Raw genomic sequence first — 115343 nt, 5'->3', positions numbered from 1 at the left:
TGCTGGAACAGGGCGGCGTCGACGGCAAGATCGTGCTTGTGCCGTAGCGAAACGCGTGGACACACTCGTCGTTCGCACGGCGCCCGCAGCGCGATGATGGGACCATGACGACGTCCGAGCCCGCCAACCCCGGCTTCGCCACCCGGCAGGTGCAGTCCGGCTTCACCACGGCGATCGCGCAGAACACCGCGGTCGCCCCGATCTACCAGACCACCGCGTACGAGTTCGCCTCGCTCGCCGACGCTCGCGACCTGTTCGCGCTGCGCAAAGCCGGCAACCTCTACAGCCGCAACGCCAGCCCGACCCAGCTCGTGCTCGAGGAGCGCGTCGCCGCGCTCGAGGGCGGACGCGCCGCCGCGGCGGTCGCCAGCGGCCAGGCCGCCGTCGCCGTGACCCTTCTCGCGCTCGCCAAGAAGGGCGAGCACGTCGTCGCGGCGCGCCAGCTCTACGGCGGCACGGTCGACCTGCTGCAAGAGACCTTCGCCGACTGGGGCATCGAGGTGACCTTCGTCGACCAGGACGACCTCGACGCCTGGCGCGCGGCGGTGCGCCCCGAGACCCGCGCACTGTTCGCGGAGTCGATCACGAATCCCATCGCGCAGGTGCTCGACATCCGCGCCGTCGCCGACATCGCGCACAACGCCGGCGTGCCGCTCATCATCGACAACACGGTCGCCACCCCCGCCCTCGTGCGTCCGGGCGAGCACGGCGCCGACATCGTCGTGCACTCGGCGACGAAATACCTCGGCGGCCACGGCACCTCGATGGGCGGCATCGTCGTCGACCTCGGCACGTTCGACTTCGGCGCCGAGCCCGACCGCTGGCCGCAGCTCACCAAGCCGTACGCGCGCGTGGGCGACATCGTGCTGTGGGACCGCTTCGGCCCCAACGGCTTCGCGCTGGTCGCTCTCATCAAATCGAAGTACGTGCACGATCTCGGCCCGTCGATCTCGCCCTTCAACGCGTTCCAGATCCTGCAGGGCGTCGAGACCCTCGACCTGCGCATGGCGCGGCACAGCGCGTCCTCGCTCGAGATCGCCCGGTTCCTCGACGCCCACCCCGCCGTCGCCCGCGTGCACCACCCGCTGCTCGAGACCTCGCCCTGGAACGCCCTGGCCCGTCGGTACCTGCCGCGGGGCGCGGCATCCGTCTTCGCCTTCGATCTGGTTCCCACCCCAAACGCCCGAGCCGATTGGGATCTCGTGCAGCGGGTCGTCGACGGCCTCGACGTGGTGAAACTCGTCGCCAACATCGGCGACGCCCGCAGCCTCGTCGCGCACCCGGCGTCGATGACCCACAGCCACCTCTCGCCCGCGCAGTTGGCCGAGTCGCTCATCACCCCGACGACGATCCGCCTCTCGATCGGCCTGGAAGACCCCGCCGACATCGTCGCCGACCTCGCCCGGGCGCTCGACGCCGCCGGCTGACCCGTTGCCGGCGCCGGTCGCGCCGAGGGGCCGGTGAACGGATGCCCCGCCCGCGCGCCCCGCCGGATCGCTACGCTCGGGAAGCATGACGACCCCTGAAAAAGGCCTGCGCTGGGGCATCCTCGCCGCGGGCGGCATCGCCTCGCTCTTCACGAAAGACCTGCGCACCGCCGGCCTCGACGTCGCCGCCGTCGGCGCTCGCCGCCCGGGGGCGGCCGCCGAGTTCGCGGCACGGTTCGGCATCCCGCACGCGCACGAGTCGTACGAGGCGCTCGCAGAAGATCCCGACGTCGACATCGTGTACGTCGCCACGCCGCATCCGCAGCACGCCGCGAACGCGATCCTCGCGCTCGAGCACGGCAAGCACGTGCTGGTCGAGAAGCCCTTCACGCTCAACGCGGCCGAGGCCGCCCGCGTGCGCGACGTCGCCCGCGAGCGCGGGCTGCTGGCGATGGAGGCGATGTGGACGCGGTACCTGCCGCATATGGTCCGCATCCGCGAAATCCTCGCCGCCGGCACGCTCGGCGACGTGCGGGCGGTGTTCGCCGACCACACCCAGCGCATCTCGTCCGATCCGCTCCATCGCATCAACGCGCTCGAACTCGGCGGCGGGGCCCTGCTCGATCTCGGGATCTACCCGATCTCGTTCGCGTGGGACGTGCTCGGCGCGCCCCTCACCATCGCCTCGGCCGCGCACCTGGGCCAGACGGGCGCCGACAACGAGGTCGCCACCATCTTCACGCACGCAGGCGGCGCGATCTCGACGTCGATCTCGGCGTCTGGCTCGGCGGGACCGAACACCGCTCACATCGTCGGCGTCGACGCGCGCATCGACATCGACCGGGTCTGGTACAACGCGACCTCGTTCCGCGTCACCGCTGCAGGCGGCACGGTGCTCGAAGACTACGTGTCCGAGGTCGAGGGGCGCGGCATGCAGTACCAGGCGATCGCGGCCGAGGGCATCATCGCGGCGGGACGCACCGACAGCGACCTGCTGCCGATCGACGAGACCGTCGCGATCATGGGCACCCTCGACGAGGTCAGGCGCCAGATCGGGCTGCGCTACCCGTCGGAGGCGAACTGATGGCCGAGGGCACGCCGCGCGTGGCAGTCTACCTCGACTTCGACAACATCGTGATGTCGTGGTACGACCGCGTGCACGGGCGCAACGCCTACTCGCGCGATCGGCAGCGCATCGCCGGGGCCCCGACCGACCCCGAGGTCGCCGACCGCCTCGCCCGAGCGACCGTCGACGTCGGCGCGATCATCGACTACGCGGCATCCTTCGGCACCCTCGTGCTCACCCGCGCGTACGCCGACTGGTCGGCACCGGTCAACTCCGAGTACCGGTCGCAGCTGGTCGCGCGCGCCGTGGACCTCGTGCAGCTGTTCCCCGCGGCCGCGTACGCCAAGAACGGCGCCGACATCCGGCTCGCCGTCGATGCCGTCGAGGACATGTTCCGCCTGCCCGACCTCACGCACGTCGTGATCGTCGCGGGCGACAGCGACTACGTGCCGCTCGCCCAGCGCTGCAAGCGCCTCGGGCGCTTCGTGGTCGGGGTGGGGGTCGCCGGCTCCACCGCCAAGTCGCTCGCGGCCGCGTGCGACCAGTTCGACTCCTACGACGCGCTGCCAGGGGTGGCGCCGGCCCCGCAACAGGCGCAGGAGGCAGAGAAGAAGGATGCCTCGGCCCCGCGCCGCCGCACGAAGAAGCCGTCGACCGACCCGACCGAGGACCTGCTCGAGCGCGCCCTGCGGCTTGAGAGCGACAAGGAGGGCTCGGACTGGCAGCACGCCTCGGCTGTGAAGAGCCTCATCAAGCGCCTCGATCCGTCCTTCAGCGAAAAGGCGCTCGGGCACAAGAGCTTCTCGGAGTTCGTCAAGGCCCATCCCTCCGTCGCCGAGGTCGACGAGTCCGGCAACATCGTGCAGATCCGCCTCGTGGCCGACCGGCGCTGACCGTCCGCGCGGCCGGGAAGGGGCATCCGTCGCCTTTCTCCCCGTGGATTCCCACGAGCCTCGAATATGCGCCTTCGGGTACAGTGGCGATGTGGTAGGCCGGAACACTCCCCCCGGCTCGCAATCCTCACTGAGAGAGGCGAACCGGGCGCGCATCGTCGACTCGCTCAAGCGCAGCGGGCGGTTGACGCAGATCGAGCTGGCCGGCAGCACGGGCCTGTCGCCTGCCACGGTGTCGAACATCGTCAAGGAGCTGACGGCGTCCGGCATCCTGCACACCTCGTTCACGTCGCGCAGCGGCCGCCGCGCGACCCTCGTCTCGCTCGCCCGCGAGGTCGGCCTCGTCGCGGGCGTGCACTTCTCGACCCGGCAGCTGCGCATCGCGATCGCCGATGCCACCCGCACGACGGTCGCCGAGACGGTGATCCCGCTCGCCCCCGGGCATCGCCACGACGCCGAACTCGACCGGCTGAGCATCCTGCTGTCCGAGATGCTCGAGTCGCTCGGCCGCTCGCTGGGCGACCTGCTCGCCGTCGGCGTGGCACTTCCCGCCCCGATCGACCCGCGCACCGGCATGGTGTCGACCCCCGGGCTGCTGCCCGGGTGGCAGGGCGTCGACGTCGCCGAGAGCCTCAGCGCCCGCATCGGGCGCCCCGCGTACGTCGACAGCGAAGCGAACCTGGGCGGACTCTCCGAAGCCCGCGAAGGAAGCGGGCGCCTCGCCTCGTCGTCGGTGTACATCCGCGTCGGGCACACCATCAGCGCGGGGCTCCTCGTCAACGGCGACCTCTTCCGCGGCGTGAGCGGCAAGACGGGACAGATCGGGCACATGACGATCGACGAGAACGGCCCGATCTGCCGCTGCGGCAACCGCGGGTGCCTGGAGACGTACGCCGGCGGCCCGGCGCTGCTCGCGCTGTTCCCCGAGAGCGAGGGCATGCAGCGGCTGGGCGACCTGCTCGCCGCAGCCGACGCGGGCGTGGGCAGCGCGCTGCGGGTGATCGCCGACGCCGGCCGGCACATCGGCATCGCCGCGGCGAGCCTGTCCAACCTCTTCGACCCCGAACTGATCGTCGTCGGCGGCGAGCTCGCCCAGGCGGGCGAGATCCTGATGGCCCCGATGCGGCACGCGCTGGAGCGGTCGGCGCTGGCCGCGGTGAGCGGTCTGCCCGAGATCGTGGGCGCGTCGTTCGGCGAGTGGGCCGAGACCCGCGGAGCCATCGCGATCGCGCTCGACCACGTGAGCGTCGACGCCGACGTGATCGCCTTCACGGCGTAGAGCGCCCCCGAGCTGCTGAGCCTGCCGTGAGAAGACCCTTCGCCATCGCCATCGTCGCCGCCCTCCTGCTGGGCGTGCTCACCGCGTGCGTGCCCGGGTCGGGCTCGAGCGCGGGGTCGATCGGGCTGCTGCTGCCCGACAAGAAGACCGCCCGCTACGAGACGTTCGACCGCCCCGTCTTCGAGCAGCGCGTCGCCGAGCTGGGCGACTACGACGTGCTCTACGCCAACGCCGACCAGGACGCCGCGAAACAGCAGCAGCAAGCCGAGTCGATGCTCACCGCGGGCGTCGACGTGCTCGTGCTCGACCCGGTCGACGCCAAAGCGGCCGTCACGATCGTGAACGCCGCGAACGCCGAGAGCGTGCCGGTGATCGCCTACGACCGCCTGATCGCCGGCGGTGAGCTGGCCTACTACGTGTCGTTCGACAACCGACGCGTCGGCCAGCTGCAGGCGACCGCCCTGGTCGATGCGCTCGAGGAGCGCGGCACGCCGGATGGCGGCATCCTGATGGTCAACGGCTCCCCCACCGACAGCAACGCCGCGCATTTCCACGAGGGCGCCATGAGCGTGATCGCGCACAGCGGGCTGCGAGTGCTCGCGCAGTACGAGACGCCCGACTGGAGCCCCGACAAGGCGCAGGCATGGGTGGCCGGGCAGATCTCGCAGTTCGGCGACGACATCGCCGGCGTCTACGCGGCCAACGACGGCACCGCCAGCGGTGCGGTCGCGGCCCTGCGCGCCGCGAACGTGTCGCCCTTCCCGATCGTGACCGGGCAGGATGCCGAGCTCACGGCGCTGCAGCGGATCGTGAGCGGCGACCAGTACATGACCGTGTACAAGGCACTCAAGCCGCAGGCCACGCGCGCGGCCGAGGTCGCCGTCGATCTGCTGAACGGGCGCACCGTCACGGGCGAACTCGACGTGGACGGCACGCCCGCGACCCTGCTGGATCCGGTGGCCGTCACCGTGGACGACATTCTCGACACCGTCGTGGCCGACGGCTTCTGGAGCATCTCCGATATCTGCACCCCCGAGTACGAAGCCGCGTGCCGGGCTGCGGGCATTCTGTGACCGCGTCTGTGAGGATGGTCGCGTGAGTACCGCAGGTCCCTCGCGCGCGGGCCGCGCCCGCGAGCGCGTGCTGACGATGCGCGGCATCGGCAAGCACTTCGGCGCGGTCAAGGCCCTCACCGACGTCGACTTCTGGGTCAACGAGGGCGAGGTCGTGGCCCTCGTCGGCGACAACGGCGCGGGCAAGTCGACGCTCGTGAAGGTGCTGGCGGGAGTTCACACGCAGGATGCCGGCACCGTCGAGTTCGACGGCGACGAGGTGACCATCGCCAGCCCCGCCGACTCGCAGGAGCTCGGCATCGCCACCGTCTTCCAGGACCTCGCGCTGTGCGACAACCTCGACGTCGTGGCGAACCTGTGGCTCGGGCGCGAGGTGACCCGCGACGGACGCCTCGACGAGGTCGACATGGAGCAGCGCACCTGGACGCTGCTGCGCGAGCTCGCCGCGAAGATCCCCTCGGTGCGCATCCCGGTGGCGTCGCTGTCGGGCGGCCAGCGCCAGACCGTCGCGATCGCGCGGTCGCTGATCGGCGAGCCGCGCGTGGTGATCCTCGACGAGCCGACCGCCGCGCTCGGCGTCGCCCAGACCGCCGAGGTGCTCAACCTCATCGAGCGCCTGCGCGAGCGCGGGCACGGCGTGGTGCTGATCAGCCACAATATGGCCGAGGTCATGGCGGTGGCCGACCGCATCGTGGTGCTGCGCCTGGGCCGCAACAACGGCGAGTACAACGCCGCCGACGTCACCAGCGAGACGCTCATCGCCGCGATCACCGGCGCGATCGACAACACCGGCGCCCGCCGCCCGCACGCCGCGACGGCCGCTGCCTCGCCCGATCCGGATCCCGAGCCCGAGTCCGCAGCGACGGTGATCCCGCTCACGCCGCGGGACCGCCGGCGCCCGCGCCGCCGGAGCGACTCGTGAGCGGCGACGAGGCTCAGGCGGAGGGACTGCGCGGCTCGGCGCAGCGGCTGTGGGCGCGCATCCGCGGGGGCGACCTCGGCCCCCTCCCGGTGATCGTGGGCCTCGCGGTGATCTGGACCGCGTTCCAGGTGCTCAACCCCGTCTTCCTCTCCAGTCGCAACCTCGTCGACCTCACGATGCAGTGCGCGTCGATCGGCACGATCTCGCTCGGCGTGGTGCTCGTGCTGCTGCTGGGCGAGATCGACCTGTCGGTCGGCTCGGTGTCGGGGCTTTCGGCGGCGATCCTGGCGGTGGGCTTCGTGCAGCTGCAGTGGCCGCTGATCGTCGCGCTGGTGGCCGCTGTGGCGGTCGGATGCCTCGTGGGCCTGCTGTACGGCTTCCTCCACGCCCGCTTCGGCCTGCCGAGCTTCGTGGTCACGCTGGCGGGTCTTCTCGGGTTCCTGGGGCTGCAGCTGTGGGTGCTGGGCGAGACGGGCTCGATCAACATCCCGTTCGACTCGTGGATCGTCCAGTTCGCGCAGCAGTGGTTCCTGCCGCCGTGGGCGTCGTACGCCGTCGCGACGCTCGCCGTCGGGGCGTACACCTGGTCGCTCGTGCGCCGTGCGCGCCGCCGCGCGCGGGCGAACCTCGAGAGCCAGAGCTACCGCGAGATCTCGGTGCGCGCGGGGGTGCTGCTGGCCTGTCTGCTGCTGGCGTCGTGGTACCTGAATCTCTCGCGCGGCGTCGGGGTCATGTTCCTGTTCTTCGTCGTGCTGGTCGTGACCACCCACCTCGTGCTCACCCGCACGAGGTGGGGTCGCGCCGTGTACGCGGTCGGCGGCTCGGTCGAGGCGGCGCGGCGCGCCGGCATCCGTGTCGATCGCATCTACCTCTCGGTCTTCGCGCTGTGCTCGAGCCTGGCGGCCGTGGGCGGCATCATGGCCGCCGCGCGCCTGGCCGCGGCCAATCAGAGCTCGGGCGGCGGCGACACGAACCTCAACGCGATCGCCGCGGCCATCATCGGCGGTGCGTCGCTGTTCGGCGGGCGCGGAACGGCGTTCGCGGCCCTGCTCGGAGTGTTCGTCATCCAGTCGATCTCGTCGGGGCTGACCCTGCTCAACCTGAACTCGTCGGTGCAGTTCATGGTGACCGGCGCGGTGCTCGCGCTGGCCGTGATCGTGGACTCGATCTCGCGTCGCACGCGCGCCGCGACGGGTCGGGCCTGATCGAATCGTTTCGTTCCTGAATTCAGGCCGCGAACGCCCATCGGCGGAGACCAAAGCGTTATGTTCAAGACTTGACGCCAACGTCATCCGACGTTGAAGATCGTCATGACGCGACATGCACCATGTCTCGCGATCGCGATTCGACGACGAAAGGCGAATGATGAAGAAGTCATCACTGCTCGCTGTGGCCGCACTCAGCGGCACGGCGGCGCTCCTGCTAGCCGGCTGTGCCGGCAACGGCGGCGGCGACTCCACCGACGGCGGCGACGCCGCCAGCACCCGCGCGTGCGTGATCCTGCCCGACGCGGCCTCGTCGCCGCGCTGGGAGAACTTCGACCGCAAGTACCTCGAAGACGGCCTGACCGCAGCGGGCTTCGAGGTCGACATCCAGAACGCCCAGGGCGACGTCAACAAGTTCTCGACCATCGCCGACCAGCAGCTCACGCAGGGCTGCGGCGTGATGCTGCTCGTGGACTACCAGGGGGCCGCCGAGGCCGTCGCCGCCAAGGCGTCCGCCGAGGGCATCCCGGTCATCGCCTACGACCGTCCGTTCGCGGGCGCCGACTACTACGTGTCGTTCGACAACGTCGAGGTCGGTCGTCTGCAGGGCCAGACCGTGCTCGACGGCCTCGAGGCCAAGGGCGTCGCCCCGGCCGACGCGGTCGTCGTCTACATCGGCGGCGACCCGACCGACGGCAACGCCGCGATGTTCCACGACGGAGCGGTCGAGGTCATGGAAGCCGCCGGCATCACGCCTGCGGCCGAGCCTCCGGGGGCGTGGGACCAGGCGAAGTCGCAGACGAACTTCGAGCAGGCGCTGACCTCGCTCAACGGCAAGGTCGACGGCGTGTGGGCGGCCAACGACACCAACGCCGCGGGCGTCATCAAGGTGCTGCAGGACAACAACCTCGGAGGAGTCGCTGTCTCCGGCCAGGACGCCAACGTCGCGGGCCTGCAGAACATCCTCGGCGGCTGGCAGACCGCGACGGTCTACAAGCCGGTGAAGCTCGAGGCCGAGGCCGCCGTCAAGGTGGCAGTCGCCCTCCTCAGCGGTGAGGACGTCCAGACCGACGCCACACTCGACGACGGCACGCCCTATGTGCAGGTCACGCCGGTCCTGGTCGGACCCGACGAGGTCAACGACGTCGTCAGCGCCGGAGACGCGCCGTTCGACGAGGTCTGCACCGGGACCATCCCCGACCTGACCAACCCCGACACGCAGGTCGAGCTCGCCACGCTGTGCGAGGCGCACGGCGTCGTCGAGCCGTAGGAACGCATCGACGAGGGAGCGCCGCGTCAGTCTTGACGCGGCGCTCCCGCACGATCCGCCGCGTGATGCGGCAGGCCGGGTCCGCCGCTCGTCGGGTCCGGTTGGCCGCCGGTCTGCGATGCGGGTCTTCGTCAACGATCGCAAGGAAGCGAGCATGTCAGACACACTCACTGCAAGTGCAACGGAGCCGATCATCGAGTTGATCGGCGTGAAGAAGTCCTTCGGCCCGGTGAGCGTCCTCAAGGGCGTCGACCTCAAGGTCTACCCGGGCAAGGTCACCGCCCTGGTGGGCGACAACGGCGCCGGCAAGTCCACCCTCATCAAGGGCCTCGCCGGGGTGCAGCCCTACGACGAGGGCGAGGTGCGCATCGACGGTGAGCACCGCGACCTCCACGCGCCGCGCGACGCGTCGAGCCTGGGCATCGAGGTCGTGTACCAGGATCTCGCCCTCTGCGACAACCTCGACATCGTCCAGAACATGTTCCTCGGTCGTGAAGAGCTCTCAGCCGGCACGTTCGACGAAGGCCGCATGGAGAAGGACGCCTCCGACACGCTGCGCTCCCTCTCGGTGCGCACGGTGCGATCGGTGAGGCAGAAGGTGTCGAGCCTGTCCGGCGGTCAGCGCCAGACCGTCGCGATCGCCCGCGCCGTCCTCAAGAAGGCGCGCGTGGTCATCCTCGACGAGCCCACCGCCGCCCTCGGCGTCGCCCAGACCGAGCAGGTGCTGAACCTGGTCGAGCGTCTGGCCGCACAGGGCGTCGCGGTCATCCTCATCAGCCACAACCTCGCCGACGTGTTCGCCGTCGCCGACGACATCGCCGTGCTCTATCTCGGACAGTTGGTCGCGCAGATCCCCGTGGCCGAGACCACGCGCGACGACGTGGTGGGTTACATCACCGGCACCAAGACCATGGGGGTCGACATCATCGAGACGTCCACGCTTCGCACCGAGGGAGGGCCGCAATGAGCACCGCCACGACCAAGGCCAGCCCCGACCCCATCGCCGGCGACCTCATCGGCAGCGGGGTCGAAGGCGGCCTCCTCGACCAGGTCCAGGCCTGGTGGCAGCGCGTCCGCTCGGGCGACATGGGAGCCCTCCCCGCCATCGGCGGACTCGTCGTGCTCGGCGTGCTGTTCTCGATCCTGAGCCCGTTCTTCCTCACCGAGCGCAACTTCGCGAACCTGCTCAACCAGGCCGCGACCCTCGTCGTGCTCGGCATGGCCCTCGTATTCGTGCTGCTGCTGGGCGAGATCGACCTGTCAGCGGGCGTCACCGGCGGCGTCGGCATGGCGCTGTTCGTCGTGCTGAACAGCGCCTGGGGCATCCCGTGGCCTCTCGCGCTGCTGATCGGCTTCGGCTTCGGGTTCCTCACCGGCGCTTTGATCGGCTTCTTCGTCGCGAGGGTCGGCATCCCATCGTTCGTCGTGACACTGGGTCTGTTCCTGGGATTCCAGGGTCTGGCCCTCGTGATCATCGGCCCCGGCGGCCTCTACCGCCTGCAGGTGCCCGAGCTCATCGCGATCCAGAACGGCAACCTGCCCCCGTGGGCGGGCTGGGTGATGCTCGCCATCATGATCGTCGTGTCGGCCGCCACCTCGTTCTGGGACCGCGCGCGCCGCACCCGTGCGGGCGTGCCCAACCGTGCGATCTCGCTCGTGTTCATCAAGCTCGCCGTCATCGCGGTGCTCGGCGGCGTGGTCGTGTACGTCCTCAACCAGAACCGCGGCCAGTCCGTGGTCGAGGTCGCGGGCGTGCCGATCATCGTGCCCGTCGTGCTCGTCATCCTGTGGATCGGCACCTTCGTGCTCGACCGCACGAAGTTCGGCCGCTACATCTACGCGATCGGCGGCAACGCCGAGGCCGCACGTCGTTCGGGCGTGAAGGTCCGCTGGATCAAGTGGTGGGCGTTCGTGATCTGCTCGAGCCTTGCCGTCTTCTCGGCGCTGCTCAGCGTGGCGCGCGTCGGCTCGGTCGATGCGACCGTCGGGCGTGACATCGTGCTGTCGGGTGTGGCCGCGGCCGTCGTCGGCGGCGTCAGCCTGTTCGGCGGCAAGGGCCGGCTCATGCACGCGGCCATCGGCGCCCTCGTGATCGCCACGATCACCAACGGCCTCGGTCTGCTGAACCTGCCCGCCGGAATCAACCTGCTCGTGACCGGCGGCGTGCTGATCCTCGCCGCGACGGTCGACGCGCTGTCGCGACTGCGGTCGGGCGGCACAAGGGCGTAGCGAAGGGGAATCGCGCGGAGGCGCCGGGTGTGGAATGCCACGCTCGGCGCCTCGTCCTATCCCGCCGCGGGGCCAGTGGCGCTCAGGTGAGCACCGTCTCCACCCAGGCGGGCACCACCTCGGTCGCGAGCCCCGCGCGGACGACGTCGAACGGGACGGCGCCCGAGGTCGGCTCGAGGTTGAGCTCGACCGTCCGGGCGCCGAAGGCAGAGGCGAGCGCGACGTACCCGGCGGCCGGATAGACGTTGCCCGAGGTTCCGATCGACACGAACACCTCGCATCCGGTGACCGCGCGTTCGATGCGGTCGAGCTCATACGGCAGCTCGCCGAACCAGACCACATCGGGTCGCAGCATCCGCTCCCCGCATGCGGGGCAGGCCGGGGCGTCGACGAGATCCGCGAGCCATCGCGGCCGCGCCCCGCACGAGGTGCACAGCGCGCGGTTCAGTTCGCCGTGCATGTGCACGAGGTTGCGCGTGCCGGCACGCTCGTGCAGATCGTCGACGTTCTGCGTCACGACGAGCACATCGTCGCCGAGCACCTGTTCGAGGCGGGCGAGCGCATGGTGGGCCGCGTTCGGAACGACGGATGCCGTCGCCCGCCGCCGCGCGTCGTAGAAGCGCTGCACCGTGTCGGGGTCGCGCACGAAGGCTTCGGGGGTCGCGACATCCTCGACGCGGCGCCCCTCCCACAGCCCGCCCGCGTCGCGGAACGTCGCAACCCCGCTCTCGGCGGAGATCCCCGCTCCGGTGAGCACGACGATGCGCATGCCCTCCATTCTCCCGCCCGCAGCGCCCTCGGCGCGCTCGTGGGATTCGTGGCGTTCGAGGGTTGCCCAGATCAGGACACGCGGCCCGACACAGGATGATCCGTCGCGAAGCATCCTGCTTCCGGCCACATCCCCTGCTCTCGGCACGCGCCCCCGCACGGATGCCACCGCCGACGACCCCTCCGCGCCAGCAGGCCCCCACCCAGATCAGGACATGCGGCCCCGCACAGGACGATCCGCGGCGAAACGTCCTGCATTCGCGACATCCTCCTGATTTCGACGCGCACAGCACGGAGCACCGCGCACAGCACGGAGGGTCGCGCGCACCGACGGGCGAAGGGCACGAAGCGGCGAAGCCGCCGGCGACGGATGCCGCAGCTCAGCGCAGCAGCGCGCGCAGCGTCTGGATCATGTCGGCGTCGGCGGGAGACTTGTCGGGTCGGTAACCCTTGACCCGCGCAAAGCGCAGGGCGACGCCGCCGGGGTAGCGCGTCGAGCGCTGCACGCCGTCGATCGCGATCTCGACGACGGTCTCGGGCCGCACGTGCACGGCATACGCCGAGCGGTGGGTCTGGATCGTCGGAAAGAAGTCGGTCTGCCACCGCAGCAGTTCGTCGGTGAGGCCCTTGAACGTCTTGCCGACCATCACGAAGCCGCCCGGCTCGCCGAACTCGCCGGCCGCGTCGAGCGCGCCCAGGTGCAGGTTCGACAACTGCCCCGTGCGGCGACCCGACCCCCATTCGACGGCGAGCACGACGAGGTCGTAGGTGAGCACGGGCTTGACCTTGATCCAGCTCTTGCCCCGCCGGCCCGCGGCGTAGGGCGAGTCGATCCCTTTGACCACGACGCCTTCGTGCCCGGCGGCGAGCGCCTCGCGCGACAGTCGCTCGGCGGCGCCGGCGTCGGCCGTCACGATGCCGGGCACGCGCCACGGCCCCGCGACGGCCTCGAGCACGGCCTGCCGCGCGCAGAGCGGCTCGTCGATGAGGTCGCGCCCGTCGGCGTGCAGCACGTCGAAGAACCACGGCCGCAGCACGAACTGCGGTGCCGTCTCGGACCCGAAGCGCGCCATCGTGTCTTGGAACAGCCGCGGACCGCCGTCTTCGTCGAGCGACAGCGTCTCGCCGTCGAGAATGAGCCGCTCAGCCGGAAGCCCCCGCACGATCTCGACGATCTCGGGCACGCGAGCTGTGATGTCGGCGAGGTTGCGCGTATAGACGCGCACGCTGTCGCCGTCGCGATGCACCTGGATGCGGGCGCCGTCGAGCTTGTATTCGACGGATGATCTCGAGACACCTGCCTCGCGAGCACTCGATCCGGCGGCCTCGCCCGCGGTCGCGATCGCCGCGGCCACGGTCGCCGCGGTCGACGCCAGCATCGGCAGCACGGGCCGCCCGACCTCCAGCCCGACGGCGTCGAGCGCACCGGCGGGTTCGGCCAGGGCGATGCGGGCGGTGGCGCCGAGGTCGCCGGCGAGCATCGCGGCGCGGCGGACGGCGGCGGCACCCTGCCCCGACGCCTGCGCGATGGCATCGAGCAGCACGCCCTCGAGCGCTCCGGTGCGCAGTTCGCCGAGGATGACGCGTGCCACGAAGTCCCACTCGCGGGTGGTCGCGCGCGAGGCGAGCGCCTCGAGCGCTCCGCGGCGGGCGGCGACCGAGCCGGCACCGCCCGCGGCCGCGAGTTCGTCGAGCGCCGCGTCGACATCGAGCACCGTCAGCGACGGCACGTCGGCGTGGCGGGTGTCGAGCGCCGACAGGCTGCGCCAGCCCACACCGATGCGCCCCTGCCGCGGGCTCGCGGTCAAAAACCCGACCGCCGGCACGATCTCATCCGGCGCGAGCCGCGACAGCAGCCCCGCGAGGGCCTCGGTCTTGGCGAGGCGCGAACGCGTGCCCGCGACCACGTCGACGGTGCCGACCACCTCCGAGAGCAGCATCCTCGGATTCTCGCACCGACCTCCGACATGCGGGGCGGTGCGAGCGCAGGCGCGGTCACCGTCGACGGATGCCGCGCCACACGTTCCGCAGGGCAGGCTCGAGCGACGGCCATGCGAAGTCGTACCCGGCGCCGGTCAGCACGCCCGGCAGCACCCAGCGGCTCTTGAGCACGAGTTCGGGCTCGGTGCGCAGCGCCCACATCGCGGGTTCGAGCATGACCCGCCACGCGGGGAGCCCGACCGGCATGCCCACGACACGGCGAAGCGTGGCCATGAGCGTGCGGTTGTCGCTCGGCGCGGGCGCTGCGAGGTTGACGGGCCCCTCGATGCCGGGATGGTCGCGCACGAATCGCACGGCGCCGACGACGTCGTCCAGGTGGATCCAGCTGAACCGCTGGCCGCCCTTCGAGCGGTGCCACGGCGCACGCCCGTCGCCGGTCGGCCTGGGGCCGATGCCGCGGTAGCGCCGATGCGAAAACCACCACCCGTCGTACTGCGGGCCGCCGAGCCCGAGTCGGGCGAGCCGGAACAGCATGCCCGTCGCGGGGCCGTCGCCGAGCACGATCGCCATGCGCAGCGCCACGCGTCGCGTCTGCGGCAGCTCACCGGCGAAGAACTCGTCCTCCCACGCGCGGGCGACATCAACCGAGAAGCCGGTGCCGAACTCACCGCCCGTCTCGGTCTGCGGCCGGTCGAGGGCGTAGCGGTAGATCGTCGCCGTGCTCGCGTTCAGCCACAAGGACGGCGGGGACGAGGCATCCGCCACCGCCTCGCGCAGCGCGCGTGTCGTGGCCAGGCGAGATCGCAGGATCTCGTCGCGGTTCGCGTCGGTGTAGCGGCAGTCGACGCTCTTGCCGGCGAGGTTCACGAGCAGATCGGCGCCGTCGACGGCCCGGCGCACCGCGTCGGGGGCGTCCCATCGGGCGTCGGTGCCGTCGCGGCCGATGAGCCGCAGCTCGTAGCCGTCGTCGGCGAGGGCGCGCCGCAAGGCAGTGCCCACGAAGCCGGATGCCCCGGCCAGCGCCGCCACCGGCATCAGCGCTCCCCGCCTCGGAGCACCGGCTCGGCGAGCGGTGCCGCAGCACGGCTCATGCGGCGTTCACCAGGCGCATGTCCTCGGCGAGCGCCGACTGGCAGAAGCAGTCCCCCCAGAACCACACCTCGGCAGCCCCCGCCGCCTCGACGGCCGCGGAACGACTCGGGCCGATTCGGGGAGGGGCTGACGATGTCGCCGACGCAGGTCACCCTCCCACCCTGCCCCAAGGTGTCCGACATCGCGCGCGCATGACGCAGGAGATCCGGCCGAGACACGCCGTCGAGCGAGACTTGAGGCGGCGTGCCGCGGCGATCTTCCTGCGTTGTGCGCGCCGTTGTGCGCGCCGGTGTGCGCCGGTGTGCGGGCCGGTGTGGGCCGGTGCGGCCTGGAACCCTGTCAGCCCAACCGCGCCGCGGCCGCCTCGACGAAGCCGGCGTAGTCGTCGCCTGCGACGATCGCCCGCAGCACGACCTCGTCGACGGCGGCACGATACCGACGGATGCCTGGGCCGAACCCTTCCGGTCGCAGCACGGTGTCGCCGGGGCGGATGCCCAGGCGCGCGAAGTTCGCCGCATAGGAGGGGTAGCCGCCGTACCTGTCTGCCTCCGCCTCCAGGGCGGAAACGGCGGCGGGGTCGACGGCCGTGCGCACGTACAGTGCGACGTGGGCGTCGGGTGAGAGCTCGTGGGCGGTCGCGGACTGGGCGGCCGCGGCATCCGGCGTCAGCCAGCTCAGAAGCGGGCCATCGGCGTCTGTCGCCGCCAACGCGCGCATCTTCGGGCCCAGTGCGCCCACCAGCACGCGCACCCGCGTCTGGTCGCGCAGCACCCCGACGGCCTCGCGCACGCGCGCGAGCGCACCCACGCCGCCCGAGCCCGAGCCGATGCCGAGCACCGTGCGCTCCTGCGGCAGCGCGCGCACCGCGTCGACGAGCGAGCGCGCCGGCCGCCGATCGACCGGCACGACGCCCGTCGCCAGCACCAGCGTGTCGGTCACAGCGGCCGCGGCCGCCAGCGCGGCGAGCGAGTCGCCGCCAGGGGCGTCGTTCACCCAGAGGGCGTGGAAGCCGGCGGATTCGACGACGGCGGCGATGTGGGCGATGGCGGCCGGGCCGAGGGCCCCGGCGACGCCGATCGAGACGAGGGCTTCAGGCATGCATCGAGCATGCCCGGTGCACGGCGAGGGCCGCCACCCGACACGGTGACGGCCCTCGAGAAGGTCGGTCAGGCGGCGTGCGTCAGCACGGCCTTCGACATCACGGTGAGGTCGCCTGCCGAGGCATCCACCGTCACCGCTCCCCCATCGACGAGCGCACCCGTGACGAACAGGTCGGCGATGCGGTCGTCGACCTCGCGCTGGATCAGCCGGCGCAGCGGCCGGGCGCCGTACTCGGGCTCGTAGCCGTGCTCGGCGAGCCACTCGGTCGCGGCATCCGTCACCTCGATGGTCACCTCGCGACGCGCCAGACGCGCCGCCGTGGCGCCCAGCATGAGCCGCACGATCTCGCGCAGCTGCTCGCGGTCGAGCTTGCGGAACAGCACGATCTCGTCGATGCGGTTGAGAAACTCCGGACGCATCGCCTCGCGCAGCTTGCCGAAGACGCGGTCGCGGAGGTCCTTCTCGCTGCCGAACCCGGTCGACCCGCCGCCGTCGGCGATGAAGCCGATCGCTCCGGCGCGCGAGGCCAGGAACTCGCTGCCGAGGTTCGAGGTCATGACGACCACGGTGTTGCGGAAGTCGACCGTGCGACCCTGCCCATCGGTGAGTCGTCCGTCGTCGAGCACCTGCAGCAGCAGGTTGAAGACGTCGGGGTGGGCCTTCTCGATCTCGTCGAACAGCACGATCGAGTACGGGTTGCGCCGCACGCGCTCGGTGAGCTGGCCGGCCTCGTCGTAGCCGACGTATCCCGGAGGGGCGCCCACCAGGCGCGACACGGTGTGACGCTCGCCGAACTCGCTCATGTCGAAGCGGATGACGGCGGTGTCGTCGTCGAAGAGGCTCGCCGCGAGGGCCTTCGCCAGTTCGGTCTTGCCCACGCCCGTGGGGCCGAGGAACAGGAACGACCCGACCGGCCGGCGCGCGTCGCCCATGCCGGTGCGGTTGCGTCGCACGGCCTTCGCGACGGCGGCCACCGCGTCGTCCTGCCCGATCACGCGATCGTGCAGCTCGGATTCGAGGGTGGCGAGCCGCTCGCGCTCAGTCTCGGTGAGGCGGTTGACCGGGATGCCGGTGGCGCGGCTGATCACGGCAGCGATCTCGGGCTCGCCGACCACCGCGTCGCCACGGGTCGCCGCGCCGGCGGCGGTGGCCTCGTCGAGCCCTGCCTGCACGGCCGCGATCTCGTCGCGGATGCGGGATGCCTCCTCGTAGTGCTCGGCTGAGACGGCGGCGTTCTTGTCGGCCTCGAGGGTCGCCAGGCGCTCGATGAGCGCCGACACGTCGACCGTGACACCGAGCTTCAGCCGCAGACGCGCGCCGGCCTGGTCGATCAGGTCGATCGCCTTGTCGGGCAGCACGCGCTCGGTGAGGTATCGGTCGCTGAGCTCGACGGCGGCGCGCAGGGCCGCGTCGGTGTAGGTCACCGCGTGGTGGTCGGCGTAGGCAGGCGCGAGTCCGCGCAGGATCAGCACGGCGTCTTCGATCGACGGCTCGCCCACCTTGACCGGCTGGAACCGGCGCTCGAGGGCCGGGTCCTTCTCGATCGTGCGGTATTCCTTGAGCGTCGTGGCGCCCACCAGGTGCAGGTCTCCGCGCGCGAGGCGGGGCTTGAGGATGTTGCCCGCGTCCATCGCACCGTCGCCGCCGGCACCGGCGCCCACGACCGTGTGCACCTCGTCGACGAACACGATCAGCTCGCCCTTGAGCGATGCGATCTCGTCCATCGTCTTGGTGAGGCGCTCCTCGAAGTCGCCGCGGTAGCGCGTGCCCGCGAGCATCGCGGCAAGGTCCAGCGCGACGACGCGCTTGCCGCGCAGCTGCTCGGGCACGGCATCGGCCACGATCGCCGCGGCCAGGCCCTCGACGATCGCGGTCTTGCCGACGCCCGCCTCGCCGATGAGCACGGGGTTGTTCTTGGTGCGGCGGCTGAGGATCTCGATGGTCTGCTCGATCTCATCGCCGCGGCCGATGACCGGGTCGAGCTGGCCCGCCTTCGCGAGGGCCGTGAGGTCGGTGCCGAACTTCTCGAGCATGGGGGTGTCGGATGCCGCGTCCGCGGTGTCGTCGACGGGTGCGGCGCTGGGCGCCACAGTCTCGCGCACGCCCTGCGTGAGCGCCTCGGCGGTGACTCCCGCCTCGGCGAGCACGCGACCGGCGGGGGTGTCCTGGGCGAGCACGAGCGCGAAGAAGAGGTGCTCGGGGTCGATGTAGGTCGAGCCGGACGACCGGGCGACCTGGAAGGCGTGAAACAGCGCCCGCTGCACGGAGGCGGTGACGACGGCCCCGTCGACGTCGGCGGCGGGACCGGTCGCGGGCAGCCCCTCGTCGGCGCTGCGCGCGATCGCGCCCGGATCGGCGCCGATCCGGGCGACGGCTTCGCGCACGGGGGCTTCTCCCACGATCACGCGCAGCACGTGCAGGGCGTCGAGCTCCTGCTGGCCGCGGCCCAGTGCGAACTGGCCGGCGCGGCGCAGCAGCTCCTGCGTGCGCGCGCTCAGGAAGCGGCTGAGGTCGATCGAGCGCTGCGCGCGCGCCCGCTCGCCGGCGAGGTACCGCGCCAGGAACTCGTCGAACGAGCCGCCGGTGGGAGTCGTGTCTTCAGGCATCGATGGCCTCCTGCTGAACTTGAGTCAAGGTCTGTCAAGTCTATGAACTTGAGCGACCACGTATCAACTTAAACGGCGAGAGACCGAGGGTATTCCCAGGCACGACGACGGATGTCGCAGCCCCGGCGTAGCTTCGGCGGTGCGACGCGGATCCGGCCCGCCGCACAAGCGATCAGGAGGCAGAGCGATGGACTGGAAGATCGAGCTCATCTACGTCCCGGTGACCGATGTCGATCGGGCCAAGGACTTCTACGTGAAGATCGGCTTTCACGCCGACCACGACCACACGCCGTTCGACGGCCTGCGGTTCGTGCAGCTGACTCCCCCGGGTTCGGCGTGCTCGATCGCCTTCGGCACCGGTCTCGGCGTCGACCTCGAGCCGGGCAGGCAGAACACGATCCAGGTCGTCGTGCCCGACGCCGACGAGGCGCTCGCGCATCTGCGCGGCCTGGGCGTCGAGGCAGACGGCGTCGACGAGCAGGCGTGGGGCCGGTTTGTGAGCTTTCCCGACCCCGACGGCAACCGCTGGACGCTGCAGCAGCTGCCGCCGCGCGACTGAGCGGCAGTTCGTGCTCGCCGCCCGGAAAGGCGAAGGGCCCCCGAGACCGGCTCGTCGTGGGGCCCTTGCGAAGCAGCGGAGCCGCGCCGTTCAGGCCGCGGACCACCCGCCGTCGCTTGCCAGGACGACGCCGTTGACGTTCACGCCGTCGTCCGAGAGCAGAAAGGTGATGGATGCCGCGAGAGCCTCGGCCTCGGCGGCGTCCGGCAGGATCGCCATCGCCTGACGCACGCGCTGGGCGCCGAGCGGCGAGGCGAAGGTCGCCTCGATGTTGGTGATGGTGGCACCGGGAGCGACGGCGTTCACGCGGATGCCGCTCGGGCCGTACATGAACGCGGTCGACTTGGTGATGCCGACCACGGCGTGCTTCGACGCGGTGTAGGCCACCCCCGCGGCCGAGCCGCGCAGCGCCGCCTCGGAGGCCGTGTTGACGATCGAGCCCGCCCCGCGCGCGAGCATCGCGGGGATGACGGCGCGCGAGAGCTTCATCGTGCCTTCGACGTTGACCGAGAACACGCGGTTCCAGACGGCGTCGGTGACCTCGCCGAGCGGGGTCATGTCGTCCATGATGCCCGCGACGTTCGCGAGCGCGTCGATGCGGCCCCCCGCGGCGGCGACGATCTCGGCGATCTTGGCGTCGTCGGTGATGTCGGCGACCATCGTGACGATGTCGGCCTGCGGGTGCTCGGCGGCGAACTCGTCCAGCCGCGCGGCCGACACGTCGACGGCGATGACCCGGCCACCCTCGCGGGCGACGCGGGAGGCCGTCGCGCGACCGATGCCCGAGCCGGCGCCGGTGACGATCACGGTCTTGCCGGTGAACCGGCCCCGGTCGATGCGCTCGACCCACTCGACTGCGGCAACGGCGGGCGCGTCGCCTTCGCCGTCTGCCTCGCCTGCGCCGTCTGCGTCGTCGGCGGCGGGAGCCGCGGGCGCATCGGCCGGAACATCGCCTGCGGCGGCGCGCGCGACGAGCTCGTCGAGCAGCTCCTGCGAGAACTGGCCCTTGCTGAGCTTGACCAGGCGTTTGATGGCCAAGCGGCCGACGGGCTTGAGCACATCGGCGCTCTGGCCGGACTTGGCCAGCAGCTCACGCAGGATGGGGCCACCGGCGGGGTGTGCGAGCCAGGTTTTGATGGAGTCGTCGCCGGTGAGAAGGGGCGTGCTCATGTGTGGGTGTACTCCTTGCTTTCTCATTCTTTTGGAACGTCGAGAAGTCTCTACCGGACATCTTTGTCCGGTTACTACGATAGCACTCATGGCACCGGACGAGATGGTCGAGCCGCCTTCGAAGAAGCCGAATCGCGGGCGCAGCGCAGGACCTGAGAACCGTCGGGCGCTGATCGCGGCCGCCCGCGACGTGTTCGCCGCCGACGGTCTGCACGCCCCGCTCAGCTCGATCGCCAAGCGCGCCGGCGTCGGGCAGGGCAGCCTCTACCGGCACTTTCCCGACCGGCTGTCGCTGGCGATCGCCGTGTTCGACGAGAACCTGGAACAGGTCGCGGCCATCGCGGCGGACGAGGCCACCTCGCTGGACGACCTGTTCGGCATCATCGCCGAACAGGCAGTCGTCTCCACTCCCCTCATCGATCTGATCTGGCAGAGCCAGGGCGACCAGCGCGTCGCCCACGTCGGCGCGACCCTCGCCGACGCCGCGGGCACGGTGCTGGCACGCGATCGCCGCCGCGGCGTCGTCGGCGCACACGTCGACCTCGACGATGTGCTCCTGGCTGTGACGATGCTCGCCGACGCCGTCTCGCGCACCGGCAGCGACGCGCGCACCGCGACGGCGCGGCGCGTCCGCGCGATCCTGCACGCGGCGTTCTCGCCCCGCACCGACAGCGCTCAGCCCTGACGCGACCGTGCGCGACGCCACGGCACGAGTGGCCGCGGCGCACTACCGTGGCCTGGTGACGTTCTCTCTCGACGCGCTGCGCCGGTGGCCCGACCTCGAGGGGCCGGGCCTGCTCGCCTCGGACGCCGCCGACCGCCTGCTGCTCGATGAGTCGGCCGAGGCGCGGGCGGGGCTCTCGCACGGTGACATCGCCGTGATCGGCGACGCGTACGGCGCCCTCACGCTGACCGCGGCGCACGAGACGGCGGCGATCTGCACACCCGCTCCACACAGCGCCGACGCTCGGCGTGGCGCCTCTGGGGGCGCAGGCCCCGCCGCGGCCGCTCGCATCCGGGTGCACCAAGATGCGCTCACCGGCGAGCGGGCGCTGCGTGCCAACGCCGAACGCCTCGGCCTCGACGCCTTCGTTTCGCTGCCGCTCACACCAGAGTCCGTCGCCGGCGCTCGCCTCGTGCTGCTGCGGCTCCCGCGGTCGCTCGACGCCCTGCGCGACATCGCGGGGCTGATCGCCGCGCACGCGGCACCCGAGGTGGTCGTCTTCGCGGGCGGGCGCATCAAGCACATGACCGTCGCGATGAACGACGTGCTGCGCGAGCGCTTCACCACCGTCGACGTCACGCACGCGCGCCAGAAGTCGCGGGTGCTCGTCGCGCGCGGACCGCACGACGGCGCCGATCCGGTGCCCGCGCGGACGACCGTGGACGGCATCGTCGTGTGCGCCTTCGGCGGCGCGTTCGCGGGCGCGGCGATCGACATCGGCACGCGCTTCCTGCTCGCGCACCTGCCGCACGAGATCCCCGAGACGGATGCCGCGATCGACCTCGCGTGCGGAACCGGTGTCGTCGCGGCGGCGCTCGCGCTGCGGCATCCGTCACTGCGCGTCTACGCGACCGACCAGTCGGCCGCAGCTGTCGCGTCCGCCCGCGCGACCGCAGACGCGAACGGGGTCGCAGATCGCGTGGAGGTCGCGCGCGACGACCTGCTCGCGGCCCGCCCCGACGCGAGCGCGTCGTTCATCGCGCTCAACCCGCCGTTCCACGTCGGCGCCGCCGTAGACGACCGCATCGCGCCGCGCCTGTTCGCCGACGCGGCGCGCGTGCTGCGGCCCGGCGGAGAGCTGTGGACGGTGTGGAACTCGCCCCTCGCCTACCGGCCCGCCCTGGAACGCATCGTCGGTCCCACGCGCCAGGTCGCGCGCAACGCCAAGTTCACCGTGACGGTGTCGGTCAGAGGCCACTGAGCCTCGACGGCGACCGCGCGCGTCAGACCCCTGCGACGCGGACCCCGGCGGTCTCACCGGGTTCCTCGAAGCGATCGAGGCGACCTGGCCGGAACCGCCCCGATGCCGATCCGCTCGACACGGCGTTGTGCCGCCATGCCATGATTCTGTCATGGAGACAAACGTCGATCCACTTCGCTACCAGTTGGCGATCGAGTACGTACGTGGCCTGATCCGAGATGGACTCCCGCGGGGCACCCGTCTGCCGACGGAACGCGACCTCGCCGGACGGCTGGCGATCAGCCGCGTCAGCGTGCGGCGCGCCCTCGATGAGCTCGAGGAATCGGGAGAGATCCGCCGCGTGCAGGGGTCGGGAACCTTTGTGGACGGTCCGGCGATCGAGAAGGGGCGCGGCATCGAGTCCTTCACGGCGGAGATGACCGCGATGGGGAGCGTCGCTGGTGCGATCGTGCATTCCGTCGAGGTCAAGTCGGCATCGGCGGATGTCAGCTGGCAGCTCGGCATTTCACCGAGCGAGCCGGTGATCGAGATCCGCCGCGTACGGACGGCCGATGGCATACCGATGAGCTTCGAGATCGATTCCCTTCCGCATAGCCGCGTGCCAGGGCTGGAGAGTTGCGATCTCAGCGGCTCCTTGTACCGCCTGCTCTCAAGCCGGTACTCGGTCGAACTCGCTCGCGTTCAGCAGACTTTTCGCGCAACAACCCTCGATCCTTCGGACGCCGAACTGCTTTCGGTCGCACCGTACAGCGCTGCGCTGTCGGTCCATCACGTCGCATACGAGACCACGGGCAGCCCCATCTACGTGTCCGAGTCGTTGTACAGAGGGGATCGCTACAGCCTCACCATCGACGTGCCGAGTGTGGAAGCGTAGTTCCATGATTGGTCGCTAAAGGGTATGCTCAAAGCGTGCCGAATCCTCACCAAATGTCTTGCGGGGCGCTGGTGGTCTCCTGCCAGGCGCCGCGCGGCAGCGCGATCGATGTTCCTCTGACGATCGCTGCGATAGCCGAGGAGACCGTAGCCGGCGGGGCCGAGGGTCTTCGCATAGAAGGCGTGGATGACATCGCCGCGGTGCGCCGGGCACTCCCACACACGCCGATCATCGGTCTGCTCAAGCAGCTTCGGCACGGCCCGCGGCCGCTGATCACCATCGATCAGCGCGCGTGCGATGACACCGCCCTGGCCGGTGCCGACATGATCGCGCTGGATGCCTCGATCGAGGCGCACCCGCATCCCGATGATGTTCGCCGACTGATCGATCACGTCCACCGTGTCCTCGAATTGCCCGTCATGGCGGACGTGTCCACCCTTGAAGAAGCCCAACGTGCGCGCGACAGCGGCGCGGACTGGGTGGGCACGACGCTGTCCGGCTATACGCCCTACACCCGAGCCGACGACTCCCACGCCCCGGATCTCGCGCTGCTGCGAGACATGATCGCCCTCGGCATCCCGGCCGTGCTCGAAGGTCATGTCAGCACCCCCGCGGACGTTGCCGAAGCACGACTGCTCGGCGCACGCGTGATCGTCGTCGGCACCGCGGTGACGAACCCTCGGGCCATCACCGCCGCCCTCAACGCGCAGTGGCGCGGCGCCCGGCTCGGCGCGCCGCTGGATGCCGCTCCGTGACGACTCGTCTGGCTGACCGGCGACGCACCGCCAGCATCGACGTCGGGCAGACCGGGGTGCGCCTGAGAGCATCGGACGGACGCACCTCGTCGATGCCGGCCCCAAGCCACTGCGCGAACATCGACGCGATGCGCGGCCTGCTCGCAGAGCTTCGCGGCCACTGGGTGCGTGAGTGGGGCGACTGGATCCCACCGGATTGCGTGGGTGCGGGACTCACCGGAGAGTTCCCGACCGAGCAGCGACTGCTGATCGGCGAGGCGATCAGTGCCCTGCTGCACTGCGAGACAGTCGTGATGGCGCATGACTCCGTCGCCGCATACCTCGGCGCCCTCGGATCGGGCCCCGGCACGGTCACGATGTGCGGCACGGGGTCGGTGACGCTGTGCTGGAGCGGAACGGACCGCCCGCGACGTTTCGATGGCTTGGGAGAACTGGGCGACTGGGGTGGTGGGCGTTCGATCTCACGGGCGGGACTGCGCGCCGCGGTTCGCGCCCTGGATGGCGTCGGACCCGATACTGCGCTCACTTCGGCGTTCTCCTCCCGCTGGGACTCGCCGGCACACCTCGCTGACGGGTTGCTGGCTCGGAACGAGGACGCGATGCGATCGGCCGATGATTTCACTCGCGACGTGGTCGTGTGCGCAGCGGCGGGCGATCGCATCGCGGCATCCATCATCGAGCAGGCCGCGATCACGGCGGCCCAGACGACGGTCGCGGCGGTGACGTACTGCAATGGCCGACGGGTCGCCTCTCTCGGCGGACTCTTCACCGCCTCCGAACTCTTCCACTCCGCCTGGCACGATGCCGTCACGCGCGCGGTTCCCGACGCGGTGATCGTCGCACCGCTCGGGAACGCGCTGGATGGCGCGCAGCGGATGCTGTCGCTGACGCGGCAAGAGTGCGAATCGTGGGACGTCACCCGGTACGAGCGCACATCCCGCGAGCGCGCTGAGCAGACATCATCGTGAGACGGTGCCGATAGGCCGCATGGTCACGGCCACGGGATCTCGGCCGACGGATGGAAGGACCACCCGTCCCGCTCCCAGGATGCTCGATGTCTGCCGACCCGGCCGGCGAAATCGGTCCACGAGTGAGACTGCGCGCTGGCCCAGGCGACCTCGGCAAGCGCCGGAAGACGAGGAAGCAGCATCTCGTCGATCTCGGACCGGGTGCTGACGGTCTCGGTCCACAGGGCGGCTTCGACACCGAGGATCGCCTCCTCGCCGACCCCCGCGAGCACGTCGGCGGGGTTCCACTCATATGCCTGTCGCACCCCGACCGGACCTGCCCAGTCGAGGCCACGCGGATACTCCTGGTCGTACTTCATGTCGAAGTAGGCACGGTTCCCCGGCGAGAGAATCAGGCGTGCCCCATCGGTCAATGAAGACACGAAATCGTCGGAGTCGACGCGGCTGTCCCAGTAATGCACGACCACGTCGGCGGGAAGGCCTGCGCGCGCGGCCTCTTGCCAGCCAACCGGCGTCTTGCCGACCGCAGCGATAGCGGTATAGGCGCATTGCACGAGTTGCCCGTAATCGTCTGCGCAGAGACGATCTACCTCATCGCCGCCGAAGTGAATGTACGGCCCCGGCGTGATCAGGGCCATCTCGGTGAAGACGTCCGTGATGAACGCCTGCACGTGAGCGTTGTCGGGTGCGAGGGTGCTGAAGCCGCCCTTCACGCCGGTGTAGGGCGCGGCGGCACGGCCGTGGGAGTTCAGCACCGGATAGGCAGTGAGGGCAGCATTCGTATGGCCCGGAACATCGATCTCGGGCACGACGGTGATGAACAGTCGCGCGGCGTACTCCACGATCTCGGCGTAGTCGGCCTTCGTGTAGCATCCGCCGACGCCACCTCCGACTTGCGTCGCCGAACCGATCACCTGCAGGTCTGGCCACGAATCGATCGCGATCCGCCAGCCCTGGTCGTCAGACAGATGCAGGTGCAGCACATTGAGCTTGTACCTCGCCGCCATGTCGATGACGTGCTTCACGACGTCCACATCGAAGAAGTGCCGCGATACGTCGAGCATGATCCCTCGCCATGAGAAGCGCGGAATGTCGCTGATGGTGACCGCCGGCAGGCTGGCACGCCCCGTGCTTTGATCGAGCAGCTGCACAATCGTCTGCGTCGCCATGCCGAGCCCGGCAGGCCGGTGCGCTGTGACGCGGATGCCTGTCGGTTCGATGGTCAGCTCGTACCCCTCGACACCGAGGTCGGACCTGTCGGCGAGTCGGTACTCGATCGAGGGCCCGGCAGCGCTTGTCTCCCCGAACCGAATCCCCGTGCTCCGCTCGATCAGAGACGCCAACGTCTCGGCTGCCTGCGCCGCGCGGCCCTCGGCCCGCACCGTGCAATCGCCGGTCAGCTCGAAAGCCCCCGAACCGCGGGTGAGGGATGTCGGGGTCGGGATGAGATCGATCGGGATGTTCATGGTGGCCTTTCGTCCAGGTCCGGGAGCGTGTGAGGTTGTCAGGCCAGATACTCGGCGCGAAGCGCGTGCATTCTGCCGACGCTGCTGTCGAGTCCGCCCGGCCGATTGCGCGCAGCCCAGAGGAGTTCGTACTCCTCGGCGATCTCGCCGATGTCTGCGGCGAGCGCGCCGCGTGCGCCCTGCTCCATTGCGGCGATGGCACGCATGCAGGCGTGCGCCTGCAGTCGCGTGGTCAGTTGCAGCTCACGCTGCACGAGTGCAGAATCCTCTCGCGCCATCTGCATGGTCGGAATGCGCGCGGCGATGTCTGCGGCGATGTCTGCGGCAGCGCGCAGGTCGGCGACAGAAGGGATGCTGCCGCGCATCGGAATCACGCCTGCTCTGATCTGCTCAAGCCCGTACCGCAGGTATTGCCCGAGAATCGTCGAATCATTCGTGCGAGCGGGAAGACCGTCGGCGACCGTGCCAAGCTCCCAGGCGATCCTGCCCGATGCGCCGCTGTCGTCGCGGAACACGTGTTCGCTGACTGCCTGGGGAACGTCCTCGGTCTGTACGGCCGCAAGATTCCAGGCGCAGGCCGCGCCCATGGTGATCGCCGTCCAACTGATCGGCAGGAACTGGCGGTGCCCGTCCGACCCCCAATCGGTGATCAGGTATCCGACCGCGCCGTTCTCCAGACCCGTCCGCGCAGCCTCCCTGAGATTGGCGGCGGCGTTCACGCTCCGCCCGCCGATGCTGCCCCAGGTGGAGGTGCCGGGACACACGTAGAACGGCACCCCTGCTGCGGCCAGATTGGCGGTGCGTTCCGCGAAGGGATGCCCCGCTTCATAGCCCCATTCGAGCACTGTGATGCCTTCGGCCAGGCCTGCGACCAGCTCGGGGCTGCCGGTGACGACATCCCCCCAGATCTGCATGGAGTGCCCCAGGCCATCAACGACGTCGGCGAGCCGGTTGACGAAGTCGAGGTACACGCGCTCCCAGCCCAGCTTCTGCGTGGCGGCGTGACTGCGACCGTTCGCGGTGAAGAATGCCTCAGCGAGGAAGCCGGTGGGGTCGCTCACGATGTCGTAGGGCTCGTCGCATCCGACATTGATGCGCCGGCTGGTGAAGTTCGGCAGCAGTTCTTCATAGATGCCGCGCAGGAAGGTGAGCGATGCGTCATCGGTCGGGCACAGCGTCGTGCCGTACGGCACCGGTGCAGCTGGATGTATCTGCGGAGCCTTGGGCCCCAGCGGGGGGGCGCCGTTGGGGAGCTCACCGAGGTGGTGGTAGCCGGGGTGAATGAGCCACCGCTCCATGTGTCCGAGCGAGTTCTGGTTCGGCACGAGCTCGATGAAGCGCTCTCGGCAATACTCCTCCAGTTCACGAATCTCGGAGCCGGTCAGTGCTGACGACCCTTGCCAGACCGCACCATGGTCCTGGTAGGCGAAGGTGTGCTCGGTATAGAGCTGCAGTTCGTTGAGCTTCCAATCGGCGGCAAGATCGATGATCGACTTGAGCGTCTCGAGCGTCGGAACCTTGTCTCGACTGATATCGAGCATGAGTCCACGCGCCGGGAAGTCTGGCCAGTCTTCGACCGCTGCATGAGGGAGATCTCGGCCATGCATCCGCAGGAGCTGCGCCAGCGTCGTGAGCGCATAGCTGACACCGGCCGCGGTTCGAGCTGTGATCTCGATGCGCCCATCCGTGGTCTTGAGGGCGTACTCCTGCGGAGAATGACGGGCGGCGCCGACAACCATGACGCCGATCAGGAGACCCGAGCCGACTTCGTCACCCGAGCCCTCCAGCCGAATGCCGACGGCATCCAGCAGTCGCTCGACGCAGTCTCGTACGCGCCCGCTCTGCACACGGTCGAGGCCGACGACATGCAGCGTCGCGCTGGCGGCGATCGTCGTGCGCCCTCCGAGCGTTTCGACAGACTTCGGTGCGGGGTGGATGCCGAGGACGCTCACGGGAGGCTCTCCGTTCCCACCAGATCGGCGGTCGGGTGGTCCGGCTCGGCGCGGCGCGGCTGCAGCGTGGCGAGACCGTGCTCGATCGCCGCGGCCTCAACCCGCTCGGGGTAGTGGCAGGCGACCCGATGGCCGTCGCCTTGATCGCGCAGCTGCGGGGTGTCGTCGCGGCAGAGCTGGGTGGCCATCGGGCATCGCGGGGCGAACGGGCATCCTGCCGTCGGGAATGCGCCGACGTGCTCGTCGACGATGGGGAGCAGACGCGTCCGAGTGCGGTTCTTCTCGGGATCGGAGGTGGGAATGGCTGTGAGCAGCATGAGTGTGTACGGATGCCGGGGAGAGCCGATGACGTCTTCGGTCTTGCCGATCTCCACGAACCGCCCGTTGTACATCACGGCGACTCTCTCGCCCTCGGCGAAATAGCGCGCCACACCGAAGTCGTGGGTGATGAACACGGTGGCGACACCGGATTCACGCTGCAACTGCTTGATCGTCTTGAGGATATCGACCCGCAACGACACATCGACCATCGAGGTGGCCTCGTCGGCCACCAGCACCCCGGGGGCGACGGAGAGCGCACGGGCCACCACGATCCGCTGCCGTTGCCCGCCGCTGAGTTGATGCGGGTATTTCTCGAGGTAGGTGGAACCTGGCGTCAGACCGACCGCCTCCAGCGCCCGCTCCAGGCGCTCGCGCCGCTCGGCCTGGTTCTTGCCGATCCGATGCACCCGAAACGGCCCGGACAGGCTCTGCCAGATCGTGCGCACCGGGTTGAGCGCCGCGTACGGGTCCTGGTGAATCAGCTGCACCTGCAGGCTGAGTCGATTCCGTTCGCGACCGCGCAGCTTCCCCAGGGCGGTGCCGTTGATGCGCACTTCGCCGGATGTCGGCTCCAGCACGTCTGCGATCATCTTGCCGACCGTGCTCTTGCCGCATCCGCTCTCGCCGACGATCGCCAGGGACTGCCCCGCTTCCAGGGAGAAGGAGATCGAGTTCACGGCGTTGACCACACCGCCCTTCCCGCGGCGGGAGGGATACGACTTCTTGAGGTCGACCACGTCCAGTGCGGCAGTCATCTTTCACTCCTGTTGTGCTCGGCGAGGGGGAGCTCGGACGCGACGAAGCAGGCCACCTGGCCGTGTTCCCGGTAGGGCAGCAGCGGCGGTTCGGCCACAGCGCAGTCGGGTCTTGCCATCGCGCAACGCGGCATGAAGCGGCATCCACCCGGCAGCTCACGTAGGTCTGGCGGCCGCCCCGGAATGGAGCGCAGATCGGCCGGCTCTCGATCGATCGACGGAATCGCCGACATCAGTGCGCGGGTGTAAGGATGGGCCGGAGCCCGGAAGACATCGCCGACCGTGCCGGTTTCGGCCACCGTTCCCGCGTACATGACAGCCACGCGGTCGGCGAGTTCGGCGACAACCGACATGTCGTGGGTGACGAACACCATCGAGATGGCCAGCTCAGATTGAATCTTGCGGAGGTTGTCGATGATCAGCGCCTGACTGATCACATCGAGCGCGGTCGTCGGCTCGTCGAGGATCAGCAGCTTCGGGCTGAGCAGCAGGCCCAGCATCAGCACCACCCGCTGCTTCATTCCGCCGGAGAGCTCGTGGGGGAATGCTCTCAGCACGCGATCCGGATCCAGTCCGACGAGGTCGCAGAGGTCACCAAGGCGTCGCCGCACCGCGGTGCGATCCGATTTCTGACCGTGCGACTCAAGCACAAGTGCGACCTGGTCGGCGATATTCAGCACCGGGTTGAGCGTGCTCTGCGCCCCCTGGAAGGCGATGGCGGTCTGTTCCCAGCGGAACGCCGCCAGTTCCTTCGGCCGCAGCTTCAGCACGTCTCCGACGCCGTCGAAATGGATGCTTCCGCCCGAGATGCGGTTCGGCGCCTCGATCATGCGCAGGATCGACATCGCGAGCGTGCTCTTGCCGCATCCGCTCTCGCCGACCAACCCGAGGATTTCGTTCTTGTTGACCGTCAGACTGACCTGGTCCAGCGCTCTGGTGTTTCCCGAACGCGAGTGATAGTCGACGCTGAGCTCATGGATCTGCATCAGTGGTTCTGTCATGAGATTCCTCACGCTGCTCGAAGTCTCGGGTTGAAGATCTCGTCGAGGAACCGAAGCAGCAGCACTGCTCCCAGCTGCAGGACGAGTATGGCCAGGACCGGAGCCAGCACGTAGCCGATCGAGGCGACGGAGTAGATCGCCCCGGTCTGCGAGTAGGCCAGGTTCAGCATGACTCCCCAGTTCTCGCTGCGGATCGGCAGCACTCCGAGGAAGAACAGGCCCACCTGTGCGTAGATCGCGCCCGTCACTCCGAGCATGAGGTTCATGACGATGTACGGCATCAGGTTCGGTGTGACTTCGCGCAGCACAATGTAGCCGCCGCTGAGGCGGAGCGAACGGGCCGCCTCGAGATATTCGCGCTCACGCAGCGACAGCACCTGGGAGCGGATGGCTCGCGCCAGCCCGCCCCACGATGTCACCGCCAGCACTGCGGCGATCATGAACGAGTTCGACAGCGGGAAGAAGGCGGCGATCAGAATCAGCAGTGGGAACCCGGGCAGGATGATGACCGTATCCGTGATGCGCATGAGCACCGTGTCGGTCCACCCGCGGAAGTATCCCGCCGCCAGGCCGACGCTGCAGCCGACGACCACGATCAGCACCGCGGTGAGAATCGCCACCTCCATGACCGGTCGCGTACCGATCACGATGAGCTCGAAGATGTCTCGCCCGATGTGGTCGGTGCCGAAGATGTGTGAGCCAGACGGCGGTGCATAGCTCTCGGCCGGATCGCCCTGCCGAGCGTTGGGGAACATGGACGGCCCCAGGACGGCCATCACCAGGTAGACCATGATGATGACCAGCCCGACGACACTGCCCGGATTGCGCCGCAACCCGTGCCAGATGAAACTGCTCCTGCGAAGCTGTGCGTTCATCGGATCCTCGGGTCCAATCGCGAGTACAGGCTGTCGGTGATCACGTTCGCGATGATCACCGATGTCGTCAGCAGCAGGAAGCACCCCATCATCAGCGGAGCATCCCGCGAACTCGTGGCGTCGATGAACAGGCGACCGAGCCCGGGGTAATTGAACACGGTCTCGACGAACACAGCGCCGCCGAACACCGCCCCGAGAGCCAGTCCGAACACGGTGAACATCGGCAGCATCGCGTTTCTCGCCACGTACGATCCGATGATCGTTCGGTCTTTGATGGCCATCGCGCGTGCGGCCATGATGTAGTCCTCACCGAGCACCCCGACGGTGCTCGCCTTCATGGTCAGCACCCACCCGGCGAAGGAACTGATGACGATCGACAGAATCGGCAGCACCCCGAAGTAGAGCACGCTCAGCAGGAACGGCAGGTTGAATCCCGGGTCGGTCGACGACGAGTAGGCACCGCCGGCCGGGAAGAGCGGGAGCACGATCGCCAACAGGAAGAACAGCACGATGGCGGTCAGGTATTGCGGGATCCCGTTGAGCAGGGATGCTCCGAGCGTGATTATCCGATCGAGCCGGCGTCCGCGCCGGTACGCGGAGATCGCACCGAGCGCGGCGCCGATCGCGAAGCTGAGCAGCAGCCCCGTCGACGCGATGAAGACGGTCCACGGGACAGCCTGCGCGATGAGCATCGCGACCGGCTGCCCGCTGTTGGTGACCGAGATCCCCAGGTTGCCCTGACTCAGCCCGATCATGTAATCGACGAACTGCTGCACGGGCGAGGCGTCCAGGTTGTAGCCGAACAGCGCGGCCGCCTGGCGTTGTGCGTCGACCTCGCTCACCCCCCGCTGCATGAGCTCACCGACCATCTGCGTCTGCGGGTTGCCGGGCATCGCCTTGATCAAGAAGAAGGTGAGCGTGGCCACCGCGAACACCTGCACAAGACCCACTGCGAGGCGGGCAATGATTCTCTTCATTCCACGCTCACCTTCTCCATGTCGTCGCTGCCTACGGGTGAATCAGGAAGACGGCTTGAGACCGGCTACCGTGACCATCAGCGGAGCCATGCCGCTGTCGGCGATGATGTTCGGATCCCACAGGGGGCTGCTCTCATCGGGCCATCCCTCCCAGCGGGATGTCGAGTAGAACGCTGCGTAGAACTTGTTGTAGAAGAGGTCGATCACCGGAAGCGTCTGGTTGAACGCCAGGGCGATCGAGTTGACGTTGTCCGTGATCGTCGCTTCATCGAAGGTCGTCGCGAGCGTTTGCCACGAGTCGGTGACGTTCACGGTCCGGCCGTCGGCCAGCTGTAGTTCTGGGCCCCAGTTGTAGGTCGTTTCAGAAGCCCCGGAAAGACCAATGGTCGACATGGTGGAAGAGAGCGAGGACCAGGGATCCTGGTTGACCGAGCCCGCCTGGTTGAGAGACACCGGATACAGCCCTGTGTTCGCGTTTGCGAAGAACGTGTTCGTCTCGATGCTCGACACGCTCGCGTCGATGCCCGCCTGCGAAAGCTGATTGGCCACGGCCTCGGATGTCGCCACCCAGTCGGTGGCGCCGGCCGGGGTGGCGATTTCCACCTTGAAGGGTGCGCCGTCGAACATCCACTTTCCGGACTCCTTGACCATTCCGGCCTCGGTCAGCAAACCCTCTGCCTTTTTGAGATCCAGGTCGTAGGGGTTCAGTTGCGCACGTGTGTCGTCGCTCAGCCACGCCGCGTCGATCGCCGGTGACAGCGCGTGCGGTGCGGCCGCAGCCTCGGCGGCTTCGATCGAACTGCTGTCGAGGGGATACGCTGCCGCGACCGTCGCCTTGCGGTCGATCGTGTAGGCGAGCGCCTGGCGCACGCGAACGTCATCGAACGGGGCCACCGAGGTGTTGAAGTACAGTGCGGGGCCGTAGTTGCCGTCCGGAGCCACCAGGTGACTTCCGTCGCGCTTCAAGTAGGAATCGACCACCGCAGGAGGAGCGTACGTGGAGACGTAATCCATCTTTCCTGACTGGAGCAGGCCGAACGCCTGCGTCGATGAGGCACCGACGATCTTCACGCTGGTCGGCACCACCTTCGCGGCGTTCACCCACTCGTCGTTCTTGGAGAGCAGGATCTCCGACGCCGTGATCTTCGAGAACGAGTACGGCCCACTGCCCTGATAGTCGCCGCGCGCGTCGACCGCACTGATCTTCGCGACCGCATCCGCGCTCTTGGTCGACGCCGTTTCGTCGCCCGCGGCAGCCGCGGCGACCAGGCCGATGGCATCGTCAGGCAGATGCTGCTTCCATTCCTTCGCAGACTGGACGTAAGTGGTCAGCACCGCACGCTCGAACAGGTGGAAGGGCTCGCTGGTCTGGGTGACGACGATCTGCTTCTCTGAGGGCGTCTCGATCGACTTGATGTGCGTGCCTGCCGTCGACCCGAACAGGGCATCGAGTTCGAGGCTGGTCTCGACGTCCGCCGAGGTGATCGGCGACCCGTCGGGCCAGTTCGCTTCGTCGTCGATCGTGATGGTGAGCACCACGTCGGCGGCGACGTCGGTCGGACGCTGCACGTCCCACGACTTCGCGATCTGCGGCTCGAAGTCGTCATCCTTCTGCAGCCAGAAGGCCAGCGGAGAGCTGACCCACCCTTCGAGGGCGACGGCATTCGCCGCATACGGGTTGACCGGCGCAGACTGCTGCCACGGCGGGAGGATCGCGGTGAAGGTCTCACCGCCCGCCTCCGGGATGTTTGCGCAGCCGGCGATCGTGATTGTGGCCGCGACGGCGACGACAACCCCTACGACGCGGCGCCGCAGCGGCCGCCTGGAATCATTCGTTCGGAGCACTATTTGCTACCCGGACCTTTCGTTTTGTTGAGCGTGCGGAGGGAGAGAAGAACGACAAGCAGGCTGGACACGAGCGCCACCACGTTGATCGGCAGGGACGCCGACTGTCCGAGGTTGAACGGAAGCACAGCCGCCGTGAGGAGGAACATCACTGATCCGAGCCAGAGGGTCAGCCGGGCCATCACAGGCCCCGATCTGCCTGGGAGCGGGCGTACGCCGGCGCCCAATCGTCCAGGAGCAGACCGATGGCAAGGCCAGAAGCGATCGGGGCGACCGTCCACCCCGACTCGATCGCCCAGGGCCCCCATTCGATGTCGTTCGGGATGCCGTACACCTCGCCGAGTTCCACATCGAACGCCCGCGCCCACGCTCCATCGATCACTGCGTCGCTGCTGGAGAGCTGAGCCTTGGTGAAGAACGAAGAGACGTCGGACAACAGCTCCCGGAACCAGGAGTCGCCTGTAGCGAGATACGCCTGGGCGAACCCCATCGGAAGCCAATTCATGGAGTAGAGCAGGTCGACGACCGGGTCACCATTGGACACCAGCAGCGAACTCTCCTCGCCCTGCCGCCTGCTGCGACGGGCCTGGTAGCCGGTGTCCCATTCGAGGTATCCGCCTGACTCGTGCCGCACCCGCTGAAGGTCGCGCGTGACGGTGTACAGCCACTCGCGATGCTCCGCGGTGTCTGCCGCCAGCACGAGCGTTGCCAGCGGGAAGACCAGTCGACACATCTCTGAGGTCTCGCTCATCTCACGCGTTGTCTCGGGGTACGCCGCCATGATCGTGGCCAGACAGCGGACGCCGATCGCCACATAGCTCGGTTCGCGGTAGATCCGCCCCGCAAGCAGCAGCGCCGCCGCGTAGTGACTGTTGAAGTGGGCACTCGGACGATTCCCCGGCGTGCTGGCAAGCTGCGTTCGCCGCGGTTCGATCAGGTCGCGCGGCGTGCTGACCCATTCCCGCGTGCCATCCGTGCCCGTGGTCGAGATGAGGAAGTCGAGCGCGCGACGGATCTGCTCCATATGGGTCGTGGTCTGGTCGACCATCGATATCAGCAAGTGTCCGATCAGACCGCGCGCGACGTCATCCTGATAGCAGACGTCCCAGTCCCCCTCCGCCCACCGCACCATTCCGTGGTCGGGCTGCCCCGGGGCGTCCACCTGAAAAAGATCGAAGAACGCGTCTCGAAGATTCCTCGCCGTCGCCGCGCTGGCCTCGTCGCCGGTGAGGCGATGGTGCAGCTCGAACGCCAACGCCGCTTCTCCCGTGCAGTCGGCGCGCACGCCCAACGGAGCCTGCGGAGGCTGCCTGCCCTCGGGTGTGATCTCCGTTGCGAATCCTTCGAGCACGCCGCCGCGTCCGCCCTCGACAAGGAGCTCATTGTTGCGGAACCAGGCGACGGCCATCCCGACGCTGTGACGTACCGCCTGCTCCACCGCGAGTTCGTCGTCGAACCCAACGCGGTACGCACGATCCTCTGCGGCGACCAGTTGCTGTCCCGTGAGCCAGTTTGCGATTGCCCCGATCACGTGCGACCACTGCGACATCGGCGCGAAGCGCGCTCTGTGGAAGTTCGCCACGCGCGACGCGGAGAAGAGCAGATTCTCTCGCTCGAACCAGATGCCGTTGTGCTCGACAGGCAGGGGTTCGGACGTCAGATCCACGTGGCGGTGGGCGAGCGTGGCGCTCGTGTACTGCATCAGCGGAGGCGCGACCGAGGTCACGGACCCGGCCTGCATCCGAAGGCGGCGCCCGGCCTGGTCTTCGAGCAGGTCGCCCGGGCGGACTGCGCCGAGATCGTCCCCACGCCAGACGAGTCGCTCGTGTCGTGTGTCCACGGTGTCTATCGCCACTGCGAGCCCATCGATTCCGCGACAGTACTCGGCGAATACTCGCGTCCCGCGGGTGATCTGAGCGTCGATCAGTGCCCGGGCCCGCGCCGGAAGAATCAACGGCTCCGCCTCGCTGCCGCCGAGCACCGCGATCGCGGCGCATCCGGCGATACTCGCCATGTCCACCTGTGCCGGCTGCACCACACGCGCGAGCGGCGCCTGACGCAGGATGCGTGACAGATCGCTCTCGCCTCGGGTGACGACGAGCAGGTGACCGTTGGGCACACGGGCAGGATCGAGCTCAGTCATTTCCGCCGGTCCTATCCATGAACGCCCTGCGGACAACGCCGGGCAGCTGGCAGTGCCCCCGGATCGCGACACCGCTGTTATCAAGAGCAAACCGCTGGATTGGATCCGTCGCTCTGTCCAGGAGACTATGAGTCTTGCTATGCCAATGCAAGACCAAATGCAAAGTTCTAGGTGAAATCGTGCTCTGTTGTACCTATGTAGGTATTGCCTCGACGGCCGTTGCAGGCCCATGCGCCCGTTCACCCATGCAGGAGATCGCGCAGACTGCGGGCGTCGGCAGCCTTCATCCCCGCGATCGCCTGTGCGCAGTGCCTGTCGCTCGGATCAGCGATGCTCGGCAGCTTCTGTGTGGTTGCAGATCACTACGGCAACGACGAACCCGGACCACTCGGCGAGGAACTCGGGGCCGAGGTTTGGCTCTTCGGCATGCGCGCGGGCGCGCCACCTGCTGCTACTCCCGCTACGGGTAAGCGGCGGCAGCCGGTGATCCGCCTTGAGGTGACCGGACCCGCTGGGTGGCGCGGAGGCGCTCGGCCCGCAGAAGGCTGCTGATAGCGGCGGCGGCGTTGTCGATGCTGACGCGAAGACGCGGTGGATCTGCGCGAGACGCTGCGGCGTCTTCGGACATGTTCCTCCTCGGGGTGCGTGCGTACGACGGTGGCCGCACGTACGAGGTTACGCTCCCGCGCGCGGCGCAACGCACGAGTTGCGGTCGATGGGGCCCCGGCGACGAGTGCCCGCAATCCTCGTCGACAGCGGCTCCGCCTGCTTTACAGCTTCGCCGCTCCTCGCCGCTGGGTGTGTCTGATCGGGTCGCAATGGATCGCGGCGCTGGCATCGCTTCAGGTTCTGGGCCGGGCGACAAGCTCGGTGCGGCCGTGAGGCGGTCGCTGTCGCTGTGCGCATCGCTTTAGGCTGAACCGATGCGGGAGTTCGGTCAGGGAGCAGGACTGCTGCTGCGCGGATTCGGGTGGTGGCGACGCCGGCCCGGCACGATGCTCCTCGGTCTCATTCCGGCTGCGATCGTCGGCCTCGCGCTCGGCGCCGCCCTCGTCGCACTCGCGATCGTGCTTCCGGGCCTGGTCACCACCGCGACGCCGTTCGCGGAATCCTGGCCCGCGTTCTGGACGATCGCTGTGCGGGTGGTGCTGGGTGTGGCCGCTTTCGCAGGCTCGCTCGTGATCGCGATCGTGTCGTTCACCGCCTTGACGCTCTTGATCGGGGAACCGTTCTACGACCGGATCTGGCGCGCCGTCGAAAGCGACCTCGGCGGCAGCGTGCCCGACGCCGAGTACGGCCTGTGCAGATCGATCGTCGACGGGCTGTCTCTGGTCGGCCGCGGAGTCCTTGTCGCTCTCGTCGCCGCCGCGGTCGGGCTGATTCCCGTGGTCGGCGGAGGCCTCGGCGTCACGGCCGGCGTCGTGCTCACCGGATGGGTCCTCGCCGACGAACTGAGCTCACGGGCCCTCTCGGCGCGGGGGATCGATCGGCGCGGGCGCCGCGTTCTGTTGAGGACGCACCGACTCCGCGCGCTCGGCTTCGGAACCGCGATCCAGCTGTGCTTCCTGGTGCCGCTCGGGGCTGTGGTCGTGATGCCGGCGGCCGTTGTCGGCGCGACCCTGCTTGCGAGGTCGCTCACCGGCGAAGAGACCGAACCACCGGCAACGCACGCGTAGGCACGGGGAGGGACTCTTCGCTTCGCTCAGCCCTCGCAGAAGCAGACCCACTCCTGCTCAGGACAGATCCGACTCCGCCGAAGAACCCGGCCTTCTCGGAACAGAACTCACGTCAGAAGAGCACCTCTCTGGACGAGCCCTGCCCTGATGTGACGCATCCCGCCGGATCCACCGTCAGTGCATTCGCGAGCCGTCGCACTCGTTCACGACCAGACTCGATCGAATCGCGCACGTCGCTCGGCTCGCGCGTTGAGCGCTTCCTCCATCGTGACCGGGACGAAGCGGACCTTCACACCCGGCGCCATTCTCGCGAAGAGGTCCATGTCCGCGCTGATCACGGTGCACGCCTGAGCGTATCCGCCGCCGGAGACCGCGTCGTAGTGCAGCACGATCGGCTGCGTGCCACCCGGGATCTGGATCGAGCCGACGGGATACCCCGCGTCTGTGATGTTCGACGGATCCTGTCCCGCCCCGAAAGGCTGCGGCTCGTCCCGCCACGGCGCTCCAGGACCGTCGAAACGGAGACCCATCCGGTCAGCGACGGGCGTGAGCGTCCACTCGGCGCCGGTGAGATTGGCCAGCCCCTCCGCCGTCAGCTTATGGTCGTACAGCCCCAGCATGACCCGCACCGCGAACGTCCGCGGGTACTCGGGAAGCCATTCTTCGGGCACGGCGTCGAGCCGCGGCAGCGCCTCGACGCCGCGTGCGCCCACCGGCACCACATCACCGGCCTGGAGGGCGCGGCCCTCCAGGCCGCCGATGCGACCGATCGGATAGGTCGAACGGGAGCCGAGCGCCATCGGCACATCGATGCCGCCGGCGATTCCGATGAAGAACTTCGTCCCGCCCTGGATCACCCCGAAAGAGAGCTCGTCGCCCGCGCGCAGTTCGACGCGCGTGTTCTGCGCGAACGGCTCACTGTTGACGAGCACCGGAACCGGTGCGCCGGTGACCGCGACCACCGTGTCGGCGTCGGTCGTGAGCTTCGGACCGAGATAGGTGCACTCGAGCACGGCGGCATCCGGTGTGTTTCCGACGAGCCGGTTCGCGAGCGTCGCCGCGTACTGGTCCATCGCGCCGCCCTGCGGGATGCCGTAGCGGTAGTAGCCGAACCGGCCGCGGTCTTGCACCGTCGTCGCCAGCCCCGGGGTGATGATCTCAAGCGACATCGAGCGCCTCCAGTAGGATCTGGTTGTAGCCGTCAGGGTCGGCGAGTGCCTCCGCGAGCGAGAAGTCGACCGGTGCTTGCTTGTAGCGGTAGCTCCCCGCCTCGACTGCGGCTTCGATCTCGCGGTACTCGGCTTCGTCGATCGGGCGGTACTTCACGATGTCGCCGGTTCGGAACAGCACCGAGAAGTCGGCGAAGTCGGCAAGGCGCTGCTCAGGGTCGTAGATCGGCGTCGGTGTGATCCCGAGCATCTGGTAGCCGCCCGCACCACGCACGGAGTAGTGCGCCGTGAAGCAGCCGCCGATCCCGATCGTGAGCGGAGGCGTGTCGGTGCGCGGGCTCAGGTACTTCGGCACCTGAAGCTGCCGCTCGCGCGGAGCGAGCTGATAGAGGAACGGCAGGCCGGCGACGAAGCCGACCATCGAGACCAGCCACGGGGTCTCGTAGTGACGGCGGATGAACTCCACGGCATCGGCGAGCCCGTTGATCTCGGCCGCGTAGTCGAGGTCGCTCCCCGACGGACGCTGATGGAATCCCTCGCGGAACCGCGCCTCGACCTCGCTCGTGTACGGGTCGTCGTACCAGACCGGCACCTCGATGATGCGGGTCTCGAGCACTCCGCCCGCGGTTCTGCGGACCTCGGACTCCAGCTCGCGGACGATGGCCTCGATCTCGGTGTGTGCGAGTCGATCCGGATCGAAGCGGATGAGCAGCGATGCGTTGGCCGGACAGATGTCGATGATCCCGGTGAGCGCACGGTGCTCGAGATCGATGGCGATCGAGTTCGAGACGAAGTTCGCCTCGAGCGACATGTCGGGGGCGATCTCGACCACGAGAAACTCGTCGCCTCCCCAGGTGTACCGTGCGTGCGATGGCAGTGTCATGCCGGCGCCCCCTTCAGGTCTGAGACGGACTCGATGTACGTCGTGTAGTGCGTCGCATTACGGAAGTGCTCGAGGGCGACCAGCCGCCGCATCAGCGGGACGGTCGACTTGATGCCGGTGATCTCCGTCTCGTCGAGGGCGCGCACCGCCCTGGCCAGAGCCCGCTCCCGATCGGTGTCCCACACGATGAGCTTGCCGAGCAGCGAGTCGTAGAACGGAGCGATCACCTGGCCCGCGGAGAAGCCGAAGTCCGCCCGAACACCGGGACCTCCCGCCACCTCCAGAGTCTGGATTCGTCCTGGGCTCGGCATGAAGTTGTCGTCGGGGTCCTCGGCGTTGATGCGGAACTCGAAGGCGTGCCCGGCCAAGTCGATGTCCTCCTGCTGGTAGCCGAGCTTCTCCCCCGCCGCGATGCGCAGTTGCTCACGGACCAGATCGATGCCCGAGATGACCTCGCTGATCGGATGCTCGACCTGCAGGCGCGTGTTCATCTCGATGAAAGCCACCTCATGTCGCTCCGGGTCGTAAAGGAACTCCACCGTGCCCGCTCCGGTGTATTCGCTTTGGCGCGCCAGCTCGACCGCCGTCGCGCGCATCTGCTCGCGAACACCGTCGGGGATACCCGGCGCCGGCGCCTCCTCGATGACCTTCTGCTGGCGTCTCTGCATGGAGCAGTCCCGGTCGCCGAGATGCACCCAGTTCTCGCCGTCGCCGAGGATCTGCACCTCGACGTGCCGGGCGCGATCGACGAAGCGTTCGAAGTAGACCTCATCGGATCTGAAGGCGGCGAGCGCCTCCGCCTGTGCGACCTCGACGATCCGACGAACCTCGTCGCGAGTGTCGATCCGGCGGATGCCCCGCCCTCCGCCGCCGGCCGACGCCTTCACGAGCAGCGGGTAGCCGATCCGATCGGCGATGGCCTCGATGTCGGCGGTCGTGTCGAGGACGCCATCGGTGCCGGTGAGCACCGGCACACCCGCAGCGATCGCCGCCTGGCGGGCGCGGGACTTGTCGCCCATCAGCTCGATCGATGCGGGGTCGGGCCCGACCCACACGATTCCCGCGGCCTGCACCTTGCGGGCGAAGACGGCGTTCTCCGAGAGGAAGCCGTATCCGGGGTGGATCGCGTCCGCGCCTGTTCGTGCCGCCGCGTCCAGGATCGCCTCGTGATTGAGATAGCTCAGCCGGGCGGGGGCGGGACCGATGACGACCGCCTCATCGGCGAGCCGCTCGGCGTTCGAGCCGCGATCCGCCTCGCTCAGGACGGCGACGGTGACGATCCCCAGCTCCTTGGCGGAGCGGATGATCCGGACGGCGATCTCGCCACGGTTCGCGATCAACAGCTTCTTCACTCGTGCGCTCCTCACACTGCTCCCAGCCCGCGGCTCAGTCGATCGTCGCGATCACGTCGCCCGGGCCGACCATGCCGGAGTCCTCCGCGTGGAACGCGGTGAGCACGCCCGCCGCCTCGGCGCGCACCTCGGTGAACTGCTTCATGATCTCGACGACGCCGATGGTCTGTCCGGCCTCGATCGTGTCACCGACCTCCACGAAGGGCGCCTTGTCGGGTGCGGGTCGGCGATAGAAGATGCCGGGAATGGCTGCGGTGATTTCGGTGCTCACGGATGGATTCGCTTCCTTGTGATGGGACTGGAGGCAGGTCGTCGGCTTGGTCAAGCCACGAGGGCGGCGCGGACGGCGGATGCGACCTCGACGGCGTTCGCCGTGTCCGAGTGCACGCAGACGCTGCCGAAGTCGACGGGGAGTACGGCGCCGTCGTCGGCCAGAATGGTTCCGGTCTCGATCGCGCGGCGCACGCGCTCGGCCGCCGCGGTCGGGTCGGTCGCGTGTGGCTGCCGGAGGATGATGAGTCGCCCCTGCGCGTCGTAGTCGAGATCGACGTAGAGCTCTCCGACGAACTCCACACCCTCGCTCTGCGCGACGAGCTGGTGCTGGGAACCGGCGAGCCCATAGACCGCAACGCCGTAGTCCCTCGCCACCCGGGTGGCCGCGCGCATCAGCTCCGGCTCGCGAGCCAGCATCCCGTACAGCGAACCGTGCGGCTTGATGTGGCTCAGCGCCACGCCATGTTTGCGGAGGAATCCGGTGAGCGCACCCACCTGGTAGCGGATCAGGCTCTCGACCTCGTCCGCAGACAGCTTCATCTCTCGTCGACCGAATCCGACGAGATCCGGCAGCCCGGGGTGGGCACCGACTCCGACGCCATGCTGCTTGGCCAGAGCGACCGTCTCGTCCATCGTGGCGGGGTCTCCGGAGTGGAAACCGCAGGCCAGGTTCGCCACATCGATGAGCGGCATCAGAGCGGCATCGTTGCCGAAGGAATGCAGTCCCAGCGCTTCGCCCACATCGGAGTTGACCGAGACTGTGCCACGTCGTCGTGTACTCATACTTCGAAACTACGCGCCTCAATACCTGCATTTCATAGTGCACTTGCCATATGTCTGGGTGATAATTCTTGCATCCGCAAAACGCATGTCATCGTGAGGACGGAGTCACCATGAGGGTCGTCGACCTGCTTGCCGAACCGACGTTGAGCCTTCGACTCGAGACGCCGAGCAAGCCACGGCGCATGGAACGGAAGATCGTCAGGTGCGCACCCACGGAGCACCTCGACCCCACCCCGTTCCTCGACCCCGATGTGCTGCTGCTCACCTCTGGAATCGGGATGAACTTCACCGAACAGAGCATCTGGGACGGTTACGTCGAACGGCTGACCCGGGTTCCCGTCGCCGCGCTCGCGTTCGCGGTCGGGGCAGCCCATCAGACTCTGCCGGAGGGGCTCGTCGCCGCCTGCGCCGAACACGACCTTCCCCTCCTGGCGGTGCCAGCCACCGTGCCGCTGCTGAAGATCAACCAGCACGTCGAGAACATGCTTCAGGCCGAGCGCATCGCCGTGATCGATCGCAGCTGGTCACTGGCGGACGAGTGCGCCCGCCTCGCCAGCCAGGGCGCCGATATCGCAACCTTGCTCGCGACGATCTACGCCGCCCTCCAGCAGCCGATCGCAGTGTACGACGCCTTCAGCGCGCTCATCGCCCAGTACCCGGAATCGGTCACCTGGCGCACGGACCAGGCTCCGCACCTGCAGGCCGATGTGCTGACGATCACACTCCCCATGGGGCTGCGTCATCCGTGCCTGCTGGCCGTGCGGCTCCTCGGATCGCCAACGGACGTCGAAGCGCTGCTCGCGCCGGTCACCTCGATCCTCGCGCTCCAGCTCAACCGCTCGGTCGCCGTCGATGCCAGCAGTCAGCGCGATATGAAACGGTTCGTCGACCGGTGTGTTGCATGGTCGGAGTTCACCCGAAGCGACATCGCGAACGCCTTCCAGGAGCTCGGTTTGAGCCGTCGCGAGGAGACCTCGCTGATGGTCGCCGACATGAGCGGGGAGCACGCCGCTCTCGCCTGGCAGCTCCGCATCGCTCTGCACGACGGGTTCCACGAGGTCAGGGTGACCGAGATCGACGAGCGCATGATCGCGCTGACGCAGCTGCCTCGCGAGGAGCTCTCCTCCGTCACCGAACGTCTGCTCGACATGGACCCGACCGTGCCCTTCGTCCTGCATCGGCCCTCGCGCACGGTGGACGAGCTACGGATCGCCCTCGTGCACGGCCTGGATCTGGTCCAACACATCTCTGAGCCGCTCCTCGCCCCCACGCTCGGGCTCAGTGCCGTCGTCGCCGCGGCTGCCGGCCGAGGAGCCCGCGAAGCCGCCGAACGGTTCCTCGCACCCTTGATCGCCCACGACGAGCAGCGCGCCACCGAGTTGATGCCCACTCTGCGCACCTGGCTGCGCAACAATGCCCAGCCCTCGCGCACCTGTGAGGACCTGTTCATCCACCGCAACTCGCTGAGCTACCGTCTGCGGCGGATCGAGAGCCTGCTCAGCATCTCGCTCGACACCCTCGACGGCCGCTCAACCTGTCTCATGGCCCTGCGCCTGGTCGAGCTCGAACCCTATTGAGCGAACGCGACCAGGCGCAGGCCGATCGACCATCTGGGCTAGTGGTCGGAGATCGTGGCGATCAGACCTGTGCGGCTCCGGGGGTTGGCCCTCCAGAGGACGGCGTAGATCAGCGCCGCAGAAGAGGCGGTGAGCAGAGGACCCCACGTCGCACCAGCCTCGGCGAACGCAGGATCGATCGCGCCCAGCTGAAGCAGCGCCAGTCCGATCACGGTGGCGACGCTCCACGCGATGAGACCGTTGGCGTTGAGCGCGCGATAGTGATGATCCCCGATCTGCGCATGCTCGTGGTTACGACCACGCCCCAGCACGATGTGCACCACCGCGATCGCGACCCACGCGGTGACCAGCACGCCCTGCCACGCCAGAGCGATCAGCAAGTACTGCACGACCGGCAAGAGCATCAACAGGTAGATGATGGCTGACGAGAGGAGCACCCAGACGATCGTCGGCATCCTCACACGCAGCACACGCTCCCCGAATGCCTGCAGATTCGAATAGCCGAGGAAGTAGTTGGCCGTGTTGATGCGCGTCTGGGTCGAGATGATCACGATGAGGCCCAGCACCCCCATCAGCTTCACGATGCCGCCTGCGACGCCGGTCTCTGAGACCTCCAGCCCGGGAATGGTGAAGGTCAGGAAGATCCCGACGAAGGCCGCGAATCCGTATGCCAGAACGTAGAACAGCGGCCCGAACGTCACCCACTGGTGGAAGCGCACGTCCTTGCGCCTGCCGAGCGCAGCGAAGTCCGTCGTGAACATCATCATGATCCAGATGCCCATGTATCCCGCAAACGTGGCCAACCAGCCGGGTCCACCTGAGGCGAACGCGATCTCCGGTGCGGGATGCGTTGCCCAGGCGTCCGAGGAGCCATAGACCGCGCCCGCCCAGACGACCGCCGCGATCAGCCCGAAGAAGTAGATCGGCATCAGGATCCCGTTGATCTTGTCCAGGAATCTCCGCGCCCCGCCGATCACGAGAGGCGTCGAGTAGGCCACGACGATGAGCGCCCACAACCAGTAGGGTCCTCCGAACGCCTCCTGGAACGCGAACACCACGATCGAACCCTCGAACACCGCGTAGTAGATCGCGATGAGAGCGAAGATCACCATCGCGATCGCCGAACCCGCACGACCCAGGATGGTTCGCGAAAACTGCGCGACGGTCGTGCGGTTCAGGAGCGCGTACTTCGACAGCACCATGTTGATCGCCCCGTAGGCGAGGATCGACAGCACGATCCCGATGAACGCATTCACCGAGCCATAGGCCGAGGCCATCGCGGCGCCGATGTAGACGAAGAAGAACGCGCTCGCCGTGCCGTACCAGGCCATCGCGAGTCGTCTTCGCGACATCTGATCCTGATCGTCGCCCTGACGCGCCAGGGTATCGGTGGCGCTGACGTCGTCATCCACACGGGTTATCTCATTCACGTTCACGGCGATACCTCCATTGGTATTCGGGTGTTTGAGCTTCGCGACCGCCCTTCCGTGGTGACGGCGTCCTCCTCATTGTGAGCAGGACGCCGATCGTGTGACATCGTGCGACTGCTGAAAGATGGGGGAGCAATTTGGGCTGTCGCACACCCGTGTCAGCGTCGGGGCGGGAGTTGACCCCCTCGGTTCGTGCGTTTAGTGGTCCGCGCCCAGTGTGGGCTGGGCCTTGAGGAGTTCGCGCCGAGTTCGTCAGTGACAAACGCCTCGAACTCGCGGCCCGCGAAGACCTTGTCCCCGATGATCACCTGGCCGGGGCTGGATGAGATGCCGCTCGCGGCGCAGCAGCGCTTCGCTGAGGGTGAGTCTGAATCGCCCTCGGTCTCGTTCCGTTCTTGACGTAAGGATGGAAGACGTGGACCAGAGGTGTTCACCCGAGTCGCGTGCGTGCGTTCCAGATGCTCGCGGAGGCGATGCCGCCGAGACCGGACGTTGCCCCCGTCACGATCGCGCTCGTTGGGTTCAGTTCCATCTGGCAGCTTTCCCATCATTGAAGAATCCGTCGATCAGCGCTCTGGTGCGCGCCGTTCGGGTCGCAGCGAGCATGCTCTCGAGTTCACGATCGAGATGCACGTCCAACCCGTCTCCCCACCCGTCGCGCATCAGGCGGCGACAGACGCCCGCGGCTCCCGGGGCTGCGGCTGCAAGTCGGGCCGCGACCTCCGCGGCACGCGATTGCGGGGCGTCGTTCTCGGCGTGTTCGCTCACCAATCCGACGCGGACGGCCTCCTCGATGCCCACCGAATCGGCGGTGAGAGCCATCTGGAGCGCCCGACGTGCTCCGACAACGCGCGGCAGCAGCCAGGACGATCCGCAGTCGACGGTGAGCCCGACGGCGGGGTAGGCGAAGGTGAATCGGGTGGAGGAATCCGCGTACGCCAGGTCGGCGACCAAGCTCAGTCCGAGGCCGCCGCCCGCGACCGCCCCCTGCAACGCGACGATGACCGGCTTGTCTACCTCGTGCAGCGCAAGGATTGCGCGGTGGGCTTCACCGATCAGCACCCGCAGATAGGCTTCGGGATCGTCGGCGTCGCGAATGCTCCGCAGATCTCCGCCGACGCAGAAGCGAGGTCCCGCGCCCTGAAGCACGATCACCGCGACGTCAGCGTCGGCGCCGGCTGCCTCGGAGGCGTCCGCAAGTGCGGTCGCGAGCTCGACCGTGAGCGCGTTGCCGCTCTGCGGCTGGTTCAGCGTGATCGTGGCGACACCGTTCTGCGTCGTGCGGATCACCGCTTCGGGAGCCGTCATCCGTTCCCCTCCGCCACGGTTACGCCTGACCGGGACGCAGCTCGATGAAGAGCGCGTCCGCCTCGGCGCAGACGACTCCGCCGTCGAGGAGCTTTCCGTGCACGAAGCACTTGCGTCCCTCGATCCGGCCGACCGTCGCACGGATGTCCAGACGGCGGCCGATGGGCGTCACCGCCCGAAACGCGACCGATAGTGATGCAGTGCGACACGGCGACACCCCGGCGGCGAGCCGACCGAGCGCCTCGTCGAACGCGGCTGCGACGATCCCGCCATGCGTGGCCCCGTTCACGCCCAGGAAATAGTCGCCGAAGGTCACGGATGCCCGCAGTTCGGCCGGGGTCAACGACTCGACTTGCAGTTCCGGAACCGCCGTGTGCATGCGCTGATCGTCCGCGCCCAGCCCACCGCTGCCGAACGGCCGTCCCTCCTCCGCCACTGCACGGGCGTCGGTGATGCGCCGCATGGCTTCGATCGATCGACGGAGCTCGCGGACCTCCTCCGAACGCGGGTCCGCGCGAGCGAAGGAGTCCAGAAGACCGCGCAGATCTGCGAGCAGCTCCGGATACTCCTCGGTCGCCGTGCCATCGTCCGAGCGCAGTCGGATCCGCATCATGCCGAGGCCATCGATGCTCGTCATCGATTGCCGGCCCCTTTCGACTCCGCGCGAACCATCGCCACGCCCTCGAGATCGACGATTCCTCCCGTACGCGCGACAGTCGCCGCGTGTCCGAGGTTGTGCAGAGCGAGAGCGGACTCCATCGCCACACTCTGCCCCTGTGCGTCAAGCGAACGATTCACGCTCTCCTTGGCGAGGCGAATACCGAAAGGGGACCGGCGGGCGATCCCCTCCGCCATCGCGAGCGCGTACGACAGCGCCTCATCCGCAGTGGGGAGGACGTGATTCACCATGCCGAGACGATGCGCTTCCCCGGCGGTCAGCGGCTGTCCGGCGAACAGCATCTCCTTCGCCTTCCGATGCCCCACCTCCCAGACGTGGGTGAAGTATTCGACACCGTTCACGCCGAACGCCGCGACCGGATCCGAGAATGTCGCGTCTGCGGAGGCGATGATGATGTCCATCGGCCACAGCAGCATGAGCGCTCCGGCGATCGCGCGCCCGTGAGCCACCGCGATCGTCGGTTTGGGCAGATCCCGCCAGCGTCGCGACAGTCCGTAGTACGCCTCGCATTCGAACCCGTAGTGGTTCTCGACGACCCCGGAGCTCACATGACCACCCATGGTCGCCACCGGCGATCCCGGCACGGCGAACTCCGCACTCAGATCATGGCCGGCTGAGAAGTCGGGACCATCGGCGGTCAGCAGGATCACCCGCACCTCAGCGTCGTTCGCGGCGGCGACGAACGCCGCATCAAGCTGGTAGAGCATCTCCGGGTTCTGCGCGTTGCGCTTCTCTGGACGTGCCAGGGCGATCTGTGCGACTCCCGGCATCGGGTCCTCACGCCGCACGTACACCTCTTCGCTAGACATCAATTCCTCCTTGTACAAGACTCTCGGGCGCGACGGACGTGATGCTCAGAGGGCCCTGGCGACCAGCAGCTTCATCACCTCGTTGGACCCGCCGTAGATGCGCTGCACGCGCGCGTCCTGGTAGAGCCTGGCGATCTGGTACTCCCGCATGTAGCCGTAGCCGCCGAAGAACTGCAGACAGCGATCAATCGCGGAGCACTGCAGGTCGGTCGTCCAGTACTTCAACATCGCCGCCGCCGTCGTATCGAGGGTTCCGTCGAGGCTCCGTTCGATGCAGGAATCCAGGAACACCCGCGCGACGTGGGCTTCGGTCGCGACCTCCGCGAGGGTGAACTGCGTGTTCTGCAGGTCCCAGATCGTCCCACCGAACGCCTCGCGCTCCTTCGTGTATCGCGTCGTCAGCGACAGCGCGAGCTCCGTGATCGCGACGGCGCTCATCCCCACGAAGAGCCTCTCCTGCGGCAACTGCGCCATCATCTGCGCGAACCCCTGGCCCTCGGTCGCGCCGAGGAGGTTCGAGACCGGAACACGAACGCCCTCGAAGGTCAGCTCGGAGGTGTCTGCGGAGAGCTGGCCGATCTTGTCCAGGTTGCGACCGCGCGAGAAACCCGGGCGGTCGGCCTCGACCAGTAACATCGAGATTCCTCGCGCACCCGTGCCTGGTCCAGTCTTCACTGCGGTGATGAACAGGTCGGCCTGTTGCCCGTTGCTGATGAAGATCTTTGAGCCATCGATCACGTACTCGTCGCCGTCTCGCACCGCACGGGTCCGGATGTTCTTCAGATCGGAACCAGCGGCCGGCTCCGTCATCGCGATCGCACCCACGACCTCCCCCGAAGCCATCCGCGGCAGCCAGGTTCTCTTCTGATCCTCGGTACCGTACGCCACGAGATAGTGCGCCACGATGCCACTGTGGGCGGCGTTCACCCAGGACAGATCGCCGCTGTGTGACTGCGCCTCGACGACGGCGAGATCGTGCTCGATCGTTCCACCTCCCCCGCCGTACTCCTCGGGCACGGAGCAGCACAAGAGACCGAGCTCGCCAGCCTCGAGCCAGACCTCTCGATCGACCATGTGCTGCTTCTCGTACTTCTCGCGGTTCGCGACGAGCGTCCGCTCGAAGAAGTCGGCGGCCACTTCGTACAGCGCCTCGGTGACCTCGTCACGCCAGCCTGATCGATAACCCTCGATTGCGGTGGTCGGCTTCATCAGTTTGGTTGCCTCGGTGTTCAGGATCGCTCGGCGCCGTGGATGACGAAGAGCATGGTGCAGTCGCGATCGGATCGGTTCTGCCACGCGTGGGTGGTGCCGTGCTGGACGACGACCGTGCCCGGCGTGATCAGTCGCTCCTCATCATGGTCGAGGACCAGATAGACCTCGCCGTCGAGGCAGATTCCGTAGTCCACGGTGTCGGTCGTGTGGAAGCCGGGACGCTCCTGGTCGAAGGCATCCTGCAGGCCCTCCTGCCCCTCCGAGGCAGAGGCGTCCGCGATTCCCGGGTGCAGGACGCATTGCACGGCGCGGACGCCGCCCGGGCCGGGGTAGAACGGCTCGCTGACCATGGCCGGCGATCCGGAGCCGGCCCCCACGACTGGGACATCGTTCGTGCCCCACAGGTTGTAGATGTCGAGTTCGGGGCTCTCGGTCGAAGCGATCGGCTCGTCGTCGACGAAGACGGACGTGCCGTGCGCGTCGACGTCGGTGACGATGCGCCTCAGAGTGATGGTCGACATGACTGCTCCTTTGCGGTTCCGGTGTCGGAGATGAGGCGATGTATGCGCCCCACACTGTCGTGGGCGACATCGCCCGAACACGACTGAGCTTACGCATCATTTACATAACTGACAAGCGCTTCCGCGAAGAAGCGCCGGTGCGTGCGCGACCGGAGGGTTCGTCCCGACACCAGACCTGACGGTGATCCGCACGACGACAGGAGAGAAATCATTGAATTTCCCGGCATTTCGAGCGTACGATCCCGTCGAGGGGCCTACTCGGCCGCAATTGCGGGTGAGGTTCGACTCGGAGATGAGGCGACACCATTGACGGCCCTGCCTAATGAAACGGAGATTCCTCATGACTGAACGAAGAGTTGCAATCGTCACCGGTGCAGCGGGTGGCCTCGGCCGTGAGTGCGCCCGGGTTCTCGCTGACGACGGCTACGCCGTGTTCCTGCTCGACCGCAACGCCGAAGGCCTCCAGCGGGTCGCGGACGAGCTCGCCGCGGCGGGGGCAGCCGTGGACTTCGAGACCTGCGATCTGACGGACGCGGACGATGTGGCGCGCGCGATCGATGCGCACAGCCGACTCGGCTCCCTCGGCGCGCTGATCAACGTCGCCGGCGTCTGGGCCGGCGGCACGGTCCTCGATGTCTCCGTCGACGAGTGGGATCAGATGCTCGGGGTGAAACTCAGGGGCGACTTTCTCACGACGAAAGCGGCAGTGCCGTGGCTTCGGGATGCTGGCGGCGGAGCGATCGTCAACATCAGTTCGATGTCCGGTCGCACGAAGTCGGTGCAGACCTCCCCAGCGTACGTATCCGCGAACGCCGGCATCATCGGACTCACCATGAGCACGGCGAATCAGCACGCGAAGGACGGTATTCGCGTGAACGCCATCGCCCCAGGCATGATCCGCACTCCCATGCTCGACAACTACACCGAAGCGCAGCTCGAGGCGATCCGCCAGTCGATTCCGCTCGGGTTCATCGCCGAACCATCGCAGATCGCCTCCGTCGTCAGCTTCCTCGTCTCGGACAAGGCGGCGTACATCACCGGGGAGACGATCAACGCCAACGGGGGAATGTTCATGATGTGAGATGCCCGACCAGCTGAGGGCCAAGGGCCCCGAGGCCCTCAGCTGGCTAGGATCGGTACCGTGACTTCCCTCGCCGGCCCGAAGCGGCGTCCAGCGGGACGCAAGCAGGACATCCTGTCGGCCGCCAGGTCGCTGTTCGTCGAACGCGGCTATCCGAGTGTCACGATGGCGATGATCGCCGACCGCGTCGGCATCACAGCCGGCGCGCTGTACCGCCACCATCGAAGCAAGTCCGAGTTGCTCGTGCGGGTCTTTGAGGAGAGCTTCCGTCACCTGACGCGCCCGTTGCCCGCCGAGAGCCTCGAGGACGCCTTCGACAACCTGCTCTCCCTCGAGGTCGCAAGCTCTTCCGTGGCCGAGCTGTGGCGACGTGAAGCCCGGTATCTGCCCCAGGAACCGCGTGACGCCATTCTCGCGGCCCTATTTGCTTGGGTCGGTCAGTGCGAGCAGTTGATCCGAAGCGCGCGGCCCGAGCTGTCATCCGCCCAGGTCAGCCTGCTGTCATGGGCGCTGCAGTCCGTGCTCGTGATGCCCGCGAGCGTCGCGCAGGGTGTCGCGAAGGAGACCGTCGACAACTGTCGTTACGGCTCCCTGCACGCGATCGAGCGGACAGACCTCGAGCCGATGTCGGTTGGACCGACCACGCAAGACGAAGCGTGTTTCTCGGTGCGCTCCACCCGCGAACGGCTCCTTCTGTCCGCGATCTCGCGATTCGGCGAGAACGGCTTCCGGGACACGTCGATGACAGAGATCGGTGCAGACGTCGGCGTCACCGGGCCCAATCTCTACCAGTACTTCTCCAGCAAAGCAGACCTCTTTCAGGCTGCGTACGCGCGCTGCGCGAGCACGGCCTGGACGCTGCTCGGTCAAGCTGCGTCGCGAGCCGCTTCACCGGAGCAGATCGTCCGTTCCCTCGTCGTGGAGCACGTGCGACTTGGTCGGCTGTGGGCACAGACGCGGTTCGGGCCGTTCGGCAATGACGACGTGAACGCATTCGTTCATCGGGAGCGCGCGGAATACGTATCGGAGTGGGTTCACACCGTTCAGGCGGCCCGCCCCGCTCTCGATCGCGGTGCGGCCCAAGTGCGCGTGCAGATCGCGCTTACGCTGATCGACGACATGCTCAGCACGCGCTTCCTCGCTCGGCAACAGGGTTTCGCCGAGAACCTCGCGAGCATCGCATCCGCCGTGCTGCTGGACGACCTCGACGACGCGCGCTGAATCACCGTCCCGAACTCTCCCCCTGCCAGATGCCGCAGGGGGCGGCTAAATCGAAACCCGCTTAGTCGGACCGAGACCCCTTGATTTTCGCGCGTTCATTGACATGCGATCCCCTCACGGTTAACCTCAACGTGGTTAGTCAGTGTTTACATACGCGCAGTGTTGCGGCGGCCCGAGTTCGGATCGACACGACATCGCAAGCTATGTCGAGGAGAAACGATGTCGTTCACTCAGCCTCTGCGGCGCAGAGCCCAAACCGACCCGAGCGCGGCGTTCACGATCTATCGGGATCGCGTCACGAGCACGGCAGACATGGTCGATCGGGTGTCCCGGATCGCGGGATGGATGCGCGCGCAGGGGATGCGCTCCGATGACCGCGTCGCCATCATCGACGTCAACACCGACTACTTCTTCCAGGCCGCCTACGCGATCGCCTGGGCGGACGGGATCCTGGTGCCTGTGAACTACCGCTGGTCGGTGGCCGAGATCGTCGCCTCGCTCGAGGAGGCGGGGGTCGAGATCGTCATCGTGGGCGACAGCTTCCGCGCGCTCGTGCCGGCCCTCAGGGAAGCCATGCCATCGCTGCGCCTGTTTGCCCACCTGGGAGACGAGGAGACCCCCGACGGAGTCGTCGAACCGGACACCATCTTGCAGGCAGAATCGGTGCCGGATGCGGAAAGGGGCGGAATGCGCGTCTTCGGCCTGTTCTACACCGGCGGCACCACGGGCGCCTCGAAGGGCGTCGCTCTGACGCACACCGGCATCGAGACCTCGGCGATCGGCACCATCATCATGGCGGGTTTCAATCGCGGTGGCGCGCACATGGCGGTGGCACCGCAGTTCCACATGGGCGGACTCTCCGGCTCGATCTGGGCCGTCCTGCTGGAACAGACGCTGGTCCTGGTCGACCAGTTCGACCCTCTCGAGGCGATGCGGCTCATTGAGAAGCGTCGCGTGACCACCACGATGCTCGTGCCGACGATGATCCAGCGCCTGGTCGACCACCCCGAGCGACCGTCGCACGACCTCGGCTCGCTGACGCATCTGTTCTACGGCGCCTCGCCCATCAACGAGGCGCTGCTCGACCGCATCCGTGCCGCCCTGCCCAGCCTGGCACTCGTGCAGGCCTACGGTCAGACCGAGCTCTCCCCGACCTGCTCGATCCTGAACGACGAAGATCACAACCATCCGCAACGCCGCAAGGGCCAGGGCAGGGTAGCGATCCACGCGCGGATCAAGATCGTCGACGAGAACGGCGATGAGGTGATGCCAGGTCAGGTGGGCGAGATCTGCTCGAAAGGTGACCACGTGATGCTCCGCTACTGGAACAAGCCAGAGCAGACGGCCGAGGCGCTGCAGGACGGCTGGATGCATACCGGCGACGGGGGCTACCTGGACGAAGACGGTTACCTCTACCTCGTGGATCGCCTCAAGGACATGATCATCAGCGGCGGAGAGAACGTGTTCTCCGTCGAGGTCGAAAACGCGGTGGCGAAGCACCCATCGGTGCAGCAGTGCGCGGTGATCGGCTTACCCGACGACGAGTGGGGCGAACGCGTGCATGCGGTGGTGCAGTTGCGTCCCGGTGCGCCGGCACCCACCGCGGCCGAGCTACGCGAGTTCTGCAAGCAGCGCATCGCAGGCTACAAGGCTCCGCGCACGGTGGAGATCGTCGACCGCTGGCCTCTCTCCGCCACAGGGAAGATCCTGAAACGGGATCTTCGCGCCCAGCAGCAATAGTGAGACGAACGATGCGCACCGCATACGTCGCAGGCTATGCGCGCACTCCTTCGTCGAGTACCTGAGCGCCTTCGCAAACGAGCGGTCGACGGCCCTCGGCAGTCATACGAGCTCCGCAGCGATGCGTCGCGCAAAGGCACCACCCGAGCGCGTCGATAGGGCAATCGGTGGACAGGTACTGCAGGGCGGAGTCGGCGGGGGTCGGCGCGACAAGCAGCCTGCAGCATCGGTCTCATCGCTGAGCCGCGTCGACCCGGATCCGGCCCAGCCCGCGGCGGTCGAGATCAACGAGGCCTTCGCCGCCGTTGCGCTGCAGTCGAGCCGCGAGTTGGGCCTCGACAAGTTTTCCGTCCTCCTCTGTTCATCGGGGGGGTGGCGCGAAAAGAGGCCCGCAACTGCAGAAACATGCAGTTCCGGGCCTCCCGACAGCGCCTGCGGGGCCGGGCTGAGTCAGCGACTCAGAAGTCCCAATCCTCGTCCTCGGTGGCGACCGCCTTGCCGATCACGTACGACGAGCCCGAACCCGAGAAGAAGTCGTGGTTCTCGTCGGCGTTCGGCGAGAGCGCCGAGAGGATCGCGGGGTTCACGTTGGTGACCGTCGACGGGAACATCGCCTCGTAGCCGAGGTTCATGAGGGCCTTGTTGGCGTTGTAGTGCAGGAACTTCTTGACGTCCTCGGTGAGCCCGATGCCGTCGTAAAGATCCTGCGTGTACTGCACCTCGTTGTCGTACAACTCGTACAGCAGCGAGAACGTGTAGTCCTTGATCTCGTCGCGCTTGGCGTCGTCGAGCCGCTCGAGTCCCTTCTGGAACTTGTAGCCGATGTAGTAGCCGTGCACGGCCTCGTCGCGGATGATGAGGCGGATGATGTCGGCCGTGTTGGTGAGCTTCGCCTTCGACGACCAGTACAGCGGCAGGTAGAAGCCCGAGTAGAACAGGAACGACTCGAGCAGCGTCGAGGCGACCTTGCGCTTGAGGGGCTCGTCACCGCGGTAGTACTCCATGACGATGTGTGCCTTGCGCTGCAGGTTCTCGTTCTCGAGCGACCAGCGGAACGCGTCGTCGATCTCGGGCGTCGAGCACAGCGTCGAGAAGATCGACGAGTAGCTCTTCGCATGCACCGACTCCATGAACGCGATGTTGGTGTAGACCGCCTCTTCGTGCGGGGTGATCGCGTCGGGGATCAGCGACACCGCCCCGACGGTGCCCTGGATCGTGTCGAGCAGGGTGAGGCCGGTGAACACGCGCATCGTCGTCTGCTGCTCCTGCGGGGTGAGCGTCGCCCACGACTGCACGTCGTTCGACAGCGGAACCTTCTCGGGCAGCCAGAAGTTGTTCACCAGGCGGTTCCAGACGTCGAGGTCCTTGTCGTCCTGGATGCGGTTCCAGTTGATCGCCTGCACCTGGTCGAGCAGCTGGAGCTTGGGTGCGTTCATGTCAGTCCTTCTTCGTCGAGGCGTGGGGGGCGGCATCCGTCAGAGCATGCACGAGACGCACCCCTCCTGCTCGGTGCCCTCGAGCGCCAGCTGCCGGAGGCGGATGTAGTAGATCGTCTTGATGCCCTTCTTCCACGCGTAGATCTGGGCCTTGTTGATGTCGCGGGTGGTCGCGGTGTCTTTGAAGAACAGCGTCAGCGACAGGCCCTGGTCGACGTGCTGCGTGGCTGCGGCATACGTGTCGATGACCTTCTCGTAGCCGATCTCGTACGCGTCCTCGTAGTACTCGAGGTTGTCGTTCGTCATGAACGGCGCCGGGTAGTAGACGCGGCCGATCTTGCCTTCCTTGCGGATCTCGATCTTCGACGCGATCGGGTGGATCGAGCTCGTCGAGTTGTTGATGTACGAGATCGAGCCGGTCGGGGGCACGGCCTGCAGGTTCTGGTTGTAGATGCCGTGCTCCTGGATGCTGGCCTTCAGCGCCCTCCAGTCGTCCTGCGTGGGGATGTGGATGCCCTCGAACAGTTCGGCGACGCGAGCGGTCTGCGGCTCCCACACGCCGTCGATGTACTTGTCGAAGAACTCCCCCGACGCGTAGGTCGAGTCGGCGAAGCCGTCGAAGACCTGACCGCGCTCGATCGCGATGAGGTTCGACGCCCGCAGCGCGTGGTACACGACCGTGTAGAAGTAGATGTTCGTGAAGTCCAGGCCCTCTTCGGAGCCGTAGCGCACGCGCTCGCGCGCGAGGTACCCATGCAGGTTCATCTGGCCGAGGCCGATCGCGTGCGAGCGGTCGTTGCCGTCCTCGATCGAGCGCACCGAGGCGATGTGGCTCTGGTCGCTGACCGCGGTGAGCGCGCGGATCGCGGTCTCGACCGTCTTGCCGAGGTCGCGCCCGTCCATCGCCAGAGCGATGTTCATCGAGCCGAGGTTGCAGGAGATGTCCTTGCCGATCTCGGCGTACGAGAGGTCCTCGTTGTAGGTGGTCGGCGTGTTCACCTGCAGGATCTCGCTGCACAGGTTCGACATGTTGATCCGGCCCTTGATGGGGTTCGCCCGGTTCACGGTGTCTTCGAACATGATGTACGGGTAGCCGGACTCGAACTGGATCTCGGCGAGCGTCTGGAAGAACTCGCGCGCGTTGATCTTCGTCTTCTTGATGCGCGAGTCATCGACCATCTCGTGGTACTTCTCGGTCACCGAGATGTCGCCGAAGGGCACGCCGTACACGCGCTCGACGTCATACGGCGAGAACAGGTACATGTCTTCATCGCGCTTGGCGAGCTCGAAGGTGATGTCGGGCAGCACGACGCCCAGCGACAGCGTCTTGATGCGGATCTTCTCGTCGGCGTTCTCGCGCTTGGTGTCGAGGAACCGCATGATGTCGGGGTGGTGCGCGTTGAGATACACCGCGCCGGCGCCCTGACGCGCGCCGAGCTGGTTCGCGTACGAGAACGAGTCCTCGAGCAGCTTCATGACCGGGATGATGCCGCTGGACTGGTTCTCGATCTGCTTGATCGGAGCACCCGACTCGCGGATGTTCGACAGCAGCAGCGCCACTCCGCCGCCGCGCTTGGACAGCTGCAGAGCCGAGTTGATGCCGCGGGCGATCGACTCCATGTTGTCTTCGATGCGCAGCAGGAAGCACGAAACGAGCTCGCCGCGCTGGGCCTTGCCGGTGTTGAGGAACGTCGGGGTCGCGGGCTGGAAGCGGCCGGCGATGATCTCTTCGACAAGCTCGACGGCCAGCTTCTGGTCGCCGTCCGCAAGCCCGAGGGCGGTCATCACGACGCGGTCCTCGAAGCGCTCGAGGAACCGCTTGCCGTCGAAGGTCTTGAGCGTGTAGCTCGTGTAGTACTTGAACGCGCCGAGGAACGTCTCGAAGCGGAACTTCTTGCCGTACGCGAGGTCGTTGAGCTTCTGGATGAACTCGAACGGGTACTTCGCGAGCACCGCCGGCTCGTAGTACTCCTTCTCGACGAGGTAGTCCAGGCGCTCCTTGAGGGAGTGGAAGAACACCGTGTTCTGGTTGACGTGCTGCAGGAAGTACTCGCGGGCGGCGCGCTTGTCGGCGTCGAACTGGATCTTCCCGTCGGTGCCGTACAGGTTCAGCATCGCGTTGAGGGAGTGGTAGTCCAGTCCCTCGAAGCGCGGGTCGTCCTTGAATGTCTTCTCTGTCAGTGCTGCTTCCACCATCGTTCCAATCCTTCGCTCACGCGATCGACGTCTTCGGGCGTGCCGAACAGCTCGAGCCGATACAAGTGGGGCACGTCGCACTTGCGGCTGATGATGTCACCGGCGAGGCAGAACGCTTCGCCGAAGTTGGTGTTGCCAGCGGAGATCACTCCGCGCAGGTGCTTCCGGTTGGCCTCGACGTTGAGGAACCGGATCACCTGCTTGGGCACCGCGCCCTTCTCCTCGCCTCGGCCCTGACCTCCGCCATAGGTCGGGGTGACGAGCACGAAGGGCTCGCGGACCTCGGGCATCTCGTCGCTGCTGTGCAGCCGGATGCGCACGGCCGGAAGCCCCAGCTTGTCGACGAACCTCGCCGTGTTGCCCGAGACGCTCGAGAAGTAGACGAGAAGCGGTGCGGATGTCGCGATGACACTCACGGCTTCCCCCTTTCGCGAGCGCGGATTCCGTTCGGTCCTGAGCTCGACCCGGGTCTCAGGCCAGGCGAGCGGCGAGTTCGTCGATCTTGTCGGGACGGAAGCCCGACCAGTGGCCGTCATCGGTGATGACGACCGGCGCCTGGAGGTAGCCCAGCGCCTTGACCTGCTCGAGGGCCGCCGGGTCCTCGGAGAGGTCGTGGACCTCGTAGTCGATGCCCTTCGAGTCGAGCGCGCGGTACGTCGCCGTGCACTGGACGCAAGCAGGCTTCGTGTACACCGTGATCGCCATATTCGATCCCTCTTCCTCACATCCGATTCCTGGCCGGCAGTTCCCCCCGCCGAGACACCAATACTACATATGGGTACCGACATTCGGAACAACCACAAGGGATAGTAGTTACATCCGTGTAGTTTTCCACCGTTCCCCACATGTACAACACAGGTTCTCCACCGTTTCATCCACAGCCGGCGATCTTTCAGGTGGGCTCGAGAAGGCCGGAATCACGCGGTTCCCGGCCGCGGCCGCGGCATCCGTCCACAGGTCTGACACTACGGAGGGCCTCCGACATCGATTTGGCCCGTGGACGACACTCGGGCGTGTCACCGGCGTGTCGCGGCCAGGCGCCGCTCGTTCGATAACGTGGACGCGTGGCGGGGTATCGGGATCTTCTGCGAACGCCCGGGGTGGGGCGCATCATCGCCGCGCAGCTGACCGCGCGGTTTCCCAACGGCATGACGAGCCTGGCGATCCTGCTGCACATCGAGCAGGTGACCGGCTCCTACGGCGCGGCGGGGCTCGTCCTGGCGGCCACGAGCGTCGGCCAGGCGATCGCAGGGCCGGTCACGAGCCGCTGGATGGGCGTATGGGGCATGCGCCGCGTGCTCACCACGACCCTCGCCGTGTGCGCGCTCGGCATCACCGTGATGGCACTGGTGCGGATGCCTCTTCCCGCGTACATGGTGCTGGGGCTGGTCACCGGACTGTCCACCCCGCCCGTGCAGTCCGCGGTGCGCACGATCTACCCGAAGATGGTCAACTCCAAGCAGCTGACCCCGCTGTTCTCGCTCGACGCGAGCCTGCAGGAGATCATCTGGATCATCGCGCCGGTGCTCATCACGGTCGTCGCCACTCAGGTCGGAACCGTCCAGGGGCTCCTCGTGATCGTCGTGATCCTCGCAGGCGGCGGGGCGTGGTTCATCTTGTCACCCGAGGTCGGGCGCGTGCGCATCCCGCGCAGCCGCCGCGGCCTGGGCCGCGTGCTCGGCAAGCCCGCCGTGGTGCTCGCGACCGTCGTCGGGTTCCTTCTGATCGGCGCGTGCGCGGCGGTCGAGGCGGGGGTCGTGGCGACCTTCGGGCACGAGGGGCTCGAGGCCGGAATCGTGCTGGCGCTCTTCTCGGTCGGAAGCCTCGGCGGCGGCCTCGCGTTCGGCCACATCCCGATCGGACCGTGGGCGATGGCCCGGCGTCTGCTCATCGTCACCGTCGGGCTGAGCCTGACGGCCCTCATGCTCGACGTCGTGTGGCTCGGCGGCACGGTCGGGTGGCTCTCCGGGACGCTCGTGATCGCGGGCATCGGCGTCGCCCCCGCCCTCGCGGTGCTGTTCGCGATGACCTCCGCGAGCGTCAAGTTCAGCGAGACGGCCGAGGCGTTCGGCTGGGTCGCGACCGGCCAGCTGATCGGCGCGGCCGCCGGCTCCGCCGTGGCGGGGTTCCTCATCGACGGTATCGGCGCGCAGGGCGCCTATGTGGCGGCGGCGGTGTTCGCGGCGGTGGGACTGATCGTGTCGGTCGCGTTCGTCCGCGGATTCCCCGACCTGCGACACGGCGACGCAAGTCCCATCCCCGACACCGAGCCGGTGCACACGGTCACCTCGTAGCGCGGCCCGCGACCTTAGGCTGGACGCCATGCCCGCACCCGTCCTCCTCCCCCGCCGCTCGTGGGGCCACCCCGCGGCTGCGCGCCGTGCCCTGCTCATCCACGGTCTCGGCTCGAACGCCGCGCTGATGTGGCGCTACGGCACAGCACTTGCCGACGACGGCTGGCGGGCGGATGCGGTCGACCTGCGCGGCCACGCAGACGCACCACGCACGCTCGACTACACGCTCGAGGCGTACGCCGCCGATGTCGTCGCGACGCGCGCGGACGGCGGGGCGTGGGACCTCGTGATCGCCCACTCGCTGGGCGGCGCCGCGGCGGTCCTGGCCGCCGCGCGCGACGCCGAGTGGACCCGCCGGCTCGTGCTCGTCGACCCGGCGATCCACCTCACCGAGGACGACCGCGAGAACGTGCGCGTCAGCCAGGAGCAGTCCTTCGCCGACCCGAGCCCGCACGCGGTGCGACGCGAGCATCCGCACTGGCACCCCCTCGACATCGAGCTGAAGGCCAGTGCGGCGCAGCAGGCGAGCCGCTGGGCGGTCGAGCAGACGAGCGCGCAGAACCCCGAGTGGGACGTGCGGGATGCCGCGACCGCCCTTGCCGTGCCGACCCGCGTGATCGCCGCCGACCCGGCCGTCTTCAGCATCTTCGCGGGCAAGCCCGCCGCCGAGGTCGCCGAGGCCAATGCGCTGATCACGGTGTCGATCGTCGCGGGAGCGGGCCACTCGCCGCATCGCGACCTGCCCGAAGACACCATTGCGCTCATGCGCGAGGCGCTGCGCGACTGACCGCCCACGGCGTTGCCCGCCCGGGCCACAATGGCAGGGTGACCGACTTCGATCCCGCCGCGCACCTGCCCGACGACCTGCTCGAGCGCATCCGCGGCCGCGCCGCGCGCTACGACCGTGAGAACCTCTTCCCGCAGGAGGACCTCGACCAGTTGAAGGATGCCGGGTACCTCGCGATCCTCGTGCCGCGCGAGCTCGGCGGGGCGGGGCTGGGGCTGGCCGAGGCATCCGCTCTGCAGCAGCGGCTCGCGACCGCGGCGCCGGCGACCGCCCTCGCGATCAACATGCACCTGGTGTGGACGGGCGTGGCGAAGGTGCTCGCCGATCGCGGCCTCGACGCGCTGCGCTTCGTGCACGAAGGCGCCGCGGCGGGCGAGGTGTTCGCGTTCGGCATCAGCGAGGCCGGCAACGACCTCGTGCTGTTCGGCAGCGACACGGATGCCTCTCCCACCGCCGACGGCGGCTACGCGTTCACCGGCACGAAGATCTTCACCTCGCTCGCGCCGGTGTGGACGCAGCTCGGCCTGCACGGGCTCGACACCACGTCGGACGACGCGCCGCGCATGGTCTACGCGTTCGTGCCGCGCGGCGAAGAGGCCGCGGGGCGGATCGTGACGCGCGACGACTGGGACACGCTGGGCATGCGCGGCACGCAGAGCCGCACCACCGAACTGCACGGCGCTATCGCACCCGCCGATCGCGTGGTGCGGCGCATCGCGCCCGGGCCGAACCCCGATCCGATCGTGTTCGGCATCTTCAGCGTCTTCGAACTGCTGCTGGCCTCCGTCTACACCGGCATCGCCCGGCGCGCGCTCGACCTCGCCGTCGAGACCGCCGCGAAGCGCCGCTCGAAGCGCATCGGGCTCGCCTACAGCCAGGACCCCGACATCCGCTGGCGCGTGGCCGACATGGCGCTCGCATACGACGCGCTGCCGCCGCAGCTGGCCGCCCTCGGCCGCGACATCGACGAGCAGGCCGACCACGGCGCGCGCTGGTTCTCGCTGCTGTCGGGCATCAAGCACCGGGCGGCGACGACCGCCAAACGCGTCGTCGACGACGCCGTGCTCGTCGCGGGCGGCTCGTCGTACTTCGCCTCGAGCGAGCTGGGTCGGCTGTATCGCGACGTGCTGGCGGGGCTGTTCCATCCGTCCGACCCCGAGTCGGCGCACGCGACGGTCGCCACGGCGTGGCTCGGTCCGCTCGAGAGCTGACTGCCCCCTTTCCCTGTCCCCGCCCCCGCCCCCCGCCTCGTCGAGTACGCACGTTCTCGCCGAGACCGCATGTCGTTCATGAAGACAACGGGGTCATTCGGCGAGAAACCGCGTACTCGACGAGGTGGGCGGCGGCGCAGACCGGTCAGGAATCGAGAAGCGCGGGGCGCGAAGCATCCGTATCGTCGTCGTCATGAGCACTGCACGAGACACCAAATCCGGATTCACCGCCGAAGAGCGCGCCGCGATGCGGGCGCGAGCCGCCGAGCTCAAGGCGCAGGAGCGCAAAGGCAAGAGCGCCGACGAGAAGGCCGCGATCGATCGTCAGGATCTGCTCGACGCGATCGCGGGCATGCAGGACTCCGACCGCGCGATCGCCGAGGGCCTGGACGCGATCGTGACCCGCGTCGCCCCGCAGCTGGGCTCGAAGACGTGGTACGGCTTCCCGGCGTACACGCTCGGCGGCAAGGTCGTCGTCTTCTTCAAGCCCGCGGCGAAGTTCAAGGACCGCTACGCCACCCTCGGCTTCGAGACCACGGCGCAGCTCGACGACGGTCAGATGTGGCCCACGTCGTACGCCATCCTCTCGCTCACGAAGGCCGAAGAGGAGCGCATCGCGGAGCTGGTGCGCCGCGCCGCAGGCTGAGCGTGCGTCGCACCCCCGTGCGAAGATGACCGGATGACGCGCACACCCACCGCTCTGCTGAGCCCCGCCGACCAGGAGCGTCGGCACGGGCTGCGGGTGATGAAGGGCGTCGCGCTCGGCGCGCTCGGGTTCATGGCCGTCGTGTTCGTCGTCGCGTTCGCGCTGCAGGGACACTACCCGTGGCTCGCGTACGTGCGCGCCGCCGCCGAGGGCGGCATGGTCGGCGCGCTCGCCGACTGGTTCGCCGTCACCGCGCTCTTCCGGCACCCGCTCGGCATCCCGATCCCGCACACCGCGATCATCCCCAACCGCAAGGACGAGATCGGCCGCAACCTCGGCGAGTTCGTCGAGACCGAGTTCCTGCGCGGCGACGTCGTGCGAGCCAAGCTCGAGTCGACCGCGATCGCCGCGCGCCTGGGCGAATGGCTGCGCGAGCCCGCACACGCGGAGCGCGTGGCGGACGAGGCATCCGTCATCGCCGCAGGGCTCCTGCGCGCCCTGAGCGACGACGACGTGCAAGAGGTCATCGAATCGCTCGCGCGCGAGCACCTCATCGCGCCGGACTGGGGGCCGCCGCTCGGCGAATGGCTCCAGCGCGTCGTCGACGCGGGCGCCCACCGCGGCGCGGTCGACCTCGCCGTCGACAGCGTCGCAGGGTGGCTGCGCGCCAACCAGACGTCGTTCCACGGGCTGGTCTCGCGCCGCCTGCCGTCGTGGGTGCCCTCCATCGCGCAGCGCCTGGTCGACGACGCCGTCTACAACGAGGCGGTCAAGTTCATCGCCGCGGTGCAGGCCGAGCCGCAGCATCCCGCCCGCATCGCGATCGACGGCTACCTCGCACGCCTCGCCGACCATCTGCAGCACGACCCGGCCACCATCGGGCGCCTCGAAGACGCGAAGGTCGCCGTCTTCGACAGCCCGCGCGTGCGCGAGCTCGCCGGCGAGGCGTGGAACGCGGCGAAGTCGGGCCTGCTCACCTCGCTGGGCGACAGCGACAGCTCGCTGCGACGTCGGATGGTCGACGCGCTCGCGCAGATCGGCGACCGGCTGGTGACGGATGCCTCGCTTCAGAGCCGCGTCGACACCTGGGTGACCGACGCCGCCGTCTTCGCCGTCGAGCGCTACCGGCACGACATCGCCTCGATCATCACCGACACCGTGGCGCGGTGGGACGCCGCCGAGACGACCGAGAAGATCGAGCTCATGGTGGGCCGCGACCTGCAGTACATCCGGCTCAACGGCACGATCGTCGGCGCACTCGCGGGCCTGGCGATCTTCACCGTCGCACACGCGCTCCTCGGCTGACACGCGGCGGGGCGGTGAGTAGCCTGGAACCATGGCCGCACGCGATGAACTGGCCGTCTTCAGCTACGGGACCCTCTTGAACCCCGACCTTCAGCGTTCGGTGTTCGGGCGCATCGTCACGGGCGACGACGACGTGCTCGTGGGCTACAAGCTCTCGTACATCGAGGTGCCGGACCGGCAGATCGCCGAGTGGTCGGGTCAGCAGCAGCATCCGATCATCCGCCCGACGGGCAATCCGCTCGACAAGGTGTTCGGCAAGGTGATCCACCTCACCGAGCAGGAGCTCGACTCACGCGACGACTTCGCCCTGTGGATGTTCTCTCGCACGCCCGTGACCCTCGCCAGCGGCCGCACGGCATGGGCCTACGTCGCCTCCTCGATCGACGAGTCGCGTGACGCTGCCGACTGACCCGCTGTGGCCGCGCGCGGGCGGGTGGGCTGCGGCCGATGGCGATGCGGCGGATGCGACGATCCTCGGCGTCCCGACGTGGCGCACGTCGCTCTCCCCCACCGGTGCGCACGCCACCCCCGCCGCGGTGCGAGAGGCGCTGCGGCGCTACAGCCCGACCCAGCTGGGCGCGCGCGGCGAGTCGGCGGGCGCTGTCGACCTCGGCGACGCGCTGCGCATCGTCGACGCGGGCGACGTCGCCGAGCCGGACGGTCCCGAGGGCGAGGCGGCGGTGCGCTCCGCTGTCGCGCGGCTCGCACCGCGCAGCGGATTGGTCATCGCGCTGGGGGGCGACAACTCCGCGACGTACCCGGTGGCGCAGGGGGCGGCTGCGACGGGACTCGTCACGATCGACGCGCACTTCGACCTGCGCGACGGAGTGTCCAACGGCTCGCCCGTGCGCCGGCTCGTCGAAGACGGGCTCGATCCGGCGCGGATCGTGCAGCTCGGGATCGCCGACTTCGCGAACTCCGTCGCCTACGCGCGCCGCGCGGCCGACTGGGGCATCACGGTCGTCACCCTCGACGAGCTGCGGCGGCGCGACCCCGGCGATGTCATGGCCGAGGCCCTCCAGATCGCGGGTGCCGGCGGCTCGGCGGCCCGCGTCCACCTCGACATCGATGTGGACGTGTGCGATCGGTCGGTGGCGCCGGGGTGCCCGGCGTCGGTGCCTGGCGGGCTGGCGGCGCACGAGTTGCGCGCGCTCGCGCGGGCCGCGGCATCCGATCGGCGTGTCACGAGCGCCGACATCGTCGAAGTGGATGCCGCCGCCGACGCGCCCGACGGACGCACGGTGCGGCTGGCCGCCCTCTGCGTGCTCGAACTGCTCGCGGGGCTGGCCGTGGGAGAGCGAAGGAGCGGACCGTGACACGCGACGGAATCCGGCTGGTGCTGGTGCGCCACGCCAAGTCAGACTGGGGCGACCCGTCGATCGCCGACCACGACCGCCCGCTGAACGAACGCGGACTGCGCGACGCTCCGCGGATGGCGCGGCGCCTCGCCGAGTCAGGGTTCGAGGCCGATGCGATCGTGACGAGCACGGCGCTTCGCGCACGCACGACCGCGGCGGCGTTCGGCGAGGCCCTCGGCGTGAGGGTGACCGCTGACGAGCGACTCTACGGCGCATCGGCACGCACCCTGTGGTCCCGCGCGTCGGACGCCGACGCCGCCCGCATCGTGCTGGTCGCCCACGACCCGGGCATGAGCGTCCTGGCCGCGCGGCTGTCGGGCGACCGGATCGAGCACATGCCCACCTGCGCGGTGGCGACCTTCGCGTGGGACGACGACGACTGGAACGTGGTCGACGCGCTCGAGCCGTCCGACTGGTCGTTCGACACGCCGCGCTGAGGCCGGGCGGCACACCCGACTCCTGAGATCCGGGGCCGCTGCCGCGGGACACGCCGGGCGCCGTCGACCAGAGACCTCAGGAGTTGCGCCCGGGGTCTCGCCCGCCGCGCGGGTCAGTCGAGGCGGGCGCCGTCCTTCCAGACGCCCGCGACCAGCGGCACGCCGGGGCGGTACGCGAGGTGCGTGCGCGTGGGGGCGTCGAGCATCACCAGGTCGGCGCGCCGCCCAGGTGCGATCGCACCGATGTCGTCGCGGCGCAGCGCCCTGGCCCCGCCCGCGGTCGCCGCCCACACGGCCTCGGCCGGGGTCATGCCCATCTCGCGCACCGCGAGCGCGATCATGAAGGACATCGAACTCGTGAAGCTCGATCCGGGGTTGCAGTCGCTGGCGAGCGCGACGGTGACGCCGGCGTCGATGAGCCGCCTCGCATCCGGGTAGGGCTGGCGCGTCGAGAACTCGACGCCCGGCAGCAGGGTCGCGACCGTGTCCGACGCGGCGAGGGCCGCGGCATCCGTGTCGTCGAGATACGTGCAGTGATCGACGGATGCCGCGCCCAGGGCGACCGCGAGGCGCACGCCCGCGCCCGGTCCGAGCTGGTTGCCGTGCACGCGCGCCGCGAGGCCGTGGGCGATTCCGGCGGTCAGCACGCGGCGCGCCTCGTCGGGTGTGAAGGCGCCGGTCTCGCAGAAGACGTCGACCCACCGGGTGTGCGGCGCGCACGCCCGCAGCATGTCGCCGCAGACGAGCTCGACGTACTCGTCGCGCCGATCGGCGAACTCGGGGGGCACGACATGCGCACCGAGGAAGGTGACCTCGGGCGTGACCTCGGCCGCGAGCCGCGCGAGACGCTCTTCGTCGGCGACGGTGAGGCCGTAGCCGGTTTTCACTTCGAACGTCGTCGTGCCCTGCGCGTGGAGTTCGCGGACGAACCCGGCCAGGCGCCTGCGCAGCTCGTCGTCGCTCGCCGCGCGGGTGGCCGCGACCGTGCGGCGTATGCCGCCCGCGGCATACGCCTGCCCGGCCATGCGCGCCTCGAACTCGTCCGCGCGGTCGCCGCCGAACACGAGGTGCGTGTGGCTGTCGACGAACCCGGGGATGACCGCGCGTCCCGCGGCGTCGACGACCTCGATTCGGCCCTCTGCTGCGGGTGGAGTCTCAGCGTCGGTGAGACGCGGGGCGTCGGCGGCGAGGCCGACCCATGCGACACGGCCCCGCGAGACGAGCACGGCGGCGCCCTGCAGCGTGCCGCACGGGTCGTCGTCGCGAGCGACGTTGGTCGTCAGTTCGCCGATGTTCGTGATGAGCGTCGCGGTCACGGCATCCGTTCCCTTCCTCGTCCCTCACAGCGTGCATGTCCCACTATCGCGGCTGCCTGTCCCGAAATGACCCCCTGAACGGGCCTTTCACGCGAAGAACAGGACGCGGATGCCGCGGGATGCCTCACTCGTCCAGCATCGGCACCACGAGCCCCCGCTCGCGGGCGACCTCGACCGCCCGGGGGTACCCGGCGTCGACGTGCCGCATCACTCCGGTGCCGGGGTCGTTCGTCAGCACGCGCGTGAGCTTTTCGGCGGCGAGCGCCGTGCCGTCGGCGACCGTGACCTGGCCGGCGTGGATCGACCGGCCGATGCCGACGCCGCCGCCGTGGTGGATCGACACCCACGAGGCGCCCGACGCGGTGTTGAGCAGAGCATTGAGCAGGGGCCAGTCGGCGATCGCGTCCGACCCGTCGGCCATCTGCTCGGTCTCGCGGTAGGGGCTCGCGACCGAGCCGGCGTCGAGGTGGTCGCGGCCGATCACGATGGGGCCTGCCAGTTCGCCCGACGCGACCATCTCGTTGAACCTCAACCCGGCGAGGTGGCGCTCCTGATACCCGAGCCAGCAGATGCGCGCGGGCAGCCCCTCGAAGTGCACGGCGTCGCCCGCCTTCTCGAGCCACCGCACGAGCCCGGCGTTGTCGGGGAAGAGGTCCATCACGGCGCGGTCGGTCTTGCGGATGTCGTCGGGGTCACCCGACAGCGCCACCCACCGGAACGGGCCGCGCCCCTCGGCGAACTGCGGCCGGATGTACGCCGGCACGAACCCCGGAAACTCGAACGCCCGCTCGAACCCGCCCAGTTGCGCCTCGGCGCGGATCGAGTTGCCGTAGTCGAACACCTCGGCGCCGGCATCCTGAAAGCCGACCATCGCCGCGACGTGCTTGGCCATCGAGCCGCGAGCGCGGGCGGTGAACCCTTCGGGATCGCGGGATGCCTCGTCCTTCCAGTCCTCGAAGGCGATGCCGACCGGAAGGTAGGCGAGCGGGTCGTGGGCGCTGGTCTGGTCGGTCACGACGTCGACCGTGATGTCGCCGGCGCGGTGGCGCAGCAGCAGTTCGCCGAACACCGACGCGGCGTTGCCGACGACTCCGACCGAGAGCGCCTCGCCCGCCTCGCGCGCGGCGGCGACCCGAGCGACGGCCGCGTCGAGGTCGGTCGTGTACTCGTCGAGGTAGCCGTGCTCGACGCGGCGCGCGAGGCGCGACTCGTCGACGTCGACGATGAGCACCGCTCCGGCGTTGAGCGTCACGGCCAGCGGCTGGGCGCCGCCCATGCCGCCGCAGCCGGCTGTGAGGGTCAGGGTTCCGGCGAGCGTGTCGCGGCCGAGCGACCGCGCGACCGCGGCGAACGTCTCGTACGTGCCCTGCAGGATGCCCTGGGTGCCGATGTAGATCCACGAGCCCGCGGTCATCTGGCCGTACATCGTGAGGCCGAGCGCCTCAAGGCGGCGGAACTCGGGCCACGTCGCCCAGTCCCCCACGAGGTTGGAGTTCGCGATGAGCACGCGCGGCGCCCACTCGTGCGTGCGGAACACGCCCACCGGCTTGCCCGACTGCACGAGCAGCGTCTCGTCGGGTTCGAGCTCGTCGAGGGTGCGCACGATCGCGTCGAAGGCCTGCCACGAGCGTGCGGCGCGGCCGGTTCCGCCGTACACGACGAGGTCTTCGGGGTGCTCGGCGACCTCGGGATCGAGGTTGTTCATGAGCATGCGCTTGGCGGCCTCGGCGCCCCAGCTCTTTGCGGTGCGCTCGGCGCCGCGCGCGGCGCGCACGGTGCGTTCGCCGCCCTCGGTCGTGGCATCGGTCGTCGCGGTCATGTCACTGCTCCTTCGCGAGTGTGTCGTCTGCGGTGATGAGGAGATCTGCGGATCTGAGGCGGGATCGACGGAATCCGTCCTCAGAACGCCTGATGTCCGCTGATCGGCTGGTCATCGGGCGCCTCCGGCTCGGGCTGCGGCATCCGCCACGGCCCCCGACAGCACCAGTTCGGTCACGGCCTCGAGGTCGGGTGACAGGAACCGGTCGGGGCCGGGGCCGACGACGGCCCCGCGCACGAGGTCGCGCACCGCGCCGGTCGCGGGCGCCGGGGCGAGCGGCGCCCGCAGGTCGAGGGCGCGGGCGCCCGTGAGCACCTCGATCGCCAGCACCCGCGCCAGTCCGTCGATCGCCCGGCGCAGCTTGCGGGCGGCGGCCCAGCCCATCGAGACGTGGTCCTCCTGCATCGCCGAAGACGGGATCGAGTCGACGGAGGCCGGTGCCGCGAGGCGCTTGAGCTCCGAGACGATCCCCGCCGCGGAGTACTGCGCGATCATGAGGCCCGAGTCGACGCCGACCTCGTGCGCGAGGAACGGCGGCAGTCCGTTCGAGCGCGCGACGTCGAGCGCCCGGTCGGTGCGCCGCTCCGACATCGAGGCGACGTCGGCGACGGCGATCGCGAGGAAGTCCAGCACGTACGCCACGGGCGCGCCGTGGAAGTTGCCGTTCGACTCGACCCGGCCGTCGTCGGTGATGACGGGGTTGTCGACGGCCGACGCGAGTTCGCGCGAGGCGATGCGCCGCGCGTGCGCGAGCGTGTCGCGGGCGGCGCCGTGCACCTGGGGCGCGCAGCGCAGCGAGTAGGCGTCCTGCACGCGCGTGCACACCGAAGGGTCGCGGTGCGAGGCCATGATGCCCGAGCCTGCGAGCAGCGCGCGCAGGTTCGCCGCCGACTCGGTCTGCCCGGCCTGGGGCCGAAGCGCCATGAGGTCCCCCGCGAACACGGCGTCGGTGCCCAGCTGCGACTCGATCGACATCGCGGCGGCGATGTCGGCCGTGTCGAGCAGCGCCTGCAGGTCGTGCAGCTCCAGCAGCAGCATCCCGAGCATGCCGTCGGTGCCGTTGATGAGCGCGAGTCCCTCTTTCTCGCTCAGCACGAGGGGCGAGACGGATGCCTCGGCCAGCGCCTCGGCGGCCGGAACGGGTGTCGAGTCGCCGGTTTCGTCGGCTGTACGACCGGGGGCGACGACCCGCACCTCGCCCTCGCCCATCGCGGCGAGCGCGATGTGGGCGAGCGGCGCGAGGTCTCCTGAGCAGCCGAGCGACCCGTATTCGCGGACGATCGGCGTGATGCCGGCGTTGAGCATCGCGGCGTACGTCAGGGCGACGACGGGCCGCACGCCGGTGTGCCCGGTCGCGAGGGTCTGCAGGCGCAGCAGCTGAAGTGCGCGCACGACCTCGGTCTCGACCTCTGCCCCGGTGCCGGCGGCGTGCGAGCGGATGAGCGAGGCCTGCAGCTGCCGGCGCCGCTCGGGGGCGATGAAGGTGGTGGCGAGCGCGCCGAAGCCGGTCGAGATGCCGTAGTGCGGGGCCGGGTCGTCCGCGAGCGCCTCGACGAGGGCGCGGGATGCCTCGACTCGCGCGATCGCGCGGGGATCGATCTCGACTCGGGCGCCGTTGCGGGCGACGGCGACGACGTCTTCAGGACGCAGGGGGGCTGCGCCGACGGTGACGACGGCGAGCGTGGGGGCGACGGTGCTCATGCCCCGATTCCACACCGGGCGATGCGCGGGTGACAGCGGGTCGTGGCATCCTGTGTCTGTGATCTCAGACGTTGCCTCGAAGCCCCAGGTGCCCGCGGCGGACCAGACGCTGCGGATCCTGTCGTTCCTCGCGCGCCAGCGCGGGCCCGCTGCGGCCCAGGCGATCGCGACGCAGCTCGGAATCCCGCGGTCGACCGTGTATCACCTGCTCGGCACCCTCGCGGCGCACGGGTTCGTCGTGCACGTGCCGGCCGAGCGGCGCTGGGGTCTCGGCACGGCCGCGTTCGAGCTCGCCGGAGGCTACGCGCGGCAGCAGCCGCTCGCGCGGCTGGGGCGTCCGCTCGTCGCGGGCCTCGCCGACCGCGCCGGCGAGAGCGCGCACCTGGCCGTGATGACCGGGCGCGACGTGCTCTACATCGTCGAGGAGCGCGCGCCGCGCCGGCCCGCGCTCGTGACCGACGTGGGCGTGCGGCTTCCCGCGCATCTCACCGCGACGGGCCGTGCGATGCTCGCGGCCATGCCCGGCGAGCAGGTGCGGGCGCTCTACCCCGACCGGAGCGCCTTCGCCGATCGCACCGGGCGGGGCCCGGCGACTCCGCGCGAGCTGCGCGACGTGCTGCGCGAGGCCCGCGCGCGCGGCTACGCCGTCGAGGACGGCGAGGTGACCCTCGGCCTGCGCTCGATCGGGGTCGTCGTGCGCGACCACGCGGGGTGGCCGGCCGCCGCGATCGCGGTCACGTGGCCCGACGGCGCCGACCCCGGGGCCCGCGCCGATGCCGAGAGGCTGGCGGCGCTGGTGGCGGATGCCGCGACCGAGCTCGCCCGCCGCATCGCGTGACACGGTGCGACGTATATTTACACTTGCGTGTATATACATGGTCGTGTAATCTCAGCGCATGGACACTGTGCTCGCCGCCGTCTCGGAACCGCATCGTCGGGCGCTGCTCGACGCTCTGCGCGACGGCCCGCGCTCGGTCGGCGAGCTCACCGAGCTCGTGCCGATCGCGCAGTCCGGCGTCTCGCGACACCTGCGGCTGCTGCGCGACGCCGGCCTCGTCGAGTCATCCGTGGAGGGCCAGCGGCGCATCTACCGGCTGCACCCCGAGCCGCTCGAACAGCTCGGCGAGTGGCTCGAGCCGTACCGGCGGCTGTGGATCCAGCGCCTGGACGCGCTGCACACCGAGGTCGCCCGCGGGCGACGTGAGGAGAAGGACCGATGACGAACGAGACCACCGGCGCACGCATCGAGACGAGCATGCACCGCCAGAGCGACGGGCGCGGGCGGCTGCGCGCGTCGTCCCGCTTCCCGACGAGCGTGCAAGACCTGTGGAGCGCCGTCAGCGAGCCCGCGCGGTTGGCGCGCTGGCTGTGCGTGGTCGAGGGCGAGCCTGCCGAGGGCGCGACGCTGCGCACGCGCTACACCAGCGGGTGGGAGGGCGAATGCCTCGTCGAGCGCTGCGCTCCCCCGCACGAGCTCGTGATCTCGTCGACCGAGGACGACGGCACGGTCTCTCGCCTCACCGCGCGCATCGAGGCCGACGGCGATGGCGCGATCCTGACCATCGAGGACACGGGCCTGACCCTCGCCGACCTCCCCTTCCACACGGCCGGGTGGCGCGTGCACCTCGAAGACCTGCACGCCCTGCTCGCGCACGACCAGGACTCGACCGACTGGCGCGGCCGCTGGGAGGCGCTCGTGCCGCAGTACCGCGACCTGCCGATCGAGTGAGGTCAGTCGACCTTCGCGATCGAGCCGCCGGTGAGGCGCACGAGCTCGTCGTAGGTCATCGGGAACACCGTGTGCGGCGTCCCGCCCGCGGCCCAGATCTCGACGTACCGCGCGAGGTCCTCGTCGATCACGGTGGTCAGGGGCGACGGATGCCCCGTGGGGGCCACGCCCCCGATCGCCTGGCCGGTCGCCTCGCGCACCTGCTCGGGCGTCGCCCGCGCGATCGACTCGCGTCCCAGTCTCGCCGCGAGCGCGGCGGTGTCGACGCGGTGGGCGCCGCTGGTCATCACCAGCAGCGGCTCGCCGTCGGACCAGAACACGAGGCTGTTCGCGATCGCGCCCACCTCGACTCCCAGGGCGGCTGCGGCCAGCGGCGCGGTGGACGCGGCATCGGGCAGCACGACGATGTCGCCGGTGATGCCGGCGGCGCGCAGGGAGTCGTGGACGAGACGGCTTCGGGCGGGCAGGTGCGCAGTCACGGCACCAGCCTAGAGGCGCGCGAGCACCTCGCCGTGCGGCATCACGAGCCAGCCGTCCGGCGACGCCGCCCACTCCCGCCAGCCCTCCGCGATGCGCTCGAGGCGCGCGGTGTCGGCCGCGCCGAGGGCGACGGCATGCTCGGCGAACGACGAATGCAGCGCGCGGGCGGCCCACGCGTCGCCCCACCACGCGCGGTCCTCGGGCGTCTCGAACAGCCACACCGAGGCCGATGACGCCACGCGCGTGAACCCCGCTTCGCGCGCCCAGGCCTTGAGGCGCCGGCCGGCCGCAGGCTCGCCCGTGACACCGCGGTGGACGGTGAGGTACAGGTCGAGCCAGTCGGCGAGCGCCGGCAGCAGCGGATACCAGTGCACCCCCTCGTAGTCCACCTCGCGCACCGCGACGAGACCGTCGGGGCCGGCGACCCGGCCGAACTCGCGCAGCGCGTCGACCGGCCGGGCGAGGTGCTGCAGCACCTGGTGGGCGTGAACGACGTCGAACGCGCCGTCGGCGGCGTCGAGCGCGTACGCGTCGTCGACGGCGAACTCGACGTTGGGCACCCCGCGGCGCTGGGCGAGGGCGGCGGCCTTGGCGACGACGTCGGCGGCGGCATCCACCCCGCGCACGCGTCCGGGAGAGAGCCGCTCGGCGAACTCGACCGTGATCGTGCCGGGGCCTGCCCCGACGTCGAGCAGCGACATGCCCGGGCGCAGGTGCGCAAGAAGGTACGCGGCCGAGTTCTCGATCGTGCGCCACTCGTGCGAGCGCAGCACCGACTCGTGATGACCGTGGGTGTAATGGTCCGCCATCGCACCAGCGTAGGGCCGCCCCGCACACCGCCCGCACGCCGCTAGGGTGACGCCATGGGTGGTGTGTGGCTCGCGGCGCTGAGCGGCGCGCTGGGGGGCGGGGCCCTGCTCGTCGGCGCGGCGGCGGCGTGGCTGGTCGACATCCCGCAGCGGGTGGTCGCGGCGATCATGGCGATCGGCGCGGGGGTGCTCATCTCGACCCTCGCGTTCGAACTCGTCGAGGAGGCCGCCGACGACGGCGGGCTCATCCCGACGACGGTCGGATTCCTCTCCGGCGCGATCCTCTACATCGTGGCGGACTGGCTGGTGTCGCGCCCGCCGCGCGGTCCGGGATCGCCCGGGCCGGCGCATCCGGCGGTGCGCAGCGGCGGCGCGAGCATCGTGGCACGGCGCGCGAGCGCGGCCCTCGCGGGCGGCTCGGGCCTGGCGATCGCGATCGGGGCGCTGCTGGACGGCATTCCCGAGTCGATCGTGATGGGGCTGTCGGTGCTGCAGGGCGGCATCAGCATCCCGATCGTCGCGGCGGTCGCGATCAGCAACATCCCCGAAGGGCTCGGCTCGACGGCGGCGCTCAAGCGCAGCGGCTCGAAGGGCGCACGATCGCCCTGCTGTGGATCGCGATCGCGCTCGTGTCGGTGGTGGCCGCGGTCGTGGGCTACCTCGCGCTGCAGACGGCGCCGCCCGAGCTCACGGCGCTCATCACGACGATCGCCGCGGGGGCGCTGCTGGCGATGGTGTGCAACACGATGATCCCCGAAGCGTTCGAGGACCAGCACGTGCTCACGGGCCTGTGGGCGACGATCGGGTTTCTCTCGGCGTTCCTCCTGCACGAGCTCGCCGGCTGACCGTCTCGCCCGATCGGGCATCCTGCCACGCATCCGCACGACTCGGGCGGTCGAGGGTGCGCGATCTGCTCACGCCCCGCGTGCTCGGTTGAACAATCCGAAGGCCGGTGGTGCAATGAGAGACGGATGCCGCAACGCGGCGGCATCCGCAGCGCACGGCCCACAAGGCCCGCCGAAGGAGAACAGCGATGTCGCACACCCTGCCCCTGCCCGACTTCGCCCACGAGCGCGTGGAGGTGATCACCGGGCACCGCAGCGGCCTGCTGCTCGCCGTCGCGCTGCACTCGTCGGTGCTCGGCCCCGCCCTGGGCGGTGCGCGCATGTGGACGTATGAGCACTGGAGCGACGGGCTCGGCGACGTGCTGCGGCTGTCTGCGGCGATGACGCTGAAGAACGCGACCGCAGGGCTCGACGCCGGCGGCGGCAAGGCCGTCATCGCGCTGCCTCCGGGCACCGGCCTCGACGCCGAGCGGCGCCGCGCCGCATTCCTCGACCTCGGCGATCTGGTCGCCTCGTTCCACGGCCTGTACCGCACGGCGGAAGACGTCGGCTCGACGACCGACGACATGCTCGTCGTCAGCGAGCGCACCGAGCACGTCGTGGGGCTCCCCGACGCCGTCGGCGGCTCCGGCGAGCCCGCCGGGCCCACCAGCGCCGGCGTCTACGAGTCGCTCCGTGCGACGCTCGAACGGGTGACAGGATCCCCTGAGGTCGACGGACGCCGCATCACGATCTCGGGGCTCGGCCAGGTGGGCAGCCGCCTGGCCGTGCGCCTGTCCGCCGCGGGGGCCGCGCTCACCGTCACCGACGTGAACCCCGCCAAACGCAGCCTCGCCGCCGACCTCGGCGCCGCGTGGGTCGAGCCCGGCGGGGAGCACCTCGTGCCTGCGGACGTCTTCGTCCCGGCGGGGATCGGCGGCCTCCTCACCGCCGACGTCATCGACGCGCTGGACGCGAAGGCGGTGTGCGGCCCGGCCAACAACCCGCTCGCGGCGCGGTCGGGAGCCGACCGGCTCGCCGAGCGCGGCATCCTGTACGCCCCCGACTTCGTCGTCAATGCGGGCGGTGTCATCTACCTCGACCTCGTCGCGAAGCGGCTCGGCACGCGCGCCGAGATCATGGACCGCGTCGCGGGCATCGGCGACACCCTCCGCACGGTGTTCAGCGACGCCGCTGCGCGCGGCGTGACACCGCTCGAGGCCGCCGAAGGGCTCGCCGCCGCGCGCCTGCGTGCCGGCGAGCACGACCGCCAGCCGACGCCGGCCTGAACGCGGCGCGGCATTCCGCGGCACGGCCGCGGCATCCTTCCAGGATTCGCGGCTCGGCATCGCTCTGGTCGCGTGGCGAAGAACGCCTGATTGCACACTGTAATATCGCTTTGATCTCACGGGACTGTGCCTGCGAGAGGGCCGAACCGAGAGGTCACGATGAACCCGTCGCCGCGCCTGCGCAGGAATCGTCGCATCGCCGCCGCAGCCGCGGTGGTCGTCGTCATCGTGGGAGTCGGGGTCACCGTCGGGTTCGCGCTCATGCACGGCTCCGGAGCCGACCTGCCGAACGCGTCCGCGTCGCGGTCCCCGGCGCCGGACCCCGTCGACACCCCGACGCCGACGCCCACTGCCCTGACGGCCGCCGAGGCCCTGCTCGCCGGCTCGGCCGATCCGGCCGCGTGCGCCGTCTCGTTCGAGGGCGACGGGATCGACCTCGCCCCGCAGCTTCAGGTCCAGGGCGCGATGTACGCCGCCCTGCCGATCCCCGACCGCGAAGGCGAGGTGTTCGCCGGCTGGTACGGCTCGCCCGCCGACGCCGCGGCGCACGCGATCGCCGGCCGGGTCAACGGGTCGCGCGAGGTCGCGTGCGCCGATCGGCAGATCACCCTCTACGGCGCGTGGATGTCGCCGGACGACAACGCCGCCGAGAACGCGCAGATCCCGATCATGATGTACCACCAGTTCACGACCAACCCCGACGGCGAGAGCGGCTGGCTGCGCGGCAATTACGCCTACATCGGCGACTTCGACGCGCACATGGCCTACATCGCCGAGAGCGGCTTCTACCTGCCGACCTGGGATGAGCTGGCGGCGTTCATCGACGGGCGCCTGTTCCTGCCCGACCATTCGGTCATCATCACCGACGACGACGCCGACCACACGTGGCTCGAGCTGGCGGTCCCCGTCGTCGACAAGTACCGGCTGCTGACGACCTCGTTCGTGATCACGGTGTGGCGATCCGAGCCGACCCCCTCGAAGTACGTCCTTCAGCGTTCACACACGCACGAGATGCACGAGTCCGGCGCGAACGGCCAGGGCCTCATGGTGAACTGGTCGGCCGAACAGATCGCCGCCGATCTCGAGACCTCGGCGAGCATCCTCGGCGCGAAAGAGGTCGTCGCGTACCCGTTCGGGCACTATAACGAGACCACCAAGGAGGGCATGCGGATGGCCGGGTTCGAGCTCGGGCGCACGATCGAGGGCGGCTACGTCCATATCGGCACCGACAAGCTCGCCCTGCCGGTCGTGCGCATCAACTACGGCATGGGCGTCGGTCTGCTTCCCGAACTCATCGGCTGAGCCGAACGGCCGCACCGATCGGCCGACGGCGGCCCCCGGCCTCCTCCGCGGGCCTAGCCTGTGGGCATGCGCACAGGAATCCACTACTGGAACTACACGACGCCCGGCGGGTCGCCCGCCATCGCCCCCGATCTCGTCGCGGTCGCCCGCGCGGCCGAGCAAGGCGGCTTCGACCAGTTCACCGTCATGGACCACTGGTTCCAGATGGAGGCGATGGGCGATCCCCGCCAGCCCATGCTCGAGGCGTTCACCACGCTCGGCTTCGTCGCCGCGCACACCTCAAGGCTGCGCATCGGGCCCCTCGTGACGGGGGTGACGTACCGGCATCCGGGACTGCTCGCCAAGACCGCCACCACGCTCGACGTGCTGAGCGAGGGGCGCTGCGTGCTGGGCATCGGAGCCGCCTGGTACGAGCGCGAGCACGCCGCCCTCGGGGTGCCGTACCCGCCGATCGCGGAGCGCTTCGAGCGGCTCGAAGAGACGCTCCGGATCATCGCGCAGATGTGGAGCGACGACGAAGGACCCTTCGAGGGGCGCCACTACCGGCTCGCCGAGACGATCAACAGTCCGCGCGCGGTGGCGCAGCCGCACCCGCCGATCATGATCGGCGGAAAGGGCGAGCGCAAGACGCTGCGTCTTGCCGCGCAGTACGCCCAGATCGTGAACCTCACCGCGATCGATCCCGACGAGGTCGCGCACCTTCTCGGCGTGCTCCGTCGCCACTGCGATGACGTCGGCACCGACTACGACGCGATCCAGAAGCAGGTCATGGGCGGAGCCCTCGACCCGGATGCCCCGGACTACCTCCCGGCGATGGAGCGTCTTTCAGCGCTCGGCGTCGATCTCGTCGTGCTCGGCGTGCGCCCGAACCGTCAGCTCGAGTGGGTCGAGAAGCTCGCCGCCCAGGTGGTTCCCCGACTGGCAGAGCTGTAGGCGCACCCCCGACGCGCGACTGTCCGGTCAGGCGAACCTGTCGCCCAGGCGACTGTGCAGTGCGTCGGCGACGAGTCCGGCGATGCGCCCCTGCGCGAGGGGATCGTCGGGGGCTCTCATCGTCGCGAGGCGCACGAAGCCCGTGCTCTGCGTGTCGACGAAGCTGCGGCTGCCGGCGCCCGCTGTCACCCCGGCGGCGGCGAGGTCGATCAAGGTGTCGGCCTCGCGCGAGGTGGGGATCCAGAGGAACTGCCCGTTGGGGCCCGAGGCGGCCGGTACTCCCAGGTCCTGGAGCGCAGCGGCCAGACCTGCTTTGCGGGTGCGATAGCGATCGCGGGCAGCGTGGACCACGACGGCTGTGCGAGGGCTCTCTAGCAGGTGGGCGAGCGCGCCCTGCAGGATGCGGCTGTTCACGGCCAGGCCGTGCGCGCGCAGCGCTCGCAGCCGTTCGATGACCTCTCCGGGGCCGCCGGTGATCGAGGTGCGCAGATCGACGCCGTACGCGCGACAGAACGACCGCACCCTCACCACGCGGCCAGGGACGAGCGGTCCCAGGGTCGGCGCGGGCTCGTCGGCGAGCGGCCCGACGGGGTCGTCCTCCACGACGAACACGTCGGGGTGATCCTGCAGCACAGCCGCCAACTCGCCGAGTCGGGTCGCATCGGGCAGCGGGTCCAGAGCCCATGGGCCGGCCGCCTGGAACAGATAGCTGGAAGCGCCGGCCTCGAGCGCGCGGCGAAGCGAGGCGGGGTCGGGCCCGCGGCCGTCGGAGGGCACCTCATAGGGGATGAGGCCGATGCGGCGCAGGTACCCGAGAAAGCCAGGGTTGGCGGGCACGTCGATCGCGACCGTGCCGCCGATGGGGGTCACCGCCTCGACAGCGAGCAGCGCCGCTTCTGCGCCGCTGCCGCCCGACGTGACCGACTCCACCGGGAACGGCCAGCCGGGAAGGGCCGCGCGGCGCAGATCGTCGATGACGTAGTCGCGGACGCTGGAGTGCAGATCGGGCGCGCGCAGCCCCGCAGACACCCCCTCATCGAGCGGTGGCAACAGCGTGACGTCGGCGCTCGACTCGGACAGATCGATGTGGCCTGATGCCGCGTGGTCCGTCCCGGCCGGCGCGCTCGTGCCCGGCAGCGCTGCGACGACCGTTCCGCCCCGGCGTCGCGTCTGGACCAGACCCCGCTCGCGCAGCACGACCCAGATCTCGCTGATCGCGCGGAAGGTGAGGCCGGATTCCGCCGAGAGTGCCCGGATCGTCGGCAGCCGCGTTCCGGGCGCGAGGCGGCCGATGGCGATCGCGTCGTGCATGCCGTCGGCGAACTCGACTGCGGAGTCGGCGCTCACCAGCAGGTCGACGAGCCAGCGCACGTTTGCGGGTGTGGATGTCGCGGCATCCGTTGCCTCGTCGTTCAACGTCAGGCGGCCATCACTCATCAGGACCCCTCTCGTCGTGCAGACCAGCTCGGACGCAGTGGGATGCCGCGGCGGGCGCACTCGCTCGCGCCCGCCGCGCGCGCCTCAGGGCTGCACCCTGTAAACGTACCCATCGGCCGGATCGAAGTCGTCGGCGCCGACGAACTCATTGGCCCACTTCGTCACGTAGTCGAGCGGGTCGATGTCCTCGTAGAGGTCGGGGTAGGCCCACTTCGCGTAGAACAGCGGGGTGATCTGATTGCCTGCCAGATCGAACGCCCACGCGTTGTAGAGGTGCAGATCTTCGTTCTTCACGGCCGTGAGGTCGTTCCAGCCGGCGCGCGCGAGGAGCTCATCCGCCTTGACCTGGAAGTCGCTCTCGCTGGTGCCGCCGTAGGCGTTGGACGTTTCCACCACGATGATGTCGGGGTCCTCGTTGAGGATCGCGACCGGGTCGGCGTCGATCGTGTTGCCCGGCGACTGGCCGAAGATGTTGCGGATGTTCGCCGCCTTGATGGCCAGCGACTTCCCGCCTTCGATTCCCGACGTCGCGCCGTCGGAGGTCTCGTAGTAGGCGCTGGCCTCGCCGCCCTTCGAGCGGTCGAGCAGAGTGGCGATCTCATCCGAGAACGCCGCCACCTTCGCGGCCTCGTCTTCGCGGCCGAGGACGGTCGCGGCCAGCTCGACGCTCGCGTTCCACTCGGAGAACACCCACGTGCTCAGCACGACCACGGGGATGCCCAGCGGCTCGAGCTGTTGGGCCGCTGCCTCCCAGCCTTGGTTGCGGTAGATGAACACGACGTCGGGATTCTTGGCGATGATCGCTTCGTAGTTCAGCTCGTTGCCGTTGGCGCCGACAGACAGCGAGTCGTCGAAGCCTGCGAAGTTGAGATCGTCGATCGTGCGCTGGTCGACGCCGACGATCTCGTCCTTCGCGCCGAGCGCGAGCACGAGGTCGACATTGAAGCTGCCGACGACGACCGCCCGGTCGGCGGGACCGTCTTCGAGGGTGACCTTGCGACCCTGGTCGTCAGTGACCACCAGAGGGCCGGATGCCGCGGCCGCGGCATCCTCGGGCGGCGCCGCGCTCGGCGCGGATGAGCAGGCAGTGAGCGAGAGGGCGAGCGCGGCGACGAGTGTCGCTGCCGTCGCGACGGGACGGATACGTGACATGAGTGCTCCTTGGCGAGGTGATTCGCGGGATGGTCGCAGGGACGGGACGGGGCGGGCGGGACTCAGACTGCGGGCTGCACCTCGATGAACTCGGCGTGCGCCTTCACGAGCACCGGCAGTCCGTACACAGAGCCGAGGGTCTCTTCGTCGTAGATCTCGTGCGGGGTGCCGACGCCGCGGATGTGCCCGTCCTGAAGGAGCACGATCTTCGTGCAGAAGCGCGATGCGAGGTTGAGATCGTGGATCGCGATCAGCGAGACCAGTCCGCGCTGCTCGGTCACGCGGCGCACCAGCCGCAGCGTCTCGACCTGATATCGCAGGTCGAGGGCGCTGGTCGGCTCGTCGAGGAGCAGGATCTGGGGGTCCTGCGCGATGGCGCGGGCGATGAGGACGCGCTGGGCCTGGCCGCCGCTGAGGTCTGCCACGGTGCGGCGGGCAAGGTCGGTGAGGCCCAGGCCTTCGATGGCCTCGTCGACGGCGGCCCAGTCGGCGGCCGACGGCCGGATGCCGTAGTGCGGGGTGCGGCCGAGCAGCACCGATTCCCGCACCGACAGCATCGCCGGCTGCGGGGCCGACTGCGGAACGTAGGCCACGACGCGCGCGTAGTCGCGGGAGCTCAGGGCGGCGATGTCGTCGCCGTGGAAGCGGATGGCACCGCCGTCGCGCCGGTTGATGCGCGCGAGCACCTTGATGAGAGTGGACTTGCCTGAGCCGTTCGGCCCGAGCAGGCCCGCGAACTCGCCGGCCTTCAGCGCGAGGTCTATCCCATGAAGGACGGTGCCTCGGCCGCGGTAGGACGCGGTCACCGCCGTCAGTTCGAGGGTCCCTGGCTGTCTGATGCTCACAATGCCGCCGTTCGTCGGGAGAAGACCAGTTGGATGAAGATCGGGGCGCCGATGATGGCCACGACGATGCCCACGGGCACGACCGCCGGTGAGAGGACGGTGCGTCCGAGCGTGTCGGCGACCACGAGCAGCACGCCGCCGGTGATGGCGCTGAACGGCAAGAGATGGCGATGGTCGGCGCCGATCACGATGCGCGCGATGTGCGGGCCGACGAGACCGACGAAGCCGATGATGCCCGTGAACGACACGACGACCGCGGTCAGCAGCACCGAAGCCACGATGAGCAGGGTGCGGGTGCGCGGAACGTTCACGCCGAGGCTCGTGGCCACATCGTCGCCCGCGTACGCGATGGCGTTCAGCGACTTGGCGTTCAGCGACAGGTACGGCACCGCGAGGGCGACGAGCACGGCCAGGATGCCGACCTGCGACCAGGTCGCGCTGTTCACCGAGCCGAACGTCCAGCGCACGATCTGCGAGAGCGTGTCTTCGTCGACCACGTACTGCAGCGTCGAGGTCAGCGCCTCGAACAGCTGACTCAGTGCGATGCCCAGCAGAATCAGCATGGTCGCGGTCATGCGGCGAAACGACGCGAGCGCAAGCACCAGGAACGAGACCGCCAGACCCATCCCCAGAGCGCTGAGGATCGTGACCAGATCGTTGGTCTGCCCCATCGTTCCGCGGGTGACGAGGATCGCCAGGGCGGCGCCGAAGGCGGCGGCGGGCGAGATGCCGAGCGTGTAGGGACTGACCAGCGGGTTGCGCAGCAGGCCCTGCATCACCGTGCCGGCCATCGACAGCGCGGCGCCGGCGATGAAGGCGAGCAGCGCACGCGGCAGACGCAGGTCGCCGATGATCGTCACGGTCGCCTCGTAGTCGGAGGGGACGGGCTGTGCGAACAAGCGGATGGCGATCGTGCGGATCACATCCGCCGGTCCGACCCCTGCCGTGCCGATCGCGATCGAGCCGACGACGAGGACCACCGACACGATCAGGCCGATCACGACGATCAGGCCCGGCCCCGGTCGTCGCCAGGCGGGGGCGGAGACGGTGGCGCTTTCGGCTACTGCGGTCATGTCTGGTGACGCTAGCGGCGTGACGGCCCCGGGGCGCCAAAGTGACGCCGAGTGAATCAATGTTGCGTTTTATGTGATCACGTACGGATCAAAGTGCGCATATGCGGCCAGGATGTGCCAGAGCCGGTGCCGATTCCGCGACGGCCGGGAAGGGAGTCACCGTGACGCAGTACGCACAGCTGGCCCGCACGGGCGTTCAGGTGAGCCGAATCGCACTGGGATCGATGAACCTCGGGCCGTGGGGCGAAGCAGATCACGGCACCGGGATCGCGATCGTGCACCGCGCTGTGGACTCCGGCATCAATCTCATCGACACGGCCGACCTGTACTCGGCGGGCGAGTCGGAGGTCATCGTCGGCACGGCTCTCGCCGGGCGGTTGCGCGACGACGTCGTGCTGGCGACCAAGTTCCACGGCCGGATGGGCGCCGACATCAACCGGCAGGGCAACTCGCGCCGGTGGATCCGCACCGCCGTCGAAGACAGTCTGCGCCGACTCCAGACCGACCGCATCGACCTCTACCAGGTGCACAAGCCGGAGCCCGACACCGACATCGACGAGACGCTCGGCGCGCTCGAAGACCTCGTCGCGGCCGGCAAGATCGTCTCATACGGCACGAGCTGCTTCCCCGCGCACCACCTCGTCGAGGCGCAGTGGTCGGCACAGCGACGCGGTCGCGGCAGGCCCGTCACGGAGCAGTCTCCATACTCGATCCTCACGCGCGGCATCGAGCGCGACGTGCTGCCGACAGCCGAGAAGTACGGCATCGGCGTCCTGGTCTGGAGCCCGCTGGCGGGCGGATGGCTGTCGGGCCGCACCCCGGACGGCCGCGCGACCACGCCCAGCGATCGGCACCGGCGGATCCCCGCTCGCTACGATCCCGAGCTGCCGGCGAACGCCGAGAAGCGACGCGTCGTGCGCGAGCTTTCACGGCTGGCCGCGGCATCCGATCTCACTCTCATCCAGCTCGCCCTCGGCTTCGTGCTGTCGCACCGCGCGGTGACCACGGTGCTCACCGGGCCGCGCTCGATCCCCCACCTCGACAGCGCACTCGCCGCGGACGGTGTGCGACTGGGCAGCGACGTGCTGGACGCGATCGACGCCATCGTGCCGCCCGGGACGGTGCTCAACCACGCGGACTCGGGCTACACCGCGCCCGAGCTGATCGATGCGACAAGGCGACGACGATGACACGCACCCCGCAGCTCGGACTCAATCTCAACGTCAAACCTGCCGGGATGAATCCCGGCGCGTGGCGGCTGCCGAACGTCGACCGGTCGGCCATCAACACGCTCGAGGAGTTCGTCCGCGTCGCCCACGTGGCCGAGGCGGCAGGCATCGACGCGCTCTTCTTCGCCGACAAGCTCACCTTCGCAAGAGACGGCCGCGCCGTGGCACCCGTGTTCGAACCGCTCACCCTGCTCGCAGCCCTCGCGGCGCGGACCGAGCGCATAGGCCTCATCTCGACGATCTCGACGACCTTCAGCGACCCGTTCACCGTCGCCCGTCAGACAGCCTCGCTCGACCATCTGAGCAACGGCCGATTCGGGTGGAACGTCGTCACCACCGCAATCCCGGCGGCCGCCGCCAACTTCGGATCCGACAGCCTGCCCGCCCACGACCTCCGCTACGAACGCGCCGACGAGTTCCTGCGCGTCGTCAAGGCGCTGTGGGAGAGCTGGGGCGAAGACGCTCTCATCGTCGACCCGGCCAGCGGACGATTCGTCGACGCCGATCGGGTGCGGGCGATCGACCACGACGGCAGATTCTTCACGGTGGCGGGCCCACTGAACTCGCCCCGGCCTCCGCAGGGATGGCCCGTGATCGTGCAGGCCGGTTCGTCCGAGAGCGGCCGGTCGCTCGCCGCCGCTCACGCCGACACGATCTATGCGCTGGCCGATCAGCCCGATGATGCTCGGGCGTTCCGCCTCGATCTGCGAGCGCGCGCCGAGGCCGCCGGGCGTCGCGCCGACGACGTGCGCCTGTTCGTCGGCTTCCGGGTCATCGTCGCGGCGACCCGGGCCCAGGCGATCGAGCTCGACGAGCAGCTCGCCCTCACCGGCGATCCCGAGCTCGTCTTCGGGCAGCTGGCGCTGTTCACCACCTACGATCTGCGCGGTGCGCCGTTGGACGCCCCACTGCCCGCCCTCCCCCACCCCGACGACGTCGAGGGATACAGATCGCACCTCGCCTCGCTGAGAGCGTTCGTGGATCGGAACCGGCCCGCCACGGTGGGCGAGCTGCTGCGACAGCTGGGCGGCGGACTCGGCAGCGAAAATCGCCTGGTCGGCACGGCGGCGGATGTGGCCGATGTGATCCAGGACTGGTTCGAGTCAGAAGCGCTCGATGGTGTCAACCTCGGCCCCGAGGTGCTCCAGGGCGGGGTGGAAGCAATCGCCGAGCTGCTCGTGCCGGAACTCGTCCGGCGGGGCCTGCGTGCGCCCGGACTCGGCGCGTCCACGCTGCGGGCGCGCTACGGGCTGCCTGCAGCCGGAGCGCTGGTGCCGTGACCGCGCCGGTCGTCGTCGTCATCGGAGGCGGCTTGCGCGGGCTGTCGCTGGTGGAGAGACTCGTCGCGCACGCGCGGGCGGATGCCACGACCTCACCGCTGCGCATCGTCGTGGTCGATCCCTTCGATCCCGGCGCAGGGCGCATCTGGCGCGTCGAGCAGCCGTCGAGCCTGCTCATGAACACCCCCGCCTCGTCGTCGACGGTGTGGGTCGGGGAAGCGGTGTCGTGCGACGGTCCGCGCTCGCACGGCCCGTCGTTCCTCCAATGGCTCGAACTCGTGCGGGCGTGGCTCGACGGTGCGTCGACGGGCCAGACCGTCACACCGGTCGAGGTGCCGGCCGTCGGGGAGCGGCTGGCTGCGGCCCTGCGCGCAGACGCCGCGCTCGCGAGCGCGGTACGCAACCTCGCTGCGGATCGCTTCATGCCTCGCGCCCTGCACGGGCACTATCTCGCCTGGGCGTGGCGCGAGGTCGTCGCCCGTGCGCCTCATCGGCTGACGATCGAGCATCGCCGCGAACGCGCCGCCGACCTGCGACGCGATGGCGCCGGGTGGCTGGTCGAACTCGGTGGCCAGGCCCTGGCTGCCGATCTCGTCGCGCTGTGCACGGGCTGGCCCGAGGGCGATGCCTCCGGCCTCGGGCCCGACAGCGCCATCGACCTCGACCACGACCGGATCGGCCCGCGAGAAACGGTGCTCCTGCGCGGTCTCGGCCTCGGCTTCTTCGACTCTGTCACGTTGCTCACCCACGGCCGCGGCGGCCGCTTCCGCGAGCGGACGGACGGGCGTCTGGTCTATGAGCCATCGGGCGCCGAACCCGTCATCATCGCCACGTCGCGAACGGGCGTGCCGTACCGCGCCCGAGCGTCGCTGACCACGGTGGCGCAGCATCCGTTCCTGCGTCGTGCGATCGCCGAACGCGGCTCGCCGGCGGAGCGGAAGACCCGGCTGATCGCCGCCGTCCGGCGCGACACCTCGCTCGCCTTCTATCGCACGCTCGCCACCCACGAGCCGTCGGCCCTGCGTCTGCCGCTGACGCAGATCGAGCATGCCATCGCCCTGCTGGATCCGTTCGGCCTCGAGTGGACCGAGTTCGCGACTGTCGCACACCGGGATGGGTACGTGTTCTCCATCGAGGCCGAGGCCGGCCGAGGGACCGGCACCTGGACCTGCCCGGAGGACTATCGAAGCTGGATCCGGCAACGGCTGCACGACGACATCGTTCAGACCGAGCTCGCCGACCGCAGCGCGGCCAAGGTCGCCGCGCATGTGTATGGTGCGGCGCGGCGACTGCTGGTGCCGCTGTTCGAGTTCGACGGACTCGGCGTCGAAGGTGCCGCAGCGCATGCCCGCTACCTGTCGCTCGCCTTCGCGGTGACGAACGGCCCGCCGCTCGTGCGCATCCGCGAGCTGCTCGCGCTCGTCGACGCCGGCGTCGTGCGCTTGCTCGGCCCCGACCCGAAGCTGCGCCCGTTCCACGACGGCTTCATCGCGACGTCAGAGCGCGTGGCCGGCTCCGAGATCGCAGTGCGCCATGTGCTGGACGCACGAGTGGCCGACCCCGGCATCGGAGCGGACCCGCTGGCCCGCAGGCTCGCGGCGGCCGGCGTGATCCGTCCGTTCCATCGCCGGCGCGGTGACGGGTCGACCGAACCCACGTCTTCGGTCGACACCGACCCGGCGACCGGCGCCGCGATCAGTTGCGAGGGTGCGGTGACCCCCGACCTCGTGGTGACCGGCCTGCTCAGCCTGGAAGCGCGTCTGCACTCTCTCCAGGCGCCGGCGCCGGGCACCGACGCGCCCGTATTCCGGGAACAGGATGCCGCGGCCCGCGCGCTGCTGGCGGGCGTGCAAGCCCGCCAGCAGCGTGAGCCGGTGAGCACTCAGTAGAGCTGCACGCCGAGATTCTCGCGCAGCGTCTCGCCCTCGTACTCCTCGCGGAACAGGCCCCGGGCACGCAGTTCGTCCGCGATGCCCTGGGTGACCAGCTCGAGGCCTTCGGGAAGGTGCGTCGGCGACAGCACGAATCCGTCTGCGGCGCGCGACTCGAACAGCTCGGCGAGATGGTCGGCCGCGGCATCCACCGTGCCGGTGAATGCGAGATGCATGCTCGCCCGGCGATGCTTGACGGCCAGCTCACGCACCGTCAGACGCGCGTTGTGACGCAGCCACGCCACGCCCCGGTCGTAGACCTCGTTGCCCGAGGCCGCCGCGGCGTCGAGCAGAGCCACGGGTATCGGCTCGTCGAGGGGCAGCTCGCGCAGCGCAATGAGCGGGTTCTGCACGGTCTGCAGGTACTCGATCGCCTTGTCGAGATCGACCGCCCCGACGGCCTCGGCGTCGAGCGCGCGGGCGTCGTGGTCTGTTCGTCCCAGAGTGAGATTGATCCCCAGGAGCACCTTGATCTTTTCGGGGTCCCGACCAGCCAGGGCCGCCCGCGCTTTCAGCTCACGGTAGTACTCCTGTGCGCCGGTGGGATCGGTCGCCGCCGCGAACACGACATCGGCATGACGGGCGGCGAAACCGATGCCCTCCTCGCTGCGCCCCGCCTGCACCACGACCGGCCGCGTCTGGGGCGGACGATGAATGTTGAGCGGCCCTGCCACGGTGTAATAGGTGCCCGCGTGGTCGATCGGACGCACTTTGGCGTCGTCGGCGAACACCCCGCTCTCACGGTCGAGCACCAGCGCGTCGGCATCCCAGCTGGTCCACAACGCCTCGGCCACCCGCAGGAACTCCTCGGCGCGGGCATACCGCTCGCTCTTGGGCGGCAGCGGCTGGTCGCCGAAGTTCTCTTCGCCGACCATCGAGGTGACGACGTTCCACCCGGCACGGCCGCCGCTGAGATGATCGAGGGTCGCCACTTGCCGAGCCAGGTTGTACGGCGCGCTGAACGTCGTGGAGATCGTCGAGATCAACCCGATGCGACTGGTCAGCCCTGCGAGGGCTGAGAGCACGACGATCGGCTCGAGGAAGTGCGGAGGACCCGACGTGCGCAGGCGTGAGGGGTCCAGCCGGGTGTTGTCGGCGCGAAACAGCGTGTCGAACTTCGCCCGTTCGGCCGCCTGCGCCACCTCCGCGAGCAGCGGCAGCGAGAACGCCTCCTCGATGCGACTGCCGGGTCGTCGCCAGAGCGAGCCGGCGGGACGCCCGATCGACAGGGCGAGGTGGATGCGGCGACGCGTCATCGCTTGTCGCACACGGATTCGCCGCCGTCGGCGACGTCAGTGCCGACGACCGGCAGACCTGTCTCGGTCCACGCGACGAAGCCGCCGCGCACATGCCTGACGTTCGTGTAGCCGTAGCCGTTGAGCTTTTCCACGACGGGGTCGGAGCCGAACTCGCTGTTGCAGAAGACGACGATCTCGGTGTCGGCACCGGCTGCGAGCGCGTCGATGCGCGAGGCGGAGCCGGGGTCGATGAGCTCGTCAGCGGTGGCCTTGTCGACCTTGATCGCACCCTCTATATCGCCCTGCGGGCGATCAGCGCGCGGCCGGCGAACGTCGAGGAAGACGGCCCCTGATGCTCGCCTCGCCTCCGCAGCCTCGGCATCGATCAACTGGGCGGTGTTGTTGACGACGCGCGTCGGGGTGGTCTCACTCACGTATGCTCCTCGGTCCTGGTGTCCGCGCAGGCGCGCGGTGCATCACCACGAGTGAACCCGTCTTCGAGCCGTGGGGAAATCAAACTCGTCACAAAGGGTAACCGCGGCCCGGATCACACATTCAATCTCACGGATCAAAAGTGTCTCGGCGCATTTCAGGTGAGGGCGACGAGGTCGCCGCCGCCGGTGAGGAGCAGCATGCGGACCTCTTCTCGCGAGCCGTTCCTGACTCCAGCCGACTCCTGCCGAGTTCGCGCGTGGAGCACTCTGCCGTGCGGGAGCGCGGTGCCTGCCTACGACAACGAGGTTGTACCTGGCGACACTCCGTCGTGGCGCGGGGCGATGGCATCGATCGCGAGTTCGACGAGGCGGGGTGTCGTGCGTGCCCCGTCGATGGTGCGGGGTTCGCGGAGGTGGCCGGCAAGTGTGAGGTCGACCAAGCCGTGGACAGCTGCCCACATGAGTGCCGTGATCTCTCGGATGTCTCCGGAGATGATCGTTCCCTCTCGCTGCCCATCTCTGATGAGCTCGTATAGGTATTCGGTGCACGCGGTGGCGGCGTCTTCGAGCGCCTTGCTCGGGTTGCCTATCTGGAAATCGCCGAACACGAGCCGGTAGTGGGCAGGGCGGGCCATCGCGCCTTCGACGTAACCGAGCAACGCTCCGCACAAGGGGGTGCGTCCACCAGTTCGAGATGCGGCGCCTCGCTGCATGCGTCGGCCGATCAGCTCAAGGTTTTCGGCGGCGATAGCGCTGAGAAGGCCGTCCTTGTCTCCGAAGTGTCGATAGGCGGCACCCCTCGACAGCCCCGCCGCTGCGCCGACGGCGCGCAACGTGACGGCTTCGGGTCCACCATCGGCCAGAAGGTCGCTTGCGGCCTGCAACAGCCGTGACCGGGTGTCCCCCGGGGGGGATTGCATGCCCCCACAATATCCTCGGCGTTGCTGTCGAGAGGCTCACACCGGGGCGTTGACAGCGTCAACGACTCATCCTATGCTGTTGACGATGTCAACGAACGTGCCAGCAACACCCGTGTCGGGAGCAGAATCGAGCGAATGCCCGCTTCCTCAGCGCTGGGTGATTCTGGCGTTCATGTGTCTTGCCCTTGTTGTGACCGGGCTCGATACGCTCATCGTTTCAGTGGCGATCCCATCCATTGACGCCCAACTCCGCGCGACGCCTGGGCAACTCCAGTGGATCATTGCTGCGTACTCTCTTGCCTTCGCGGCCCCGCTGCCTTTCGCTGGAGGACTTGCCGATCGGTTCGGCCGACGGCTGAGCTTCCTGCTGGGGATGGTGGTCATGCTCATCGGGTCTGTATTGGCTGCGACCTCCGAGTCGGCGGACATGCTGATCGGATCGCGAGTGATCATGGGCCTCGGCGCGGCGTTCATCATGCCGTCAACGCTCGCGCTCATCCGCGAGATCTTCCCGGAATCGGAGCGCGCCAAGGCGCTCGGGATCTGGGTGGGAATGTCGTCGCTCGGTATTCCTCTCGGCCCCATCCTGGGCGGACTGCTGCTTCAGTCGTTTCCCTGGGGGTCTGTCTTCTTGATCAATGTGCCACTGATCCTGGTCGCGTTCATCGCGTGCCTCCTGCTCGTCCCAGAGTCGAGGAGCACAGAGGACGCGAAGCTGGACTACGTCGGGCTCTTGCTCTCCGTCCTTGGCCCGGCGCTGCTGGTCTACGGGATCATCTCTGCCCCCAAGGTGGGCTGGGGCGCGTTCTCGACGCTTCTCTCGGTGATCGGAGGCATCCTCCTGATCGGTGCTTTCATCCTCTGGGAACGAAAGGCCCCATCGCCGATGCTGAGCCATGCGGTGTTCCGCGACCGCAGGTTCGGCGCACCGCTGCTGACGATCGCGACCGTGTTCTTTGGAGTGTTCGGAGGGCTCTTCCTGGTCACCCAGCACCTCCAGTTCACCTTGGAGCTGGACCCGCTCACCGCGGGCCTTCACATGCTGGCGATGTGCTCCGCCGTGCTCGTGGCGCCGATCGCTCCTCGCCTGGTCGTGAAGTTCGGGCTCGCACGGGTGTCGACGGTCGCCCCTGTCATGATCGCGCTGGGCATGATCCTCCTGGCCACGGAGCCCTCGCCGTCCAGCGTGCGGGTCATCCTCGCGCTGTTCGCTCTGGGGCTTGGCGTCGGATTCGGCGCTCCCATCTCGGTCAACTCCATCATCGAGGCAACTCCGCGCCACCTGTCTGGTGCAGGCTCCGCGGTTGCTGACGTCGCCATGCAGCTGGGCGGGGCGCTCGGTATCGCGCTATTGGGAAGCATTGGCGTTGCGACCGCGAGCGTCCTCTCGCCGACCGGGATCGCCGCGGCGTCCTGCGCTGGCGCGATCGTGGCGGCCATCGGCGCGATCGCCATCTTCGTGGTTCTTCCAAAGCGAGCGTCGGATCAACAGCCTGCCGAGCCGGCCTCGACGCCTGTGTAGTCACGAAAGCGACAAGCAGACCAAAACAACCCGACCGGCTCGCAGTATGAATCGGCCACCAATGAGTCCTGCCTTTCAAGGCAGGCGACGAAAGGAAACCAAATGGACACCAAGACCATTGCCGCCACCTACTTCGAACTCTGGTCCACGACCGACGACGCTCGCCGCCACGAACTCGCGACGCAGCTCTTCGCAGACGACGCCGTGCACCACGCGGCCCCCGCCGATGTTCACTTCGAGGGCGTCGACGCGATCGAGGCCAACATCACCCAGGTCAACACCGAGAACATCCAGAAGGCCGGCCTGTCCTTCCAGGAGGGCGACATTCGCACGAACCACGACTCGCTCCAGGTGGAGTGGTCGGTTTCGACGCCCGCGGGCCAGACGGTCGCGACCGGCCGTGACTTCCTCCTCCTCAACGAGGACGGCAAAGTCGCGAAGCTGTACATGTACAACGGCATCTAGTCGTACTTGGTGAGGTTGGTCCGGCGCGTTGGCAGTAGGGCAGCAGCTGACGAGTCGGATGACCGCGGTTTGGAGTTCGCGGAGGATTCCCTAGAAGGTCAGGCTGCCCGTCGGGGTTTTCGGCCCGCGGTCAGCCGTTAACTCGTGATGAAGGTGCGCGGCGGTCACGAGCGTGACGTGGTGGTGCCAGCCCGTGAAGGTGGCTGCACCCGACGACTACGAGGAGCGGGATTCGCTCAATTGCCGAATCTCCGCGTGCACGCTCGCGGCGGCCCGCCTCAGTTCCGCGATCGTCAGCCCTGGCGCCTTGACGTACTTGTAGACGAACGACGGCGCGAAGTGGTTGAACTCCTTGCGGCCGTGATGTGCCTGGGGTAGCCCAGCGGGGAACGTGAAGAACTCGGGACGAGCCCGGCCGATCTCTTCCCGTCGCTGGCGAGACTCGGGAGTGCGGCCGTCGATACCGCGCCCCCAGAGGACGGCGGCGCGGCGGAACTGGTCGCCTTGCAGCTGCCAGCCGAGCAGCATGTCCATCCCGTCAACGCGAGTCCGCTCCAGAACTTCGACCAGCGGGGTGGCATTGCTCAAGTCGCCCTTGGCGGGTGGATCAAGATCAGGCAGGACGTCGTTGAGGAGGCGAGCCACGCGCTGTGCCCGAGCCTTCTGCAGCGCTGCCCGCATCTGCGAGCTCGAAATCGCGCCGAGCAGGCTCGAGGGCAGCCAGACCGGTTCCTCGTCGGACTGCACATCGACCGTCGACACCAGCTGGTGGAGGTCGGTGACAAAGGCGGCGTAGCGGCGCATCGTCTCGACCTCGTACGACGCGTTGGCAGGCAGCGCATCGAGGATGCGAGCCGCGAGATCTGCGTAGCTCAGGTAGCGCCACGCGCCGGGGTCGAAGTCCGGCGCACTGACCGACAGCAGCACCAAGGCGGGAGGATGCGACCACTTCGCCGCCACTCCCCCGTACTCGTCGAGCTGAACCCGATCCGGCAGCGAGAAGACCTTGTTCTCGATCACCAAGGGCGCCTGGTCCGGCCAGTGAAAGACCAGATCCATGTGTCCGCGTTCGCGGTCGACCCAACGGCCCGTGTCTTCTCCGGCGACCGTGAGGGGGCGGAAGGTCGCGTCGGCGGCTTCGGGAAGCTGGTCGAAGTACCAGCCGATGAGGTTGGAGTGGAAGAGCTCGCGCTGGCCGTACATCAGGCGGCCCAGCGGGTTCGCCTCGATGCGGGCCGCGATCGCTCCGAATGCCTCAGTCACGCGATTCACCCTATCCGGGGGTCGGGACACCCTACGCCAAGTCGCTCGAGGTCACGTCTGCCAGTCTTGGTGCGGGTCGCTGCCGAGAAACTCACTCGCCGTAGCGAAGGGCGGCTGCTCGCCCAAGAGCGGCCGTTTCGCTCGACCTGCGGCGGGGTGCGCGTTCTCGATGCGGAGGTGCTTCGGGTTGTCCAGCGGAACCGGGTCGATAGCGCGACCGAGCCGGGCGGTGTCGCCTTCGTCTCAACCGTCGCGGGAAGCACCGTCGGTACTGCCGACGGAGCCTGCATCCGCGGCTGCCTGGAACTGCTCGCCAACCCCTGCGAGCTCTATAGCCAGGCCAGCGACGAGATGCGCCGCAAGCTCAACCAGGCAATCTTCACCCGCATCTGGGTCGTCGACCTCGAGCGAGTCGATGCCGAGTTCACCGAACCCGCCTGCGAACTCATCGAGGCGCAAATGCGCTGGCAGTCACTGCGTCGGGACGAGACGATTCCCGTGTCGAACCCGCGCCCACCAACACGAACGCCCCGGTCCAAGAAGGACCGGGGCGTTTCGATGAGCCTCTCCGTGCACGATGGCATTGTTTGGAGTAAGCGTTCTTGGTGGACCTGAGGGGATTCGAACCCCTGACCTCTTCATTGCGAACGAAGCGCGCTACCAACTGCGCCACAGGCCCTTGAACCTCAGCTAGATTAGCACGGCTGGGTGGGCCGGAATGACAACCGTGGGCCCGTCCGGGCTCATGCGCCGGCGGCGCGGCGCTCCAGCAGCCGGCGCACGTGAGCCTCGATCTCGGCGTCGTCGACGTAGCCCATGCGGGCGTATTCCGACGGCGCCGACGTGGTGGCCTTCGCCTCGCGCACCCGCTCGATCGAGGGCGGAGCCTGGGCCTCGGCGCGGGCTCGCATCGCCTCTTCGAGCGCGGCACGACGCAGCGCCTCGTGCGCGTTCTCCACCTCGAGCACGGCGGCCGCGCGCGAGCCGGCGGACGACGTGAGCGGGCGCGGAAGCTCCCGCGGCGCCCACGCGCGGTCGACCTCGAGAGCGACGTCCTGCAGCGGGGCCGGAGCGCGGACGACGGCATCCGTCTTCATCGTCTTCGCCGCGGCCCGGGCTGCGACGCGCGAGATCTGGATGAGCATCAGCCAGCACACGACGGCGATGCCGACCGACGACCACAGCAGCAGCTGGGCGCCCGTCGTGACGACCTCCCACGCTCCCCATGCGGCCAGCCCGATGGCGATCGTGCCGATCAGGGTGACCGCGAGCCGCATCCTGCGGCGAGCGCGCGCGCGACGGGCTTCGGGCCGCATGCGTGCGGCGGCGCGCTCGGCGCGAGCCTGTTCGAGTTCCAGCCTCGCGCCCTCGAGCGCCGTGTGCTCACGCTCGGCGAGGGCCCGCCGCGCGAGCCTCTGCTGCGCGAGCGCGGTCCGCGTGTTGAGCTCGAGCTTCACCTCTTCGGGGGTCTCGGCCGTCTCTGCCAGCACGCGCAGCGCCTGATTGAGCCGCACCGCGTTGCGCTCGGCGGCGTCGTACTGCTTGCGGGCGTACCACGATGGCAGCAGATAGACCAGCCACAGCAGCACCGCCACTGCGACGATCACTCCCCCGCCCAGCACCTGCCCCATGCTGACAAAGGTAAGCGAGGCGGGGCCCACGTGCCGCGGCATCCGTTGCGTGTCGTCAACCCGGCGACCAGATGTCGGTCACGCGTGCAGTCGGTCGGTCGGCGGAACAGTCGCCGCGTCCTGCGGCGCCCGGCCCTGAACCCAGCGCTCCAGCACACCCTCGGGCACGTCCTCGCGCACGAGCGCGAAGCAGTAGTGGTCGCGCCAGTCGCCGTCGATGTGGATGAACCGCCGCCGCAGCCCCTCATAGCGGAAGCCGAGCTTCTCGACGACCCGCAGGCTGGCACGGTTCTCGGGGCGGATGCAGATCTCCATGCGGTGCAGGCGCAGCTCTTGGAAGCACACGTCGGTGGCCATCGCCACCGACGTCGGCGTGATCCCGCGTCCCGCGAACCGCTCGCTCACCCAATAGCCGATCGTGGCCGAGGCGAGCGAGCCGCGCGCGATGCCCCACACGTTCAGCTGCCCGGCGATCTCACCGTCGTACTCCATGACGAACGGCACCCCGACGCCGTCGCGGTACTGCTGAAGCAGTCGGCGCACGCCCATGCGCATATCGAACGACACCGGGCCGTCGGGGCTCGTCGCCTCCCACGGGCGCAGCCACGAGCGGTTCGACAGCAGCTCCTGCTGCAGCGTTCGCGCGTCGCGCGGACGCACGAGACGGATCGAGATCGGGCCGTGTGCGCGAGGAGTGGTCACCTCCATGTGCGACCTCCTCCTCGTCGACGGGTCTGCGGGGCATCCGGCGTCTAGAGCCCTGCCGCAAACTCCTTGAACCAGGGCCGGAGTGCGGGCCCCAGGTCGTCGCGGTCGGCGGCCAGCTGCACGATCGCCTTGATGTAGTCCACCCTATCGCCGGTGTCGTACCGGCGCCCCCGGAAGATGACCCCGTACACGCCGGGTCCATCGGGATCGGTCGCGAGCGCCTGCAGCGCATCGGTGAGCTGGATCTCTCCGCCCTTGCCCGGCTCGGTGCGCTCCAGCACGTCGAAGACGCGCGGTGCGAGCACGTACCGCCCGATGACGGCGAGGTTCGACGGAGCGTCCTCTTTGCGGGGCTTCTCGACCAGCCCCGTGACCTTCACGATGCCTTCGGCACCGGTCTGCTCGACCGACGCGACGCCGTACGCGTCGATGTGGTCGGGATCGACCTCCATGAGGGCGATGACCGCGGCCCCACCGGTGCGCTCGTGCTCGGCGATCATCAGCGAGAGCAGCTCGTCGCGCTCGTCGATGAGGTCATCGCCCAGCATCACCGCGAACGAGCAGTCGCCGACGTGCGCCTTCGCCCGCAGCACCGCGTGACCGAGGCCCTTCGGCTCACCCTGGCGCACGAAGTGCATGTCGGCGAGGTCGCTCGACTCGAGCACCCGGCGCAGCCGCACCGTGTCGCCCTTGTCTTTCAGGCGGTCTTCGAGCTCGGGGACGGAGTCGAAGTGATCCGAGATGGCGTTCTTGTTGCGCCCGATGATCACGAGGATGTCGTCGATGCCGGCGCGCGCGGCCTCTTCGGCGACGTACTGGATCGCCGGCTTGTCGACGACCGGCAGCATCTCTTTCGGCATCGCCTTCGTCGCAGGCAGGAACCGGGTTCCGAGGCCTGCGGCGGGGATGACGGCTTTCATCGGCGTGAGCGACATTCCCCGAGTGTATCCAGTCCCGCCCCCGCGACCGCGCGGCGACGTCATGATCCCGTCCGTGCCGATTCCGGCCCCCACCCAGCCGTGCCGCCTACAATCGACCCATGTCCGACGCCATCGCCGATGCCAAGCGCGCACTGCGCGCCGACCTGCGCGAGCGGCGCAATCTGCTGTCGCCGCAGGCTCGGGATGCCGCCGCCGACGGCATCCGCACCCAGCTCGACGCCCTCGTCGACAAGCACCGGGCCCGATCGGTGTCGTGCTTCCTGTCGACGACGACCGAGCCCGGCACGCGCGAGTTCGTCGACGCGGCTGTGGAGCGCGGCATCCGCGTGCTGCTTCCGATCACCCGCGCCGACGGCCTGCTGGACTGGTCGGTGGCCACCGCCGGTATCGATATCGCCGAGGGCATGTTCGGGCTTCCCGAGCCCGTGGGCGAGCTGCTCGGCCCCATCGCGGTGAACAGCGTGGACCTCCTCATCGTTCCGGCCGCCGCCGTCGATCGCACCGGCATGCGCCTCGGCTGGGGCCGCGGCTTCTTCGACAAGACGCTGGGCTCGATGGAGCGCTGCCCGCCGGTGTACGCCGTCGTGTACGACTCCGAGGTGCTCGACGAGGTTCCCAGCGACCTGCACGACCAGCGGGTGACCGGCGTCGTCACCCCGACCCGAACGGTGACCTTCGCGCCCGCGCGAAGCTGACCTCTTCCGTACGCCAGATCGAGAGACACCCATGCCCACCTACACCTACGCCTGCAAGCAGTGCGGCCACCGTTTCGACGCCGTGCAGTCCTTCTCCGACCCCACCCTGACCGACTGTCCCGAATGCGCGGGCGCGCTGCGCAAGGTGTACGACTCGATCGGCGTCACCTTCAACGGCTCGGGCTTCTACCGCACCGACTCGCGATCCGGCGCGAAGCCGTCGTCGACCGCGTCGGAATCCAGCGGTGGCGCCGCAGCCGCCTCTTCGACATCATCGAAGTCTGAGCCTGCGCCCGCACCCGCGCCATCGGGCTCGTAATCCGGCCGAAAGCCGGCGATAGGTGAGGAGTATCACGTGATCAAGGGCTTCAAGGAGTTCATTCTCCGCGGCAACGTCATCGACCTGGCCGTCGCGGTCGTCATCGGCGCGGCGTTCACCGCGATCGTGGGCGCCCTGGTGGAGGGATTCATCAATCCGCTGATCGGTGTGCTGTTCCAGCTCGGCGATCTGAGCAGGTGGGAAGTGTCGGTGCCCACGCTCTCGGGCTTCACGTCGACGTTCGCGATCGGCGCGATCGTGAGCTCGATCGTCAACTTCCTCGCGGTCGCCGTGATCGTCTACTTCCTGTTCGTCATGCCGATGAACCATTGGAAGGCCCGTCAGGCCGTCAAGGCCGAAGCCGAGTCGGCGGGCGAGGAGCCGCCGCCGACCGAGCAGGAGCTGCTCGTGCAGATCCGCGACCTGCTCGAGCGGCAGACGCCCGCCAAGCCCTGATCCGGGGCTGGATCCACCGGCGCTGCCGCGCCGCATTCAATAGTGCGGGGGCACGTCCCGCCGCAGACGGTCGTCGTTCGGGCCGACGTCGGGGGCTGCGGATGCCTCGGCCGCGGCATCCGTCGCCTTCTCGTCCGCCGGAACCGGCTCGGCCGTCGTGTCGGGCGCCGCGGTGAGCTTCGCGCGTCGCCGCCCGGGAACCTTCTCGACGCGCTGTCGCCCGGCCCCGGGGTCGTCGCCCATGCCCGGGCTCACTCGATGATCGTGATCGGCTGCGTGTCGTCGTCGGCGCGCGGCGTCTCGGGCCTGATCCCGAGGATCGCCGCGATCCGGGCCGCGACGCCGGCCGGGTCGCTGTACAGGTCGAAGGAATGCACCCGGATGTAGTGCCACCCGAGCCGCCGCAACACTTGCGGCCGCAGGCGCAGCGACTCGCGCAGCGACTCGCCGATCGTCTCGGGGTCGCTCTCGACGACCAGCGCCTTGCCCTCGAACTGGGCGACGAGCGGCAGCAGGCCCCGGTAGTGCACGTCGACCGAGGCGCCCAGGCGCCGCAGCTCACGGGCGAGCGAGCGCATCAGCGGGTCGGCGAGGTCTTCGAGGCGGGTCTCGCGCGCGCGGGCGGCCACTCCGCCGAGGATCGACATGAGCGTCGCGGCCCCGTACTCGAGCCGGCCGTCGTCGAACGCGGACGGGCGGATCGACGACACGATGACGATCGCGCGTCGCGCACGGGTCATCCCGACCGTCAGCAGGCGCTCGCCGTCCGGGGTCGAGAGGTCTCCGAAGTCGCTCAGCACGCGCCCGTGACGGGTGAGGCCGAAGCCGAGGGTGAAGATGACGCGGTCGCGGCTCTCGGCGACGGACTCTTCGAGGGTCAGCACCGCGAACGGCTCGGCGGTGTCGCGCGAGACGAAGTCGGCGACGTCGGAGCGCCCGGCGAACGCGGCCTCGACCGCGGCGCGGATGCGCTCGGCGTGCCGCGCGCTGGCTGTCACGACCATCAGCGACTCTCCGCCTCGGTTGACGGCGTGCTCGACGACGAGCGTCACCACGCGCGCGACCTCGGCGTCGGGGCTCTCGACCGCGCCGGTCACCGGGTCTGGCGCGCCGATCCCGCCCTCGACGTAGTCGACGCTCAGGCTGCCGCGGCCGAGGTACGAGCCCGCCCACGGCAGCGACACGATCTCACCGCCGTAGAACGCGTCGTTGACGAGTTCGGCGAGGTCTTCGCCGCCCGCGCGGTAGCTCTTGGTGAGCGTCTCGACCGGCAGCAGTTCGGCGAGGCGCTCGAACACGCTGAGGTCATCGAACGCGAACGCGTCGTCGGCGGGGGTCAGGGCTGTGCCCGCGCGCTCCGAGGCGGCGCCCATCGCCTCGGCGATCGGAGGGGAGAGCGTCGGGAGCGTCGCCGACGTGGCTGCCACGTGGAAGGGCGTGGGCTTCTGCGTCACCGGGTCGCCGATCGCCACCACCTGGCGCGCGCGCCGCAGGGCGGGGGCGGCCTCGGCGAGGCTCAGCGCCGCGGCATCCGCCAGGATCACGACGTCGAAGGCGGGTTCCGCCGGGATCTCGGGCACGTCGTAGGGCGAGGCGAGCCACACCGGCGCGAGCACCCGCATGAGCGTCGGCGCCACCGCGCCCAGGTGCTCGGCGTCTGTCACACCGGACTTCAGCGCGTGCCGGAGGGCCGCCGCTTCGCCTGCCTCGTCGACGATGCCGATGCGCCACTGGGTCGCCAGCTGCGCGGCCAGCAGGGGGCCGGATGCCGCGGCATGCGCCTCGTCGACGAGACGGAAGTCGCGCTCGAGCCGGTCCACGACCGCGGTGTTCGCGCCGAGCAGCGCGCGGTCGCTGCGCAGCAGATGCTCCAGCGCCGACTGCCACCACGCGAACTCGAGCTCGCCGCCCACGGCCTGCTCCGGGATGTGGCGCACCGCCAGCTCGAGCAGCAGCGGCTCGAGGCCGAGCTTGGCCAGCTCTCCGCGCAGCGTGGCGCGCTCGACGAGGTTCTCGAACACCTCGGACTCCGCCGCGAGCGACGCGAGCGTTCGCACGAGCTGCGGGATCGGCAGGTGCGCGAGACGCACGTCGCCGGAGCGTCCGAGCACCGTGTCGAGCTCGACGAGCCCTCCCGCGGCGCGCTCCCACGCGGTGTGCGCGTCGCCGATGCCGAGCGGGATCTCGGGCACGACCCCGGACTCGACGAACCTCTGCCAGTCGGTGCGCTGCTGCTGGATGCGCAGCAGCCACTCGTACATGTCGGGGATGAAGACACCGGGGCGCACGTACTCGCGCGCGAGGCGCTTGAGCTGGCGCCTGGCCGCCCCGGTGAGGTTCGGAGAGTCGCGCCGCGGAGCGTGGGCCTGGATGAGCTCGGCGAGGGGACGCTCGAACACGGTCGGGCTGAACCGGTCCAGCGTGTCGCGGATGCCCTGCAGGAGCTTCAGGCACAGGCCGAGCTCGGTGATCGTGCGGAAGGGCCGCATGCGCGTCTGAGCCACGAGTTCGTAGGCGCGTTCGAGAAGACCCGGCAGCTCCTGCCGGTGCAGTCGCGCGGCGAGGCTGTGCGCCGCGCGGGCGTCGGAGGTGGTGGTGAAGGTGACCCCGTACCAGGGCGAGTCGTCGGGCCCGAAGCGGAATTCGCCGAGCCGGGCCGCCGCCGCGAGCTTCGCCGCCGCGGCCTCGCGCACGGGCGCGACGCGCACGAGCGTGTCGAGGTCGAGCCGGGCCTCTGCCTGGGGCTGCGGATCGGCCGACGAGAGCGTCGTGAGCGTTGCCAGCACCTCGAGCATCGAGACGCCGAGCCCCGGATGCGGCGTGGTCAGCGCTGCGCGGTAGTCGCGCAGCACGCCGCGCAGACGCACGAGGGCGTCGTCGATGTCAGAGACCTTCGGCGGCTCCGCCTTCTCGTTGCGCCCGATCGCACGAATGAGGTCGCGCTGCAGGCTGCGCGGCGACACGGCAAGGCCCGGCAGGCCGATGCTCGACAGCCGGTGCCTGACGCCCTCCAGTGTGGACCTGCGGGCGCTGACGACCAGCACGCGTCTGCCGCCCTGCACGAGCGAGCCGATCGCGTTGATCACGGTCTGCGTGCCGCCCGTGCCGGGCAGCGTGTGCACGACGAGCGAGTGACCGGCGGCGATCCGCGCGAGCACGGCCTCCTGCTCGGAGTCCGCGTCGAGGAGAAGATCGTCGGATGCCGGCGGCCGGTCGTCGACGGCGGTCACCACCGGCTTGTCGCGGGGTGCGGCGAACGCCTCGCGATCCGACTCGTGGCCCGCGAGGGCGTTGAGCACCATGTGGTCGAGGTCGGTCGTGTCGCGGATCATGCCGGACGCGATGTCGGCGAAGCTCGACACGAGCAGCCGCGGCCGCACCGCGAACGACTCGATCCCGGCGGTCTCGGCGCGCAGGCGGTCGATCACCGGCTGCGGCCTGAAGACCGCCCCGTCGTAGGCGAGCGCTGCGAGGGCTGTGCCGTCGAGGTCGAGGCCGAAGTGCGCGCGCAGCACGCGGACGAGCTCGGGGTTCACGACGAACGGCCCCGCGCGCAGGGCGAGCTCGAAGTCGGCGTGATGACGGCGGATCGACAGGGCCCGTAGCAGCACCGGTGCGGTCCACTCCACCCCTCCGATCCGCCACGAGGCAAGACCGACCGCGAGATGCACGGACTCGACGCCGCGCACGGTGCGCAGTTCGAGGCTCTTGGCGGTGATGCGCTCGGCTGCGAGGCGCGCGGTGCGATTGGCGACCTCGTCGCGGAACAGGTTCGACAGCAGGGTCGAGCGGCCGGTGAGGAACTGCGGGAGACTGCTCGGATGGGCCTTCGTGATCTCGATCGCCGCGTCGACGGCCTCCGAGAAGTGCAGCAGCGTGGAGCGGCCGCCCAGCTCTGCGACCTGCGTGCGGATGAGGTCGCGCTGCGGCTCGGCGATGTGCATCACAGCCACGCCGGGCTCGCCGAGTCCGAGCGCCCCCGGCTTCACGTCCGCCCCGGGGACGGCATCCCCTGCCCCCGGGCCGGGGCTGATCTCTGCGCGCCGCACACGTGCCACACTAAGCGGGCGTGGTGCGCGGGCCCCACATTCGGAACGGGTTTCGCCGGATTGAGAGGCGCGGCTCTTCTTCTCCCCACTGTGGGGTCGCGCGCGGGCTGTCCACAACAAGTCGCCCGCGACGGATGCCGCGACCCCCGCGCAACGAGGATGAACGCATGACCACCCCGCGCTTTCGCATCCACCCCTCCCCCATCGGCGAGGTCCTCATCGTCGCGACCGACGAAGGCATCGTGACGCTGCATCCGTTCCGCGGTCCGCTGGGCCCTCAGCTGGAGCGGGTCGGGCTCGCGCTGCGGATTCCGCCCGAGCCCGACGACACGGCCGGAGGCGACATCGACCGCCAGCTCGACGAGTACTTCGCCGGCGAGCGCGCCGAGTTCGACGTCGCCCTCGACTGGCGGCTCGTGCACGGGTTCACTCGTGCGGCGCTCGAGGCGGTGCGCGACATCCCGTACGGCGAGACGGCGTCCTACGGCGAGGTCGCCGTCTTGGCAGGCAAAGCGCGCGCCGCCCGAGCGGTCGGCACCGCGTGCGCCACGACACCCTTCTCGATCGTCGTCCCGGTGCACCGGGTGGTGCGCGCCGACGGTTCGATCGGCGAGTACGGCGGGCATCCCGAGGTCAAGCTGTTCCTTCTCGACCTCGAGCGCGGCCCAGGCGGACAGGTCGCTTCATGACATGCCGACGGCCCCGGACTCATGCCCGGGACCGTCGGTCGTCACTGCGCTCGTCAGTGGTGCGTGGCCTTCTCGGCGCCGAAGCCGGTGAGCGAGCGCACCTCCATCTCGGCGGCCAGGCGCGGGTCTTCGTCCTTGCGCGAGAGGACCGATCCGAGCCAGCCCAGGAAGAACCCGAGCGGGATCGACACGATGCCCGGGTTGTTCAGCGGCCAGATCGCCGTTCCGGTGTCCTTGAAGACGCTCGTGGGAGTGCCCCAGAAGACCGGCGAGAGCAGGATCAGGATCACGGCGGCGGCGAGGCCTCCGTACATGCTCCACACGGCGCCGCGGGTGGTGAACCCGCGCCAGAACAGCGAGTAGAGGATCGTCGGCAGGTTCGCCGATGCCGCCACCGCGAACGCGAGGGCGACGAGGAACGCCACGTTCTGGCCCTGCACGCCGATGCCGCCGACGATCGCGAGGATGCCGATCACGACGACCGTGCGCCGGGCGACCTTCACTTCGCCGTCGGGCGCGACCTTGCCCTTCTTCACCACGTTGGCGTAGATGTCGTGCGCGAACGACGCCGCCGCGGTGATCGTGAGCCCCGCGACGACCGCGAGGATCGTGGCGAACGCGACGGCCGAGATGAAGCCCATCAGCAGCGGACCGCCGAGGGCCTGCGCCAGCAGCGGCGCCGCCGAGTTCACCCCGCCCGGGGCTGCCTTGATCGTGTCGGGGCCGACGAGGGCGCCCGCGCCGTAGCCGAGCACGAGGGTCAGCAAGTAGAACAGTCCGATGAGCCAGATCGCCCACACGACCGAACGGCGGGCCTCCTTCGCCGTGGGGACCGTGTAGAAGCGCATCAGCACGTGCGGCAGTCCCGCGGTGCCGAGCACGAGCGCGATCGCCAGCGAGATGAAGTCCCACGGGTTGGCGCCGTACTGCAGGCCCGGCGCGAGGATCGCCGCGCCGGCGGGCGATGCCTCCACCGCGTTCTGCAGCAGCGTGTCGAGGCTGAAGCCGCTTTTCGCGAGCACCCAGATCGTCATGGCGAGCGCGCCGCCGATGAGGAGGAACGCCTTGACGATCTGCACCCATGTGGTGCCCTTCATGCCGCCCACGAGCACGTAGACGATCATCAGGACGCCCACGACCGCGACCACGAGGGACTGGCCGAGCTGCTCGGTGATGCCCAGCAGCAGCGACACCAGGCCGCCGGCGCCGGCCATCTGCGCGAGCAGGTAGAAGAAGCACACCGCGAGGGTCGTGATGGCTGCGGCGGTGCGCACCGGCCCCTGCTTGAGGCGGAACGACAGCACGTCGGCCATCGTGAACTTGCCGGTGTTGCGCATCAGTTCGGCGACCAGCAGCAGCGCGACCAGCCACGCCACGAGGAACCCGATCGAGTACAGGAACCCGTCGTAGCCGTTGATGGCGATCGCGCCGGTGATGCCGAGGAACGACGCCGCCGAGAGGTAGTCCCCCGAGATCGCGAATCCGTTCTGCGGTCCGGTGAAGGAGCGTCCGGCCGCGTAGTAGTCCGCCGCGGTCTTGCTGTTGCGGCTTGCGCGAATGACGATGAACAGCGTCACCGCGACGAATGCGGCGAAGATCGAGATGTTCAGGATCGGGTTGTTCTCGATCGTCTGAACCGCGGCATCCACCGCGCTGAAGACCTCGTTCATGCGGATGCCTCGTGCTGCTCGAGCTCCTCGCGGATGCGCTGCGAGTCGGGGTCGAGCTTGCGGTTGGCGTACCCGACGTAGGCCATCGTGATGGCGAACGTGGTGACGAACTGCCCGAGCCCGAACAGCAGGCCGACCGTGAGGTCGCCCCATACGTGCTGGGCCATGAAGTCGCGCGCGAACGACGACAGCAGGACGTAGGCGAAGTACCAGACGAGGAAGGCGACGGTGAGGGGCCACACGAAGCTGCGGTGCTTGCGCTTGAGCGTCTGGAACTGCGGCGACTCCTCCACCGCGATGTAGTCGATGCCGCCCGGTGGGACGGTATCGGTCTGTGTCTGTGACATGCGGCCTCCTTGCCGTAGGTCGATCGGGCCGGCATCCGTCGCGCGGCCTCTTCCGGGGGAACAGCCGGTCAGAGCCCGAAATCGTCGCATCCGGGGCCGAGGGGCTGCGTGGTAGGGTCGACGCTACGAAACCCGGTGCCATCGCCGTCACCCCCGAAAGTAGGTAGTGGGTGTCCACCCAGGAAGCCGTCTCCGAGAGCCAGTTGCTGACGACGGCGTTGAAGGATCTGTCTCGGCGCACGCGCTTCCCCCTGGTGTTCGGCGGCTTCGCGGGCGACGGCGGCGTGCCGATCACCGCAATCCTCGGCAACCGCACCCGACGGCTCGAAGGGCTGATCGTGCGCGCCGGGCGGGGGCTCGGCGGCCGCGCGTTCACCGAGCTGCGCCCGCGCATGACGCCCGACTACGGCAGCTCGCGTCACATCACGCACGACTACGACGGCCATGTGCTCGGCGAGGGCATCGCCACGCTGCTGGCGGTGCCGGTCGTTGTGCACGGTCGAACGCGCGGCATGCTGTACGGCGGCACGTGGTCGAACCTCAGCGTCGGCGACGTCACGGCGACTCCCGCGGTGCAGGTCGCCGAGGCGCTCGCGAACGAGTTGCGGGTGCGCGACGAGATCGAGCGGCGGCTGTCGGCGCACCCCCTCGCGAGGGCGGCGGCCCCGGGAATCGACGCGGCTCGGCAGGAGGAGTTGCGCGCGACCTATGCCGAACTGCGCAGCATCGCCGCGAGCGTGACGGACCCCGCCACCCGCGACCGGCTCGTGGCGCTGGAGCGCCGCCTCGCCGGCATCTCGGGCGACGAGGGTCTGCGCGAAGCCAGCGCCCTCGAGGTGCGCCTCTCGCCGCGCGAGCTCGACGTGCTGGCGTGCGCTGCGCTCGGGCAGACGAACGCACAGATCGCGATGTCGCTCGCGCTCAAAGAAGTCACGGTGAAGTCGTACCTGCAGTCCGCGATGTCGAAGCTCAACGCCTCGACGCGTATCGCCGCGGTCGCCCGCGCCCGGCGTCTGGGCATCCTTCCATGATCGGCGGGCGAAAAAACGCGCGGCATGGTTCGTGACGCACGTCGCGCGCATCAGTATGGTGTGACCATGGCCCGCAGAATCGTGCATCAACTCGTCGACGACCTCGACGGAACCGTCCTCGACGTCGGCTCCGGCGAGACGGTGCTGTTCTCGCTCGACGGCATCGCCTACGAGATCGATCTCACCGCAGACAACGCCGAAGCCTTCCGCGCGGTCCTCGCGCCGTACGTCGCCGGAGCACGCCGGGTCTCGGCCGCACGCTCGTCGGCAGGTGCGAGCGCTGCGCGCAGACGTCGGCGAACCGGGCAGCCGGACTACGGCGACGTGCGCGCGTGGGCCAAGCACAACGGGTACACCGTCTCGGAGCGGGGGAGGGTGCCTGCATCCGTTCTCGAGGCCTACGAGGCCGCGCACTGATCACCCGTCCACCGCGAGCCCCGGCTCGTTGTGCGACCCGGGGTGCGCCCCGTCGCGGTGAACAGTTCACGGCAAAGGGGCCGGTGCGACGCGACAGGGTGCCTCAGGGGCCCTATCGCCGCGAGGTGTCCGTCGAATACAGTGAAAGGAGTTGTGCCCGAACACATTCGCGTGGATCGGAAGGTCTGACGCTTCGAGGGAGGCCGTGCACATGACGCGCTTCGGACGTACCATTCGCACCAGGAGCACCACCGAGATCGCGAAGCGTCACAGGCGCGTGCGGAAGCTCACCGCAGCACTGGCCAGTCTTGCCCTCGCAGTGCCTGCCACTCTCGTGGTGGCCGCGCCGGCGCAGGCGGTGGCGATCCCGGTGACGTTCGGCACGCCCGGCACCTACTCGTGGACTGTTCCGGAAGGCGTCACGACGCTCACCGGCGTGGTGGTGCGCGGGGCCAGCGGCGGTCGCGGCGAGGGCAACCAGGCGGGCGATGGCGCAGTGGGTGCGCAACTCGGCGGCACGATGTCGGTCACCCCTGGCCAGGTGCTCACCATCTACGTCGCGGGTCAAGGAGCGGACGCGACGGGCGACGGGCCTGGAGGGTCGGGCGGTACCGGATACCGCGCAGGCGGCGCCGGAGGCACCGGGGCCGGAACCGTGGGCCTCAGGAACGGCGGCGGCGGCGGCGGCGGCTCGTCGGCGATCATCGGTGGCAATGCAGACGTCATTGCGGGCGGCGGCGGCGGCGGCGGCGGCACGGGCGGTGGCTTCGGCGCGTGTGACGGAGGCGGAGGCGGTGCAGGCGGTGCCACCGGAGCGACCGGCGGCGGGGGTGGCGCTGACCAGGGTGGGTGCAACACTCTCAACGGCGGGGCCGGGGGTACTCCCGCATCCGTGACCGCGGCCGGAACGAACGGCGGGAGCGGAACCGGCGGACTGGTTCCCGACGGTGGATCCGGTGGTGGTGGCGGCGGCGGCGGCATCGGCGGCCCCGCGAACAACTCGAATACCGGCGGTGGTGGCGGCGGCGGCGGCGGCAGTGCGTATCCGGCGACCATGTCGGTCCAGAGCACGTCCAACCGCGCCGGGTTCGTGGAGTTCACCTACCAGACCGTCGAGACCACGACCGCGGTCGCGGTCGATTCGGCCAGTTTCGCCTACGGGGGACCCGTGACGGGCACAGTGACCGTGACATCGCTGACCCCCGGCTCACCGGCGTCCGGAGAGGTGACCGTGTCGCTGCCCGGAGGGTCGCTGGTGACGCTCACCCTCACCCCCGCGACCGAGACGACCTCGACGGCGACATTCTCGATCCCGACCACGGCCAACGTCGGGACCGGCTACCAGGTCAACGCCACCTACACGCCGCCGCCCGCGCCGCAGAGCGCGTTCAGCGGCAGCAGCGGCAGCACCGAGTTCGCGATCACGCAGGCCACCACGACGACCACGGTCGACGCCGCCGTGTCGTACGCCTACGGTGACCCGGTCGTCGGGACGGTCGGGCTGACGACGACCTCCACGCTGTTCCCGCAGGGCACTCTGCTGGTAGAACTCGTCAACTCCGCCTTGACCGTGGTGGCCACCACGACGATCGTGAACCCCACAGCATCGACGCCGTTCGACTTTGGCGGCCCCTTCAGCGTCGGCGAGTACAGCGTACGGGCCACATTCACGCCGACCTCGACGCAGAACTATCTCAACTCGAGCGCCGCGACACCCACCGAGATCGTGCAGACGGACTCCGACGTCGCCATCGACGTGCCGACGCCGATCGTAGGGTGGGACGACTCTGTCACCGGCACGATCTCCGTGACCACCGCGTCCGGAGAGGCGGCTGCGGTTCCGGCATCCACGGTGGTGCTGCGGGTGACGCCGAGCGGAGGCGGCGCCCCCATCGAAGTCGCCGTGACGGCGACCGGCACTCCGGGAGTCTTCTCGTTCACGACCAGCCATCCGGTCGGCGACTACACGTTCGTCGGCGTGTTCGCGGGAACCGAGTCCGTCGGCGCCGGGGAGTCGCCCGCGGTCGACGTATCAGTCGTGCAGACCCCGACGAACACGACGGTCTCGCTGCCCGCCGCGGCGGCCTTCGGATTCGACGTCGACGCAGCAGCCACCGTCACGATCGACGAACCTGGGTCGGTGGACGGCGACGCGACTCTGACCGTCTACGTGACCGGCACCGACACGGTCGTGCTGACCGTTCCCGGGACTGTCACCGCGGGCACCGCCAACTTCACGATCCCGGGCGGCAACCCTCTCGCCATCGGGTCGTACGACATCACGGTGGCCTATGCAGGAACCGAGAACCTGGAGCCGTCGGTCAGCGCGCGCGCTCCCCTCACGATCGTCACTTCGTCGGTGGCCTTCGCGTTCAGCGCGCTCGACACGATCTATGACGACGATGTCACGGGAACGGTGACCCTCACCATGCAGTCCTCGCTGTTCTCCATCGATCCGATCGGCGTCGGAAGCGTCGTCATCTTGCACGACGGCATCATCGTCGCCGGTCCGCTCGCGCTGGACTACCAACCCGTGCCGCCCGGCGGTTCCGGACAGGCGGAGGCGTCGTTCACCGTTCCCGGGCTGGAGGCCGGCGACTACCATGCGCAGGCGGACTATACGGGCGACAGCATCGCCGGCATCCCCGCCAACACCAGCGAACTGGTGCCCTTCACGGTCGCGCCCGCTGCCACGACCACGACGCTCACCGCGACTCCCGCGACGACGACCTACCCAGGACCGGTCGAACTGACGGCGACCGTCGCCAACGCCGAGACCGCCGCGGTGCCCGAGGGCTTCGTGCGGTTCACGGTGACTCCGCCCGGAGGCACACCGGGCGAGGCCACGGTGGCTCTGGTGAACGGTGTCGCGACCTGGTCGAGCAGCTTCTCGGCCGGCGCCTACACCGCGACGGCGGAGTACCTCGGCAACACGAACACGTGGGGCGTGTCCAACTTCGTGGCATCGGATGACGGACCGACGCCGTTCACTGTGACGCCTGTGGCCACGACCACGACGCTCTCGATCCCTGATCTGACCTGGAACGCCGCGGCAAGCGCGACCGGAACGGTCGTGAGCGACCCCGCCGGCGTGACGATCACGGCGGGAACCGTCGAGATCCTGGTATACGTCGATGACCCGCTCTCGCCGATCGCAACAGCGACGACGATCATCACGGACGGCACCTTCACCACTCACTTCACGGGCCTTGACGTGGGAACCTACTTCGCGGTGGCGCGATACTCGGGCGGCAACGACCAGGAAGCGTCGGAGTCGGAAGTGGTCGAGTTCACGATCGCCGAGGCACCCGTCACGGTCGCAGTCGTCCCGGCTACCCCGACCACGCGGTACGGGCAGGCGATCCCCGGCATCGTCCAGATCACCCCCACGGGAGGTCCGGACGTTCCCCTGCCGAACAACGGCACGGTCGCCGCAACGCTGACCGGTGGGTCCCTGACCGAGATCGTGTCGAACCTGCCGGTCAGCGGAGGGCAGGCGGCATACCAGTTCATCTCGGGGCTCACCTGGAGGACCGTGGGGATCTACACGATCTCGGCCACCTTCACCGACGGCAACTACGCCGACGGGACATCCCTCGACGTCCAGACCGAGATTCTGCCGGCTCGTACGAGCACATCTTTCGACTCGCTCGCTCCGGAGCCCGTGCCCTATGGCGAGACGAGTGTCGCCATGATCACCGTGCGCAACACCGACTCGGTGATCCCGCCGCAGGAGGGCGTGATCCGGATCCTCGTCGACGGCGTGCCGATTCCCGGCGTCGAGCAGCCGTTGTCCGGCGGCACCCTGAACCCCAACGGATCGGTGACCGTCGCCGTCTCCCTCCCGACGTCCGACTACACGGTCGGCGCGCATGAGTTGACCGCGGTGTACGTGCCCACCGCCGCCCTGCCGAACTTCGAAGGTTCGCAGAGCGCGGTGTTCACCGGCACCATCATCGCCGCCCCGACGGTGACCTCGCTCGCCCTCGCCGACGCCTCGTTCTACGAGGGCATCGGCACGATCGCGTCCGGCCAGGTGCAGACGGCCTCGCCCATCGGCGTCGCGATCCCCGACGGCTCCGAGGTCATCGTGAGGATCTATGCCGCGACCGACGTCGGCCTCGAGAACCCGGTCGCTGAGTACACCACCACCACGACCGGCGGGGACGGGAGCTACGAGGTCGCCGCCGCAGCCGAGCTGCCCCCTGGCGACTACGTTGTGCGCTCTATCTTCATTCCGGTCGACCCGTTCGCCGTTTCGAGCTCTGACCTGGTGGACCTCACCGTGCTCGAGCGCGTGGCGACGACCACGACGGTGAGGGTGAACTCGCCGGTGACATGGAGCACGCCGATCACGGTGAGCGCGTCGGTGGCCTCCGCCGGCCTCGTGCCGGGCGCACCGTCCGGCACGATGGGCCTGCGAATCGTGGACGCCTCCGGCGGCACGGTGTTCACCCTCTCGCCGCCGGTCGACGTCGTGGACGGCGAGACCGGCGACGTGGTGCTCGACGTCGACTGGAGTCTGGTGCCCCCGGGCGAGTACACGGTGGTCGGCGACTTCGCCCCCGACCTCGACAGCCCGTGGGCGGGCTCGGTGGGCGAGACAGCCCTCGACGTCGTGTCCTGCGCGGCACAGGTCGTGCTCGCCCTCGATCCGACCTCGGTCCTGGCGGGCGGTTTGGTCACCGCGACGGCCGAGGTCACGGGTATCACCCCCGGTTGCCTCGCTGAGCCGACCGGCGGCACCGTCGAATTCTTCCTCGACGGCCGGTCGATCGGCACCGGCACCGTTCAGTCGCCGGTGGTGCTGCAGTTCGCGGCGCCGGGAAGGGCCGGCACCTACGTCGCGACAGCGACCTTCCTGGGCACGGATCTGCTCGGCACGGCCGAGTCGAACCCGGTCGATCTCGTGGTGACGGCCGTGGGCCCGCTGCCGAGCACCGGGGCCGACGTGGGCATCCCGACAGCAGCAGGAGTGCTGCTGCTGATCGGCGGGCTCCTCGTCGTCCTGCGACGTCGATCCCGGAAGTCGGTCTGAGCGGGGTTCGCTCCGCCCTCGCCCGGTCGGTGCGGACAGGCCCTGTGCCAAGCGAGGGGATCACTCGCCCTGTCGGCGGTCGGTCCCCTCGCCCGGCGTCGGATCGGAAAGAGGTCCGGTGAGGTAGCGCTGCACGTTCGGACCGACCCGCGTGACGAGTTCGTCGACGGGGGCCGACGCGATCGGCTCGAGTTCGACGACGTAGCGCAGCACGATCATTCCGACGATCTGGCTCGCCACGAGCGCGGCGCGCTTGTGCCCGTCGGGCCCGCCGACCCGCTCACCGATGCGGTTGATGAGCTCGCGCGAGAGGAAGCCCATCACGAGCGACGACGTCCGGCGGCTGCCGATGACCCCGCGCAGCAGCGCCACGCCGCGCTGGCGGAACGCGCGCTCGTCCCACAGTTCGAGCACGAACCGCACGATGCGCTCCCCCGCGGTGTCCAGATCCGTGCCGATCGCCGCGTGCAGAGCGCGCGCGGGATTGACGGGCACGTCGACCACCGCGGCGAACAGGTCCGACTTCGTGCCGAAGTAGTGGTGCACGAGCGCCGGGTCGGCGCCCGCCCGGTCGGCGATCGAGCGGATCGTCGCCCCGTCGTAGCCGAGTTCGCCGAACTCGGCGGTCGCCGCAGCCAGGATGTCGGCCCGCGCGTCGGAGGCCCCGCCGGTCGGGCGGCCGCGCCGGCGGCGTGCGGGAGCGGGCTTGTGCATGCGCCCAGAGTATGGGTCTGGATTGCCTCTTGCCAATAATTCATCGCGTCATGAATAATGCGGAGCATGCGCGCTGTCTTCCTCAAGGAGTTCCAGGAGCTGCGGCGGGATCGCCCGACTCTCGCCATGCTCATCGTCATGCCGTTGCTGCTGCTGGTGGTCTTCGGGTACGCGGCGAACTTCACCGTCGACACGCTGCGCGTCAGCGTCTACGGCGCCGACGCCCAGCAGCTCGAAGACCTCGTCGACGAGAACGAAGACCTGAGCGAGCATCTCGAGATCGTGGCGACGGATGCCTCGGGCGATGCCGGCGACGCCGAGCAGGCGCTCGTCGACCGGGCGTCGAACGTCGCGATCGTGGCCGAGGGCTCGGGCACCGTCACGGTCTACATCGACGGCTCGAACCTGTTCGCGGCGCAGTCGGCCCTGGTGCTGTTCACGCAGATCAGCGAGCAGTTCGCGCAGAATCCGCGGGCGCCGACGGTCGAGATCGAGGTGCTGTTCAACCCCGACCTGAAGACCTCGTGGGTCATGATCCCGGCGATCATCGGCCTGATCCTGACCTTCATCGGCACGGTGATCACGAGCATCGGGCTGGTGCGCGAGCGCGAGGCGGGCACGTTCGAGCAGCTCGCGGTGATGCCGCTGCGCGCGCCGGCCGTCATCCTCGGCAAGATCACGCCGTACTTCCTGCTGGCGTCGTTCGACATGGTGGTGGTCACGGTGGTCGGCATCTGGCTGTTCGGCGTGCCGTTCGTGGGCAGCGTGTGGCTGTTCATCGTCGGCGCGGCGCTGTTCCTGTTCGCGGTGCTCGGGCTCGGTGTGCTGATCTCGTCGGTCGCGAAGACGTCGGGCCAGGCGATCCAGTTCGCGCTGATGCTGCTGCTGCCGCAGGTGCTGCTGTCGGGCATGATCTTCCCGCTCGACGCGATGGCGGCCGGGGTCCGCTGGATCGGGTACCTGCTGCCGCTCACGTACTTCACGATGGTGTCGCAGGGCGTCATGCTGCGCGGGGCCGGGTGGGAGTCGCTGTGGCTGCCGCTGTCGGTGCTGCTGCTGATGGCGATCGCGCTCTTCACGCTCGCCGTCGTGCGGCTGCACGCGAGCATCGCGCCCGCGCGGGCGCACCGCCACCGCGGGGCGAAGCGATGAGCGGATTCGGCGTCGACGGCATCCGCGTCGCCTTCGGCGAGACGATCGCGCTCGACGACGTGTCACTCGAGGTTCCGCGTGGCGAGGTCACCGCGATCGTGGGAGGCGACGGCGCCGGAAAGTCCACGCTGCTGAGGGTGTTCGCCGGTCGCGTCGCTCCGTCGCAGGGCTCGGTGCGCACCCTCCCGAAAGCCGAGATCGGCTACCAGCCGTCGACTTCTGGGGTGTGGGGCAATCTCACCGTCGCCGAGAACGTCGCCTTCGTGGGCACGTCGTTCCGGATGCCGGCACGCGCGCTCCGCGAGCGCTCGGACGAGCTGCTCTCGCGGGCGGGCCTGTCGGGCGCGCGCGACCGGCTCGGGCGCGACCTGTCGGGCGGTATGCGGCAGAAGCTCGGCTTCGTGCTCGCGATCCTGCACGAGCCGCAGTTCGTGCTGCTCGACGAGCCGAGCACGGGCGTCGACCCGGTCAGCCGCGTGGAGCTCTGGCGCCTGATCTCGGCCACCGCGACCGGCGACACCGCCGTGCTGCTGGCCACCACGTACCTCGACGAGGCGGCGCGTGCGGCATCCGTCACCGCGCTCGACCGCGGAAGGGTGATCGCCGCCGGCACGCCCGACGAGATCATCGACTCGGTGCCCGGCCGCATCGTGCTCGCGCCCGCCGCGCCCGCGACGGCGGACTCATGGCGCCGCGGGACGGCGAGGCACGCGTGGCTCGCCGACGCCGAGGCCCCCGGCACCGCGGTGTCCCCCGATCTCGAGGACGCGCTGATCGCTCTGACGCTCTCGCGCGACCCCGGCGCCGAAGACGCGGCAGAACCTGCACCGGCGCCCGCGGCGCACGTCGCGCCCGGCACGGTCATCGCCGCCGGGCGCGACGTGACGCGGAGGTTCGGCGGCCACGTCGCCGTCGACGACGTGTCGCTCGAGGTCTCGGCCGGCGAGGTCGTCGGGCTCATCGGCGCCAACGGCGCGGGCAAGACGACCTTCCTGCGCGCTCTGATCGGTCTCGACCGCGTCGACGAGGGCAGCGTCGCGCTCTTCGGCGCGGAGCCGGACGCGGCATCCCGCGAGCGCCTCGGCTACGTTCCGCAGGGTCTCGGCCTGTATCGCACGATCAGCGTCGATGAGAACGCCGAGTTCTTCTCGCGCGTGTACCGGATGCCGCGCCCCCGCCTGCCCGCCTCGCTCGCCGCCGTCGAGCACGACCCGGTGGGTGCGATCGGTCTCGGGCGCCAGCGCCAGCTCGCGTTCGCCCTGGCACTCGCGCACCGCCCGGAGTTGCTGGTGCTCGATGAGCCGACCTCGGGGGTCGACCCGCTCTCGCGCGCGCGGCTGTGGGACATCATCCACGCGCAGGCGGACGCCGGTGTGGGTGTGCTCGTGACCACCCACTACCTGCAAGAGGCCGAGCAGTGCACGCGCCTCGCGCTCATGTCGCAGGGGCGGCTGATCGGCGTCGGAAGCGTCGACGAGCTGATCGGCGGGGTGACGGCGGTGCTGGTGCGCTCAGCCGCGTGGCAGGAGGCGTTCACGCGGCTGAGCGACGCGGGGCTGCCGACCATGCTTTCGGGGCGGGCGATCCGCGTCGCGGGCGTCGACCCGGGCACCGTGCGAGAGGCGCTCGGCGGGGTCGAGGCATCCGTCGAAGCCGTCCCGCCCACGCTCGAAGAGGCGATGGTGCTGCTTGAGTCGGCGCCGCGAGTCGCGGGGTAGGCGGGAGTCGCGCTCATCTGCAAACTGCTGCAGGTGGCTCCGAGCAGCTACTACGCGACCAAGACCCGCGCCCCCTCCGCTCGTGCGGTGCGCGACGAGGAGCTGATCCCGCAGCTGGTTGAACTTTGGGAGACCAGCTACTGGGTCGACGGGGTCCGCAAGCTCTGGAAAGCGGCCTGGCGGGCGGGGATCATGATCGGCCGGAATCAGGTCGCGAACTTGATGCAGGTCGCGGGGATGGAGGGCACGCGTCGCTCCAAGAAGGCGAAGACGACCAGGCCCGACCCGGCGTCGTCTCGGCATCCGGATCTGGTGCAGCGGGAGTTCACTGCCACCGCACCGAATCGGCTCTGGGTCACCGATCTGACGTTCGTGGTCACGTGGGCGGGTGTCGCGTAGGTGTGCTTCATCGCCGACGCGTGCTCCCGCATGATCGTCCGGTGGCGGGTCGCGCCACACATGCGCACCGAGATGATCATCGACGCGATCGAGATGGCCCGCTGGTCCAAAGGCCACCATCACGACGATCTGCGATGCCACAGCGATGCCGGGTCTCAATTTCGAAGGCCGCATCAACTGACCATGCGCCAGATCAGATCCACCGTTAACCTGACAGACCCGAAACGCTATCTGAACCACCAGATCACCCTCAAGGAGTTCCTAGCCTCGGGCTTTCATGGTGGGGCGGGCTGAGTGCCGTGTGGTGAATGGGGAAAGTGCTCCTGATCTGGGAGAATAGGACTTGTCTAGAGTTCAGATTCACTCAGTTCGAGGAGCACCTTCAAGGTGAAGACTACCCGCGTCTACCCGCACCTTCATGTTGATACTGCGGCGGTGTCCGCGGTCGGTCACGCGGGTGGGGTGCTGTTGACCGAGACGGTCCGTGCGACGGGTCTGGATCGGGCGCTGTCCGGCACGCTGGGGCGATGGCGCAA

Annotated in this window: 102 protein-coding genes, 1 tRNA gene and 3 pseudogenes (1 of these 106 running past the window's edge); 53 read left to right on the top strand and 53 right to left on the bottom strand. The window is 69.2% G+C overall.

The annotated features are described in order from the left end of the window. The 11 genes from AB1K54_RS03200 to AB1K54_RS03150 form a co-directional block, all read left to right on the top strand. Positions 1-47 carry the final stretch of a zinc-binding alcohol dehydrogenase family protein gene (locus AB1K54_RS03200; protein ID WP_371201263.1) on the top strand. It extends 898 nt beyond the left edge of the window, so only the last 47 of its 945 coding nucleotides appear in the window; its start codon lies beyond the left edge, outside the window; it ends in the stop codon at positions 45-47. 57 nt (positions 48-104) lie between these two features. After that, entirely contained in the window at positions 105-1427 is a 1323-nt protein-coding gene (locus tag AB1K54_RS03195) for an O-acetylhomoserine aminocarboxypropyltransferase/cysteine synthase family protein (protein WP_371201262.1), read from the top strand. Between the two features lie 85 nt (positions 1428-1512). Further along, positions 1513-2511, top strand: coding sequence for a Gfo/Idh/MocA family protein (locus AB1K54_RS03190; protein ID WP_371201261.1), 999 nt, complete (start codon positions 1513-1515; stop codon positions 2509-2511). Continuing rightward, a complete protein-coding gene (locus AB1K54_RS03185) occupies positions 2511-3386 on the top strand; it encodes an NYN domain-containing protein (RefSeq protein ID WP_371201260.1) in 876 nt (291 codons plus the stop codon). The genes AB1K54_RS03190 and AB1K54_RS03185 overlap by 1 nt, the downstream gene beginning before the upstream one ends. 91 nt (positions 3387-3477) lie before the next feature. Continuing rightward, positions 3478-4665: an ROK family transcriptional regulator gene (locus AB1K54_RS03180; protein WP_371201259.1), complete on the top strand. Its 1188-nt coding sequence runs from the start codon at positions 3478-3480 to the stop codon at positions 4663-4665. Between the two features lie 26 nt (positions 4666-4691). Continuing rightward, entirely contained in the window at positions 4692-5738 is a 1047-nt protein-coding gene (locus AB1K54_RS03175) for a sugar ABC transporter substrate-binding protein (protein ID WP_371201258.1), read from the top strand. A 76-nt stretch (positions 5739-5814) separates the two neighbouring features. After that, positions 5815-6660: an ATP-binding cassette domain-containing protein gene (locus AB1K54_RS03170; protein ID WP_371201469.1), complete on the top strand. Its 846-nt coding sequence runs from the start codon at positions 5815-5817 to the stop codon at positions 6658-6660. Then, positions 6657-7865, top strand: a complete 1209-nt coding sequence (locus AB1K54_RS03165) for a sugar ABC transporter permease (RefSeq protein WP_371201257.1) — start codon at positions 6657-6659, stop codon at positions 7863-7865. Before AB1K54_RS03170 ends, AB1K54_RS03165 begins: the two co-directional genes overlap by 4 nt. A gap of 160 nt (positions 7866-8025) precedes the next feature. After that, entirely contained in the window at positions 8026-9135 is a 1110-nt protein-coding gene (locus AB1K54_RS03160; protein ID WP_371201256.1) for a sugar ABC transporter substrate-binding protein, read from the top strand. 154 nt (positions 9136-9289) lie between these two features. After that, complete coding sequence (locus tag AB1K54_RS03155) at positions 9290-10102, top strand: ATP-binding cassette domain-containing protein (RefSeq protein WP_371201255.1); 813 nt, start codon at positions 9290-9292, stop codon at positions 10100-10102. Next, entirely contained in the window at positions 10099-11364 is a 1266-nt protein-coding gene (locus tag AB1K54_RS03150; RefSeq protein ID WP_371201254.1) for a sugar ABC transporter permease, read from the top strand. Before AB1K54_RS03155 ends, AB1K54_RS03150 begins: the two co-directional genes overlap by 4 nt. A gap of 82 nt (positions 11365-11446) precedes the next feature. Here AB1K54_RS03150 and AB1K54_RS03145 read toward each other — a convergent pair whose 3' ends face one another. From AB1K54_RS03145 to AB1K54_RS03125, 5 genes are all read right to left on the bottom strand, one after another. Continuing rightward, complete coding sequence (locus tag AB1K54_RS03145; protein ID WP_371201253.1) at positions 11447-12133, bottom strand: NAD-dependent deacylase; 687 nt, start codon at positions 12131-12133, stop codon at positions 11447-11449. Positions 12134-12512: 379 nt separating this feature from the next. After that, positions 12513-14072: an ATP-dependent DNA ligase gene (locus AB1K54_RS03140; protein WP_371201252.1), complete on the bottom strand. Its 1560-nt coding sequence runs from the start codon at positions 14070-14072 to the stop codon at positions 12513-12515. Positions 14073-14127: 55 nt separating this feature from the next. Continuing rightward, a complete protein-coding gene (locus tag AB1K54_RS03135; protein ID WP_371201251.1) occupies positions 14128-15108 on the bottom strand; it encodes an epimerase in 981 nt (326 codons plus the stop codon). A gap of 396 nt (positions 15109-15504) precedes the next feature. Continuing rightward, complete coding sequence (locus tag AB1K54_RS03130; protein WP_371201250.1) at positions 15505-16263, bottom strand: LLM class flavin-dependent oxidoreductase; 759 nt, start codon at positions 16261-16263, stop codon at positions 15505-15507. A gap of 68 nt (positions 16264-16331) precedes the next feature. Further along, the gene (locus AB1K54_RS03125) at positions 16332-18872 is read right to left on the bottom strand and encodes an ATP-dependent Clp protease ATP-binding subunit (protein WP_371201249.1); all 2541 of its coding nucleotides are present in this window, start codon (positions 18870-18872) and stop codon (positions 16332-16334) included. A 187-nt stretch (positions 18873-19059) separates the two neighbouring features. On the opposite strand from AB1K54_RS03125, the gene AB1K54_RS03120 reads away from it, so the two are divergent. Continuing rightward, positions 19060-19431, top strand: coding sequence for a VOC family protein (locus AB1K54_RS03120; RefSeq protein ID WP_371201248.1), 372 nt, complete (start codon positions 19060-19062; stop codon positions 19429-19431). A 90-nt stretch (positions 19432-19521) separates the two neighbouring features. Here the strand turns inward: AB1K54_RS03120 and AB1K54_RS03115 are convergent, their stop codons facing one another. Beyond that, positions 19522-20601, bottom strand: a complete 1080-nt coding sequence (locus AB1K54_RS03115; protein WP_371201247.1) for an SDR family NAD(P)-dependent oxidoreductase — start codon at positions 20599-20601, stop codon at positions 19522-19524. An 88-nt stretch (positions 20602-20689) separates the two neighbouring features. Between AB1K54_RS03115 and AB1K54_RS03110 the strand changes: the two genes are divergently transcribed. The 5 genes from AB1K54_RS03110 (at position 20690) to AB1K54_RS03090 (ending at position 25123) form a co-directional block, all read left to right on the top strand. Continuing rightward, positions 20690-21286 carry a TetR/AcrR family transcriptional regulator gene (locus tag AB1K54_RS03110; RefSeq protein WP_371201246.1) on the top strand — a complete coding sequence of 199 codons (597 nt, stop codon included), beginning with the start codon at positions 20690-20692 and terminating at the stop codon, positions 21284-21286. A gap of 55 nt (positions 21287-21341) precedes the next feature. Next, positions 21342-22526: a class I SAM-dependent methyltransferase gene (locus AB1K54_RS03105; protein WP_371201245.1), complete on the top strand. Its 1185-nt coding sequence runs from the start codon at positions 21342-21344 to the stop codon at positions 22524-22526. Positions 22527-22677: 151 nt separating this feature from the next. Continuing rightward, positions 22678-23400: a GntR family transcriptional regulator gene (locus AB1K54_RS03100; protein ID WP_371201244.1), complete on the top strand. Its 723-nt coding sequence runs from the start codon at positions 22678-22680 to the stop codon at positions 23398-23400. Positions 23401-23435: 35 nt separating this feature from the next. Then, positions 23436-24155 (top strand): N-acetylmannosamine-6-phosphate 2-epimerase, encoded by a 720-nt coding sequence (locus tag AB1K54_RS03095; protein WP_371201243.1) that lies wholly within the window; start codon positions 23436-23438, stop codon positions 24153-24155. Beyond that, complete coding sequence (locus AB1K54_RS03090) at positions 24152-25123, top strand: N-acetylglucosamine kinase (protein WP_371201242.1); 972 nt, start codon at positions 24152-24154, stop codon at positions 25121-25123. The genes AB1K54_RS03095 and AB1K54_RS03090 overlap by 4 nt, the downstream gene beginning before the upstream one ends. A gap of 23 nt (positions 25124-25146) precedes the next feature. Here AB1K54_RS03090 and AB1K54_RS03085 read toward each other — a convergent pair whose 3' ends face one another. The 9 genes from AB1K54_RS03085 to AB1K54_RS03045 are packed head-to-tail and all read right to left on the bottom strand — an operon-like array spanning position 25147 to position 36701. Beyond that, a complete protein-coding gene (locus AB1K54_RS03085; protein WP_371201241.1) occupies positions 25147-26589 on the bottom strand; it encodes a beta-N-acetylhexosaminidase in 1443 nt (480 codons plus the stop codon). A gap of 38 nt (positions 26590-26627) precedes the next feature. Next, positions 26628-28541, bottom strand: a complete 1914-nt coding sequence (locus AB1K54_RS03080; protein WP_371201240.1) for a family 20 glycosylhydrolase — start codon at positions 28539-28541, stop codon at positions 26628-26630. Next, the gene (locus AB1K54_RS03075; RefSeq protein WP_371201239.1) at positions 28538-29617 is read right to left on the bottom strand and encodes an ABC transporter ATP-binding protein; all 1080 of its coding nucleotides are present in this window, start codon (positions 29615-29617) and stop codon (positions 28538-28540) included. Before AB1K54_RS03075 ends, AB1K54_RS03080 begins: the two co-directional genes overlap by 4 nt. Beyond that, the gene (locus tag AB1K54_RS03070; protein ID WP_371201238.1) at positions 29614-30618 is read right to left on the bottom strand and encodes an ABC transporter ATP-binding protein; all 1005 of its coding nucleotides are present in this window, start codon (positions 30616-30618) and stop codon (positions 29614-29616) included. Before AB1K54_RS03070 ends, AB1K54_RS03075 begins: the two co-directional genes overlap by 4 nt. Positions 30619-30626: 8 nt before the next feature. Continuing rightward, complete coding sequence (locus tag AB1K54_RS03065) at positions 30627-31493, bottom strand: ABC transporter permease (RefSeq protein ID WP_371201237.1); 867 nt, start codon at positions 31491-31493, stop codon at positions 30627-30629. Further along, positions 31490-32470, bottom strand: coding sequence for an ABC transporter permease (locus tag AB1K54_RS03060; RefSeq protein ID WP_371201236.1), 981 nt, complete (start codon positions 32468-32470; stop codon positions 31490-31492). Before AB1K54_RS03060 ends, AB1K54_RS03065 begins: the two co-directional genes overlap by 4 nt. 42 nt (positions 32471-32512) lie before the next feature. Further along, positions 32513-34315, bottom strand: a complete 1803-nt coding sequence (locus AB1K54_RS03055; protein ID WP_371201235.1) for an ABC transporter substrate-binding protein — start codon at positions 34313-34315, stop codon at positions 32513-32515. Next, on the bottom strand, positions 34315-34497 hold the full coding sequence (locus AB1K54_RS03050; RefSeq protein ID WP_371201234.1) for a hypothetical protein: 183 nt from the start codon (positions 34495-34497) through the stop codon (positions 34315-34317). Before AB1K54_RS03050 ends, AB1K54_RS03055 begins: the two co-directional genes overlap by 1 nt. Beyond that, positions 34497-36701, bottom strand: coding sequence for a hypothetical protein (locus tag AB1K54_RS03045; protein ID WP_371201233.1), 2205 nt, complete (start codon positions 36699-36701; stop codon positions 34497-34499). The genes AB1K54_RS03050 and AB1K54_RS03045 overlap by 1 nt, the downstream gene beginning before the upstream one ends. 680 nt (positions 36702-37381) lie before the next feature. Here AB1K54_RS03045 and AB1K54_RS03040 point away from each other — a divergent pair. Next, a complete protein-coding gene (locus AB1K54_RS03040; RefSeq protein ID WP_371201232.1) occupies positions 37382-38134 on the top strand; it encodes an EI24 domain-containing protein in 753 nt (250 codons plus the stop codon). 203 nt (positions 38135-38337) lie between these two features. Here AB1K54_RS03040 and AB1K54_RS03035 read toward each other — a convergent pair whose 3' ends face one another. The 5 genes from AB1K54_RS03035 to pxpA are packed head-to-tail and all read right to left on the bottom strand — an operon-like array spanning position 38338 to position 42594. Further along, positions 38338-39303, bottom strand: a complete 966-nt coding sequence (locus tag AB1K54_RS03035; protein ID WP_371201231.1) for a biotin-dependent carboxyltransferase family protein — start codon at positions 39301-39303, stop codon at positions 38338-38340. Beyond that, the gene (locus tag AB1K54_RS03030) at positions 39293-40186 is read right to left on the bottom strand and encodes an allophanate hydrolase subunit 1 (RefSeq protein ID WP_371201230.1); all 894 of its coding nucleotides are present in this window, start codon (positions 40184-40186) and stop codon (positions 39293-39295) included. Before AB1K54_RS03030 ends, AB1K54_RS03035 begins: the two co-directional genes overlap by 11 nt. After that, positions 40183-41538, bottom strand: coding sequence for an acetyl/propionyl/methylcrotonyl-CoA carboxylase subunit alpha (locus tag AB1K54_RS03025; protein ID WP_371201229.1), 1356 nt, complete (start codon positions 41536-41538; stop codon positions 40183-40185). Before AB1K54_RS03025 ends, AB1K54_RS03030 begins: the two co-directional genes overlap by 4 nt. Before the next feature lie 34 nt (positions 41539-41572). Next, positions 41573-41809, bottom strand: a complete 237-nt coding sequence (locus tag AB1K54_RS03020; RefSeq protein WP_371201228.1) for an acetyl-CoA carboxylase — start codon at positions 41807-41809, stop codon at positions 41573-41575. A 50-nt stretch (positions 41810-41859) separates the two neighbouring features. Continuing rightward, on the bottom strand, positions 41860-42594 hold the full coding sequence (gene pxpA / locus AB1K54_RS03015; protein ID WP_371201227.1) for a 5-oxoprolinase subunit PxpA: 735 nt from the start codon (positions 42592-42594) through the stop codon (positions 41860-41862). 110 nt (positions 42595-42704) lie between these two features. Here pxpA and AB1K54_RS03010 point away from each other — a divergent pair, with 110 nt between their 5' ends. After that, on the top strand, positions 42705-44171 hold the full coding sequence (locus AB1K54_RS03010) for a helix-turn-helix domain-containing protein (RefSeq protein WP_371201226.1): 1467 nt from the start codon (positions 42705-42707) through the stop codon (positions 44169-44171). Positions 44172-44209: 38 nt separating this feature from the next. Here the strand turns inward: AB1K54_RS03010 and AB1K54_RS03005 are convergent, their stop codons facing one another. The 7 genes and pseudogenes from AB1K54_RS03005 to AB1K54_RS02975 form a co-directional block, all read right to left on the bottom strand. Then, positions 44210-45583: a cytosine permease gene (locus tag AB1K54_RS03005; RefSeq protein WP_371201225.1), complete on the bottom strand. Its 1374-nt coding sequence runs from the start codon at positions 45581-45583 to the stop codon at positions 44210-44212. A gap of 242 nt (positions 45584-45825) precedes the next feature. After that, positions 45826-45915, bottom strand: a pseudogene (locus tag AB1K54_RS03000) (IS982 family transposase); the annotation flags it as partial. Between the two features lie 208 nt (positions 45916-46123). After that, entirely contained in the window at positions 46124-46909 is a 786-nt protein-coding gene (locus AB1K54_RS02995; protein WP_371201224.1) for an enoyl-CoA hydratase/isomerase family protein, read from the bottom strand. Positions 46910-46928: 19 nt separating this feature from the next. Further along, on the bottom strand, positions 46929-47546 hold the full coding sequence (locus AB1K54_RS02990; protein ID WP_371201223.1) for a PaaI family thioesterase: 618 nt from the start codon (positions 47544-47546) through the stop codon (positions 46929-46931). Continuing rightward, positions 47543-48376, bottom strand: a complete 834-nt coding sequence (locus tag AB1K54_RS02985; protein WP_371201222.1) for an enoyl-CoA hydratase — start codon at positions 48374-48376, stop codon at positions 47543-47545. Before AB1K54_RS02985 ends, AB1K54_RS02990 begins: the two co-directional genes overlap by 4 nt. Positions 48377-48442: 66 nt before the next feature. After that, entirely contained in the window at positions 48443-49693 is a 1251-nt protein-coding gene (locus tag AB1K54_RS02980; protein ID WP_371201221.1) for an acyl-CoA dehydrogenase family protein, read from the bottom strand. Further along, positions 49627-50130 carry a cupin domain-containing protein gene (locus tag AB1K54_RS02975; protein WP_371201220.1) on the bottom strand — a complete coding sequence of 168 codons (504 nt, stop codon included), beginning with the start codon at positions 50128-50130 and terminating at the stop codon, positions 49627-49629. The genes AB1K54_RS02980 and AB1K54_RS02975 overlap by 67 nt, the downstream gene beginning before the upstream one ends. 340 nt (positions 50131-50470) lie before the next feature. Here AB1K54_RS02975 and AB1K54_RS02970 point away from each other — a divergent pair, with 340 nt between their 5' ends. The 3 genes from AB1K54_RS02970 to AB1K54_RS02960 all read left to right on the top strand — a co-directional run bounded on the left by AB1K54_RS02970 (position 50471) and on the right by AB1K54_RS02960 (position 54172). Continuing rightward, positions 50471-51211 carry an SDR family NAD(P)-dependent oxidoreductase gene (locus AB1K54_RS02970; RefSeq protein WP_371201219.1) on the top strand — a complete coding sequence of 247 codons (741 nt, stop codon included), beginning with the start codon at positions 50471-50473 and terminating at the stop codon, positions 51209-51211. Between the two features lie 60 nt (positions 51212-51271). Beyond that, on the top strand, positions 51272-52432 hold the full coding sequence (locus tag AB1K54_RS02965) for a TetR/AcrR family transcriptional regulator (protein ID WP_371201218.1): 1161 nt from the start codon (positions 51272-51274) through the stop codon (positions 52430-52432). A gap of 219 nt (positions 52433-52651) precedes the next feature. Next, on the top strand, positions 52652-54172 hold the full coding sequence (locus AB1K54_RS02960; protein ID WP_371201217.1) for a class I adenylate-forming enzyme family protein: 1521 nt from the start codon (positions 52652-52654) through the stop codon (positions 54170-54172). A gap of 458 nt (positions 54173-54630) precedes the next feature. On the opposite strand, the gene nrdF is transcribed toward AB1K54_RS02960, so the two are convergent. From nrdF to nrdH, 4 genes are read right to left on the bottom strand one after another with little or no spacing between them, the layout of a single operon-like run. Next, positions 54631-55608 carry a class 1b ribonucleoside-diphosphate reductase subunit beta gene (nrdF, locus tag AB1K54_RS02955; protein ID WP_371201216.1) on the bottom strand — a complete coding sequence of 326 codons (978 nt, stop codon included), beginning with the start codon at positions 55606-55608 and terminating at the stop codon, positions 54631-54633. Positions 55609-55647: 39 nt separating this feature from the next. Then, positions 55648-57804: a class 1b ribonucleoside-diphosphate reductase subunit alpha gene (nrdE, locus tag AB1K54_RS02950; protein WP_371201215.1), complete on the bottom strand. Its 2157-nt coding sequence runs from the start codon at positions 57802-57804 to the stop codon at positions 55648-55650. Then, a complete protein-coding gene (nrdI, locus tag AB1K54_RS02945) occupies positions 57786-58220 on the bottom strand; it encodes a class Ib ribonucleoside-diphosphate reductase assembly flavoprotein NrdI (protein WP_371201214.1) in 435 nt (144 codons plus the stop codon). The genes nrdE and nrdI overlap by 19 nt, the downstream gene beginning before the upstream one ends. Before the next feature lie 55 nt (positions 58221-58275). Beyond that, positions 58276-58509, bottom strand: a complete 234-nt coding sequence (nrdH, locus tag AB1K54_RS02940) for a glutaredoxin-like protein NrdH (RefSeq protein WP_371201213.1) — start codon at positions 58507-58509, stop codon at positions 58276-58278. A gap of 359 nt (positions 58510-58868) precedes the next feature. Here nrdH and AB1K54_RS02935 point away from each other — a divergent pair, with 359 nt between their 5' ends. The 8 genes from AB1K54_RS02935 to AB1K54_RS02900 all read left to right on the top strand — a co-directional run bounded on the left by AB1K54_RS02935 (position 58869) and on the right by AB1K54_RS02900 (position 65842). Continuing rightward, entirely contained in the window at positions 58869-60098 is a 1230-nt protein-coding gene (locus tag AB1K54_RS02935) for an MFS transporter (RefSeq protein ID WP_371201212.1), read from the top strand. 28 nt (positions 60099-60126) lie between these two features. Beyond that, a complete protein-coding gene (locus AB1K54_RS02930; protein WP_371201211.1) occupies positions 60127-60885 on the top strand; it encodes an alpha/beta fold hydrolase in 759 nt (252 codons plus the stop codon). A 38-nt stretch (positions 60886-60923) separates the two neighbouring features. Beyond that, on the top strand, positions 60924-62096 hold the full coding sequence (locus AB1K54_RS02925) for an acyl-CoA dehydrogenase family protein (protein ID WP_371201210.1): 1173 nt from the start codon (positions 60924-60926) through the stop codon (positions 62094-62096). A gap of 193 nt (positions 62097-62289) precedes the next feature. After that, complete coding sequence (locus AB1K54_RS02920) at positions 62290-62742, top strand: hypothetical protein (RefSeq protein WP_371201209.1); 453 nt, start codon at positions 62290-62292, stop codon at positions 62740-62742. A 33-nt stretch (positions 62743-62775) separates the two neighbouring features. Continuing rightward, on the top strand, positions 62776-64047 hold the full coding sequence (locus AB1K54_RS02915) for a DUF445 domain-containing protein (RefSeq protein ID WP_371201208.1): 1272 nt from the start codon (positions 62776-62778) through the stop codon (positions 64045-64047). Positions 64048-64078: 31 nt separating this feature from the next. Further along, complete coding sequence (locus AB1K54_RS02910; protein ID WP_371201207.1) at positions 64079-64456, top strand: gamma-glutamylcyclotransferase family protein; 378 nt, start codon at positions 64079-64081, stop codon at positions 64454-64456. Then, on the top strand, positions 64440-65363 hold the full coding sequence (locus AB1K54_RS02905) for an arginase family protein (RefSeq protein ID WP_371201206.1): 924 nt from the start codon (positions 64440-64442) through the stop codon (positions 65361-65363). The genes AB1K54_RS02910 and AB1K54_RS02905 overlap by 17 nt, the downstream gene beginning before the upstream one ends. Further along, on the top strand, positions 65360-65842 hold the full coding sequence (locus tag AB1K54_RS02900) for a histidine phosphatase family protein (protein WP_371201205.1): 483 nt from the start codon (positions 65360-65362) through the stop codon (positions 65840-65842). Before AB1K54_RS02905 ends, AB1K54_RS02900 begins: the two co-directional genes overlap by 4 nt. A 113-nt stretch (positions 65843-65955) precedes the next feature. Here AB1K54_RS02900 and hutI read toward each other — a convergent pair whose 3' ends face one another. The 3 genes from hutI to hutH form a co-directional block, all read right to left on the bottom strand. Beyond that, positions 65956-67158: an imidazolonepropionase gene (hutI, locus tag AB1K54_RS02895; RefSeq protein ID WP_371201204.1), complete on the bottom strand. Its 1203-nt coding sequence runs from the start codon at positions 67156-67158 to the stop codon at positions 65956-65958. Between the two features lie 124 nt (positions 67159-67282). After that, positions 67283-68977 carry a urocanate hydratase gene (gene hutU, locus AB1K54_RS02890; protein WP_371201203.1) on the bottom strand — a complete coding sequence of 565 codons (1695 nt, stop codon included), beginning with the start codon at positions 68975-68977 and terminating at the stop codon, positions 67283-67285. A 111-nt stretch (positions 68978-69088) separates the two neighbouring features. Then, positions 69089-70678, bottom strand: a complete 1590-nt coding sequence (gene hutH / locus AB1K54_RS02885; protein WP_371201202.1) for a histidine ammonia-lyase — start codon at positions 70676-70678, stop codon at positions 69089-69091. Positions 70679-70766: 88 nt separating this feature from the next. On the opposite strand from hutH, the gene AB1K54_RS02880 reads away from it, so the two are divergent. Genes AB1K54_RS02880 through AB1K54_RS02870 form a run of 3 tightly spaced genes read left to right on the top strand, consistent with a single transcriptional unit; the run spans position 70767 to position 72407 of the window. Beyond that, complete coding sequence (locus AB1K54_RS02880) at positions 70767-71516, top strand: IclR family transcriptional regulator (protein ID WP_371201468.1); 750 nt, start codon at positions 70767-70769, stop codon at positions 71514-71516. Between the two features lie 58 nt (positions 71517-71574). Next, entirely contained in the window at positions 71575-71898 is a 324-nt protein-coding gene (locus AB1K54_RS02875) for an ArsR/SmtB family transcription factor (RefSeq protein ID WP_371201201.1), read from the top strand. Next, positions 71895-72407, top strand: a complete 513-nt coding sequence (locus tag AB1K54_RS02870; RefSeq protein WP_371201200.1) for an SRPBCC domain-containing protein — start codon at positions 71895-71897, stop codon at positions 72405-72407. Before AB1K54_RS02875 ends, AB1K54_RS02870 begins: the two co-directional genes overlap by 4 nt. Before the next feature lie 2 nt (positions 72408-72409). Here AB1K54_RS02870 and AB1K54_RS02865 read toward each other — a convergent pair whose 3' ends face one another. After that, positions 72410-72886 (bottom strand): YbaK/EbsC family protein, encoded by a 477-nt coding sequence (locus tag AB1K54_RS02865; RefSeq protein ID WP_371201199.1) that lies wholly within the window; start codon positions 72884-72886, stop codon positions 72410-72412. 9 nt (positions 72887-72895) lie between these two features. Continuing rightward, positions 72896-73696 carry a methyltransferase domain-containing protein gene (locus tag AB1K54_RS02860; protein ID WP_371201198.1) on the bottom strand — a complete coding sequence of 267 codons (801 nt, stop codon included), beginning with the start codon at positions 73694-73696 and terminating at the stop codon, positions 72896-72898. Between the two features lie 54 nt (positions 73697-73750). On the opposite strand from AB1K54_RS02860, the pseudogene AB1K54_RS02855 reads away from it, so the two are divergent. The 4 genes and pseudogenes from AB1K54_RS02855 to AB1K54_RS02840 all read left to right on the top strand — a co-directional run bounded on the left by AB1K54_RS02855 (position 73751) and on the right by AB1K54_RS02840 (position 78044). Then, positions 73751-74541: pseudogene (locus AB1K54_RS02855) on the top strand (ZIP family metal transporter). 188 nt (positions 74542-74729) lie between these two features. After that, positions 74730-75809: a Glu/Leu/Phe/Val dehydrogenase dimerization domain-containing protein gene (locus tag AB1K54_RS02850; RefSeq protein ID WP_371201197.1), complete on the top strand. Its 1080-nt coding sequence runs from the start codon at positions 74730-74732 to the stop codon at positions 75807-75809. 159 nt (positions 75810-75968) lie between these two features. Continuing rightward, positions 75969-77111, top strand: coding sequence for a polysaccharide deacetylase family protein (locus AB1K54_RS02845; protein WP_371201196.1), 1143 nt, complete (start codon positions 75969-75971; stop codon positions 77109-77111). Positions 77112-77177: 66 nt separating this feature from the next. Continuing rightward, positions 77178-78044: an LLM class F420-dependent oxidoreductase gene (locus AB1K54_RS02840; protein ID WP_371201195.1), complete on the top strand. Its 867-nt coding sequence runs from the start codon at positions 77178-77180 to the stop codon at positions 78042-78044. Between the two features lie 27 nt (positions 78045-78071). Here the strand turns inward: AB1K54_RS02840 and AB1K54_RS02835 are convergent, their stop codons facing one another. From AB1K54_RS02835 to AB1K54_RS02820, 4 genes are all read right to left on the bottom strand, one after another. Next, on the bottom strand, positions 78072-79481 hold the full coding sequence (locus AB1K54_RS02835) for an aminotransferase class I/II-fold pyridoxal phosphate-dependent enzyme (protein WP_371201194.1): 1410 nt from the start codon (positions 79479-79481) through the stop codon (positions 78072-78074). 84 nt (positions 79482-79565) lie between these two features. Further along, a complete protein-coding gene (locus tag AB1K54_RS02830) occupies positions 79566-80633 on the bottom strand; it encodes an ABC transporter substrate-binding protein (protein WP_371201193.1) in 1068 nt (355 codons plus the stop codon). Between the two features lie 62 nt (positions 80634-80695). After that, positions 80696-81478: an ABC transporter ATP-binding protein gene (locus tag AB1K54_RS02825; RefSeq protein ID WP_371201192.1), complete on the bottom strand. Its 783-nt coding sequence runs from the start codon at positions 81476-81478 to the stop codon at positions 80696-80698. Beyond that, positions 81475-82551, bottom strand: a complete 1077-nt coding sequence (locus tag AB1K54_RS02820; protein WP_371201191.1) for a FecCD family ABC transporter permease — start codon at positions 82549-82551, stop codon at positions 81475-81477. The genes AB1K54_RS02825 and AB1K54_RS02820 overlap by 4 nt, the downstream gene beginning before the upstream one ends. 161 nt (positions 82552-82712) lie before the next feature. On the opposite strand from AB1K54_RS02820, the gene AB1K54_RS02815 reads away from it, so the two are divergent. Genes AB1K54_RS02815 through AB1K54_RS02805 form a run of 3 tightly spaced genes read left to right on the top strand, consistent with a single transcriptional unit; the run spans position 82713 to position 86949 of the window. Then, positions 82713-83741 carry an aldo/keto reductase gene (locus tag AB1K54_RS02815; protein WP_371201190.1) on the top strand — a complete coding sequence of 343 codons (1029 nt, stop codon included), beginning with the start codon at positions 82713-82715 and terminating at the stop codon, positions 83739-83741. Beyond that, positions 83738-85060: an NtaA/DmoA family FMN-dependent monooxygenase gene (locus AB1K54_RS02810; RefSeq protein ID WP_371201189.1), complete on the top strand. Its 1323-nt coding sequence runs from the start codon at positions 83738-83740 to the stop codon at positions 85058-85060. Before AB1K54_RS02815 ends, AB1K54_RS02810 begins: the two co-directional genes overlap by 4 nt. Beyond that, a complete protein-coding gene (locus AB1K54_RS02805) occupies positions 85057-86949 on the top strand; it encodes an FAD/NAD(P)-binding protein (protein ID WP_371201188.1) in 1893 nt (630 codons plus the stop codon). The genes AB1K54_RS02810 and AB1K54_RS02805 overlap by 4 nt, the downstream gene beginning before the upstream one ends. Here the strand turns inward: AB1K54_RS02805 and AB1K54_RS02800 are convergent. The 3 genes from AB1K54_RS02800 to AB1K54_RS02790 all read right to left on the bottom strand — a co-directional run bounded on the left by AB1K54_RS02800 (position 86943) and on the right by AB1K54_RS02790 (position 89583). Continuing rightward, the gene (locus AB1K54_RS02800; RefSeq protein ID WP_371201187.1) at positions 86943-88247 is read right to left on the bottom strand and encodes an NtaA/DmoA family FMN-dependent monooxygenase; all 1305 of its coding nucleotides are present in this window, start codon (positions 88245-88247) and stop codon (positions 86943-86945) included. The genes AB1K54_RS02805 and AB1K54_RS02800 overlap by 7 nt on opposite strands. Then, the gene (locus AB1K54_RS02795; RefSeq protein ID WP_371201186.1) at positions 88244-88663 is read right to left on the bottom strand and encodes a rhodanese-like domain-containing protein; all 420 of its coding nucleotides are present in this window, start codon (positions 88661-88663) and stop codon (positions 88244-88246) included. The genes AB1K54_RS02800 and AB1K54_RS02795 overlap by 4 nt, the downstream gene beginning before the upstream one ends. A 293-nt stretch (positions 88664-88956) precedes the next feature. Next, a complete protein-coding gene (locus tag AB1K54_RS02790; RefSeq protein WP_371201185.1) occupies positions 88957-89583 on the bottom strand; it encodes a TetR/AcrR family transcriptional regulator in 627 nt (208 codons plus the stop codon). Positions 89584-89668: 85 nt separating this feature from the next. Here AB1K54_RS02790 and AB1K54_RS02785 point away from each other — a divergent pair, with 85 nt between their 5' ends. Continuing rightward, positions 89669-91105: an MFS transporter gene (locus tag AB1K54_RS02785; protein ID WP_371201184.1), complete on the top strand. Its 1437-nt coding sequence runs from the start codon at positions 89669-89671 to the stop codon at positions 91103-91105. Positions 91106-91207: 102 nt separating this feature from the next. Further along, positions 91208-91570, top strand: a complete 363-nt coding sequence (locus tag AB1K54_RS02780; RefSeq protein WP_371201183.1) for a nuclear transport factor 2 family protein — start codon at positions 91208-91210, stop codon at positions 91568-91570. Between the two features lie 216 nt (positions 91571-91786). Here AB1K54_RS02780 and AB1K54_RS02775 read toward each other — a convergent pair whose 3' ends face one another. After that, positions 91787-92833 (bottom strand): hypothetical protein, encoded by a 1047-nt coding sequence (locus tag AB1K54_RS02775; protein ID WP_371201182.1) that lies wholly within the window; start codon positions 92831-92833, stop codon positions 91787-91789. A gap of 66 nt (positions 92834-92899) precedes the next feature. Here AB1K54_RS02775 and AB1K54_RS02770 point away from each other — a divergent pair, with 66 nt between their 5' ends. Further along, positions 92900-93448, top strand: coding sequence for a hypothetical protein (locus tag AB1K54_RS02770; RefSeq protein WP_371201181.1), 549 nt, complete (start codon positions 92900-92902; stop codon positions 93446-93448). Here AB1K54_RS02770 and AB1K54_RS02765 read toward each other — a convergent pair. From AB1K54_RS02765 to galU, 4 genes are all read right to left on the bottom strand, one after another. Then, positions 93437-93512, bottom strand: a tRNA-Ala gene (locus tag AB1K54_RS02765). The genes AB1K54_RS02770 and AB1K54_RS02765 overlap by 12 nt on opposite strands. Positions 93513-93576: 64 nt before the next feature. Beyond that, complete coding sequence (locus AB1K54_RS02760; protein ID WP_371201180.1) at positions 93577-94464, bottom strand: large exoprotein; 888 nt, start codon at positions 94462-94464, stop codon at positions 93577-93579. 78 nt (positions 94465-94542) lie between these two features. Then, on the bottom strand, positions 94543-95172 hold the full coding sequence (locus tag AB1K54_RS02755) for a GNAT family N-acetyltransferase (RefSeq protein WP_371201179.1): 630 nt from the start codon (positions 95170-95172) through the stop codon (positions 94543-94545). Positions 95173-95216: 44 nt separating this feature from the next. Then, positions 95217-96107 (bottom strand): UTP--glucose-1-phosphate uridylyltransferase GalU, encoded by an 891-nt coding sequence (gene galU / locus AB1K54_RS02750; protein ID WP_371201178.1) that lies wholly within the window; start codon positions 96105-96107, stop codon positions 95217-95219. 104 nt (positions 96108-96211) lie between these two features. Between galU and AB1K54_RS02745 the strand changes: the two genes are divergently transcribed. The 3 genes from AB1K54_RS02745 to mscL are packed head-to-tail and all read left to right on the top strand — an operon-like array spanning position 96212 to position 97583. Continuing rightward, a complete protein-coding gene (locus tag AB1K54_RS02745; RefSeq protein WP_371201177.1) occupies positions 96212-96808 on the top strand; it encodes a 5-formyltetrahydrofolate cyclo-ligase in 597 nt (198 codons plus the stop codon). 31 nt (positions 96809-96839) lie between these two features. Further along, complete coding sequence (locus tag AB1K54_RS02740) at positions 96840-97127, top strand: FmdB family zinc ribbon protein (protein WP_371201176.1); 288 nt, start codon at positions 96840-96842, stop codon at positions 97125-97127. Positions 97128-97163: 36 nt separating this feature from the next. Beyond that, positions 97164-97583 (top strand): large conductance mechanosensitive channel protein MscL, encoded by a 420-nt coding sequence (gene mscL / locus AB1K54_RS02735; protein ID WP_371201175.1) that lies wholly within the window; start codon positions 97164-97166, stop codon positions 97581-97583. Positions 97584-97619: 36 nt separating this feature from the next. Here the strand turns inward: mscL and AB1K54_RS02730 are convergent, their stop codons facing one another. Both AB1K54_RS02730 and AB1K54_RS02725 read right to left on the bottom strand, forming a co-directional pair. Then, positions 97620-97838, bottom strand: a complete 219-nt coding sequence (locus tag AB1K54_RS02730; protein ID WP_371201174.1) for a hypothetical protein — start codon at positions 97836-97838, stop codon at positions 97620-97622. Continuing rightward, a complete protein-coding gene (locus AB1K54_RS02725; RefSeq protein WP_371201173.1) occupies positions 97835-101641 on the bottom strand; it encodes an AAA family ATPase in 3807 nt (1268 codons plus the stop codon). The genes AB1K54_RS02730 and AB1K54_RS02725 overlap by 4 nt, the downstream gene beginning before the upstream one ends. A gap of 158 nt (positions 101642-101799) precedes the next feature. Between AB1K54_RS02725 and AB1K54_RS02720 the strand changes: the two genes are divergently transcribed. Further along, positions 101800-102321 carry a methylated-DNA--[protein]-cysteine S-methyltransferase gene (locus AB1K54_RS02720; RefSeq protein WP_371201172.1) on the top strand — a complete coding sequence of 174 codons (522 nt, stop codon included), beginning with the start codon at positions 101800-101802 and terminating at the stop codon, positions 102319-102321. Between the two features lie 53 nt (positions 102322-102374). Here the strand turns inward: AB1K54_RS02720 and AB1K54_RS02715 are convergent, their stop codons facing one another. Together AB1K54_RS02715 and AB1K54_RS02710 are read right to left on the bottom strand one after the other, a co-directional pair. Continuing rightward, the gene (locus AB1K54_RS02715) at positions 102375-103991 is read right to left on the bottom strand and encodes a cation acetate symporter (protein ID WP_371201171.1); all 1617 of its coding nucleotides are present in this window, start codon (positions 103989-103991) and stop codon (positions 102375-102377) included. Beyond that, the gene (locus AB1K54_RS02710) at positions 103988-104338 is read right to left on the bottom strand and encodes a DUF485 domain-containing protein (protein ID WP_371201170.1); all 351 of its coding nucleotides are present in this window, start codon (positions 104336-104338) and stop codon (positions 103988-103990) included. The genes AB1K54_RS02715 and AB1K54_RS02710 overlap by 4 nt, the downstream gene beginning before the upstream one ends. Before the next feature lie 170 nt (positions 104339-104508). Between AB1K54_RS02710 and AB1K54_RS02705 the strand changes: the two genes are divergently transcribed. The 3 genes from AB1K54_RS02705 (at position 104509) to AB1K54_RS02695 (ending at position 110824) form a co-directional block, all read left to right on the top strand. Further along, a complete protein-coding gene (locus AB1K54_RS02705; protein ID WP_371201169.1) occupies positions 104509-105369 on the top strand; it encodes a LuxR C-terminal-related transcriptional regulator in 861 nt (286 codons plus the stop codon). 66 nt (positions 105370-105435) lie between these two features. Further along, positions 105436-105786, top strand: coding sequence for an Lsr2 family protein (locus AB1K54_RS02700; protein WP_371201168.1), 351 nt, complete (start codon positions 105436-105438; stop codon positions 105784-105786). Positions 105787-106063: 277 nt separating this feature from the next. Then, a complete protein-coding gene (locus AB1K54_RS02695; RefSeq protein ID WP_371201167.1) occupies positions 106064-110824 on the top strand; it encodes a beta strand repeat-containing protein in 4761 nt (1586 codons plus the stop codon). A 60-nt stretch (positions 110825-110884) separates the two neighbouring features. Here AB1K54_RS02695 and AB1K54_RS02690 read toward each other — a convergent pair whose 3' ends face one another. Further along, on the bottom strand, positions 110885-111538 hold the full coding sequence (locus AB1K54_RS02690; RefSeq protein WP_371201166.1) for a TetR family transcriptional regulator: 654 nt from the start codon (positions 111536-111538) through the stop codon (positions 110885-110887). Between the two features lie 66 nt (positions 111539-111604). On the opposite strand from AB1K54_RS02690, the gene AB1K54_RS02685 reads away from it, so the two are divergent. The 3 genes and pseudogenes from AB1K54_RS02685 to AB1K54_RS02675 form a co-directional block, all read left to right on the top strand. Next, a complete protein-coding gene (locus tag AB1K54_RS02685) occupies positions 111605-112690 on the top strand; it encodes an ABC transporter permease (RefSeq protein ID WP_371201165.1) in 1086 nt (361 codons plus the stop codon). Beyond that, entirely contained in the window at positions 112687-114408 is a 1722-nt protein-coding gene (locus tag AB1K54_RS02680) for an ATP-binding cassette domain-containing protein (protein WP_371201164.1), read from the top strand. Before AB1K54_RS02685 ends, AB1K54_RS02680 begins: the two co-directional genes overlap by 4 nt. A gap of 3 nt (positions 114409-114411) precedes the next feature. Then, positions 114412-114969 (top strand): annotated as a pseudogene (locus AB1K54_RS02675) (IS3 family transposase); the annotation flags it as partial. Between the last annotated feature and the right edge of the window lie 374 nt (positions 114970-115343).

It is taken from the genome of Microbacterium sp. BWT-B31, from assembly GCF_041379855.1.
In the GTDB taxonomy this organism is placed as follows: domain Bacteria; phylum Actinomycetota; class Actinomycetes; order Actinomycetales; family Microbacteriaceae; genus Microbacterium.
The sequence above is the reverse complement of the archived record's forward strand: the minus strand, read 5'-3'. Positions and strand labels throughout refer to the sequence as shown.

Bases quoted from the DNA above. Each gene is read 5' to 3' on its own strand.
- AB1K54_RS02820 (WP_371201191.1), bottom strand. From the start codon at position 82,551: ATGACCGCAGTAGCCGAAAGCGCCACCGTCTCCGCCCCCGCCTGGCGA.
- AB1K54_RS03035 (WP_371201231.1), bottom strand. From the start codon at position 39,303: ATGTCGCTTGAGATCATCACCCCGGGGCTGGCGACGACGGTGCAAGAC.
- AB1K54_RS03070 (WP_371201238.1), bottom strand. From the start codon at position 30,618: ATGACAGAACCACTGATGCAGATCCATGAGCTCAGCGTCGACTATCAC.
- AB1K54_RS02685 (WP_371201165.1), top strand. From the start codon at position 111,605: ATGCGCGCTGTCTTCCTCAAGGAGTTCCAGGAGCTGCGGCGGGATCGC.
- AB1K54_RS02850 (WP_371201197.1), top strand. From the start codon at position 74,730: ATGTCGCACACCCTGCCCCTGCCCGACTTCGCCCACGAGCGCGTGGAG.
- AB1K54_RS02835 (WP_371201194.1), bottom strand. From the start codon at position 79,481: ATGAGTGATGGCCGCCTGACGTTGAACGACGAGGCAACGGATGCCGCG.
- AB1K54_RS02915 (WP_371201208.1), top strand. From the start codon at position 62,776: ATGACGCGCACACCCACCGCTCTGCTGAGCCCCGCCGACCAGGAGCGT.
- AB1K54_RS03125 (WP_371201249.1), bottom strand. From the start codon at position 18,872: ATGCCTGAAGACACGACTCCCACCGGCGGCTCGTTCGACGAGTTCCTG.
- hutH (WP_371201202.1), bottom strand. From the start codon at position 70,678: ATGAGCACCGTCGCCCCCACGCTCGCCGTCGTCACCGTCGGCGCAGCC.
- nrdF (WP_371201216.1), bottom strand. From the start codon at position 55,608: ATGAACGCACCCAAGCTCCAGCTGCTCGACCAGGTGCAGGCGATCAAC.
- AB1K54_RS02745 (WP_371201177.1), top strand. From the start codon at position 96,212: ATGTCCGACGCCATCGCCGATGCCAAGCGCGCACTGCGCGCCGACCTG.
- AB1K54_RS03110 (WP_371201246.1), top strand. From the start codon at position 20,690: ATGGCACCGGACGAGATGGTCGAGCCGCCTTCGAAGAAGCCGAATCGC.
- AB1K54_RS02690 (WP_371201166.1), bottom strand. From the start codon at position 111,538: ATGCACAAGCCCGCTCCCGCACGCCGCCGGCGCGGCCGCCCGACCGGC.
- AB1K54_RS02720 (WP_371201172.1), top strand. From the start codon at position 101,800: ATGACCACCCCGCGCTTTCGCATCCACCCCTCCCCCATCGGCGAGGTC.
- AB1K54_RS02920 (WP_371201209.1), top strand. From the start codon at position 62,290: ATGAGCACTGCACGAGACACCAAATCCGGATTCACCGCCGAAGAGCGC.
- AB1K54_RS02840 (WP_371201195.1), top strand. From the start codon at position 77,178: ATGCGCACAGGAATCCACTACTGGAACTACACGACGCCCGGCGGGTCG.
- AB1K54_RS03190 (WP_371201261.1), top strand. From the start codon at position 1,513: ATGACGACCCCTGAAAAAGGCCTGCGCTGGGGCATCCTCGCCGCGGGC.
- AB1K54_RS03050 (WP_371201234.1), bottom strand. From the start codon at position 34,497: ATGGCCCGGCTGACCCTCTGGCTCGGATCAGTGATGTTCCTCCTCACG.
- galU (WP_371201178.1), bottom strand. From the start codon at position 96,107: ATGTCGCTCACGCCGATGAAAGCCGTCATCCCCGCCGCAGGCCTCGGA.
- AB1K54_RS02790 (WP_371201185.1), bottom strand. From the start codon at position 89,583: ATGCAATCCCCCCCGGGGGACACCCGGTCACGGCTGTTGCAGGCCGCA.
- AB1K54_RS03160 (WP_371201256.1), top strand. From the start codon at position 8,026: ATGAAGAAGTCATCACTGCTCGCTGTGGCCGCACTCAGCGGCACGGCG.
- AB1K54_RS03120 (WP_371201248.1), top strand. From the start codon at position 19,060: ATGGACTGGAAGATCGAGCTCATCTACGTCCCGGTGACCGATGTCGAT.
- AB1K54_RS03115 (WP_371201247.1), bottom strand. From the start codon at position 20,601: ATGAGCACGCCCCTTCTCACCGGCGACGACTCCATCAAAACCTGGCTC.
- AB1K54_RS03195 (WP_371201262.1), top strand. From the start codon at position 105: ATGACGACGTCCGAGCCCGCCAACCCCGGCTTCGCCACCCGGCAGGTG.
- AB1K54_RS02810 (WP_371201189.1), top strand. From the start codon at position 83,738: ATGACACGCACCCCGCAGCTCGGACTCAATCTCAACGTCAAACCTGCC.
- AB1K54_RS03065 (WP_371201237.1), bottom strand. From the start codon at position 31,493: ATGAACGCACAGCTTCGCAGGAGCAGTTTCATCTGGCACGGGTTGCGG.
- AB1K54_RS02830 (WP_371201193.1), bottom strand. From the start codon at position 80,633: ATGTCACGTATCCGTCCCGTCGCGACGGCAGCGACACTCGTCGCCGCG.
- AB1K54_RS02715 (WP_371201171.1), bottom strand. From the start codon at position 103,991: ATGAACGAGGTCTTCAGCGCGGTGGATGCCGCGGTTCAGACGATCGAG.
- AB1K54_RS02930 (WP_371201211.1), top strand. From the start codon at position 60,127: ATGCCCGCACCCGTCCTCCTCCCCCGCCGCTCGTGGGGCCACCCCGCG.
- AB1K54_RS02680 (WP_371201164.1), top strand. From the start codon at position 112,687: ATGAGCGGATTCGGCGTCGACGGCATCCGCGTCGCCTTCGGCGAGACG.
- AB1K54_RS02960 (WP_371201217.1), top strand. From the start codon at position 52,652: ATGTCGTTCACTCAGCCTCTGCGGCGCAGAGCCCAAACCGACCCGAGC.
- AB1K54_RS03170 (WP_371201469.1), top strand. From the start codon at position 5,815: ATGCGCGGCATCGGCAAGCACTTCGGCGCGGTCAAGGCCCTCACCGAC.
- AB1K54_RS02975 (WP_371201220.1), bottom strand. From the start codon at position 50,130: ATGTCGACCATCACTCTGAGGCGCATCGTCACCGACGTCGACGCGCAC.
- AB1K54_RS02740 (WP_371201176.1), top strand. From the start codon at position 96,840: ATGCCCACCTACACCTACGCCTGCAAGCAGTGCGGCCACCGTTTCGAC.
- AB1K54_RS03150 (WP_371201254.1), top strand. From the start codon at position 10,099: ATGAGCACCGCCACGACCAAGGCCAGCCCCGACCCCATCGCCGGCGAC.
- AB1K54_RS02995 (WP_371201224.1), bottom strand. From the start codon at position 46,909: ATGACGGCTCCCGAAGCGGTGATCCGCACGACGCAGAACGGTGTCGCC.
- AB1K54_RS02700 (WP_371201168.1), top strand. From the start codon at position 105,436: ATGGCCCGCAGAATCGTGCATCAACTCGTCGACGACCTCGACGGAACC.
- AB1K54_RS02970 (WP_371201219.1), top strand. From the start codon at position 50,471: ATGACTGAACGAAGAGTTGCAATCGTCACCGGTGCAGCGGGTGGCCTC.
- AB1K54_RS02780 (WP_371201183.1), top strand. From the start codon at position 91,208: ATGGACACCAAGACCATTGCCGCCACCTACTTCGAACTCTGGTCCACG.
- AB1K54_RS03185 (WP_371201260.1), top strand. From the start codon at position 2,511: ATGGCCGAGGGCACGCCGCGCGTGGCAGTCTACCTCGACTTCGACAAC.
- AB1K54_RS03030 (WP_371201230.1), bottom strand. From the start codon at position 40,186: ATGACACTGCCATCGCACGCACGGTACACCTGGGGAGGCGACGAGTTT.
- AB1K54_RS03145 (WP_371201253.1), bottom strand. From the start codon at position 12,133: ATGCGCATCGTCGTGCTCACCGGAGCGGGGATCTCCGCCGAGAGCGGG.
- AB1K54_RS02910 (WP_371201207.1), top strand. From the start codon at position 64,079: ATGGCCGCACGCGATGAACTGGCCGTCTTCAGCTACGGGACCCTCTTG.
- nrdE (WP_371201215.1), bottom strand. From the start codon at position 57,804: ATGGTGGAAGCAGCACTGACAGAGAAGACATTCAAGGACGACCCGCGC.
- AB1K54_RS02990 (WP_371201223.1), bottom strand. From the start codon at position 47,546: ATGACGAGCATCGATGGCCTCGGCATGATGCGGATCCGACTGCGCTCG.
- AB1K54_RS03155 (WP_371201255.1), top strand. From the start codon at position 9,290: ATGTCAGACACACTCACTGCAAGTGCAACGGAGCCGATCATCGAGTTG.
- AB1K54_RS03085 (WP_371201241.1), bottom strand. From the start codon at position 26,589: ATGAACATCCCGATCGATCTCATCCCGACCCCGACATCCCTCACCCGC.
- AB1K54_RS03010 (WP_371201226.1), top strand. From the start codon at position 42,705: ATGAGGGTCGTCGACCTGCTTGCCGAACCGACGTTGAGCCTTCGACTC.
- AB1K54_RS03130 (WP_371201250.1), bottom strand. From the start codon at position 16,263: ATGCCTGAAGCCCTCGTCTCGATCGGCGTCGCCGGGGCCCTCGGCCCG.
- pxpA (WP_371201227.1), bottom strand. From the start codon at position 42,594: ATGAGTACACGACGACGTGGCACAGTCTCGGTCAACTCCGATGTGGGC.
- AB1K54_RS03040 (WP_371201232.1), top strand. From the start codon at position 37,382: ATGCGGGAGTTCGGTCAGGGAGCAGGACTGCTGCTGCGCGGATTCGGG.
- AB1K54_RS02760 (WP_371201180.1), bottom strand. From the start codon at position 94,464: ATGGGGCAGGTGCTGGGCGGGGGAGTGATCGTCGCAGTGGCGGTGCTG.
- AB1K54_RS03060 (WP_371201236.1), bottom strand. From the start codon at position 32,470: ATGAAGAGAATCATTGCCCGCCTCGCAGTGGGTCTTGTGCAGGTGTTC.
- AB1K54_RS02710 (WP_371201170.1), bottom strand. From the start codon at position 104,338: ATGTCACAGACACAGACCGATACCGTCCCACCGGGCGGCATCGACTAC.
- AB1K54_RS03075 (WP_371201239.1), bottom strand. From the start codon at position 29,617: ATGACTGCCGCACTGGACGTGGTCGACCTCAAGAAGTCGTATCCCTCC.
- AB1K54_RS02755 (WP_371201179.1), bottom strand. From the start codon at position 95,172: ATGGAGGTGACCACTCCTCGCGCACACGGCCCGATCTCGATCCGTCTC.
- nrdH (WP_371201213.1), bottom strand. From the start codon at position 58,509: ATGGCGATCACGGTGTACACGAAGCCTGCTTGCGTCCAGTGCACGGCG.
- hutU (WP_371201203.1), bottom strand. From the start codon at position 68,977: ATGACCGCGACGACCGATGCCACGACCGAGGGCGGCGAACGCACCGTG.
- AB1K54_RS02785 (WP_371201184.1), top strand. From the start codon at position 89,669: ATGTCAACGAACGTGCCAGCAACACCCGTGTCGGGAGCAGAATCGAGC.
- AB1K54_RS03140 (WP_371201252.1), bottom strand. From the start codon at position 14,072: ATGCTGCTCTCGGAGGTGGTCGGCACCGTCGACGTGGTCGCGGGCACG.
- AB1K54_RS02870 (WP_371201200.1), top strand. From the start codon at position 71,895: ATGACGAACGAGACCACCGGCGCACGCATCGAGACGAGCATGCACCGC.
- AB1K54_RS02875 (WP_371201201.1), top strand. From the start codon at position 71,575: ATGGACACTGTGCTCGCCGCCGTCTCGGAACCGCATCGTCGGGCGCTG.
- AB1K54_RS02800 (WP_371201187.1), bottom strand. From the start codon at position 88,247: ATGACGCGTCGCCGCATCCACCTCGCCCTGTCGATCGGGCGTCCCGCC.
- AB1K54_RS02860 (WP_371201198.1), bottom strand. From the start codon at position 73,696: ATGGCGGACCATTACACCCACGGTCATCACGAGTCGGTGCTGCGCTCG.
- AB1K54_RS03135 (WP_371201251.1), bottom strand. From the start codon at position 15,108: ATGCCGGTGGCGGCGCTGGCCGGGGCATCCGGCTTCGTGGGCACTGCC.
- AB1K54_RS03100 (WP_371201244.1), top strand. From the start codon at position 22,678: ATGGAGACAAACGTCGATCCACTTCGCTACCAGTTGGCGATCGAGTAC.
- AB1K54_RS02845 (WP_371201196.1), top strand. From the start codon at position 75,969: ATGAACCCGTCGCCGCGCCTGCGCAGGAATCGTCGCATCGCCGCCGCA.